This is a genomic window from Alkalisalibacterium limincola, from assembly GCF_008017755.1.
GTDB classification, from domain to species: domain Bacteria; phylum Pseudomonadota; class Gammaproteobacteria; order Xanthomonadales; family Xanthomonadaceae; genus Alkalisalibacterium; species Alkalisalibacterium limincola.
In genome coordinates this window covers 1-114,328 of record NZ_VRTS01000004.1, presented here as the reverse complement: position 1 = coordinate 114,328, position 114,328 = coordinate 1, and the positions used below count along the sequence as shown (strand labels likewise).

Sequence of the window (114,328 nt, the reverse complement as noted above, 5' to 3'; positions counted from 1 at the left end):
GCCGCCTTCGGCCTGGGCACCTTGCCGGTGATGCTGCCGCTGACCTGGAGCGGTACCCGGCTTGCGGGCTGGCTGGCGCGCCCAGGCGCAAGGATGGCCGCCGCAGGCGTGATTTTCGCTGCCGGGATGCTGACGCTGGCAGCCCCCTGGCTGGCCAGGATACCGGCGGTGCACGCACTGCTGGAGGCCTTGGGCTGCCGCACCCTGCCGGGAGCGTGACGCCCACCCTCAGCTGCGGGCGCGTGCCTCGTCGGGATCGTGCGCCAGCTGGTCGAGCTTGGCGTGGTCGAGGATCTGCAGCTTGCGCCCGCGCACCGCGATCACGCCATCGTCCTGCAAGCGCCCGAAGGTGCGGCTGACCGTCTCGATGACCAGGCCGAGGTAGCTGGCGATATCCTCGCGGCTCATCGGCAGCGTGATGTGGTCCCCGGAACGATCCAGCTTGCGCAGGCGCTCGGACAGGCCGTGGAGGAACAGCGCGACACGCTCGTTGGCGTGTCGCCGGCCCATCATTTCCAGATGGTCCTGGTCGCGGCCCATGCTCTGGCCGATGACGCGCAGGAACTGCTGCTGCAGCGAGGGGATCTGCGCCGCGACCCGGCCCAGCTCCGCCATCGGTACCTCGCACACCTCGGCCGGCTCCAGCGCTTCGGCGTCGCAGCGGTGGGTACCGCCGCCAAGGGCATCCAGGCCCATCAGCTCACCGGGCAGGTGGAAGCCGATGACCTGCATCGAGCCGTCCTCGGCCAGCGCGGTGGTCTTGAACGCACCTTCGCGCGCCACGAAAAGCGACTGCAGGGGCGCACCGACCTGGAACAGCGCATCGCCCCGCGCGAGGGGCCGGCGCTTGCGCACCAGCTCGTCGAGGCGTTGCAGGTCGACACTGCCGATGCCCGCCGGCAGGCACAGCTGCTGCAGCGAGCACTGCGAACAGCTGCGGCGCAATGCCGCTATGTCGACGATGTTCGTTGTATTCGGCATAGGTGGGCCGGTGGTTCCTGGGCGGTCGCAACACCCGCGGGGTCGTGGCTGCGCAGGGCGGCCCGGGCCACCCAAGCCGCCATTCTACACCGCCCGGTTCAGTTTTCCCCGCCGGTCCAGCGCGCCATCCAGGCCTTGACGGTCTCGTGCCACTGCACCGAGTTCTGCGGGCGCAGGATCCAGTGGTTCTCGTCCGGGTAATAGAGGAACTCGCTGGGGATGCCCTGCCGCTGCAAAGCGGTGAAGGTGGCCAGACCCTGCTCGACCAGGACGCGGTAATCCTTCTGGCCGTGGATCACCAGCATCGGCGTCTTCCAGTTGGTCACGAAATTGACCGGGTTGTGGCGCTCGTAGTCGGCCGGGACCTGGAACTGCGGTCCACCGAACTCCCACTCCATGAACCACAGTTCCTCGGTGGCGTAGTACATCGAGCGGGTGTCGAACACGCCGGCGTGGTTGACCAGGCAGCTGAAGCCGTCGGGCCAGTTGCCGGCGATCCAGTTGACCATGTAGCCGCCATAGCTGGCGCCGAGCGCGCAGGCGCGGTCGCCGTCGAGGAAGTCGTAGCGCTCCAGCGCAGCGGCCCAGCCCTTTTGCAGGTCCTCGAGCGGCTTGCCGCCCCAGTCGCCGCTGATCGAATCCATGAACTCCTGGCCATAGCCGGCCGAACCGTGGAAGTCGACGAAGACCACCGCGTAGCCGGCACCGGCATAGGTCTGCGGGTTCCAGCGGTAATGGAAGCTGTTGCCCATCGAGCCCTGCGGGCCGCCGTGGATGATGAAGGCCACCGGGTAGCGCTCGCCCTCGGTGAAGTTCCACGGCTTGACCACGTAGGCGTGCACGGTCTGGTCGTTCCAGCCCTCGAACGTGAACTGCTCCGCCTCGCCGAAGCCGACGCCCTCGAGGCGTTCGCTGTTGAGCGTGGTGATCTGCCGCTCGGCGCTGCCGTTGGCGCGCGCGACGAAGACCTCCGCCGGGCTGTCGAGCGTCTCGCGGGTAAACGCCAGCGTGTCGCCCGCCAGGTCGAAACCGCCGACGGTGCCCTTGCCACTGAGCTGCATCACCGTGCCCTCCTCGATGTCGACCGAGAACAGCGGGCGCTGGCCGAGGTCGAAGGCCACCGTGTACAGCGTCTGTCCGTCAGCCGACACCGCAAGGGAATAGGCCGAGCGATCCCAGTCCGCGGCGATCTCGCGGCGCTCGCCCGAGCCCAGGTCCAGTTCGGTGATCTGGTAGCGGTCGGATTCGAAGCCGGGCCTGCGCATCGCGCGGTAGTACAGCCTGGTACCGTCCGGCGAGAACACCGGCCCGGTGTCGGAAGCCGGATTGTCCGGGGTCAGGTTGCGCGGCGCGGCCGACGCATCGGCCGGCACGTGGTACAGGTCGAAATTGGTCGACCACGGCTCCTGGGCATCCGCCACGCGGGCACTGAACACCAGCGAGGCGGCGTCCGGCGACCAGGCATAGTCGTCGCTGCCACCGAACGGCTTGGATGGCACGTCGCCGCCGAACGCGATGCGCCGCGGCTCGCCCGCCAGGCGCCCGTCCTCGAGGCTGGCCACGAACAACTGGTTCAGGCGGCCATCCTTGAAGGTGTCCCAGTGGCGGACGAAAAGACGCTCGTAGTGCTGGCCGCTGGTCTTGCCGTCGCGGGCCTCCTGCAGCCGGTCCCGGGTACAGGCCAGGTTCGTGCAATCGGGGAACACCTCGAAGCTCACCGCGACCTGGCGACCGTCCGGCGCCAGGCGGTAGCTGCCGATGCCCAGCGGATAGTCGCTCACCTGCACCGGCTCGCCACCGGTGACCGGCATCGACCACAACTGGTTCGAGCCGCTCTTGGCCGACAGGAAGTACACCGTCTCGCCGTCGGGAGCGAAGGATGGGCTGGACACGCTCATGTCCTGGGGCGTCAGCCGCGCGGGCGGCCGCATGTCCCGGGTCAGCAGGTTGCGCACGTACAGCGCGGTCTTCGCGCTGTCGGCCTCGAAGTCGGCCTCGCGAAGCGCGTGCACCAGCCACCGCCCGTCCGGCGACAGCGTGGGGGCCGAGGCGCGGTCGAGCACCACCAGATCACGGGCGGTGAAGCCACGCTCGGCGGCCGTGGCACCGGTGGCGGCAAGAGCCAGCAGCAGCAGGGTCGAGGTTCGCAGGGTCATGGAGATTCTCCCGGGAGGACAGGCAGGGTCATTGGTAGCCGATGGCCACGGCGATCACCATCGCGATCGCGGCCGCGGCGAGCAGCTTGAGGATGAGGGGAAACACGAACCGGAACCAGCGGTCGTAGGGAATGCCGGCGATTCCGAGGATGCTCATCAGCACAACGTTGGTCGGCACGATCATGTTCATCAGGCCATCGCCGAACTGGAAGGCCAGCACCGAGGCCTGCCGGCTGACCCCGACCAGGTCGCCGAGCGGCGCCATGATCGGCATTGTCACGAAGGCCTGGCCCGAACCGGACGGGATGAACAGATTGAGCACCGACTGGATCAGCATCATGCCGACCGCGGCACCGTAGGCACCGACCTGGCCCAGCGGCCCGGCCAGGCCGTGCACGATCGTGTGCAGCACCTGGCCGTCCTCGAGGATCATGCCGATCGACCGCGCGAAGCCGATCAGCAGCGCCGTGGTCGCCAGCTCGGCGGCGCCGTCGGCGAAGCGCTTGGCGGTGATGTCCAGCCCGAGGCCGCCAATGACTCCGGCGAAGATCGCCAGGCCGAGGAAGAGTGCACCGAGCTCGACCAGGTACCAGCCCTGCTGCGCGATGCCCCAGACCATGAGCACCAGCGTCAGCACCGACAGCAACAACACGGCCAGGCGGCGTCCGTCCAGCGGCGGGTATTCGGCCGGTGGCGGGTGCGACACCTCGATGCCGGCCATCAGGCTCGCCGACGGATCGGCCTGCACCCGCCTTGCGTAGGACCACACGTGGTGCACGCCGATCGCCAGGAACGGCAGGAACAGGGCCAGGCGGAACTCCCAGCCCGAGGTCGGTGCCACGCCGGCCACGCCCTGTGCCACCTGCACCGTGAACGGGTTGAGCACCGCCACGCCGTAGCCAATGCCATAGCCGACGACGAGGATGCCCATCGCGGTCATGACGTCCATGCGCATCGCCACGCACAAAGCGATGAGCATCGCGGCGAACGGGATGTACTCCTCGGCCACGCCGATCGCGCTCGAGCCCGCCGCGAACACGCCCATGCCGATCATGATCAGCAGGCCGGGACTGTGGCCGATGCGTCGCAGCACCGCGCCCAGCGCCGCGTCGATCATGCCGGTGGCGCGCAGCACCGAGATCGCGCCCCCGACGATGAGCACGAAGAAGATGATGTCCTGCGAAGCGGCCAGTGCGCGCGGCACGACGGTGAACAGCGTGTCGGGCAACAGCACCACGCGCTCGTCGGCCCGGGCGTAGGTGCCGGGCACCACCAGATCGCGTCCCGCCTCGTTGGTGGCCGTCTCGAATCCGCCCTGCGGCAACACCCAGGTGGCGGCCAGGGCCGCCACCATCATCGCGAACAGCAATACCAGCGTGTGCGGAACACGCAGCCACTTGGCCATGCGGCCACTCCCCGGGGTGGATTCGACCGCCAGAGCATACGGGAGGCGCAGGGACCGGGTCTAACGAACCCTGCCGCAAAACGGAAAAAGCCCGCAACTGGCGGGCTTTTCCACGGATCGGCGGGAAGGCGCCGGATTCAGAACGGGATGTCGTCGTCCGGGAATCCATTGTCCGCCGGTGCCTGGCGCGAGGGCTGCTGGCGCTCCTGGCCGCCGCCCTGGCCGCCCTGGGCGCCACCACGGTCGCTCCCGCGGGAGTAGCCACCGCCACCACCACCACCACCACCACCTTCACCGCCGCCCATGCCGCCGAGCATCTGCATCTCGTTGGCGATGATCTCGGTGAAGTACTTCTCGATGCCATCCTTGCCGGTGTACTTGTCGGTGCGCAGGCTGCCCTCGATGTAGACCTGGCGGCCCTTCTTGAGGTACTCCGCGGAGATCTCGGCCAGGCGACCGAAGAACTTCACCCGGTGCCACTCGGTGCGCTCCTGCATCTGGCCGGTGTTCTTGTCCTTCCACGCGTCGGTGGTGGCCACCGAGATGGTCGTGATCGGCGCCCCGGCCTGGGTGTACTTCACTTCCGGGTCGTTGCCGAGGTTGCCCACCAGGATGACTTTGTTGATGCCACGGGCCATGTATGCAGGTCCTCTTCGTCAGGTCGCGCCGTCGTGGCGCGGGAATCAGGCACGCAGTATAGACGGCGGGACGACCCTCCGCAGGCGTCGGTCGACCGGACGGCGGGTAGTAGAAACCGGTAGCGGGGGCGTCATCACGACCGACCCACGGGCGCCGGCCCGTATAATCGGGGTTCCCCCGCACCGCGCGAGCCCATGGACAGCCACGCCCTGCAAACCGAGCCTTCCGCCACCGTGCTCGAATTCGACGCCATCCGGACCCTGGTGGAGGGCGAGATGGATGCGATCGACGCCCTGATCCGACACCGGCTGGCCTCGGACGTGCTGCTGATCAACCAGGTGTCGGAACACATCATCGCCGCCGGCGGCAAGCGCCTGCGGCCGATGCTGGCGGCGCTGGCCGCGCGCGGGCTGGGTTACCAGGGCGAAGCCCACACCCAGCTCGCCGCGATCATCGAGTTCATCCATACCTCGACGCTGCTGCACGACGACGTGGTCGACGAGTCCGACCTGCGCCGCGGCCGCTCCACCGCGAATGCGGTCTGGGGCAACGCACCCAGCGTGCTGGTGGGCGATTTCCTCTACTCGCGCAGCTTCCAGCTGATGGTCGAGCTCGACTCGATGCCGGTCATGCGCATCCTGGCCGACACCACCAACCTGATCGCCGAGGGCGAGGTGCTGCAGTTGCTGCACGTGCGCAACCCCGACACCGACGAGGCGGCCTACCTGCGCGTGATCGAGCGCAAGACCGCCGTGCTGTTCGCGGCCGCGACCCGGCTGGGGGCACTGCTGGCTGGAGCGGACGAGGCCACCCAGGCGCGCATGCACCGCTTCGGCATGGACCTGGGCTACGCGTTCCAGATCGCCGACGACGTGCTCGACTACACCGCCGACGCCGAAACGATGGGCAAGAACCTCGGCGACGACCTGGCCGAGGGCAAGGCCACGCTGCCGCTGATCCACGCGATGGCCCATGCCGATGGCGAGCGCCGTGAGCGCCTGCGCTGGATCGTCGAGCACGGCGAAGTGGATGCGCTGCCCGAGGTCATGGCCGCGATCCAGGCGGCCGGCAGCCTGGACTACAGCCGCGAACAGGCCAGCACCTATGCCGAGGCCGCCGAGCGCGCGCTCGACGGCCTCCCCGACAACGACTGGATCGGCGCACTGCGCGGGCTGGCGCGCTACGCGGTGGCGCGCAAGCACTGACCCCAGCGAGGGCGACTCAGTCGGCGAAGACCTCTTCGAAGAAGCCGTCCATCATCCGGTAGGCACGCTTCGCCGAGCGCTCGTGGTACTGGCAGGCGGCTCCGGAGTCGGCGTCGGATTCGGCGAAGCAGTGCACCGCGCCGGCGAAGTTGACGAACTGCCAGTCCGCGCCGGCCCGGGTCATCTCCTCCTGGAACCCGGCGATCTCCTCGGCCGACACCATCGGGTCGTCGGCGCCGTTGAGCACCAGCATCGGCGTGCGCACCGCGCCGGGTGCCGCCGGTTCACTAGTGTCGAGGCTGCCGTGGAAGCTGACCACGCCGCCCAGGTCGGTGCCGCTGCGCGCGAGCTCCAGGACCATCGCACCACCGAAACAGAATCCGATGCCGCCCAGCTTGCTGGTATCCAGCCCCACGTCCTCCTGGGCGCGCAGCGTGTCGAGCGCGGTGTTGATGCGGCCGCGGGCACGCTCCCGGTCGCCGTACACGGCCCGGGCCGCGGCCGAGGCCTCTGCGGTGTCCGTCGGGCGCACGCCCTCGCCGTACATGTCGGCCACCAGCACCACGTAGCCGCGCTCCACGATCGCCTTGGCCTTTTCGACCGCCGAGTCGTTCACGCCCATCCAGTTGGGCACCATCACCAGGCCGGGGCGATCGCCCTCGGCGGTCGGGTCATGGACGATGAAGCCGGAGAAGGTTTCGCCGTCGTGGGTCCAGGAGACCGGCGAGGCTTCCGGAGCGGCGAAGGCCGGAGCGGCGGCCAGGACACAGGCCAGGGCGAGGATTCTGCGGCGCATGGCGGACCCCTTCAGTCATGTGAATGGAGAAGTGTCGAGCCGTGTGTGTTCAGCCGACGTGAGCGCTCAGGCGATGCCCAGACCCTGGATCGCCGTGACGTCGGCGGCCTTCAGGCCGCAGGCGCGGGCGAAGTGGGCTCCGCGCTCGGTGTAGTCGCGGTAGCGCGGGAAGCTGGGCGCCCCCGGGGAAAGCAGCAACACGCCTTCGCTGCCCAGGGCCCTGCGCGCCAGCCCAACCGCCTCCTCCATCTCCGAGGCCTCGGCCAGCATGAAACGTTCGTTGGCGTTGAGCGCCTTGAGCTTCTCGTGGATGCGCGGCCCGTTCTGGCCCATCGTCACGATCGCTGCGGGCGCCTCGCGGCCGATGCGCTCGTAGAAAACGCCCCAGTCGATGCCGCGGTCGTAGCCCCCGACCAGCAGGGCCACGCGCCGACCGCGGAAGCAGTCCAGCGCGGCAAGCGTGGCGTGTGGCGTCGTGGAGATCGAATCATTGACCAGCTCGATGCCACCGTCGTTGCCGACGCTCTGCAGCCGGTGCGGCAGGGCCTGGAACGACGCCACGCCCGGCGCCAGCGCCACGGCGTCGAGGTCGAGCGCCTCCACCGCGGCCAAGGCCGCGCACAGGTTGCTGCCATTGTGCTGGCCGCGCAGGGGCAGCTTGCGCAGCTCCAGCACCCGGGTGCGCCCCCGGCAGACGTGCCCGTCGTCGACATGCCAGCCCTCGGGGACGTTGAAGCGCAGCACCTCGCTGGGCAAGCGCAGGCTCTTCAGGCGCGCGTCGGCACCGTTGATCAGCGCACGCGTCGGCGAGGCCTCGAACAGCAGCGCCAGCTTGTCCTCGTAATAGCGCGCCTCGCTGCCGTGCCAGTCCAGGTGCTCGGGGAACAGGTTCAGCACGACCGCCACGTCGGGCAGGCTGGCCTCGCGGGTCTGGTAGCTCGACAGCTCGATCGCCCAGAACTCCGGCGCCGGCTGCGCATCGAGGAGCTCGAGCAGCGGCAGGCCGATATTGCCGGCCAGCGCGGTGCGGTGGCGCCGGCGCGCAACAGGTGGGCCACCAGGGCGGTGGCGGTGCTCTTGCCCTTTGTGCCGGTCACGCATACGGTCCGCGCGTCGGGGTTCTCCGCGAACCACAGCGAGGTGCCGCCGATGAAGCGCGTACCGCCCAGCGCCGCATCGGCCGCGGGTGACGTGTAGGGACTGATGCCCGGCGACTTTATGACGATCTGGAACGAAGAAAGCTGCTCGGCGTCGACTGCCGTGTGCACGTGCAGCGCCGGGTCGCCGATCCCCTCGGCCACCGCGGCCTCCTCCGGGCTGCAAAACAGGGTCAGCTCAAGCCGCGGCAGGCGGTCGCGGATCGCCGCATATGCGGCGCGCCCTTCCCTGCCCCAGCCCCACAACGCAACCCTGTGTCCTTCAAGCCCGGAAATCTTCACTGACCTTCGCCCACACCGCCTCGGGAATACCATGAGTGTCGGCTGCCGGCAGCAGGCTTGCCAAGCCCGGCTGTTCCCCGAGCTGCGGCTGCACCTCGCGCGCGAAGCGCTGGACAAGCGAATCCTCGCGCCAGGCCGGCGACGCGGCCAGCGCCGCGAAGGCAGCGCGCGACTCCTGCCCCTCGCCCACGCACTCGAACGGCTTGTGGTCGCGGTACTCGATCAGCGCGTCGAACCCCGGCGCCAGCCTCGGCTCGTCGAGCAGGTTGGCACCGAAGATCGCCACCAGCCTGGGCTTGGGCATGAACGGCGCCAGCGCCAGGAACACGAAGTGGCATTTCGGACACTGGCCGCACCAGCGGCTGGCCGGACGTGGACCAAGAATGTGGAAGTTGCGGTTGCAGCTGGAGAAGTGCGCGTCGTAGCGGTCGCTGCGGGCGAACTGTCGTGCCACGGCCAGCTCCGACAAGGGCCGCAGCAGCGAGTAATAGACCAGGTCGCTGGCGACGGTCGACTTCACCAGCGCGGCGAAGCGCTGCTCGAAATCCCAGCCCTTCGACCACTGGTGGTTCACCTCTCCGGTGCCGGGAATCAGGCTGCCGTAGCTGGCGGAGCGTTCGTTGGAGAACACCACCTGTCCGTGGTCGTGCAGGAGCGCCGCCACCACCAGGATGGCGGAGTTCACCGCCGTCACCGGGATATGACCGTTGTAGGCGCCGTTCTGGTTGAAGTCGAACAGCTGCGGCGCCAGCGCACGCTGGATGGTGAGCGTGGGCAGGCCGGTGCGCTGGGCACACGCGGCGATCAACTGGCTGGAGCCGATCCAGCCGACCGTCTGCTCGACACCGGCACGACGCAAAGCCTCGATCGACACCAGCGAGTCCTTGCCGCCCCCGATCGCCACCAGCGCACGCGAAGACAGGCCCAGCGCCGGTGCGCCACCGGACCCGCTGCCGGGGAAGCCGGCATGCTCGAAGCGCACGTTGCCGCGCAGCGCCAGTCCATTGCGGTAGGCGAACTCGCCCAGGCCGTTCTCGTAGACCTCGACCAGCAGCGCCTCGGTCTGCGGGTCCAAGGCCCCGTCCTCGACCACGATGTGCGCCGGCACCGCCGCCTTGTAGTAGCTCACGCCGGCGATCAGGTGCAGCAGGCGCAAGGCGCGCTCGACCGCCGCGCGGCGCGCGGTGTCGAGCCGGAACGGGGCACCGGGGAAACGCACCGTCTCGACCAGCTCCGGGCCGTCGTCGAACGCATAGACCAGTTGTGCCTCGCCGCTGTCGACATCCAGCGTGCTTCGCACGAAGCGAAAGCGCGCGATCGCGTCGCGGTCGAATTTCCACTCAGACATCGATGACTTCCTCGCGCGGCAGGGCGCGCAGGTTGTAGGTGTTGGCCATGACCGCACCGTAGGCCCCGGCGTGGCCGACCAGCAGCACGTCGCCGCTGGTCTGGCCTCGGGCAGCGCACGGCGACGGCCGAGCACATCGCCCGTCTCGCAGATCGGCCCCACCACTTCGGCCGGCCGGCCGGGCGGCTCGTCGAGCCGGTCCAGGTTCACGATCTCGTGCCAGGCGTTGTAAAGCGCCGGGCGCAGCAGCACGTTCATGCCGGCATCGGCACCGATGCGGCGCACCCCGGATTTCTCCACCACCTGGGTGACGCCCAGCAGCAGTGCGCCGGCCTCGGCCACCAGGTAGCGGCCGGGTTCGATCCAAAGGCGGTAGCGCGGGTAGGCCTGCTTCACCTCGGACAGCGCGGCGGCGTAGGCGGCGATGTCGAACGGGCTGGCGTCCGGGTCGTAGGCCACGCCCAGTCCGCCACCCACATCGATCACCGACACCGTGCCGATCCCCTCGGCCACGGCCGCCAGGCGTCCGTAGACTTCGCGCCAGTGGCCGGCATCGTGGATGCCACTGCCGATGTGCGCGTGCAGTCCGACGATGCGCGCCTCGACCGCGCGCACCGCATCGAGCAGGTCGGGCAAGGCGTCGAGCGCCAGGCCGAACTTCGCCTCCTTGCCGCCGGTGCGCACCTTCTCGTGATGCCCGGAGCCGAACCCGGGATCCAGCCTGAGCATCAGCGAGCGGCCCTGGAACAGCTCCGGCCACTGCCGCAGCACGAACGCATTGTCGATCGTGACGTGCACGCCGCGCCGTAGCGCGTCGGCGTAATCGCTGCGCGGGGCGAAGCTCGGGGTGAACAGGACCCGCTGTGGCGAGAGCTCCGGCAACACCTCGAACAGGTGCGCCAGCTCCCCGGCCGACACGCACTCGAAGCCGAAGCCCTCGACCTCCAGCGCCTGCAGCACCTTCGGGTGCGGATTGGCCTTGAGAGCGAAGAAGCGCTGGTCGACCGCGTCCACCCCCATCAGCTCGCGCGCGCGTTCACGCACGGTCGGCAGGTGGTAGACGTAGCAGGGCGTGCCGGCCTGCGCGGTCGCCTGCAGGCGTTCGCGCTCGCGCATCCACCACGGTGGCGTGCGCACGGCGTCGGGTGCATCGAGCCGGTTCCAGGCCACGCCGAACACCGCCGATTCCGCCGCCGGCATCGCGCCGGACCCGATCAGCAGTTCGTGCAGGCGCGGCAACAGGCCGTCCGCCAGCCCTTCGTCGATGACGAAGGTCAGGTTGAGGTCGTTGGAACTCTGCGAGATCAGGTGCACCCGCTCGCGGCCGAACTCCGCCAGCACGTCGGACAGCCGATGCAGCAGCGAACGCATGCCGCGGCCCACCAGCGTCACCGCCGCACACGGGGCGATCACCTTGACCCGGCAGATCGTCGCCAGGTCGGCGCTCAGCGCCTCGAGCACATTGGTGTTCACCAGGTTCTCGCTCGGATCCAGCGACACCGTCACGTTCGTCTCCGAGGAGCCGATCATGTCCACCGACAGCCCGTGGCGGCGGAAGCGGTCGAACACCTCGGCGAGGAAGCCGACCTGCTGCCACATGCCGATCGTCTCCATCGACACCAGCACGATGCCGCCGCGCGAGCTGATCGCCTTCACGCCCGGAACGCTCGCCGCCCGGGCGTCGATGACGGTGCCGGGAAAGTCAGGCCGTTCGGTGTCGCGGATCCACAACGGCACGCCGGCCTCCCGGCAAGGGTGGATGCATCGCGGGTGCAGCACCTTCGCGCCGGTGGTGGCGATCTCCTGCGCCTCCTCGTAGTCCAGTCGCTGCAGCAGGCGCGCGTCGGGCACCTGGCGCGGGTTGGCGCTGAACATGCCCGGCACGTCGGTCCAGATCTCCACGCGCGAGGCGCCGAGCAGCGCGCCGAAGCAGGCCGCGGACGTGTCCGAACCGCCACGGCCGAGCACCGCGGTGCGCCGTCGTCGCCACGCACGATGAAGCCCTGGCTCAGTTGCAGGCGTCCGTTCGCAGCGAAGCGTTGGCGCACACCCGTCGCACCCTCGAGATCGCAGGTGGCCGACAGGCGCCGGCCCCAGGCGCTCTGGTTGGGCAGCGCCCGGGCCTGCAGCCAGTCGCGGGCATCGGTCCAGGCCAGGTCCAGCCCGCCGGACCGCAGGTAGGCCACGCCCAGCATCGAGGACATCAGCTCGCCCTGCGCCAGCAGCTCGGCCTGCCAGTCGAGTTCGGCGGTGGCACGGCGCGCGTCGTCGGCCAGCGCCTCCAGGGCCTGGAAGCGATCTCCAAGCACCGCGTCGGCATCGACCTCCAGCTCGCCGCAGAAGGCGCGGTGACGCTCGATGATCGAGGCCACCGCGTCGCGCACGGCGGACACGTCGGCATGGCCGTCGATGATCGCCTGCAATGCGTTGGTGATGCCGGACAGGGCAGACACCACGACCAGCACGCCCGTCCCCTCCTCCTCGAGGCGTTTTCGCATCAATCGTCCGATCGTGTCCCAGCGCGCGCGACGACTCACGCTGGTACCTCCGAACTTCAGGACGATCCAGCCCGGCGACACGGCGCCAGGCGCGGGGGATGCGCTGCTCATGGGGTTCCTTGATGGAGTGGCAGTCGGTACGCGCCTTTGCGCACCACGCACGGATTATCGGGGATTTGGCGGTGGTTTTCCCCCACGCCATCGCGGCCACCACACCACGCGCGCCGGATTGATAGCATCACGGGCCCCACCCACGGCAGGAACGGCCCATGCGCGCAGTCTCCTTCAAGCAGGTCGACGTGTTCACTTCGACCCCGTTTCACGGCAACCCGGTCGCGGTCGTCCTCGATGCGGCGGGCCTGGACGGCGGACAGATGCAGCGCATCGCGCATTGGACCAACCTCTCCGAAACCGCCTTCGTATTGCCACCGACGGCACCCGGCGCCAGCTACCGGGTGCGCATCTTCACCCCGCGCCAGGAGCTGCCGTTCGCCGGCCACCCCAGCGTGGGCACCGCCCATGCCGTGCTCGAGGCAGGGCTGGCGACCGCGGAGGATGGTGCATGGTGCAGGAGTGCGGAGCGGGCCTGCTGCCCGTGCGGGTCGACGCCGATGCCGACGGGGTCGGTCGCACGATCCACGTGCAGGCACCGCAAGCGCGACTCTCGGCGCCGGTGCCCGGCGATGTCGAGGCCCTGGCCGGCGCGCTGGGTGCGACACCGTTGCCCGACCCGGCACCGCAGGTGGTGGACAACGGGCCGCAGTGGTGGGTGGCGGGGTTCGACTCGGCGTCCACCGTGCGGGCGCTGTCCCCGGACATGGCGCGCCTGTCGGCGCTGACGCTCGCACGCGGGGCGGTCGGCGTGGCGGTGTACGGCCCCTCGGACGAGGACGGCATCGCCATGGCGGTTCGCTGCTTCTGCCCGGCCGACGGCATTCCCGAGGACCCGGTCACCGGAAGCGGCAATGCGGCGATCGCCGCGTTCCTGCAGGCCCACGATGCACTGCCGGCGAAGCAGTGGGTCGCAAGCCAGGGCCGCGAACTGGGCCGCGATGGCCGGGTGGCGATGCACGTGGACGAGGACGGCATCCACCTGGGTGGACGCGCGGTGACGGTGATGGACGGGCTGATCCGGCTGGCCTGAGCGCGTTGGCGTGATCGGGCGCCCGGATTGGCCGTCCCGCAGCCTGGTTCAGCCGGCTTCCTGCCGCTCGTAGGCTTCCAGCCACGCCGCCTCGGCCGCGGCGTGCGCCTCTCGAAGCTCACCCTGGCGCCTGCCGAGCACCGGCAGGCGGTCGTTGCTGCCCTCGTAGAGCGAGGGATCGGCCAGCGCGGCATCGACTTCGGCCAGTTCCGCGGCCACCGCCTCCATGCGCTGTTCGAGTTCGAGCAGCTTGCGGTCCGACCGCGGGGCCGGCTTCGCGGGCGTGGCTGCGGCAGCCGCTGCCGGCTTGGCCGCCGCCGGCTTCTCGGCCGGCTTGTTGGCGCGGGTACGCAACCAGGCCGCGTACTCGTCCAGGTCGCCGTCGAACGGTTCCACGGTGCCGTCGGCCACGCGCCAGAACGTGTCGCAGACCAGGCCGATCAGATGCCGGTCATGCGAGACCATGACGATCGCGCCATCGAAGTCGGCCAGCGCCTCGGCCAGCGCCTCGCGCATCTCCAGGTCGAGATGGTTGGTCGGTTCGTCGAGCAGCAGCACGTTGGGCTTGCGCCAGGCGATCAGGGCCAGCGCCAGTCGTGCTCGCTCGCCACCCGAGAAGCCGTCGACGTTTTCGAAGGAACGGTCCCCCGGGAAGTACCAGCGACCGAGGAAGTTGCGCATCTCCTGGGTCGAGGCATCCGGCGCGATGTCCTTGAGGTGGTCGATCGGGCTGGCTCCCTCGCGCAGGCTTTCCACCGTGTGCTGGGCGAAGTAGCCGATGCGCAGGTCGTTGTGCGCGATGCGCTCGCCCGTCAGTGGTTGCAGCTCACCGACCAGGGTCTTGACCAGGGTCGACTTGCCGGCGCCGTTGGGGCCCAGCAACGCCACCCGGTTGCCCGACTCCAGGCCGAAACCGACCTGGTGCAGGATCACCGCGTCGTGCCCGACCGTGTCGGGCTCGCCGGGCAGATGCTCGTCGGAGTCGTTGGCGCTGCCCGAACGGTAGCCGGCGTCGACGTCGTTGAGGCGCAGCAGCGAGAACGGCAGCTTCGGCGGCGCTTCGAAATTGATGTGCAGGCCACGCTCGGCGCGCACCGCCTCGGTGCCGGCCAGCTTCTCCAGGCGCTTCATCCGCGACTGCGCCTGCTTGGCCTTCGAGGCCTTGGCCTTGAAGCGGTCGATGAATTTCTGCAGGTGCTCGCGCTCGACCTGTTCCTTCTCGAAGGCGATCTGCTGCAGGCGCAGGTGCTCCGAACGCTGCTGCTCGAATCGGGTGTATCCACCGGTGTAGAGCTTCGCGGTGCGATCGTGCAGGTGCAGCGTATGCGTGCTGACCCCGTCGAGGAACTCGCGGTCGTGGGAGATGATCAGCATCGTGCCGGGGTACTTGAGCAGCCATTGCTCGAGCCACAGCACCGCATCGAGGTCGAGGTGGTTGGTGGGCTCGTCGAGCAGCAGCAGGTCCGACGGCGTCATCAGCGCGCGAGCGACGTTGAGGCGCACGCGCCAGCCGCCGGAGAACTCCGAGACCGCCTTGTCGTGCGTCTCCGGCGGGAAGCCCAGGCCATGCAGCAGCTTGCCGGCGCGCGCGGCGCGTCGTAGCCGTCCATCTCGGCCAGCTTCTGGTGCGCCTCGGCCACCGCCTCGTAGTCCTCGGCCTCCATTGCCGCGGCTTCGGCCTGGATCACCTTCCACAGCGCCGCATCGCCTGAAATCACGAAGTCGATCGCCGGATCGGGCAGCGACGGCGTTTCCTGGGCGACGCTGGCGATGCGCACCTTGGCCGACAGGTCGATGTCGCCCAGGTCGGGTTCCAGCTCGCCGTTGACCACGGCGAACAGCGAGGATTTGCCGCAACCGTTGCGGCCCACCACGCCGACACGACTACCCGAAGGCAGGCTGAGGTCGACGTTGGAGAGCAGCAGACGCTCGCCGCGGCGCAGGGCGAGGTTTCTGAAGGCGATCATTAGGGGCGGGATTGTAGCAGCCCGCCCCGGGCTCGGCGCCGGTGGCGTTCAGCCGGCGGCGATGTGCACGCTGCCGGCTGCGAGCAAAACCTCGAGCGGGGAGAGCACCCCACCTTTCTGACACCGCTCCGTGAAATCCGACTCGACCTCCATGCAAGCATCGGTTTTTACGCGCTTTTATTCCGGAGTCTATTTCTCTTCATCCGGACAAAGAGATATGTTTAACTGTCCCAAGCCAAATAGGGTCGCCCGCCGATGCGTGTCTCGTTCGAGTTCTTCCCACCCAAGACGCCCGACCAGCACGCCCAGCTGGCGCGAAGCGCCAAGCGCCTGGCCGCCCATCGTCCCGAGTTCGTTTCCGTGACCTTCGGTGCCGGAGGCTCGACACTGAGCTATACGCCGGAAACCGTGCGCCGGCTCAAGCAGGAGCATGGCCTGGAAGCGGCGCCGCACCTGAGCTGCATGGGTGGGTCGCGCGCGGAGATCGCGCAACTGCTCAACGAATACCGCCAGCAGGGCTGTCGGCGCATCGTCGCACTGCGCGGCGACATGCCGTCGGGAATGGCGCGCGCCGGCGACTTCCGTTATGCGAGCGATCTGGTGGCCTTCATCCGCGCCGAACACGGCGACCATTTCCACGTCGAGGTGGCGTGCTATCCGGAAACCCATCCCCAGGCCGACGACGCGCTGGCCGACCTGCGCCACTTCAAGGCCAAGGTCGACGCCGGCGCCGACGGTGCGATCACCCAGTATTTCTACAACGCCGATGCCTACTTCCGATTCGTCGACGAGGCGCGGGCGCTGGGCGTGGAGGTTCCGATCATCCCCGGCATCATGCCCATCGCCAATTTCAGCCAGCTCAGGCGGTTCTCGGAGCAGTGTGGTGCCGAAATCCCGCGCTGGCTGGCCAAGCGCCTGCAGGCCCACGGCGACGACCGCGACGCGGCCAGGGAGCTGGCTTCCGATGCGGTGGCGGCGCTGTGCCGCCGGCTGCTCGACGGCGGAGCGCCGGAACTGCACTTCTACACGCTGAATCTATCCAGACCGACCGAAGCGGTATTGACGCGCCTGTGACTCAGTGCGGCCCGGCAGGGAGTAGCCTTGTGGAATGCGCCCCGCCATTGCCCTGATCGTGTGCCTGAGCCTGCCAGCGACCTCCCTGGCGGCGAATTCGATCAACCGTTGCCTGGACGCGTCGGGGAACACGGTGTTCACCGACCGGCCCTGCAGCCAGCACGGTGCGCGCGACATGCCCCGGACAGGCGCCGTTGCCGGCGACGATGCCCCCGCCGGGGGCACGGTGGTCGGGCGCCCGGGGCCTGGTCACCGGCGGCCTCCCGAACCCGCTGACCGGCTGCGCGGCCGACCCGGCGGACCTGGCGATGCGCCTGCGGGTCGCACTTGAGTCGCGCGACGTGAACCAGCTGGCCTCGCTCTACCACTGGCCTGGCGCTTCCAGCCGCGGGGCCGAATCGATCATGGGCTCGCTTGCGAGGACCGCAGCCAAGGGCGTCTATGCGGTGGAGGTCGAACCCGGTCCGGGCGCGGGCCCGCGACGCCGATGACGGTCGCCAGCACGGCGGCCTGCCCGCGCCTGCGCGCGGCCTGCGCGTGGACCATGGCCCGACCGGCTTCGAGGGCTACCCGCCAGAAACCACTCACTTTGCGATGACCCGCCACATGGGTTGCTGGTGGATCCACTACTAGCACGGGCCCCGCCTGACCGCCGCTTTCAGATGCGCGGTGGCCGGAAGTCGAGCACGGCAGTGGCACCGTGTGGATCGCGCGGCACCAGCTTGACCTGCCATCGGTGCAGGTCGCACAACCGCCTGACGATCGCCAGGCCGATGCCGCCGCCCTTGGTCGCACCGGCCGCCGAACCGCGATAGCCCCGCTCGAACAGGCGCTCGGCGTCCTCGGCACTGATGCCCGGGCCGGTGTCGTCGATGATCACGCGATGCGGCTCGACGCGAATCCGCACCTCGCCCTCGGTGGTGTACTTGCACGCGTTGCCGATGAGGTTGCCCAGCGCCACCGACAGCACCGCCTCGGGCGCCTCGACCAGCGCGCTTTCCTCACCCTCCACCACCACCTCGACCGGCTTGCCGCCCATTTGGATGCGGTTTGCCTCGGCCAGTTGCTCGGCCAGCTGGCGCACGTCGGTCGTGCCGCTGCCGCGTTCGGAGCGCGAAAGCATCAACAGCGCGGTGATCAGGTGCGTGCACTGCTGCTCGGCGCGCGAGATGCGCTCCAGGCGCAGCTGCATCTTCTCCGAGAGGTCCGGCGTGGTCTGGATCAGTTCCGTGGCACCGCGGATCACCGCCAGCGGCGTGCGCAGTTCATGGCTGACATCGGCGTTGAACTCGCGGTCTCGCTGGACCACTTCCGTCAGCCTTTCGGCATATTCGTCCAGCGCCGTGGCCAGCTCGCCCACCTCGTCGTCGGCGAATGCCGGTGCCAGCTTCGTCGGCCGGTCGGTTTCCTGCAGGCTGCGCAGGCGCCGGGCGAGGTCGCGCACCGGGCTGATCACGCGCGAGGAAGCCCAGACCCCCAGAACGAAGGAGAGCACGGCGAACAGCAGCACGGCCGCCGGCAGCGCGATCGCCAGCAGATGCTGGGTGCGTTGCTCCTGGGTGGTGTCGTACTTCAGGAAGAACCAGTACTCCGGGTCCTTGCGCACCGCCAGCTTGTAAACGCGCTGCCCGCCCTCGCCGTCACGCTCGACCAGCTCGTGCACGCCATCGGGCAGGTCGCGCCATTCCATCGGCACGTTGGCGAAGCGGCGCTGGCTGTACAGGAAGCCCTGGATCTTTTCGAACGGCGCCCCGACGAGCTCCGGATCGAGGTAGAACGACTCGGCATAGTCCTCGAGGTTCTGCGTGAGCGCCTCGCCGATCAGCTGGTTTTCCAGCCAGTCGCGCAGGTACAGCGTGGAAATCGCGAACAGCCCCGTCAGCCCGGTGCCGAGCAGCAGGAAGGACAGGATGATGCGGCTGCGAAGCCTACGCCTGAACTGCATCTGGATCGGCGATCCGGTATCCGATGCCGTGGCGGGTCTGGATCAGTGGCGTGGGGAACGGCTTGTCGACGGCCGCACGCAGGCCGTGGATGTGCACGCGCAGGCTGTCGGAATCCGGCAGTTCCTCGCCCCAGACGCGGGTTTCGAGCTCCTGCCGGGTCACCACCGAGGGCGAGGACTCCATCAGCGACTGCAGGATCTTGAGCGCGGTCGGGTTGAGCTGAAGGAGCTTGCCCTGGCGCCGCACCTCGAGCGTGTCGAGGTTGTACTCCAGGTCGGCCACCTCGAGCACCCGCGGCTTGGACGCCTTGCCGCGGCGCGAAAGCACGTTGAGCCGGGCCTCGACCTCCTGCAGCGCGAAGGGCTTGATCAGGTAGTCGTCGGCGCCGGACTCGAAGCCTTCCAGCTTCTGGTCGAGCGTGTCGCGCGCGGTCAGCATCAGCACCGGGGTCTGCTTGCGCGCTTCCTCGCGCAGCTTGCGGCAGACCTCCAGTCCGTCCATGCCGGGCAGGTTGAGGTCGAGCACGATGGCGTCGAAATCGTTGACCACGGCCAGGTGCAGGCCGGTCACGCCGTCCGCGGCGAAGTCGATGGTATGCCCACGGTCTTCAAGGTAATCGCCCAGGTTGGCGGCGATATCGCGGTTGTCCTCAATCACGAGGATGCGCATGGACACTCCTTTGGCTGGATGCTGGCCGGCAGGCGCCTGGCCCGGCATGGTTGGTCCGTCGAAGCTTGGCTGATTCTGGCACAGAAAAAGGCCCAGGCAGACGCATTCCGACGCCTGACCTGGGCCAAAGCTACTGCCCCGATCCGCCTTCTGGGCCGAGCCGGGCTCTTGACGAGGAGGCTTGGACTAGAGGACAGGCTGCCTAATCTAGACCCGGGGGAATTAAATGCCTGTTAAGCCGGCTTCACCCTTTTGTTAACGGGGCTGTTGGCCTGGGCACGCTTGCGCCGGGCGTGACGGTAGGCCACGTAATCGACGATCGCCCCGGCCACGTCCAGGCCGGTCGCACCCTCGATGCCCTCGAGCCCGGGCGAGGAATTCACCTCCAGCACCAGCGGGCCGCGACGCGAACGCAACAGGTCGACACCGGCCACGTTGAGCCCCATGACCTTGGCCGCCCGGATCGCCGTTTCCGTCTCAGCCTTCGTGAGACTCACTGCCGCGGCCGTGCCGCCCCGGTGCAGGTTGGAGCGGAACTCGCCCTTCTTCGCCTTGCGGCGCATCGCCGCCACCACCTTGCCCCCAACCACGAAGCAGCGCAGGTCGGCGCCCTTGGCCTCGCCGATGAACTCCTGCACCAGGAAGTTCGCGTACAGCCCGCGGAAGGCTTCGATGACGCTGCGCGAGGCCGAGGCACTCTCGGCCAGGATCACGCCGTTGCCCTGGGTGCCCTCGTTGAGCTTGATGACGTGCGGGGCCTTGCCCAGCATCGTCATCAGGTCGTCGGTGTCGTCCGGGTTGTCGCCGACCACGGTGGTCGGCAGGCCGAGGCCCTGTGCGGCCAGCATCTGGTGGGCCCGCAGCTTGTCACGCGAGCGCAGGATCGCGTCGGACGGGTTCGGGGTGAAGCAATCCATCATTTCCAGCTGGCGCAGCACGGCCGTGCCATAGAACGTGACCGACGTGCCGATGCGCGGGATCACCGCATCCAGCCCGCTGAGCACCCGGCCCTTGTAGTGCATCTCGAACGCATTCGGGGCGATGCGCAGGTAGCAGCGCAACGGATCGAGCACGCGCACGCTGTGACCGCGCTCGCGCGCAGCGTCGACCAGGCGCTGGGTGGAGTACAGGGCGGTGTTGCGCGAGAGGATCGCCAACTTCATTTCAAAGCTCCATCGGGAGGGCCGGGCTGGTGGCTGGTGAAGGACTGCGAAGCATCGACGATGAACGCGCCTTCCAGGGCAGTGCGCCCCAGCAGCATCGGAAACAGCATATTGCGGCGGTTGGTCAGGTTGATTTCAATACGGTGGCGGCGGCCAGCCAGGGCCAGCGTGGTGGCGATGAACACACGCACCGTCGCATGGCCTCCGGAGTCCGTGACGCGCCGGCGGTCGATCACCGGGGCCTGGGCGGTGACCTCGGGGCATTCATCGCCGGGATGGATGCTGAAGCGCACCCAGTCCGACCCATCGCGATCGAACAGCTCCATCGAGTCCACGTGCAAGGCGGAGGAGCGCGCGCCGGTGTCGACCTTCGCGCGGATCGCGTCGATGCCCAGCTCCGGCAGCGACACCCACTCCCGCCACCCGAGCACCACCCGGCGGGTTTCGTCTTCGTCCTGCATGCGACCATCCCTGCGCGGCGGTTGCCGGCATGAGGGGAAACGAGACGGCGGCCAGTGGGCCGCCGGGAAGGGTGGAGCGGGTGATGGGAATCGAACCCACGTTCACAGCTTGGGAAGCTGTTGTCTTACCATTAGACGACACCCGCAATGCGGCGATTATGCCCAGCGCCCGAGCACCGGCGCAATCGCAGCCGCGCCGCACTCTAAGTGACCCCGCATGCAGATCCAGCTCAACGGCGAACCCACGCAGATCCCCGACTCGTGCAGTATCGAACAACTGCTCGAGCGCGCCGGGCTGGGGCAACGCCGCGTGGCGGTGGAGGTCAATCGCGAGGTCGTCCCGCGGAGCCGTCATGGCGAGCACCTGTTGGCCGAGGGCGACCGGGTCGAGGTCGTGCACGCGCTGGGCGGCGGCTGAGCGAACCCCGAACGCGTCGGTGCCGGACGCTGGACCAGCGACCACGGTGCCGTGCTGCACTGGTACCATGAACGGGATTTCGCACGATTCCCGACATGAACAGCTCCCAGCCTTCCGATCCCCTCGTCATCGCAGGCAAGACCTACCGCTCGCGACTGCTCACCGGCACCGGCAAGTTCAAGGATTTCGACGAGACCCGACGCGCCACGCTGGCCGCCGGCGCGCAGATCGTCACCGTGGCGATCCGCCGCAGCAATATCGGCCAGGATCCCGACGAGCCCAACCTGCTCGACGCCCTGCCCCCGCAAGAGTTCACGCTGCTGCCCAACACCGCCGGCTGCTACACCGCCGATGATGCGGTGCGGACCTGCCAGCTGGCCCGCGAACTCCTGGACGGCCACAAGCTGGTCAAGCTGGAGGTGCTCGGCGACCCCAGGACACTCTTCCCGGACGTGGTCCAGACCCTGGCCGCCGCGGAGCGACTGGTGGCCGACGGCTTCGATGTGATGGTCTACACCTCCGACGACCCGATCGTCGCCCGCCAGCTGGAGCTCATCGGCTGCGTGGCGGTGATGCCGCTGGCCGCCCCGATCGGCTCGGGCCTGGGCATCCAGAACAAATGGAACCTGCTCGAGATCATCGACAACGCCAAGGTTCCGATCCTCGTGGACGCCGGAGTCGGTACCGCCTCGGATGCCGCCATCGCGATGGAGCTGGGCTGCGACGGCGTGCTGATGAACACCGCGATCGCCGGCGCGAAGGATCCGGTGCTGATGGCCAGCGCGATGCGCAAGGCGGTCGAGGCCGGGCGCGAAGCCTTCCTGGCCGGCCGGATCCCGAAGAAGCGCAACGCCTCCGCATCCTCACCGCTCGACGGCCTGTTCCTCTGAGGGCGGGACAGGGATGTCCGAAAAACAGCCGCCCACGCCCCCGACGCCCGCCGATGCCCAGCGCCGGCCCTTCACCGGTGAACCCGGTCGTCGCCAGGTCCGCAGCTTCGTGCTGCGCGAGGGCCGGCTGACGCCGGCGCAGAAGCGTGCCTTCGACCAGCACTGGTCGCGCTACGGCCTGGACTACCAGGGCACGGTTCGCGACCTCGACGCCGTGTTCGCCCGCCGGGCCGAGCGCGTGCTCGAGATCGGCTTCGGCAACGGCGAGGCGCTGCGCTTCGCCGCCGGCAACGAGGCGCACCGCGACCTGATCGGCGTCGAGGTGCACCGGCCCGGCGTGGGCCGCCTGCTCAATGCGCTGGCCGACGACGCCCGCGAGCACGTGCGCCTGTACTGCCACGACGCGGTCGAGGTGCTGCGCGACGAGATCGCCCCGGGGGCGCTGGATGAAGTCCGCATCTTCTTCCCCGATCCGTGGCACAAGAAGCGCCACCACAAGCGCCGGCTGGTCCAGCCGGCGTTCGTGGGCCTGGTCGTCTCCCGCCTGAAGCCGGGTGGCCTGCTGCACCTGGCCACCGACTGGGAGGGTTACGCCGAGCACATGTTCGACGTGCTCGAGGCCGAGCCGGCGTTGCGCAACACACTGGGGCCGCGCACGGCCGCCGAGCGGCCGTCGTGGCGGCCACAGACACATTTCGAGCAGCGCGGTGTCCGACTGGGCCACGGCGTGTGGGATCTTTTGTACGAACGCACCTGACCCCTTCGAGTTCCGAGCACCCGACAGGAGATAGCGCAAGCCCGCCCCATGGACGCCATGGACAACCTGGCCACCGGCAGCAGCATGGCCCTGACCACCGACATGATGCTCGTGTTGGCCCTGGTCGGCTTCACCATGGTGATGCTGATGCTCGAGAAGCTGCGCCCGGACGTGACCGCGCTGATCGTGCTGGTGGCGCTGGGCCTGCTGGGCCTGGTGCCGGCCGAGCGGCTGTTCGGCGGCTTTGCCGGCAATGCGGTCATCTCGATCATCGCGACGATGATCCTCGGGGCCGGCCTGGACCGCACCGGGGCTCTCAACCGCCTTTCGGTGTGGCTGCTGCGGGTGTCCAAGGGCATGGAGGAGCGCCTGATCTGGATGACCTCGATCATGGCCGGCCTGGTCTCCTCGGTCATGCAGAACCCCTCGGTGGCGACGCTGTTCCTGCCGGTCGCCTCGCGCCTGTCGGCGCGTACCGGCGTGGCTCTTTCGCGCATGCTGCTGCCGATCGGCGTGGCGATCGTCATGGGCGGCAGCCTGACGATGGTCGGAAACTCACCGCTCATCATGCTCAACGACCTGGTGCTGTCGGCGAACTCCAACCTGCCCTCCGGCGTGGCGACGCTGACCGGGTTCGAGATGTTCGCGCCGCTGCCGATCGGCATCGCGCTGCTGCTGGCCAGCGTGCTCCTGTTCCGGCTGTTCGGCCGGCGACTGCTGGGTGGTGGAGAGGACAAGGGCGTCACTCCGGCACGCACCGAGAGCTACTTCGCCAACGCCTACGGCATCGGCGGGGAGATCTACGAGCTCACCGTCACCGCCGACAGCCCGCTGGTGGGCATGTCGATCGGCGAGGCGGAGGCCCAGCGCGATGCACCGCTGTTCCTCGCACTCAAGAGCGGCAACGAGTCGCGGCTGGCCGCACCGGCGGACGCCATGATCTGGGTCGGCAGCGTGATCGGTGCGATGGGCCGGCGCGAGGAGATCAACGACTACGCCCAGAACAACCTGCTCCGCGTCTCGCCACGGTTGCGCAATTTCGCCGACCTGTTCAACCCGAGCCGGGCCGGCATTTCCGAGGCGGTGATTCCGCCCAACTCCCGCTTCATCGGCAAGACCCAGGCCGACCTGCAGCTGCGCAAGCGCCACGGCATGAGCCTGCTGGCGATCAACCGCGACGGTGAGATCTGGCGCGAGGACATCCGCCACATGCCGATCAAGTCCGGCGACATGCTGGTGTTCCACTCGATCTGGCAGAGCCTGGCCCAAGCGTCGGAGGACCGCGACTTCGTCGTCGTCACCGACTACCCGAAGGAGCAGCAGCGCCCGCACAAGCTGTGGGTGGCGCTGGCGGTGTTCGCCGTCGCGCTGGGCCTGGCGCTGTCGGCGGAACTGCCGGTGCCGCTGGCACTGATGACCGGCGCGGTGGGCATGCTGGTGCTGGGCGTGCTGAACATGGACGAGGCCTACGGCGCGATCAACTGGAAGACCGTCTTCCTGATGGCCTGCCTGATCCCGCTGGGCTGGGCCATGGACTCCACCGGGACGGCGGGCTGGATAGCGATCCAGGTGCTGGACCGACTCGGTACGGACGTGCCGATCTGGGTGCTGGAGGCGGCCGTGGGACTGCTCACGACGATGTTCGCCCTGGTGATCACCCACGTCGGGGCCACCGTGGTGATGGTGCCGATGGCGATCAACCTCGCGCTGATCGTCGGTGGCAACCCGGTGGTGTTCGCACTCATCGTGGCGTTGTCGGCCTCGAACAATTTCCTGAGCGCATCCAACCCGGTCCTGGCGATGATCGCCGGCCCGGCCGGCTACCGGCCGCTCGACCTGCTCAAGGTCGGCATCCCGCTGACCTTCGTCTATCTGGGCATCGTGCTGGTGGCCGTGAACGTGATGTTCTAACCGACCAGGTGCACCGCGCCGTCGCGCACTTCCACCGCCACCACGGCCAACGACTGCCCACGGCAGGGCCCGCTCACGCATTCGCCATCGCCACGGCGGAACATCGCGCCGTGGACGGCACACACCAGCAGCCCCTTGTCGATGAGGAAACGGCCCGGCGCCCAGTCCAGTCGCCGCCCGGCATGCGGGCAGACATTGTGGAAACACTGCACCCGGTCGCCCTCACGGGTGAGCAGCAGGTCGCAGGCTTCACCGTCCACCAGGGCCTCGGCCGCCAGCGCGCCGCCCTCGGGGATGGCGTCGATGCGGCACAGCGGCGGATTTAACGAAGTTCTCACGATTGGCCTGTCACCACTCTGTAGCATGGGCGTCCCGCCACCACGGGCGGGCATTGTCCCACAGGGTATCCACGCCCATGCAGTCTTTCCGCTACCGCTTCTCCCGCTTCGAGTTCCGCCGCCCGCGCAATCCGCTGCTGCGACTCGGGGTGGCCCTGCTCGGCATCGCCGTACTGGCCATGCTGCTGGTGTTCGGCTTGTTCATCGGCCTGGCCATGCTCGCCTTCACCGCCACGCGCCGCCTGGCGGCCGCGCTGATGGGTGTGCACCGGCAGGGTGGCCATCGCACGGGCCCCGACGATGCGCACGTCATCGAAGGCGAGTACGACGTCGTGCGCAAGCCGCACGATTTCCTGCCCCGCTGATCCGGACGGCGACCCCATGAGCGAACGTTTCGTCGTGCCGGTCCTGCCGGCGCCCTCGCTTGCGGTGCGCGGATCCAACGCACGGTTCCCGGTACACCGCATCTACTGCGTCGGCCGCAACTTCGCCGACCATGCCGCCGAGATGGGCGCCAGCATCGATCGCGGCCAGCCGGTCTTCTTCATGAAGCCGGCCGACGCGGTGGTTCCGGGCGGCGGAGAGATGCCGTTTCCCACGGCCACCGGCGACCTGCACCACGAGGTCGAGCTGGTCGTGGCGCTGGGACGCGATGCCGGGGGGCGTCGTCGGCATCGAAGAGGCCGGGGCGCTGGTCTACGGCCATGCCGTCGGCCTCGACCTGACCCGCCGCGACCTGCAGGCCATCGCCAAGGAGCGCCGCCTGCCCTGGGACACGGCCAAGGGCTTCGACCGCTCCGCGCCGGTCAGCGAACTGGTCCCGCTGGACGAGGCCCGTCTCCCGGCCGATGCCCGGCTGTGGCTGGAGGTCAACGGCGAGCGACGCCAGCAGGCCACGCTCGACACCATGGTGTGGTCGACCGCCGAGGTCATCGCCGCCCTCTCCCGGCTCTATGAACTGCGCGCCGGGGACCTGGTGTTCATGGGCACGCCTGCCGGCGTGGCGGCGCTGTCACCCGGCGACCACTACAGGGCAGGCATCGACGACCTGGTCGTGCTCGAGGGCAGTTTCGCCCGCGACTGACATGCACCTGCCCCGGCTCCCGGCCGGAAGCGGTTGTTTTGGGGTTAGAGTCTGGCTGCCACTGCCCGGCCCGACCCGGTGCCGGGACATTACTCCGCGGGGGAAACAGCGATGAGCATGACGAAGGAGTTCAAGGAATTCGCGATGCGCGGCAACGTCGTCGACCTGGCGGTCGGCCTGGTGCTGGGCGTGGCGTTCGGGCGCATCGTCACCGTGCTCGTCGAGCGCGTGATCATGCCGCCCCTCGGCCTCCTGATCGGCGGCATCGACTTCAACGACCTGGTCATCACGCTGCGGGAGGCCACCGCGCAGGCCGAGGCCGTGACCATCGGCATCGGCGAGTTGGTCAACGCCTTGCTACAGTTCGTCATCGTGGCCTTTGCGATCTTCCTGGTGGTCAAGGCGATCAACCGGTTGAAGCGCACCGAACCGGCCCCGCCGGAGCCGGCACCCGCCGAGCCCAGCGAAGAGGCGAAGCTGCTACGCGAGATCCGCGACGCGCTGCGGACCCGCTGAATCCCCCGGCCCACTCGGACGCCGGCCTGCGCCGGCGTTCGTCATTTCAGGAGTTCCAATGCATCCACGTACCCACGCCCTTCCCATGCTGCTGGCCGCCCTCGCGCTGGGCACCGTAGTGCCCGCCACAGCCGGCGAGACCCGCATTCCGGAAGCGGCGATCGAGACCGCGGCCGGGCTGCGCGATCGCGCACTGGCCGAAAATCCCGGATACGCGATCATCGAGGAACTCACCACCGTGATCGGTCCGCGCATGCCGGGAACCGAGGCCGATGCCAGGGCGGTGGAGTGGGCCAAGCAGAAGTTCGAGGCGCTGGGCTTCGATCGCGTCACCACCGTTCCGGTCACCTTCGACGTCTGGCTGCGCGGGGAAGAGCGCGCCGAGATCCTCGGGACCGTTCCGCAGCCGCTCAAGATCACCGCGCTGGGCGGCAGCGTGGCCACCCCGGCCGAGGGCATCGAAGCCGAGGTGGTCGAGTTCCCGAACCTGCAGGCCCTCGCCGACGCACCCGACGGCAGCCTGGAAGGCAAGATCGCCTACATCTCCAACCGAATGCAGCGCTTCCGGGATGGCCGTGGCTACGGGCCGGCCGTGGCCGCGCGATCGACCGGTGCCGTCGAGGCCGCGCGCAAGGGCGCGATCGGCCTGCTGATCCGGTCCATCAGCACCGCCGAGCACCGTTTCCCGCACACCGGGCAGATGCGCTACGAGGACGGTGTCGCGCGTATCCCGGCCGCCGCGCTGGCCAATCCCGACGCCGACCAGCTTTCGCGCCTGATCGCGCTGGGCGAGCCGGTCAGCGTCCGCCTGATGCTTGAGACGATGACTCCCGGGGAGTACACCTCCCACAACGTCATCGGCGACCTCATCGGCCGCGAGGCGCCGGAGGAAATGGTGGTGATCGGTGCGCACCTGGACTCCTGGGACCTCGGCACCGGTGCGCTGGACGACGGCGCCGGCATCGGCATCACCTTCGCCGCCGGCCACCTGATCGGCCAGCTGCCCGAACGTCCGCGCCGCACGGTGCGCGTGATCGCGTTCGCGGCCGAGGAGATCGGCCTGCTGGGCGCGCGTGCCTACGCCCAGCACGAAGCCACGCGCGTGCGCGAACACGTCATCGCCGCCGAGAGCGACTTCGGTGCCGGCCGGATCTATGCACTCCGCTCCAACGCCAAGGACGAGGCCTGGGGTGCGATCGAACAGATCGGGGACGTCCTGCGCCCGTTGGGTATCGAGACCGAGCGCGGGGTCGGCGGGCCAGGGCCGGACATCATTCCCCTGGCCACCCGCGGCGTGACCTGGGCGCAACTGGCCCAGGACGGCACGCTGTACTTCGACTACCACCATACCGCCGACGACACGCTGGACAAGATCGATGCCGGCGACATCGACCAGCAGGTGGCGGCCTACGCGGTCTTCGCCTGGCTGGCCGCCGAGGCCGAGGGCGATTTCGGCAGCGCGCCGCCTGGAAGCGACTGAGGTCAGTCCAGCAAGGGGCTGTCGAGGGTGGTGGACGGGCGTCCGATCACCGCTTCGGCAGCCTCGCGCAGGTCATGGAGGCTGGGTACGCGCACTTCGATGAGGCGACGCATGACGTCGTCCAGGCTGCGCTCGCCATCGCTGGCCTCCTGGATCTCCCCGGCCAGTTCGTGGAAGAGGATGACCGCGCGCGCGGTCTTGGGGCCGTGGGCGCGGACATCGCGCAACGTACGCACGCCCTCGCCACGGTTGCGCATCCATTCCAGCGCCCTTTCGAAACGGCTCTCGCTGATCAGCCCCACGCGACGCATCAACTCGAGCGAATAGTATTCAGCCGTACCTTCGGCGATCCACTGCTCCTGGTTGCCCTGGACGCGGGTCACCATGTGCACGAGCTCGTGCACCAGCGTCGACGTCGCGTTCTCGCTGATCAGCGGCCGGTCCGAATGCATGTACAGGCTGTTGGGCCCCGACAGGCCACCGCGCCACATCGGGTCGCCGGCACCGACGATCAGCAGCTTCTCCGGCATGATGCCGAAGGCATCGCGCATTTCCGGCAGCACCAGGTTGGTCATCCCCAGGATCTCGTTGCGGCGCATGCCGTCGCCGCGAGGCGCGGCCACCACCACCTCGACGTCGCGATGCTGCTCGCGGCGGATGCCGAGGTCGCCTGCGATCATCCAGCCCGTGGGCCGGTCGAAGCGACGTTCCGGATTGTCGATGGTGAAGGTGGCGGCTTCCCCGCGCGGCGGCCAACCGGTCTCGACGGCGCTCCAGCCCTCGGGCAATTCGAAATGCAGGCTGGCGTCGGACGCCGCGCCCCGTGAACTCGTCACGACCGCCGCCGGCACCAGGTGGTCCCCGCGCATCAGTACCCAGTCGGGGGTCATGCGGGCGTCGTAGCCGGCACCCCGGCGGCGGCGATCCACGCGGTACTCGTAGCTCAGGCTGCCGCCGTCGGCAGGCGGGTTCCACACCATGCGCCCCTGGGCGACCTCCAGCTCGCCATCGCCGGAGGCGTTGCGGTAGCGCGAGGTTCCGACGTTGAAGTCGAACTCGCTGACGCGCCCCTCGCCGGGGCGGTAATCGATGCGCACCCGGGCGACGCCGCGCTCGGGCTCGAAGGCGACGTGGTACTCCACACGGTAGTCCGCCGCCCGGGCCGGCGCCCAGGCCAGGCAGGCCACCAGCAATGCACTCGATACGATCCGGGTCCAACGCATCTTCAAGCCTCTCTCGCGGGCGGCCATCATCGCAAACCAGAGGTTAACCGTCGGGCAATCCACGCGTCGCCACCCTGGTCCGGCTGCGGTGCCTCAGTGGTGCCGCCGCGCCCATTCGGAAACGAACACGGCGGTCGCGGCGCTGACATTGAGGCTTTCCACCGCACCGGTGCCAGGAATGCCCAGCCGGCGTTCGCAGGCCGCCGCGATGGCCGGGTCGACACCCTCGCCTTCCGCCCCCATGACCAGCAGCAGACGGTCGGGCAGCTGGGTGCGGTAGAGGTCGTCCCCACCGCGCACCACGGTTGCGATCGGCGTGAAGCCGGCCGCATGCAGGCGCGCGAACGCACTCGACGGCTGCCCGGCTTCGACGAGTGGCACCGATTCAGCGCCGCCTTCGGCAATGCGTGCAGCCGCTCCCGAAACGGCCAGCCCGCTGCCGGCAGGCAGGAGCACGCCAGCGACGCCGAAGTGCGCCGCCGAGCGCAGGATGGCCCCGAGGTTGTGGGGATTGCCCACGCCGTCGAGCCACAGGGCCAGCGATGGCCCCTGGGCCAGGCCGTCTAGCCACGCATCCAGACGGGGCATCGGCGCCGGCAACACCGCCATGCACACGCCCTCATGGTGTTGGCTGCCACTGAGCCGCTGCAGGTCCTCGCGCGGCACGATCCGGTAGCCGACGCGATGGCTGGCGCACCAGGCCATGACCTCGCGCAGCACAGGCACCCGGTCCTCGCTCAACCACAACTTCCGGATCGCGTCGGGGCGGCGCCGGAACACCGCCAGACAGGCGTTCAGGCCATGCAGGCGCGTCTCCGCCGGAGCATCGGCGGGCCGGCGCGGTCCCGCTCGCCGCGGCGCCTCAGGCATGTCCGCCCACCTCGGGGGTCCGCCCCTCGAGCTGTTGCAGCTTGCGCGTCAGGAACATCGGCGAGCGGGTGTAGGGGGCCAGCAGCGAGTAGAACGCGGGGATGACGTACAGCGACAGGAGCGAAGAGAAGGCCACGCCGAAGATGATCACCACGCCGATCGTCGCGCGGCTGGCCGAACCCGGACCGCCGGCGACGACCAGTGGGATCGCGCCAGCCATCGTTGCCACGGACGTCATCAGGATCGGGCGCAGGCGCACGTCGGCCGCCTCGATGATCGCCTCGGTGACCTCGCGACCCTCGTCGCGAAGCTGGTTCGCGAACTCGACCATGAGGATGCCGTTCTTCGCCGCCAGCCCCACCAGCATCACGATGCCGATCTGACTGAACAGGTTCAGCGAGCCTCCCGTGATCCACAGGCCCAGCAACGCGCCCAGCACTGCCAATGGCACGGTGAACATGATGACGAAGGGATGGATGAAGCTCTCGAACTGTGCCGCCAGCACCAGGTAGACGACCAGCAGGGCCATCGCGAAGGTGATCATGACGCTGCCACTGGCCCGGATGAACTCGCGCGACTGGCCCTTGTAGTCGATCTGGGCATAGTCGGGCAGTTCGGCGCGGGCGTGGTCTCCACCCAGTCGATCGCCTCGCCGAGGCTGTAGCCCCCGGCCAGGTTGGCCGAGATGGTGATGGCGCGAAGCCGGTTGTAGCGGTTCAGGCTGCCCGGCTCCGCCACTTCGCTGAGCGTGACCAGGTTGGAGAGCGGGACCAGCTGGCCAGTCCGCTCCGAGCGCACGTAGATGTTGAACAGGTCGTCGGTGCTGGCCCGGAACTCGCTTTCGGCCTGAAGAATGACGTCGTACTCCTCGCCGCCTTCGACGTAGGTCGTGACGCGACGTGAACCCATCATCGTCTCGAGCGTGCGGCCCACCTCCTGCACCGAGATTCCCAGGTCGGCGGCCCGGGCACGATCGATGTCGATGCGGATCTGCGGGCGCGTTTCCTGGTAGTCGGAGTCGGCGCCGAAGATGTTCGGATTCTCCTCGATCTTCTCCAGCATCCGGTCACGCCACTCGGCCAGCTCGACATAGTCGGGGCCACCGAGCACGAAGACCAGCGGCTGTCCGCCACCACCGCCCAGCCCGCCTCCGCGGCCCTGGGCGAAGGCACGCACGCCCGGTACCTGGTGGAAATCGCGGCGCAGTGCGTCGACCACCTCGCCGGTGTCCATCGTGCGCTCGCCCCAGTCCTTCAGGAAGACGATCGCCATGCCGGTATGCATTTCCTCCGAGGCACCAAAACCGCCGGGCACGCGTGAGTTCACGCGCTCCAGCGGCCCGTCCTCGCCGAGATAGCGGTCCATGACCCGCTCGATGTCCTGCATCTGCGCGACCGTGTAGTCGAAGCCCGCACCCTCCGGCCCCTGCACCATCACGAACAGCGTGCCGCGGTCCTCGTCGGGCGTGAGTTCCTTGGGAATGGTCACGAACAGCAGCGCCGCCAACGCCGCGACCGCTCCGAAGACCATGGCCAGCCCCAGCACGCGCCAGCGCACGGTGTGACGGACCACCCAGGCGACCTGTCGCCCGTAGACGTGGCTGACCGAGGCCAGCCGGGCCTGGAACCAGGCGTTCACGCCACGCGGCTTGCTGTTGGGGCGGATGAGCTTCGAGCACATCATCGGCGTCAGCGTCAGGGCCACGAACGACGAGATCACCACCGCGCCGGCCAGGGCCACCGAGAGCTCGCGGAACAGGCGGCCTGCGTTGGACTGCATGAAGCCGACCGGGAGGAACACCGCCACCAGGACCGCGGTCGTGGCGATGACCGCGAACGCGACCTGCGCGGTACCGCGCTTGGCCGCCACGATCGGCGGCTCGCCGAGATCGGCGCGCGCTGGTTGTTCTCAAGCACCACGATCGCATCGTCCACGACCAGGCCGATGCACAGCACCAGCGCCAGGAGCGTGAGCAGGTTGATCGAAAACCCGAACGCGGCCAGGCCGATGAAGGCGGCGACCAGGCAGATCGGCACCGTGACCGCCGGGATCAGGGCGGCCCGCAGGCTGCCCAGGAACAGGTAGATGACGATGAGCACCAGCAGCAGTGCCTCGACCAGGGTGCGATAGACGCGGTCGAGCGAGGCCTCGATGAAGATCGTCGAATCGAAGGCGACGAAGATGTTCGTGCCTTCGGGCAATGTCGGCTGGATGCGCTCGGCCTCTGCCCGGATCGCATGTGCCACGTCGAGGCTGTTGGAGGTCGAGGTCTTGACGACGCCAAGGCCGATGTTGGGCTGGCCGTTGCTGCGGAAGTAGGCGCGCCGGTCGGCCGAACCCCGTTCGACCCGGGCCACGTCGCCCAGGCGCACGACGTAGCCGTCCTCTCCCCGCGCGAGGCTGAGCGCCGCGAAGTCGTCCGCGGTCTGATAGGCGCGCGTCATGCGCAGGGTGAAGTCGCGCGCCGCCCCCTCCAGTGCTCCGGCCGGCAACTCGATGTTCTCGCGCCGCAGCGCACCCTCCACGTCGGCCACCGTCAGGCCACGCGCGGCGAGAGCCTGGTTGTCGAGCCAGATGCGCATCGCGTAGCGCTGCTGGCCACCGACCCGGATGGCCGCCACGCCGTCGATGGCGGACAGCGTCGCTGACGTAGCGCTCGGCGTAGTCGGTCAGCTCCAGCGTGTCCATGCGGTCGGATGCCATGTTCAGCCAGATGATCGGCCGTGCATCGGCCTCGACCTTCTGCACCCGCGGCGCGTCCGCCTCTGGAGGCAGGCGGGACAACACGCGGCTGATCGAGTCACGCACGTCGTTCGCGGCGGCCTCGATGTCACGGTTCAGGCTGAACTCGATGCTGACCGAACCCGATCCATTGCGGCTGCGCGACTCGACGCTCTCGATGCCCTCGATGCCACTGACCGCATCCTCCAGGATCTGGGTGACGCGGGTCTCGACCACGGCCGCCGACGCGCCGGGGTAATCCACGTTGACCGAGACGATCGGAGGATCGATGTCGGGCAGTTCGCGCACCGTCAACGTGTTGTAGGCCATCACGCCCAACACGATCAGCAGCAGGCTCATGACGGTCGCCAGGACCGGCCGCTGGATGGAGATGTCGGAAAGGACCATGCGCAGTTCCTCAGGCGTCGGCTTCAGTGACGGCGTCGGGGTCGGCGGGAGCCTCTGCGGCGATTTCACTGATGCGCGCACCGTCGCGCAGCTTCACCACGCCCTGGACGACGATCCGGTCACCCTCTGAAATTCCCTCCACCACCTCGGCTTCGCCGGCACGACGCGCGCCGATGCGCACCGGCACGCGCTCGACGGTGTCGTCGTCCTTGACCCGATAGACGAAGGCATCGCCGCCCACCTGCACCACGGAGATCTCCGGGATCACCAGCGCCTCGCGCGGGGCGCGGATGATGCGCACCGTCATGAGCATGCCCGGTCGCAGCGCCCGGTCTGCGTTCTCGATTTCGGCACGCACCGTCACCGAGCGCGTGACCGGATCCACCCGCGAGCCGATCGTGCGCAGTTCACCCTCGAAGCTGCGCTCGGGATAGGCCGCACTGCCGGCCTCCACCACCTGTCCCACCGACAGCGCGGAGATGAAGGTTTCCGGCACGGTGAATTCCAGCCGAATGCGGCTGATGTCGTCCAGGCTGGCGATCGTGGTGCCCGGCGTGACCAGCGTGCCGGCACTGACCTCGCGGAATCCAAGCACGCCGGCGAACGGGGCGGTGATGACCCGGTCACCCAGGCGGGCGCTGATCGTGTCCATGCGGGCGCGTGCGGACTGCGCGGCGGCCCGGCGCGTGTCGAGGTCGCTGCGCGACACCAGCTGGCGCTCGGCCAGCTGCTCGGCACGGTTCAACTGCTGCTGTGCTTCCTGCAAGCCTGCGCGCGCCTCGGCCAGCTCGGCCAGTTCCGCCCGGCCCGACAGCTCCACCAGCACGTCGCCGGCCTCCACCAGGTCGCCATCCTCGAAGTTGACCCTCGATACCGTCTCGGTGACCTTTGCGGTGATCATCACCGACTCGTTCGCCTGCGCGGTGCCGAGCGCCCGGATGCTGTCGGTCCAGGACACCGGTTGCACCGTCGTCGTGGTGACCGTGGCCGCGGGCATCTGCCCTCCGCCACCGGCGTTGTCCGAGCGGCAACCGGCCAGGGCCAGCGCCATCAGGGCGACGAACACCACGGCAAGGCGGGGACTGGGCAGAACACGTATCAAGGTGAAGCTCCTGTCGTGGAACGGAGGGGCCGATGCCGGGACGAGACCATGACGGCGCTGGAAGGTTCAGCCCGGCCCGTTGGCTTCGCTCGGCGGAGGAGTCGGCTGCTGCGGACGGTTCGGCGCCCGAAAGAGGCTGGCCCCCGGCATTGTAGGGGCCGGCCCCGTGAATCCGCCGTGTCGTTAGTCATGAGCGGACCCTGGAACTGCCACCTGGAGCCCAAAACGAACAACGCCGGCGCAAGGCCGGCGTTGTCCATGTCCATCGAGGCTTCAGGTCAGGCGCCCTTGCTCCACTGGCCGAGCGCGGCCAGGCCGTTCTCGCGAGCACGCTGGGCGACGGTCTTCTGCGCCTCGGCGACGTTCGCCTTGGGATCCTTGGCCCAGATCTTCAGGGCGGCGGACTGCATCGCGCGGCCGTAGCTGAAGCTCAGCGGCCACGGGTGGGTACCCATCCGGTTCATCGCATCCAGGTGGGCGGTGGCATCCTCGTCGGACTGGCCACCCGACAGGAACACGATGCCCGGCAGGCTGGCCGGCACAGACGCCTTCAGGCAACGCAGCGTCGCCTCGGCCACTTCCTCGACGCTGGCCTTCTCGGCGCAATCCTTGCCCGGCAGCACCATCGACGCCTTCAGGATGGTGCCCTCCAGCGAGACGTTGAAGTCGAACAGCGCACCGAACAGCGAGCGCAGCACGACCTCGGTGACCTCGAAGCAGGTGTCGATGTCGTGGTCGCCGTCCATCAGCACTTCGGGCTCGACCATCGGCACGATGCCCTGCTCCTGGCACAGCGAGGCGTAGCGCGCCAGCGCGTGGCAATTGGCTTCGATCGCGGTGCCGGTCGGGATGTCGTCGCCGATGTTGATCACCGCGCGCCACTTCGCGAAGCGGGCTCCGAGCTGGTAGTACTCCTTGAGGCGGGCACGCAGTCCGTCCAGCCCCTCGGTGACCACCTCGCCCGGGCAACCGGCCAGCGGATGCGTGGACAGGTCGACCTTGATGCCCGGGATGACACCGGCCCTGGTCATGACCTCGGTGAAGGGCACGCCATCGGCGGTCTTCTGGCGCAGCGTCTCGTCATACAGGATCGCACCCGAGATGTGCTCACCCAGGCCCGGGGTGGTCAGCAGCATCTCGCGGTAGGCGCGACGGTTCTCCTCGGTGCACTCCACGCCCACGCCGTCGAAGCGCTTCTTGATCGTGCCGGTGGATTCGTCGATGGCGATGATGCCCTTGCCTGCGGCCACCATGGCCTTGGCGGTGTCTTCCAACTGTTCGATGCTCATGGGGTCGGCTCTTCCTGATTGGACGGGAGGGGGTCGCGTGATCCGCCCATTATAGTCCGCCCACCCCCTCGGGTCATGCCGCGCCCGGGGCCTACAGCGTCCCGAGGCCCTGCGCCTGGCCGTCGGGCCCGACTTCCAGCAGGCGCAGCGTGTTGGTCGCACCGCGGGACTCCATCGCATCGCCGCTGGTGAAGATGACCCGGTCTCCGGTCGCCAGCAGCCCGTCACGGAACAGTTGCGCCACCGCCTCGCGTGCGGCATCGCGCGAGGACAGGCTGCGCGAGTCGAAATCGACCGGGAACACATCGCGCATCAGCCCCATCTGCCGACGCGCTCCGGCGTGCCTCGACAGGCCGTAGATGGGCACGCTGGAGCGGAACCGCGACAGGTACCGGGCGGTGCCTCCGGACTCGGTCAGCGCGATGATCGCGCGCACCGGGATGTGCTCGGTCAGGAACATCGCCGCCATCGCGATGGCCTGGTCGGAGCGCTCCAGGCCGCGCGGAGCCGCCTCGAAGTCGGTGTCGTGGTCGAACTGGCGCTCGGCGCCCAGGCAGATGCGCTGCATCGCAGCGACGGCCTCGATCGGATACTGCCCGGACGCGGATTCCGCCGACAGCATGACCGCATCGGTGCCGTCGATGACGGCGTGGCGACGTCCAGCACCTCGGCCCGCGTCGGGATCGGGTTGTCGACCATCGACTGCAGCATCTGCGTGGCGGTGATCACGACCCGCTGGCGCTCCAGCGAGACGCGGATGATCTTCTTCTGCAGGCCGGGCAGCTCGGCGTCCCCGATCTCCACGCCGAGATCGCCGCGGGCCACCATCACCGCATCGGAGGCGTCGATGATCTCCTCGAGGTTCTCGATCGCCTCGGCGCGCTCGATCTTCGCCACCAGGTGCGGCACCCCGCCGGCCTGGCGGGCCAGCTCGCGGGTGTCATGCATGTCCTGGGCGGAACGGCAGAACGAAACCGCCAGGAAATCCACGCCCATGCCGACGGCGTGGACGATGTCCTCGCGGTCCTTTTCGGTCAGCGCGCCGAGCGAGAGCCCGCCTCCCAGGCGATTGAGGCCCTTGCGATCCGACAGCGGCCCCGCGGTCAGCACGCGGGTGTGGATGCGGTCGCCGCGCACTGCAGTGACTACCAGCGCCACCAGCCCGTCGTCGAGCAACAGCGTGTCCCCCTTGGCAACGTCACCGACCAGGCCGAGGTAGCTCACCCCGACTTCGTGCTCGTTGCCGGGAGCGGCATCGGCGCGGCAGACCAGGTCGAAGTCCTGCCCGGCCTGGAGCCGGATGCGACCCTCGGCGAAGCGCTCGATTCGGATCTTGGGTCCCTGCAGGTCGGCCAGCACGCCGATCTCGCGCCCCAGCGCCAGGCCAGCCTCGCGCACGGCGGCGATGCGGGCGGCGTGGTCGGCAGGCGTGCCATGGGAGAAGTTGAGCCGCACCACGTTGACGCCGGCACGGATGAGCGCCTCGATGCGCCCCGGGCCATCGGTGGCCGGCCCGAGGGTGGCCAGGATCTTGGTGCGCGAGTGCGGGGTGTCCATGAGGCTCCACGGTCGGGGGTACTTCGCATACGCTAGCAGACCGATGAACGAACCACGCGACAGTGCCGACGACCGGCAATCCGAGCCGCGACCCGCCCCGGGGCAGGCCCCGGACTGGCTGCTGCTGCATCCCCTGCCCTGGTGGCGGCGAGCCCGCCACCTGGCACGCCTGGGCCTGCTCGTGCTCACCGCGCACGCCGTCGTGCTGGTGTCGTTCGAATCACTGCGCGCACTGAGTTACCTGACACTCGTGGCCAGCGTGGTTGCGATCCTGGCCCTGCCCAGGCCCGAGCTGCGGGTGGGGTGGCGCCGCGGTCGCATCGAAATCCAGGCCGGACGACACCGCTGGTCCACGCCTGCCGAGGCGATCGACCTGGCGGCGGCACGCAGCGTCGAGCTGCCGCCGCCCGGCCGGGGCACCGGAACCGGGCCGCGGGGAATTCAAAACCGGCGCCTGGCTGGGGCCCGGTCGCTGGCCGGCGCACGATCGCGCAGTGTTCTGCGCGGCGCGGCCCGGCCTGGCGCTGCTGGTTCCGGTCAGCCCGACCCAGGCCCTGGTCCTGTCGAGCCACCACGGGCCCGCCGCGTTGCGTGATGCGCTCGGCGCCCTCCTGCAACGCGACGCCGACTCCCGCGAAATCAGGCCGCCCGGGCCCTGAGCGCGGTCACCGCCGGAAGCTCCTTGCCTTCGCAGAACTCCAGGAACGCGCCTCCCCCGGTCGAGATGTAGCTGATCCCGGAGGCGACGCCGTACTTGTCCACCGCGGCGAGCGTGTCTCCACCCCCGGCAATGGAAAATGCCCGCGAACCGGCGATCGACTTTGCCAGCGACTCGGTGCCGTGGCCGAACTGATCGAACTCGAACACCCCGACCGGTCCGTTCCAGACCACGCTGCCCGCCCGGCTCACCATGCCGCCGTAGCGCGCCGCGGTTTCCGGGCCGATGTCGAGGATCATCTCGTCCTCGCCCACCTCGTCGACCCGCCGCACGTGCGCTATCGCGCTGGCGCTGAACTCGCTCGCCACCACCACGTCGACCGGGATCGGGATGTCCGCACCGCGCGCCTTTGCGTCGGCCATGATCTTGTGCGCCGTGGCGACCAGATCCGGCTCGTACAGCGATTTGCCCACCCGATGGCCCACGGCGGCGATGAAGGTGTTGGCGATGCCACCACCGACGATGAGCTGGTCCACCTTCGACACCAGGCTCGAGAGCAGCTCCAGCTTGGTCGACACCTTCGAGCCGGCAACGATCGCCAGCAACGGGCGCTCCGGCTCCAGCAGGGCCTTGCCAAGCGCGTCGAGCTCGGCCATCAGCAGCGGGCCGCCGCAGGCGACCGGGGCGAAGTGGATCACCCCGTGCGTGGACGCCTGCGCCCGGTGCGCGGTACCAAACGCATCCATGACGAACACGTCGCACAGGGCGGCGTAGCGTCGTGCCAGGGCCTCGTCGTCGGACTTCTCCCCGGCGTTCATGCGGCAATTCTCGAGCAGGACCAGCTCGCCAGGGGCCACCTCGACGCCATCGAGGTAGTCGCGTACCAGCCGTACTTCGCGGTCCAGCAGCTCGCCCAGCCGCTGCGCCACCGGCGCCAGGGAGTCGGCCTCGCTGAAGCTGCCCTCGACCGGGCGACCGAGGTGCGAGAGCACCATGACCGCCGCATTGGCCTGCAAGGCGGCCTGCAGCGTCGGCAGCGCCGCCTGTATGCGCTGCTCGGACGTGATGCGCCCGTCCTTGATCGGTACGTTGAGGTCCTCACGGATCAGGACGCGCTTGCCGGCCAGGTCGAGGTCGCTCATGCGGGGGATGCTGGTCATGTCTGCTCCAAGGCGGGCCGGGCTGCGGCCAGGATAAACCCACTATTTTCCGGGCCTTGCCCCACGGATTCAAACCGGCGCCTGAACCGGGTTCAGCGTTGCCGCCAAAAAATGCATAAGCCATGACGAAATCGGTATTTGACTGGTCGGTCCGGCGGGAAAAATATCCGTGGGCTTTCCCCACCCGGGCGGACCGAACGGCCGACCCGGGACGAAAGCCCGACCGGCGCATGAACCGCCGTAGCGGCCACTACAACAAGCGACATCTTTCGCATTCCTGGGGAGCATCACCAAATGAAGAAGCGCCTGATTGCGGCTGCCATCCTGGCAGCCATCGGCACCACTGCAACCGCCTCCGCCGCGGAACTGCTGCGCGCCGAGCGGCCCATCGCCGGAAGCTACATCGTCGTGCTCAAGCCCGACCGCCACATGATGCGGCCCACCGCCACCACGCCCAATGCGGCGTCGAGCGAAGTCGTCAACGTGGCCGTGGACATGGCCATGACCTACGACCTGGCGGTGGAGAACGTCTACGAGCACGCCCTGAAGGGCTTTTCGGTGCAGGCCTCCGACCGCGCGGTCGAGCAACTGCTGCGCGATCCGCGGGTCGCCTTCATCGAGGAGGACGGCATGAGCTTCCTTTCGGCCACGCAGTCCAATGCCACCTGGGGCCTGGACCGCGTCGACCAGCGTGACCGGCCGCTCAACGGCACCTACATCTACAACACGACGGCCACCAACGTGCGGGTCTACGTCATCGACAGCGGCATCCGCGCAAGCCATACCAACTTCGGCGGCCGCGTCCTGGCGGGCGCACCGCCATCAACGACGGCCGTGGCACCGACGACTGCAACGGGCATGGCACGCACGTGGCGGGCACGGTGGGCGGTGCGACCTGGGGTGTGGCCAAGGGCGTGCGCCTGGTGCCGGTGCGGGTGTTTGGCTGCACGGGTGGCAGCGCCAACTCCACGATCATCGCCGCATCGACTGGGTCGCCGCCAACCGGGTACTTCCGGCGTGGCCAACATGAGCCTGGGCGGCGGTGCCTCCTCGGCGATCGATACGGCCACCAACAACCTGATCAGTCGTGGCGTGACGGTGGTCGTCGCGGCGGGCAACGACAACCAGAACGCCTGCAACTTCTCGCCCGCGCGCGTCTCCAACGCGATCACGGTGGGCTCGACCGCGTCCAACGATGCCCGCTCGAGCTTCTCCAACTTCGGCAGCTGCGTGAACATCTTCGCGCCGGGCACCTCGATCCGGTCGACCTGGTCGACAAGCAACACCGCCACCAACACCATCAGTGGCACCTCGATGGCCGCACCGCATGTGGCCGGCGCCGCGGCGCTGTACCTGGCCGGCAGCCCCTCGGCCTCGCCGGCCACCGTCCGCAGCCACATCTACAACCGGGCGACCACCAACCGCCTGAGCAGCATCGGTTCGGGTTCGCCCAACCGCCTGCTCTACACGCGCTGAGAGTGATTGGCGCCGGCCCCTGGGCCGGCGCCACCCGGCGTGTTCAGTCCTGGCGGTCCAGGCCACCCAGGCACAGGTACTTGGTCTCGAGATACTCGTCGATGCCGGCGCGGGCACCCTCGCGGCCGATGCCGGATTCCTTGACCCCGCCGAATGGCGCGACTTCGGTGGATACCAGGCCTTCGTTGATGCCGATGATCCCCGCCTCCAGCGCCTCGGCGACGCGCCAGCAGCGCGACTGGCTCCGGCTGCAGAAATAGGCTGCCAGCCCGTACTCGGTGTCGTTGGCGATCTCGATCGCTTCGTCCTCGCTGGCGAAGGACATCACCGCAACGACCGGACCGAAGATTTCGTCACAGCTCATGCGCATCTCGCGCGTCACGCCGGTGATCACGGTGGGCTGGAAGAAGCGGGGACCCAGCGCCTCCATGCGACCTCCGCCCACCACCACGCGAGCCCCGTGCTTCCTGGCATCGGCCAGCAGCTCCTCGACCTTTTCGATCGCCTCGTCATTGATCAACGGTCCGAGGACGACACCTTCGCGGTCGCCGGGCCCCACGTCGAGCTGGCGGACGCGCTCGCACACCGCGTCGACGAACCGATCATGAATCGATTCATGCACCAGGACACGGTTCGGGCAGATGCAGGTCTGGCCGGCATTGCGGAACTTCGCCCCCATCAATGCGTCGACGGCCAGTTCCAGGTCGGCGTCTTCGAACACGATGAACGGTGCATTGCCTCCCAGCTCCAGCGAAAGCTTCTTGACCGTTCCCGCACACGCCTCCATCAGCCGTTTCCCCACCGAGGTCGAGCCGGTGAAACTGAGCTTGCGCACCACCGGGCTGTCGGTGAGCGCCTTGCCTATCGCCGAGGCGTCGCGGCCCACGACGACGTTGACCACGCCCTTGGGCAAGCCGGCACGCTGCGCCAGTTCGACCATGGCCAGTGCCGACAGGGGTGTCTGCGTCGCCGGCTTGCACACGACGGTGCAGCCAGCGGCGAGCGCGGGTGCCAGCTTGCGGGCCAGCATGGCGTTGGGGAAGTTCCACGGCGTGATCGCTGCGACGACTCCTACCGGCTGGCGCAGCGTGATCAGTCGGCGGTCGCCCGAGGGCGCCGGAATCACGTCGCCATAGACGCGCCGGGCCTCCTCGGCGAACCAGCGGATGTAATTGGCGCCGTAGTCGATTTCCCCCGCAGCCTCCTTGAGTGGCTTGCCCTGCTCGGCGGTCATGATCGCGGCCAGGTCCTGCTTGTGCTCCAGCAACAGCCGGTACCAGTCCATCAGGACGTCGGCGCGCTCGCGCGCGCTCAGGCCTCGCCAGCCGGGCAACGCGCTCTCGGCCGCCTCGATGGCAGCCTGGACATCGGCCTCACCGCCGTCGCACACGCGTGCGACGCACTCGCCGGTGGCCGGGTCGTCGACATCCACGTGGCCGCCGCCACGCGCCTCTCGCCACGCACCGTCGATGAACAACCGCGTGCGAAGCAGCTCGGAATCGTCGAGTTTCATCCTGAAGCTCCGATGGGGTGAGCAGGAACGATAGCAGCGCCGGCGTTAAGGCCGGGCATGGGTGCCACCCGAATTGAGCGACAATGCCAGCGCCATCGCCCATGACGACGCCCCGTGAATTCGATACCCGACTTCGACGACATCCTCCTTGCGTCCCGACGGACAGCCGGCCACGTCGTGCGTACACCCGTGCTGCGCTCCTCGTCGCTGGACGCGGCAGCCGGCTGCGAGATGCATTTCAAGTGCGAGAACCTGCAGCGGGGAGGCGCATTCAAGTTTCGCGGCGCGTGCAACGCGGTATTCGCCCTCGACGACGCGGCAGCAGCTCGCGGGGTGGTCACGCAGTCTTCGGGCAACCATGGGGCGGCCGTTGCGATGGCTTGCCGCCTTCGCGGCATCCCGGCGACGGTCGTGGTGCCCGAGGGCGCGGCCCGGGTGAAGCTCGACGCGATCGCCCGCCAGGGCGCCACGATCGTGCGCTGCGCGCCGAACCAGGCAGCGCGCGATGCCACGACGGCCCAGGTGCTCAGGGACACCGGGGGAACACTCATCCACCCGTTCGACGACGCCCGGGTGATCGCCGGACAGGGCACCGCTGCACTGGAACTGCTCGAGCAGGTCGACGGACTGGACGCGGTGATCGCCCCGATATCCGGAGGCGGACTGCTTTCCGGAACGCTCCTGGCCACCGCTGGCGGCCTCCCCGTCTATGGTGCCGAACCGGAACAGGCCGCCGACGCCCACGCATCGCTGACGCGGGGCGCTCGCGTCCTGGACTGGCCGATCGACACGCTCTGCGACGGCCTCCGCGCACACCTGGGCCAGTTGACCTTCCAGGTGCTCAACGGGAAGGTGGAGGTGCTGCTGGCCTCGGAAGCGGAGATCGTGGCCGCGATGCGCCTGGTGTGGGAGCGCATGAAGCTGGTCATCGAGCCCTCCTCGGCCGTTCCTCTGGCGGCCATCCTCCGCAATCGCGGGCTTTTCGCCGGGCGAAAGGTCGGCGTGATCCTCAGTGGCGGGAACGTGGACCTCGACCAGCTGCCCTGGACGCGACAGTCGCTCGATCACCGCTGACGCCGTGCTGAAAGCACGACAGCCGGCGCGGGGCCGGCTGTCGATGCTGCGCAACCAGGGGCTCCGGCTCAGCGAGCGCGCTTGGCCCGCTTGTTGTGCGAGGGCAGGCTGGAGATCTGCGAATCGACGTGCCCGCCCGAGCCCATGGGCAGGTTAAGGCGCGCCTTGTCGGAGATGTTCTGCACCGGACCCTTGGGGCCTGCATGCTTGCGCTCCTCCGCCGCCTTGGCGACCTTGCGCGCGGCGACCTTCGGGGACACAGTCCTGCGGGGGGACTTCGCGGCCTTCTTCGCCGGCGCCTTCCTGGCTGCGGACTTTGCAGCCGATCCCTTCCCGGAAGACGTGGCCTTGGACGCCTTGCCGCGCGCAGCGGTGGCCGACGACTTCGAAGCCTTCTTCCTGGTGGTCTTCTTGGCCGCGGCCTTCTTTGCGGGGGTCTTCTTTGCCGCCGCCTTCTTTGCGGGGGCCTTCTTTGTCGCGGCCTTCTTGGCGGTGGTCTTCTTCGATGCCGTCTTCTTCGATGCCGACTTGCCCGCCGCCTTCTTGGTCGCCTTCTTGGCTGCCTTGCCGGTGGACTTCTTGGCCGACGACTTGGACGCAGTCTTCTTGGCAGTCTTCTTGGCGGACTTCTCCACCGACTTCTTGACCGCCTTCTTCACTGCCTTCTTCACCGCCTTGCGCACGCTCTTGTTCGTCGGCTTCCTGGCCGCAGCCTTCTTCGCACCACCCACCTCGAGCGAGGCCGCCGCCGCGGTGGATTCCTTGTTGAGCTTGTCGAGCTCGGCTTCGAAATGCTTCAGCGCACGGTCGAAGACGCGACCCTTCTGCGCGGTCCGGGCGTTCGCCGTACCGCTGGTGCCGCCCTTGCTGCCGGTGCTGCGCGCGCTGGAGATCTTCTGCCTCTGCGTGAGCTGGCGCTGCTTGTCGCGCAGGTCGCGAACTCGCTTGATGAGGCTGACGAGATCCTTTACGGCCCAGGGTCCCTTGGACTGGAGCATGTCGCGCTCGCGCGAAGACAGCAATGCGGATTCAGCAGCGGAAATTTTCATCGGGTTTCCTACCTTGGATGGTTGTACCTGCAGATAGTACGCACACACGCGTTTGGAACGGAACCTGAAAAAAAAAAGAAACCCCGATGCATGGCACCGGGGTTCCTCGCTGGCGATCGCGCATGAACGCGTCGCGGCTACTTCGCCTGCATCAGCGCAATGGTCATGTCGAGCATGCGGTTGGAGAAGCCCCATTCGTTGTCGTACCAGCTCAGCACCTTCACCAGCGTGCCGCCCATGACGCGCGTCTGGGTGGCGTCGTAGACGGAGCTGTGCGGGTTGTGGTTGAAGTCGATCGACACCAGCGGCTTGGTGTTGATGTCGAGAATGTCCTTGAGCGGACCGTCAACGGCGGCGCGCACGATCGAATCGATCTCGTCCTTGCTCGTCTCGCGCTTGGCGACGAAGGTCAGGTCGACCACCGACACGTTGATCGTCGGCACGCGCATCGCGAAGCCGTCGAGCTTCCCGTTGAGCTCCGGCAGCACCAGGCCGACGGCGGCGGCTGCACCGGTCTTGGTCGGGATCTGGCTCATCGTCGCCGACCGCGCGCGGCGCAGGTCGGAATGGAACACGTCGGTCAGGACCTGGTCGTTGGTGTAGGCGTGGATGGTCGTCATCAGGCCGTGCTCGATGCCGATCTTCTCGTGCAGCACCTTGGCCAGCGGCGCCAGGCAGTTCGTCGTGCAGCTGGCGTTGGAGACGACGGTGTCGCTGGCCTTGAGCTGGTCGTGGTTGACGCCGAAGACGAAGGTGCCATCGACATCCTTGCCACCCGGGGCGGAGATGATCACCTTCTTCGCGCCGCCGGTGATGTGCGCGGACGCCTTCTCCTTGGTGGTGAACAGGCCGGTGCACTCCAGGACCACGTCGACGCCGTGCTCGCCCCAGGGCAGCTTGGCGGGGTCGCGCTCGGCGAACACCTTGATGCGGTCGCCATTGACGACCAGGTCGCCACCGTCGACTTCGACCGTGCCCGGGAACTTGCCATGGGCCGTGTCGTACTGGGTCAGGTGCGCGTTGGTCTCGGCGTCACCGAGGTCGTTGATGGCGACCACCTGGATCTCGTTGGTGCGGCCGGCCTCGTAAATTGCTCGCAGCACGTTGCGGCCGATGCGGCCATATCCGTTGATCGCGACCTTGATCGCCATGACTTACTCCTGGTTCGGGGCACCGCCTTCGGGTGCGGGGGAAGCAAAGACCCGCTATTTTAGACGACCCCCGGCCTCGACGAAACTTCCGCCATGAAAACCCGCTGCCTGCTGGCGCTTTTCGGCCTGCTCCTGCCCGGCCTGGCCGTTGCGTGGAGTGCCCAGGGGCACCGGATCGTCGGTGAGCTGGCCGAGAGGCAGGTTCGCCCCGAAACACGCGCCGAGATCCAGCGACTGCTGCGCGGAGTGGAGGAACCGACCCTGGCCGGCGTGGCGAACTGGGCCGACGAGGTGCGTCCGCTGCCGGAATGGCGACACACCGCACGCTGGCACTACGTCAATTTTCCCGACCTCTCCTGCAACTACGCTCCGACCCGGGACTGCCCGGACGGCAACTGCGTCATCGGCGCGATCAATGCCCAGAAGCGGATGCTGGCCGACCGGTCTGCCAGCACCCAGCAACGGCGCCAGGCGCTGAAGTTCCTCGTGCACTTCGTTGGCGACGTGCACCAGCCGATGCATGCGGGCCTGGCCGCCGATCGCGGTGGCAATGATTTCCAGTTGCGCCACCAGCGTCAGGGCATGAACCTGCATTCGGTCTGGGACAACCTGATCCTGCGCTCCCGCGAGCCGGACTGGCGGCGTTATGTCGAACTGCTCGCCGGCAGAACCACCCCGGTCGAGGACCCCGTTCAAGGCAGCGACAACCCCGCGCGCGACTGGGCGATCGAGTCCTGCCGGATCATCGGTGAACATGCGATCTACCCCTCGCGGCCTGGCCGGCCGATCGGTTCCAGCTACCTGGACCGGCACCGGCCGGTCGCGGAGAAGCGCCTGCGTCAGGCCGGCGCCCGGCTGGCACGGTTGCTGGATGAGGCCCTGGCCCACGGCCATTGAGCCGTTCAGCCACGACGGGGTGTATATTAGAGCTATCTGATATAGTGGCGGCGACGCCCCAGCCAGGAGCCAGCGAATGAATCCCAACGTCCACCCCTTCTTCCACGAAGACTCCAGCACCTGGACCTACGTCGTGGTCGAACCGGAAGGCGCCCACGCCGCGATCATCGACCCGGTGCTCGACTTCGACCCCAAGGCCGGGCGCACCTCGACCACCAGCGCCCGGGCGTTGCTGGACTTCATCACCGCACACCAGCTGAAGATCGAGTGGATCATCGAGACCCATGCCCATGCCGACCACCTGTCGGCCGGCCACTGGCTCAAGCGGCACCTCCCCGAGGCCCGCCTGGCGATCGGCGACGGCATCCGCAAGGTGCAGAAGACTTTCCGCCCGATCTTCAACCTCGGCGAGCACTTTCCGGTCGATGGCTCGCAGTTCGACCACCTCTTTGGCGATACCGAAACCTACCGGATCGGCAAGATGCAGGGGCGTGTGATTCCGGTCCCCGGCCATACCAACGACTCGGTGGCGCACCTGATCGGCGATGCCCTGTTCACCGGCGACAGTCTGTTCATGCCCGATGGAGGCACCGCACGCTGCGATTTTCCGGGTGGCGACGCGGGCCGGCTTTACGACTCGATCCAGCGGCTGTTCGAACTGCCCGACGACACCCGCGTATTCGTATGCCACGACTACGCTCCGGGCGGCCGCGAGCATCGCTGCGAATCGACCATCGCCCAGCAGAAGGCGGCCAACATCCACGTGCACGAGGGCACCACCCGCGACACCTTCATCCGGATCGCGAGGAACGCGATGCCACGCTCGACATGCCGGTGCTGATCCTGCCCTCGGTACAGGTCAACATCCGCGCCGGCGAGCTGCCGCCGGCCGAGGACAACGGCATCCGCTACCTGAAGATCCCGGTGGACCGCCTCTAGCCCTTGCCGTGGCCCGCCAGCTGCCCCTGAGTCCAGCGTACGATTTCCGTAGCCGGCAACGCACCCGAGACGCGGGCAAGCTCGCGACCACGATCGAACAGCACCATCGTGGGAATGCTGCGGATAGCGTGGCGCTGTCCCAGCGTGGGCTCGGACTGGGTGTCGACCTTCGCCAGGCGCACCGACGGCTCCAGGTGTCGCGCGGCTTCCTGGAACTGCGGTGCCATGACCCGACACGGACCGCACCAAGGCGCCCAGAAGTCCACAAGCAGGGGCAGTTCACTTCGATCCAAATGGGCCCCGACGCTGTCGACGCCAAGCACGACCGGCTCGCCGGCGAACAGCAGGTGCTTGCAGCGTCCACATACCGGCCCCTGGCTCAGGCGCCCGGCCGGCACCCGGTTGAGCGTATGGCACCGTGGACAGGCAAGCTGGACGTTGCCCGTCACGCGCCTGCCTCGAAACTCTTGTCGCCCAGCAGCATGTTGCCGTCGGCGTCGTGGACGCTGACATCCACCGCGATACCGTCGCGCACGCTCTGGGTCACCACGCAGAATGCCTCGAACTGCTCCAGAATGCGCTCCAGATGCTGGTGCGCCCCACCTCCCTCCGCGAGGTGAAGCTGGACCTGCGCGCGCGGGATGCGCCAGCGCCCCGCGTCGTTGCGCACCATGCGAGCGCTGACTTCCGCCCTGAGCGCACCAGGCTGATTGTTGAACTTGCGCATGGCGAAGACCAGGCTGGCCGCCAGGCAGTTGCCCAGCGATGCGAGCAGCAGCCGCGACGGATTGGGACCGCGACCCTCACCAAGCGGCGTGGGTTCATCGGTGAGCAAGTCGGCGACCCCGTGCTCGTGGAAGTCCAGCCGGAAGCTGTACGCGCCCTCCTGCGTGAGGGTGAGCCGGATCTCCTCCCCCGCGCTCATTGTCCCGGCCTCGATGGCACCTCGACCCACAGCCCGCCGCGCAGGTCGCCATCGCGGTAGCCTGTCGCGCGATCGGCCGGATACAGGCGGGCGATGACCTGCGCCGCCTCGGGCAGCGGCTCGACGCCATGGCAGGTCTCACAGATCTGCTGGGTTCGGATGCCGTACATGACCCGCAATGCCACGCCATCGGGCAAGTCGGCGGTCTGCACGAAGCGCTGCTCGTCCACGTCGCCTCCTCCGTCGATGTCACGCTGGAAGTCGGCGAGCACGCCGGACTGCCAGCCACCAGGCGCATTGCCGGGGTTGCGGTTCCGCCCATGCGTGGACACCCGGCCGAGGCGCACGTCGAATCTCTGCATGACTTCATCCGCGATGGCCGGGGCATCGGAATGGCATACCTCCACCGCCCGGCCCAGGCCCTCGCGCTGCATTGCCGCCTGGAGCCGGCTACGCAGGCGCTCGCTGAACTCGCCAGCGGCCATCCGTGCCCGGTCTCCGCTTGGCAAGGACGCCACGTCGACACCGGAGGCCACTGGGTCGGCGTCGCCAGGAACCACCACCGCGGGGGCATCCCCGGCCGCCACCTCCGACGCCTCATCACCCCCACCGCCCTTCCCGCAGCCACCCAGCGCCAGCATTGCCACCGGTACCACCACCATCCACCGTGCTGCAGTCTTCATGCGATCGACTCCTGGTGTGCCTGTCGGGATTCGAGGACAACGTAGTACAGCAATGGAATGACCACCAGCGTCAGTACCGTCGAGACCAGGATGCCGAAGATCAGCGAGATGGCAAGGCCGTTGAAGATCGGGCCGTTGCTGGTGAAGAACGCTGCCGCCCTCGCCGCTGCGGTCTTTCATCATCGGCAGGTTGCAAGCGCATTAGCTCTTGCTTATATTAGCCTTATCTAAGGCAAACCCGAGAGGAACCCCGTCATGAGCCGGACCGCGCAGCAGATCGTCAGCGAGGCACGCGCCAGCGTCACCGAAATCTCCGTGCCGGATGTCGCCGCCGGGGTCGCCGGGGCCGTCATCGTCGACGTGCGCGAACCCGCGGAGTTCGAGAGCGGCCACCTCGAGGGCGCGATCAACATCCCGCGCGGCGTACTCGAGTTCCAGGTCGACGCACACCCGGCCCTGGGCGGGGCGACCGAACCGGAGCTGGCCGTGCGCGAGCGACCGGTCGTGCTCTACTGCCGTACCGGCGGCCGCTCGGCACTGGCCGCAAGGAGCCTGCAGGACATGGGCTTCAAGGACGTGCGTTCGATGGCTGGCGGCATCACCGCATGGCAGGAGGCGCAGCTTCCGGTGAGGCTGCGCTGATGGGCCGGGGTGCTCTCGCCACGATGCAGCCCGAAGACATGCACGAGCACGCGGGTGATGCCGCCCGGCTGCTCAAGGCGCTCTCGAACGAGAAGCGCCTGATGATCCTGTGCCTGCTGGTCGACACGGAGCGCTCCGTCGGCGAGATCAACGCCGAGGTCGAGTTGAGCCAGTCGGCCCTGTCGCAGCACCTCGCGGTGCTGCGCGAGGAAGGCCTGGTGCAGACCCGGCGCGAGGCGCAGACGATCCGCTATTCGCTGGCCGATGGGCCGGCGAAGCGGATCATCGCCACGCTGCACTCGATCTATTGCGCCCCCTACCGTCCTTCCGGACCCGCCTGAGCGACCGGTTTTCACGCCGCCGGCACCCCAGGGCCGGCTTGACTGACCTTCTGCAACCCAGGAAGCACAGGATGCCCACCGAATTCACGCCCTTGTCCGCACTGCTTGGCGGCGCACTGATCGGCCTCGCCGCGACGATGCTGCTGTGGCTGATCGGCCGTATCGCCGGAATCAGCGGGATCGTCCACGGCGCGATTACCCGTCCGCTCAGCGAGCGCGGCTGGCGAGCGGCCTTCGTGATCGGCCTGGTGGTTGGCGCCGGCGCATGGTTCGCACTCGCACCAGTGGCCGGAATGGAAGTCCCGCCACCGCGCGAGGGCGGGTCGTTGTGGCTCTTGCTGACGGCCGGCTTCCTGGTCGGTTTGGGCACCCGGGTCGGATCGGGCTGCACCAGTGGACACGGCATCTGCGGCCTGGCCCGATTCTCCCCGCGTTCCCTGGTGGCTGTGGTCACGTTCATGGGCGTCGGCGTGGTAACCGTCACCGTGGTCCGCCACGGGCTGGGGGCATGAGATGAACCGGGCACTCATTCCGCTCGCGGCGTTTGTCAGTGGACTCGTCTTCGGCCTGGGCCTGGCGGTGGCACGGATGACCCAGCCGGAAAAGGTTCTGAACTTCCTCGACGTCTTCGGCAGCTGGGACCCGAGCCTCGGCCTGGTGATGGCGGGCGCACTGGCAGTCGCCGTGCCCGGCTATGCCTGGGTCAGGCGGCGCGGCAGCCCGGTGCTGGCCGAGGCACTGCAGCTGCCCGAGAAGGACACCATCACCCTTCCCCTGCTGCTGGGTGCCGCGCTGTTCGGCATGGGCTGGGGACTGGCCGGCTATTGCCCGGGCCCGGCCGTGGCGGGACTGGGGCGCATCGCAGCTGAAAGCCTGTGGTTCGTCCCGGCGATGATCGCGGGCATGCTGGCGTCGGACCTGTTCCGCCCCCGGTCCGGTCGCTGACCGGTACCACCCGCGACGCCGCGTCCTCTCCACTTGATCATCCTCAATCCGACCGACGTGCGGTCGGCGCAGACTTGCGCGCATCCCAACCACCCAAGGACCGCAAGATGCACCACTTCCCCCGCAACCTCATCCTCACCGCCCTCGCCCTGGGCCTGAGCGCACCCGCGTTCGCCGATGAGTGGTTCGTGCGACTGGGCGCCGCCCACGTCGACCCGAAGTCGGACAATGGCAGCCTCGCTGGTGGTGCCCTGGCCACGACCATCGACGCCAATACGCAGCTTGGACTGGTCCTGGGTCGCCAACTGAGCGACAACTGGGCCGTCGAGCTTCTGGCCGCCTCGCCGTTCAAGCACACCGTCAGTCTCAACGGCGTCGAGGCGGTGGACTTCAAGCACCTTCCGCCGACGCTCGGCCTGCAGTACCGCTTCGCCCCGTCGGCGCCGGTGTCGCCCTTCATCGGCGCCGGTCTCAACTACACGCGCACCTGGAGCGAGTCCACCCGTGGACCGGTCGCCGGAGCCGACGTGAAGCTCGGGAACAGCTGGGGACTCGCCGGCCAAGCCGGGCTGGCGTTCCGACTGGGCGAGGCGATGGAGCTGGTGCTGGAGGCGCGCTACATCGACATTTCGGTCGATGTCAGCGTCGACGGCGCGAATGTCGGCAAGGCCCACGTGGATCCGATGGTCTACGCGCTGACGTTGGGCTGGCGTTTCTAGCCACCGCGCGGAGGGCACGACCCGTTCCCTCCCGGCGCCGCACTGGTGCTTCGGTATGGCTTCACGGATGAGCCGATATAGTTGGCCCATGACTGAATCCGCGTCTGCTGCCAAGCTCGAAGCGCTGGTCGACTGGATCCTCGAGCGCACCGGCCCGCACGTGATCCTCGCGGCTCCACTGGGGCTGGGCAAACCGCACCACGTCATCAATGCGCTCTACCGGCGCGTTGCGAACGACGCATCGCTGTCGCTGCACCTGCTGACCGCACTGTCGCTGACTCCGCCCTCGCCGAACAGCGACATGGAGCGGCGATTCATGGATCCGTTCGTCTCAAGGCTGTACGGCGATGATTTCGAACGGCTCCTGCATGTCGACGCTCAGCGCAAGGGCAAGCTGCCGTCCAATATAAAGATCGAGGAGTTCTACCTGCAGTCCGGGCTGCTGCTGCGCTCGGAGTTGGCGCAGCGTCATTATGTGAGCCTGAACTACACGCATGTGGCCCGCGCGGTGGTCGAGCGTGGGGTCAACGTCGTGCTGCAGTGGGTGGCCCAGTCTGCCAACGACGACCGCCTGAGCCTGAGCTGCAACCCGGACGTGACGCTTGACCTGCTCGACGAAGTCGAACGCTTGGCAAGCCGCGGCCCTGCACCGTGGGGATCATCCACCCCGACCTGCCATGGCTGGGAGGTGAGGCGGCGGTGCCAAGGAAGTTCTTCGACCGGGTGGAGTCGGTCGAGGCCCCTGCGCCCCGCCTGTTCGCCATGCCCCGCAAGCCAGTCGGCGACACCGACTATGCCATCGGGTTGCACGCAAGCCGCCTGGTACGCGATGGCGGCACGCTCCAGATCGGCATCGGTGCCCTCTCCGATGGGCTGTGCCGTGCCCTGGCGCTGCGCCATGAAGACAATCGTGCCTACCTGCAGGCACTGGCGGCGATCGATGCCGGCGTTCCCTGCGGCGAGATCTGCAAGCGCTGGGGAGGCACCGGACCTTTTGAACAAGGCCTGTTCGGGGCCAGCGAAATGATCACCGACGGATTCCAGCACCTGGTCCAGGCCGGTGTCATCACGCGGCCGGTCTTCGACGACGTGGCGCTGATGGAGCGCGATGCGGCCGGGACAACGAGCGTCGGCGACAAGGAGCATCTGCGGCGCGAGGGGAACATCCTACAGGCCGCATTCTTCCTGGGATCTGTGGATTTCTACTGCTGGCTTCGCGAATTGCCCGACGCGCTGCGCAATTCCATCGGGATGACCCGGGTTTCGCGCATCAACGAGTTCTACGGGGGTTCGGAGACGCTGGAGAAGCTGCAGCGGCGGGATGCCCGCTTCTTCAACACCGCGATGATGATGACCACGCTGGGTGCCGCCACTTCCGATGCGCTTGACGACGGCACGGTCGTGTCCGGCGTCGGCGGTCAATACAACTTCGTGGCCATGGCCCACGCCCTCGACGACGGCCGCTCCGTCCTGATGCTGCGCTCCACCCGGGATAGCGGCGGACGGGTCCGTTCGAACATCCTGTGGGACTACGGGCACACGACGATCCCGCGCCACCTGCGCGACATCGTCGTGACCGAATACGGTGTGGCCGACCTGCGTGGGCGCAGCGACGAGGATTGCATCAAGGCGATGTTGGCGATCACCGATGCCCGGTTCCAGGACGAGCTGATGGCCAAGGCCATGACCGCCGGCAAGCTGTCCACCGACTTCCACCCCCCGGACGCCTGGTCACAGAACCGGCCCGAAACGCTCGCTCGTCGACTTGCCCCCTTCCGCAATCCCCAACAGTTGCCCGATTACCCGATGGGAAGCGACTTCACCGAAGTCGAACAACGCCTGGTGCGGGCCCTCGGCTGGCTCAAGAAGCGAACCGCCACCACCACGGGCATGCTGGGCACCGTGATCGCGGCCCTGCGATCACGACCGGACGCGGATGCAGACACCGAAGCGCTCGAGCGCATGGACCTGGCCACCCCCTCCGGCACGCGTGAACGGATAAGCGCGCGCCTGCTGGCCCTGGCACTGCAGGAAACCCAGCGCTGAGCCATCGCACAGCGCCGAACCGGGGATGGAAGGTCAGGCCAGGGACCGGGCCGCGTCCACGACGGCGTCGACCGTGATTCCGAAATGCTCGAACAGCGCTGCCGCCGGCGCCGAGGCGCCGAAGCTGTCGATGCCGACCACGCGGCCATCGAGGCCGACGTACTTGCGCCAGTAGTCGGTGACGCCGGCCTCGATCGCCACGCGGGCGCGGCAGGAGGACGGCAACACGGACTCACGCCAGCCCGCATCCTGCCGGTCGAAGACCTCGGCCGACGGCATCGAGACCACGCGCGCCTTGATTCCCGCATCGGCCAGCCGACCGACCGCCTGTGTCGCCAACGCGACCTCGGATCCGGTTGCGATCAGGATCACGTCGAAGGCACCGCCCTCCGGGTCGGACAGCACGTAGCCGCCGCGGGTGATGGCCTGCAGCTGCTCGGCGCCGCGCGCCTGGTGGGCCAGGTTCTGCCGGCTGAACACCAGGCAGCTGGGCCCGTCGCGACGCTCGATCGCGACCTTCCATGCCACCGCCGATTCCACCGCATCGCACGGCCGCCAGACCTCGTTGTTGGGGATGTGGCGCAGGCTGGCCAGATGCTCGACCGGCTGGTGGGTCGGGCCGTCCTCGCCCAGGCCGATCGAATCGTGGGTGAACACGTGGATCGTATGCGTGGGAATCAGTGCCGACATGCGCAACGCATTGCGCGAGTAATCCGAGAACACCAAGAAGGTGGCGTCATAGGGCACGAAGCCCCCGTGCAGCGCGACGCCATTGCTGATCGCGCTCATGCCGAACTCGCGCACGCCGTAGTGGATGTAATTCGCATTGCGCGCCTCGACGTCGGTCACCGACGTGGAGCCCTTCCACAGCGTCAGGTTGGAATGCGCCAGGTCGGCCGAGCCACCGATGAGTTCGGGCAGCAGCGGACCGAATGCGTCGAGCGCCATCTGCGAGGCCTTGCGCGAGGCCACGGTCGGTCCCTCCGCCTGCAGGCGTTCGATGTAGGCCTGGGCCTGCTCCTGGAAGTCTTCCGGAAGGCTGCCCGCCATGCGGCGCCTGAGCTCGGCCGCTTCCGCCGGGTACTGGTCGGCATACTTGTCCAGCGCCTGCTCCCACTGCGCCTGCCGCGCGGTACCAGCACCCCCGGCACGCCAGCCGGCGTAGACCTCCTCGGGCACCTCGAACGGCGCGTGCGCCCAGCCCAGGTGTTCGCGCGCGGCGGCGATCTCGTCCTTGCCCAGCGGTGCGCCATGCGTGGATTCGCTGCCCTGCTTGTTCGGGGCACCGAACCCGATCGTCGTGCGGCAGCAGATCAGCGTGGGCGCGCCGACGTCGTCCTGGGCGGCACGGATCGCAGCCGCCACCGCCTCGGGATCGTGCCCGTCCACGCCGCGGATCACCCGCCAGCCGTAGGCCTCGAAGCGCGCCGCGGTGTCATCGGTGAACCAGCCCTGCACGTCGCCGTCGATCGAGATGCGGTTGTCGTCCCAGAACGCGATCAGTTTGCCGAGCTTCCAGGTGCCCGCCAGCGAGGCGACCTCGTGCGAGATGCCCTCCATCAGGCAGCCATCACCCAGGAAGACATAGGTGTTGTGGTCGATGACCTCGTGCTCGGGGCGGTTGAAGCGCTGCGCCAGGACACGCTCGGCCAGTGCCATGCCCACGGCGTTGGCGAAACCCTGTCCAAGCGGACCGGTCGTGGTCTCCACGCCCGGCGTGTGGCCGTACTCGGGGTGTCCGGCCGTGCGCGAATGCAGCTGGCGGAAGTTCTTCAACTCCTCGATCGGCAGGTCGTAGCCCGACAGGTGCAGCAGCGAGTAAAGCAGCATCGAGCCGTGGCCGTTCGAAAGCACGAAGCGGTCGCGGTTGAACCAGGTCGGGTCGCCCGGGTTGTGCCGGAGGAAGTCGTTCCACAGCACCTCGGCGATGTCGGCCATGCCCATCGGCGCACCGGGGTGGCCGGACTTGGCCGCCTCCACGGCGTCCATGGACAGGAAGCGGATGGCGTTGGCGAGCTCGCGGCGGTTCTGGGTCATGGCGTTGGCGGGGTTCCGGCGGAATCGGGGATCGACGGGGCGACATTGTCCCCCAGCGCGTCGTCGATGTCGCGGTTGAAGCCGCCCGGCCCCGGTGCTAGGCCTGGGTCTGCAGCGTCTCCTGCGGGGCCTCGTAGCGCGCCACCACGACCGAGCCGACCAGGTCGCCGCTGACATTCACCGTGGTTCGGCACATGTCGAGGAAGCGGTCGACGCCCAGGATCAGGCCGATGCCCTCGGGCGGGATGCCGAACATCGCCAGGATCATCGCGATCACTGGCAGCGAGCCCCCCGGCACGCCGGCCGCGCCGATCGCGCCCAGCATGCACAGCACCAGGATCACGCCCTGCTGCAGCAGCGAGAGTTCCACGCCGAAGAACTGGGCCAGGAACAGCACGGTGATGCCCTCGAACAGCGCCGTGCCGTTCATGTTGGCGGTGGCGCCGAGGGTGCAGACGAAGCGGGCGACGCGCCGCGGCACGCCGAGGTTCTCCTCGGCCACCTTCAGCGTGGTCGGCAAGGAGGCTGCCGAAGAGGAGGTCGAGAACGCCGTGAGGATCGCGGGCTGCGCACCCCGGAAGAAGAACAGCGGGCTCATGCCACCGAAGAAGCGCAGCAGCAGCGGAAACACGATGAACATGTGGATGGCCAGGGCCAGCACCACCGTGCCGACGTAGCGGGCCAGCTGCACGAGCACGTCCAGCCCCAGCTGCGCGGTGATCGTGAACAGCAGTGCCGTCACCGCGTAGGGTGCCAGCGCAATGACCCAGCCGATCAGCTTCAGGCAGATGTCGTACACGCCCTGCACCGCGCCGACGAAACTCCGGGTGCCCGCGGTCTGCAGCACGGTCGCCGCGATGCCGAACATCAGCGAGAAGAACATGATGCCGATCAGGTCGCCGTTGGCCGCCGAAGCAATCGGGTTGCGCGGCACGATGTTGATGATCAGGTTGACCAGGGAAACCTGCTCTCCGCCCGCCGCGATCTGCCCGGCACGCTCCGCGGAAGCATCCATCAAGGTGCTGGTGACTTCCGGGGGAATGCCGGTGCCCGGTTGCAGTACGTTGACCGCGATCAGACCGATCGTGACCGCCAGCGTGGTGACGGTGAGGATGAAGACCAGCGTGCGTCCTCCGATGCGACCCAACGCCCGCGGATCGCCGATCTCGACCACGCCCAGGATCAGCGCCGAGAACACCAGCGGCACCACCAGCATGAACAGCAGCCGCAGGAAGATCTGGCCGACCGGGTCGGTGACGTAGGCCACCAGCCAACCCAGCCATTGCGCGTCGCGAACATGAAGTTCGCCATCAGGCCGGCGCTGATGCCGACGATGAAGCCGATCAGCATGCGCGTGTGCAGGGGCATCGAGCCGCTCATCCCGGAGTCCTCCCGTCCCGACGCCTCAGGCGTCGGGACCCCGCGAGGCCTTGGTCTCGAACTCGCCGCTCTTCACCCGTTCGAAGTAGCCCTTGACCTCGCGCTTGACCACCGGCGCCAGCAGGTACAGACCGATCAGGTTCGGGATCGCCATCAGGAACAGCAGTCCATCGGCCAGGTCGACGATCGCCCCCAGCGACATCGTGCAGCCGACCACCACCATGACCAGGTAGAAGAACTTGAAGCCGTAGAGCACGCCCTTGGACTCGCGAGCCAGGAAGCTGGCGGCCTTGGCCCCGTAGTAGCCCCAGGTGATCGTGGTCGAGAACGCGAACAGCAGGACCAGGAAGGCCAGCAGGTACGGGAACCACGGCATCACCGTGGCGAACGCCGCCGACGTGAGCTGCACGCCCTCCACGCCTTCGCCGGTCATGTAGACGCCCGTGATCACGATGACCATCGCCGTCATCGAACAGATCACGACGGTGTCCACGAACGGTTCCCACAGCGCGACCAGGCCAGCGCTTGCCGGCTCGCGGGTCTTGATCGTCGAATGGGCGATCGCCGAGGAACCCAGGCCGGCCTCGTTCGAGAACGCGGCGCGGCGGAAGCCCTGGATCAGCGCACCGATGATGCCGCCAGTGACGCCCTCGGCGCTGAATGCGCCCGAGACGATCGTGCCGATCGCCGAAGGGATCGCGCCGACATTGAAGCCCAGCACGACCAGGCAGGCGAGGATGTAGATCGCCGCCATCGTCGGTACGAGCTTGGCCGTCACCGCACCGATGCGGCTGATGCCGCCGATCACCACGGCGCCGGCGATGCCGGCATAGACCAGGCCGAAGAGCCAGGCCTTGTCGCCGAAGAAGCCGTCAGCACCGCCGGTGACGTTGGCCAGCTGCGCGTAGGCCTGGTTCGCCTGGAACATCGCGCCAGCACCGATCGCGCCCAGCATGGCGCAGATCGCGAAGATGATCGCCAGCACCCAGCCCACACCACCGAGTTTCGGGTACTGCTCCTTGATGCCGCGCGTGAGGTAGTACATCGGCCCACCCGACACCGTGCCGTCAGCCTTCACCAGCCGGTACTTGGTGCCCAGCGTGCACTCGACGAACTTCGTCGTCATGCCCAGCAGGCCTGCCACGATCATCCAGAACACCGCGCCCGGGCCACCGATGGTGATCGCCACCGCGACGCCGGCGATGTTGCCCAGCCCGACCGTGCCGGAGACCGCGGAACTCAGCGCCTGGAAGTAAGTGACCTCACCCGGGCTGTTCTTGTTGTCGTAGCGCCCGCGCAGCAGTTGATAGGCATGGCCGAAGGCCCGGATATTGATGAAGCGGAAGTACAGCGTGAACACGAGGCCGGCGAAGATCAGCCAGCCGACGATCAACGGGAACTGGGCGCCGTTGACCGGCACCGAGTAGAAGATGAGCGCCGAGATCGCATCGGCCACCGGCGTGAACGCGGTATTGATTCGTTCGTCGAGGCCGGGCGCATCCTGCGCGTGCACGGAAAAGGTCGTGAGCAGGGCAGCCAGCGCGGCCAGCAATCGAAACGGCATTCAGGTTTCCCCCCAAAGGAAATGTCGCAAGAGCCGGAGCATACACCAGCCCCGGCAATGGTCAGGAGTGGCTGCCGGGGTAAAGCGGCGGCACCGGGTCTTGAACCGCGCCGGCACCCGAAGGTCCCGCGGGGCGCCAGCGCGGCCCCGGGCGGAACGCCCGGCGGGCCGCCTCGCGTGCCTGCGCCGGGTCGCCGCCTCCCCAGCGCGCCTGCATCAGCAGCTGAGCCGCATCGCGCTGTGCCGGGTCGGCCAGCAGCGCGATGACCTCCGCCAGGCCACTGCAATGGCCGGGGGCGCAGGCGAGCAACGCGTGCTCGACCCCGGACAGATCGCCTTCGTCGAGCGCGCGACGCAGCTTCATGCCCGCCCCCCTGCGGCGGCCCGGTTCCGCGCCGTGCGGGGACAGCGGCTCGCCGCGCCCACCCGTGGCAGGCCGACGCCACAGCATCGAGCCCAGGACCACCAGCGTCAGCAGCCACGCCAGCCCCAGCAGGAGCGCCAGCCCCTTCCACAACCGTGCGTCTGGCACGTCATGCTCCACAAGCAGCACAGCATCGGTGCCTGCCCCCGGCACCTCGCGGGTGCCCGGGGGTGTCGCCCCGGACGGCTCGATGAGGACGTCGAGTCCAGGGATGTCCGCCTGGGCCGGCTGGTCGTTCGCGACGTCCCACCACGGCAGGGTCGATGGCGGGATGACCAGCCGCTCGCCGAGCAGCGGCACCACGACGAAGCGCCGGACGCCCTCGACCACCAGGCGCCCATCCTCGACACGTTCGCTCAGTTCGGCCGCCTCGGGGTAGACCTGGTAACCCGGACCCTCGGGCAAGGCCAGCCCGGCCAGCTGGTCGCGCGTGGCCCCTTCCGCCCTGACCCGCAAGGCCAGGGTCACCGGCTCACCCTGCCTGAGCGTATCCGGCGGCGGCGCCAGACGGACGCGCAGTGAACGCGCCGGCAGCCAGGGCGAGGCGGCCTGCGGCGGGCGTGGCCGAACCTGCAGGGTCAGCGCCTCTCCCGATTGGGCAACGCTCTGGAACGCACCGAACGGCGAGCCCGGTGGCTGGACCCGCCCCTGGAACCGTGGGGGACCCACGCGGACTTCGCCGCTGCGATCGGCCACCAGCACGTATCGACGCTCCACGATCCGGTAACGGTGGCCGTCGATGTCGCGCTGGTAGCTCACGTCCTCCCCCGACTGCCGCAGGCTTGCGCCATCCCCCACGTCGGGCGCGTCCAGGCGACCTTCCAGCAACGTGACCCGGTAGCCCAGGCGGAGCGTGTAGGTGAGCGCCTGCTGCACATAGGGTGTCTGGTCATCGATCTCCACCTCGATGAAGATCGGGTCGCCGGCCCCCGCCGACCCGGACCGCGTCGGCAGCACCGTCAGGCTCAGCGGAGCGGTCCGCCCGCCAGCCCAATCCAGTGCCGGGATCCCGACAACACCCTCTTCGCGCGGCAGCAGGGTGAACTCCCACACGCTGTGGCTCGCCCCCCGGCTGAACTCGGTACGACCCGAGCGCTGCAGCACCTCGACCCGGCCCTCGAGCGGCGAAAGGTCAGGCGGCGCCCCGACCAGGCGGCTCGCCTCGATGCGCAGCACCACCGACTCCCCGAGCGTGATGCGCTCGCGGTCCAGGCTGGCCACCGGTTGCGCCTGCGCGGCGCCGCCCAGTGGCGAGAGGATCAATGCCAGTCCAAGCAGCAGGCCCCAGCGCATCCGCTCGCCCATCATTCCCCTCCTCCGCGTTGGCGCCGCTGGTGTTCCATCATGAACTTCCGCCTGAGCAAGGCGCCAGGATCGTCATCGACGAGGCGCAACCAGCGCTCGATCGCCTCGGCCTCCTCGCGCTCGGCAAGCGCCTCGGGATCGGGCGCCTCGGCGGCGGCCGCCGCGGAAGCTTCCTGTTCCTCGCGCTCCTGCAGCGCCTGCTCGATCGCGTCGCGCACCGCCTGCTCCGCCGCCGCCTGCTCGTCGGGATCACCCGGCTCGGGAGGCCCGCCTGCCGCCTCGCCGTCGCCCTCGTCCCCCGGCTCCCCGGATGGCTGTCCCTCGTCGGGCTGGTCGGAACCGGCGTCTTCGGCGGTATCCGCTCGTTCGCCCGTGCCGGGGTCCTGCGCGGCGGCGTCCTCCTCGCCGTCACCCGGCGCACGGCTGGCCTCTGGATCCTCTTCGCCGGCCGCGGTCTCATCGTGCTCCGGCGGCCGTGGTTGCTGTTGCAACCACTGCTCCAGCGCCTCGAGGTTGCTCCGCGCATCCTCGTGGCCAGGGTCGCGCTCGAGCACGCCCCGCCACGCGTCCAGCGCCTCCTGATACCGTCCGGCCCCGGCCAGCGCATTGCCCAGGTTGTATGCGCCATCGAGTCCACCGGCTTCGCCGAAGGCTTCGATGGCCGCTTCGAAGTCGCCCAGCCGATACGCCGCCGCCCCGCGCAGGGCCGGGTCACGGGCCAGCGACAATGCGAGTTCCGCCTCACCCTCTGCAAGCGCCTCCCAGGCCCTCTGGTCGTCGCGCTTGAACACCGCGGCAAGGTCCGTGGCCACTGCCGGCGTGGCGGGTGCCAGGAGCAGCAGGGCCGCCAACGCCATCACGCCGCCACGACGGAACTCCGGAAGCAGCAGTGGCAGCATCAGCAGCACCAGCCAGAAACCCTCGTCACGTCGCTGTGCGCCAAGTCTGCCGGCATCGTCCGTGCGGACTGCCCCGACTTCCAGCACACCGAGCGCGTCCAGGTCCGCATCATCGGCGCGCAGGGCGGCGAATCGGCCGCCGCCAGCGGCAGCCAGCCGCTCCAGCGAGGCCGGCTCCAACCGCGCCATGGTGAGCCGGTCGGACGTGTCGCGGGTGAACCCACCGCTTGGCGCGCGCACCGGAGCGCCCTCGGGCGTGCCGAGGCCCAGCACGTGCACCGTGAAGCCGAGATCGCGCGCGCTGCGCGCCGCGGAGACGGCCGCGGCATCCGCGCGATCGGTCAACACCAGGATCCGTCCGCTGGCCTCCCCCGCTCCCTGCATCATGGCCCTTGCCCGCTCGATGGCGAGATCGACGCGGTGTCCGTCCACCGGCATCAGCCCGGGCTCCAGCGCGTCGACGAGCGACGCAGCGTGCGCGCGTCGTGGGTCAGCGGCGACACCACGTGGGCCGACCCGGCGAAGGCCAGCAGTCCAAGCTGACCGCCTTGCCGCATCTCCAGCAGACGCGCCAGCTTCAGCCGTGCCCGCGTCGCCCGGTCCGGAGCCAGGTCCGCGGCACGACTCGAGGAGGACAGGTCCAGCGCAACCACCAGCGCATCGCTCGACACCAGCACCGGTTGCCGACCTCCTTCCACGCGGGGCCGGCCAGGGCGAGTACTGCCAGCAGGTAGAGGGTGGCCCAACGCCAGGGCAATCGCGCGCCGCGGCCCACGGCTCCGTCCAGCACGTGGGGCTGCAAGGCCGGGTCGACCACCCCATGCCACGGCGACGCATTCGCCAGGCGCCGATGCCAGGCCCACCAGGCCAGTGGAACGCCTCCGAGCGCCAGCAACCACAAGGGTCGCAGGAACACGAAGGCTTCGAACCATTGGCCGAGGGCGTCGGTCATGGCGTCTCCCGCCGTGCGCGCGAAGGCAAGGCCAGGGACGCCAGCAGAAAGGCAAACGCAGCAGCCAGCGGCCAATGGAATACTTCCCGGCGCAGCATGGCCGGTGGCGCCTCGGCCGATCGCGTTTCGACCTGGTCGAGCTCGGCATAGATCTCCGACAGGGTGCCGGTATCCTGCGCGCGGAAGTAGCGACCCCCTGTCGCATCACTGATCGCGCGCAGGGCCGGCTCGTCGATCTCCGCCTCGGCGCGGGGCATCATCGCGCCGAACAGACCGGGGGCGCCGCCTTCGCGACCAAATCCAATCGTATGTACCCTCACGCCCTCGGCCACCGCCAGGGCGGTCGCGCGCTCGGGTGGAATCACGCCGGCGTTGTTGACGCCGTCGGTAAGCAGCACCACGACACGACTTGTCTCGCCGCGCCCCTGCGCAGGCGCGCCCTCCTCGCCTTCTCGAAGTCGACGCACCGAAAGCGCGAGCGCATCGCCGATGGCGGTTTCGCGCCCGGCCATCGCGATATCCATGTCCGCCAGTTGCTCCCCCACGGTCGCCAGGTCGGTCGTGAGCGGCACCAGGGTATAGGCACGGCTGCCGAAGACGACCAGTCCGACGCGATCACCCCGGCGGCGCTCGAGGAAGTCCGACAGCACGGCCTTGACCGCCGTGAGCCGGTCCACCGGGCGCCCGCCCAGGCGCATGTCGGCCTCGGCCATGCTGCCGGAGAGGTCGACGGCGAGGATCAATTCGCGCGCGGGTTCGGGTGCGGCGGCGAACGGTTGGAGCACCTGCGGCGCGCACCCGCCAGCACCAGCAGCATCCAGGCCAGCAGCAACATCACGGGCAGGCGGCCGGGAGCAACTCGACGCCGGGATGACGGTGTGAGGTCCCCGGCCGTCATGGGCAGCCGCAGGGCCTGCGATCTGCGCTCACCGTAGGCTGGCATGGCCCAGCGTGCCAGCCACGGCAGCACGAGGAGCAACAGCATCCAGGGCCAGAGGAGTTCAGGCATCGTGACCTGCCCCGAGACGGATGAAACGCGCGCGGGCAAGCAGAACGGCGGCGTCGGCCTCGCCCGGCGCCACGTCGCCCCGGAACGGCCCCTCGGCCAGCAAGCGACCCGGTCCCCGGGTGAAGGGGTGCGACCGGTCGTCGCCGTCGAGCACCGCCAACCACGCCTCGCCGGTCAGCGCCACCGCTTCGGAACGAGTGCGGGCCACCGCGCGACGCAGGCACGAGGAGGCTCGCTGCAGTCGCTCCCCATCGTTTCGCGCCACTGCCACTTCATCGTCGAAGAAGCGCGCCAGCCTGCGCACCTCACGCCACCGGCGGACCCGCTGCCCGAGCCAGGCAAGCGCGGCGACCAGGACCACCAGGGCGATTGCCAGCAGGAGCAGCGCGACCAAGGTCGGCGGCCACCAACCGGGCTCAGCGGGCAGGTGGATGTCGCGAAGCTGTGGCCCGGCTGTCATGACGCGACCGGTCTGCCCGAATGCATGGCCTGCAAAACGGTAGCGCCATCCTCGTGCGTGGCCAGCACCAGGCATCCGATGCGCAGACGTTCGAGATTCGCGGTGATGCGTTCGATGCGTTGGGTGAAGCGGGCATGCCAGGCCTCGCGGACCCCGTCGTCGGACAGGTCGAGCACTTCCCTATGGCCCGCCCACGTCAAAGGCATGGGCCGGCACGGGGGGTCGAGCTCGAACGCGTCGGCCAACATCACCACGAGGACATCGTTGTGACGCGCAAGCCCGGCCAGCATCCCGTCGGCCAATTCGTGCACCGAGCCGGGATCGGCGAGGACGATGAGCCGCGCGCCGGTATGCGCCAACCGCATCGCCCTGACCAGGAGCTGCCCGAGGTCGGGAGCGGCTTCGGGTGCGGGTTCACGGTAGGCGTCCGAGACGGCGCGAAGCACTCGCAGCACCCCCCGCTGACCGGTGCCGGGCTTGACCACCTCGGCGGCTACGACCGCGCCGACGCGCTCTCCCGCGCGCGACGCCGCCCAGGCGGCAAGTGCCGCTGCACGCGCGGCCTGCACGGACTTGTAGCGTACGAGGGTCCCGAAGCGCAGCGCCGGTGAGGCGTCGCACACCAGGAGCGTCGTGCGCTCGCGCTCGGGATGGAAGAGCTTGCTGTGCGCCTTGCCGGTGCGCGCGCTCAGGCGCCAGTCGATGTGCCTTGCATCGTCCCCGGCAAGATAGGGCCGTGACTCGGCGTACTCCATGCCGCGCCCGCGCAAGGGCGAGTGGGCCAGGGCCGACTGGCCGCCCGAGGCCCGGCGCGTGACGGGCCACGCGACCACCCGCTGCGACAAGGCGACGAGTTCGGCAAGCGTCGGGGCCACGACGCCGCCTGCTGGACCATGCTGGACGGTGGATGCCGGCACGTGCGGCCCTCAGGGCACTGGCACCAGTTCCAGCAGGCGTTCGGCAAGCCTGCCGCCGTCCCAGCCGTCGGCGCTCGCCTCGTAGCTGGGAAGTATCCGGTGCCGCAACACGTCCGGTGCCACGGCCTGTACATCCTCCGGCGTGACGAACGTCCGCCCGGCCAGCCAGGCATGCGCGCGCGCGCAGCGCTCCAGCGCGATGGTTCCGCGCGGGCTCGCGCCCCAGGCGATGCGCGCGGCGAGGGTGGCGTCGTAGGGCTGCGCATCACGGCTGGCCAGAACGATCTCGACGATATACCGCTCCAGGGGCTCGGCCATGTGCAGGTCGAGCACCTCGGCCCGCGCCTGCATCACCATCCGGGTATCGAGGCCTTCGCCCTCGGGCACGTCCGCGGCCGTACCGGCTGCCAGATGACGCGCTTCGCCACGCACCAGCGCCAGGATGCGGCTTTCCATCGCCGCGTCCGGATAGCCGACCTTCACGTGCATCAGGAAGCGATCGAGCTGTGCTTCCGGGAGCGCATAGGTGCCCTCGTGCTCGATCGGATTCTGCGTGGCCATGACCAGGAACAGCGCAGGCAAGGCATAGGTCCGGCCACCCACCGTGACCTGCCGCTCTCCCATGGCTTCGAGCAGGGCCGACTGCACCTTGGCTGGCGCCCGGTTGATCTCGTCGGCCAGCAGCAGGCTGTGGAAGAGCGGGCCCGGCTGGAACTCGAACCGGCCCTCCTGCGGGCGCCAGATATCGGTGCCCGTCAGGTCCGCCGGGAGCAGGTCGGGCGTGAACTGGATGCGCTGGAACGGCGCGTGCAGGTGCCGCGCCAGGGCCTTCACCGCGGTCGTCTTCGCCAGGCCGGGAGCCCCCTCCACCAGCAGATGCCCGTCGCCAGCAATGCGATCAGCAGTTGGCTGACCAGCGCCCGCTGGCCAATGATGCTCTCGCCAAGCCGGTCGCGAAGGCGGAGGAAGTGTTGGTGCGTGGCCGTGGCGAGGGCCTGCGTGTCGGGCATGTCCATGGCTCTAGGGTAACGGGATTCGGTTGGATCGACCCCGGGGTCCGTTCGAGGTTCCCGAGCCTGTCCCGGAACGGACAAGGGCCGCACTTGGCGGCCCTTGTCCTGGTTTGCTCAGTGCAAGTCAGCGCTGTTCGATCTTTAGGATCCTTGGCGTGACGAAGACCAGCAACTCGGCCTTGGTGCTCGTGTTGCCCTTGCGACGGAACAGGTTGCCCAGCGCCGGAAGGTCGCCGAGGAACGGCACCTTGCTGAGATCCTCGCGGCTGGAGAACTCGTACACGCCGCCGATGACCACGGTTTGCCCGTTGTCGACCAGCACGCCGGTGGTGATCTCGCGCTTGGAGATGTTCGGCACGCTGTACAACGGGGTCGTGGTGAAGCCCTCGACCTCGTCCTTCTTGATGTTCATGTCGAGGAAGACACGGTCATCCTGGGTGATGGTCGGCGTCACCCGAAGCTCGAGGACGACTTCCTTGAACTCGACGGTGAAGTTTCCGGTACCACCGGCGCCCTGCTGCAGGGTCACGTAGCCGATCTCGTCACCCTGCTTGATCACGGCCTCCTGCTGGTTGGCGGTGATGATTCGGGGATTGGAAATCACCTCGCCGCGGCCTTCGGACTGCAGGGCCGCCAGCTCGAGGTCGAGCGTGAAACCGCCGCGCAGCAGGCTGAAACCGATCGCTCCCGCGGGATTGGTGATGGGAAGGTTCACATCGAATCCACCCGACTCGAAATCACCACGCGGGTTACGGATGTTCGTTGAGCTTGCACCCAGACGGACACCGAGGTCGCGGGCGAAATCCTCGGTCGCAATGACGATCCGGCCTTCGATGAGGACCTGCTCCACCGGCCGGTCGAGCATCGCCACCAGCGCCTTGACCTCGTCCACCTTCTGCGGGATGTCGACGATCAGCAAGGTATTGGTGCGACGGTCGAAGCTGACGCTGCCGCGAGGCGAAAGGAACCCCTGTTGGCTATCTCCAGCGCCGGCACCGCCACCCTGGGAGGTCTTGCTCTCCTCGGTCAGCAGCGAAGCGATGTCCTCGGCCCTGCCGTAGTTGATCGGGACATACTCCGAAATCAGTTCCGCGCGCTGCTCGAGTGCGATCCGGGCATCCTCGCGGGCCTGTTCGTACGCCGCCAACTCACTCTGCGGCGCCACCCAGATCACGTTGCCGTCGCGGCGCTGGTCCAGCGACTTGGCGCGCAGGACGATCTCCATGGCCTGGTCCCACGGCACGTTGACCAGTCGCAACGTCACATTGCCCTGCACCGAGTCCGACGCCACGATGTTGAGCTCGGACTCCTCGGCCATCAACTGCAGGACCGTGCGCACCGGGATGTCCTGGAAGTTGAAGGTGACCGGGCGACCGCTGTATTCGCGCGGGGCCGGACGACCGGTCGGCGCGGCCACCGTGGCCTCCGCACGTGGCGAGACTTCGAGCACGTACTGGTTGCCGGTCTGGTAGGCCATCGACTCGTAGGCACCTGCGGTGCTGAGGGTGAACCGGGTCGCCCCCTGGTGGGCACGGGGTTCGATGGTCTGAACCGGCGTGGCGAAGTCGACGACGTCGAGACGGCGCTCCAGCCCGGCACCGAGGCGTGCATTGGGCACGTCCAGCACCAGCTTGTCGCCCTCCGTGCGCAGATGCGCATCAGCCCCGTCGCCACTGAAGCTGACGATCAGTCGCCCGGAGCCGTCCTCACCGCGCCGAAAGTCGACGTTGGAGACTTCGACATCCGCCGGGAGGCGCTTGGACGGGTCGGCCGAGTAGGCGGTGGTGCCCACGGCCGCCCCACCCTGGGAGCCTCCAACGCTGATCACCAGGTTGTTGCCCTCGGTGCGCGTCTGGTAGTCGGCCGGGCGGAACAGGTCCACCACGACCCGGGTTCGCCCACCGGCTTCCACCGCGCTCACCGCGCTGGTCGCACCCGTACCCACCACCACCCGGCGCTCGCTGAGCCCATTGCGGGTATCGGCGAGGTCGAAGGCGATGCGCGGCGGACTCTCGGTGGTGAACGACTGAACGTCGCCCACGGGTCCGGAGAACTGCAGGATGATATCCACCTGCCCGCCAGCCCCCGGTTCGTGGCGAACCTGCTGCAGGATGTTCTCCGCAAAGGCAGGCACGGTGAAAGCAAGCAGCGCGATGGCTGCCGCCGCAAGGCCGGCGAAGCGCCCCAGCGGTGCTCCCTGGCGTGTCATGATCGTCGCGGTCATCGTATTTCCCCCAATCACTTAATCTTCCAGGGCGATCGACGCCCGGCGTTCCAGCCAGCCACCCGCGCCATCGGACACCAGCTCGACCACATCGATCCGGTCTTCGCTGATGGCCGTGATACGGCCTTCGTTCTGCCCGAGGTAGTTGCCCACGCGAACCCTGTGGACTACCCGGTCAGGCGTCATTACCAATCCCCGTTGCTGCTGCGTCCCGCCCAGCGTGCCCGACATCTTCAGGCTGTCCAGCGGGAAGGCTTCGAGCTCTTCGCGGCGGCGGTCGGGATCCGGTCGCGGACCGTCGCCGGCACCATCGCGCTGCGCGATCGGCGGACTGAACGGATCGCGGAGCCCCTGCGCGGCGTATTCGAACGTCTCGAACTGCTGCATGACCGGGATCCCCTCGAGTGGCGGCGCGGGTCGCGCCTTCACCTCGGCGATCCAGTTCTCCAGGTCGTTCGTGCTGCGGGTGCAGCCGGTCACCGCCACGAGGGCCAGCGCCACCAGCGTCACCCTGGCGTAAGGCTTAATCGTCATCTGCATGATCAGCGACTCCCACCGGCGGCAGGCTGCGCCTGCTCTGCAATCTCGTCGTCATCGAGGTAGCGGTAGGTGCGCACCGTGCCCTCGAGCACCAGGGCACCCGAGGCGGAGGTGATCGTGCCACCCGCACGCGGCTGCAGTGAAATATCGTGCATCGTCATGATGACGACCCGCGGCAGCGAGGCCACGCCGCTGACGAACGCGCCGAACTGATGGTAGCTGCCCACCATGCGAAGCGAGATCGGCTTCTCGGCATAGAACTCCCGCGGCACTTCCGGCCCCGGCTGGAACAACTCGTTGGAAATGCCGCTGGCCAGCGCGGTCTGCGAGATGTCCACGATCAGGTCGGGCATCTCGGTCCGGCTCGGCAGCTGCCGCAACATCTGCTGCAGCATCACTTCCATCTGCGCCAGCTGCTCCTTGAGCGGCTCCAGGTTCGATGCCCGCTCCTGCTTGGTCTGGAATTCGGTGCGCAGGTTCTGCTCGGTACGCTCCAGGTTTTCGATCTGGTCGCGCTTGTCGTTGATCAGGGCGAACCAGCCCACCAGCAGGATGAGCGCGGCGACGAACACGCACACCATCACCTTGTAGCCCAGCGGCCAGGTTCCGGCGTTGCTGAAGTCCTTCAGGTCCACGTTGGCCATTAGAGCGCCCCCCCTGCCGTACCATCGTCAATGATCACGCCGCTGTCCTCGTTCTGCCCCGGCGTGGCCATCTGGACTCGCAGGATGAACGCGAACGGCAGGGCATTGGGCCCATCACGCGCCTCGATGATCGAGAGGTCCGGACTTGTCATCCACTCCGAGGCCTCCAGGCTGCGCATGTAGGCACTGACCCGGGCGTTGGACTGGGCGTGGCCCTCAAGCGTCAGCTGCCGACCGCTTTGCTGGATCGACGACAGTTGCACGCCGTCGGGAATCGATCGCACCAGCTCGTCGAACAGATGCACCATCTGCGAGCGGCTGGCCTGCAACTGCTCGATGACTTCCTTGCGCGCGATCAGCTGCGCGCGGGTGCGCTCCAGCGCCTCGATCTCGGTGATCTTCGTGTCCACCTGGCGGATTTCCTGCTGCAGGAGCTGGTTGCGCGCCTGCTGACCTTCGATCTGGCCGTTGTGGTACTGCAGGATCAGGAAGAACACGATGCCGGCCCCGATGACGGAAGCGACCACCATCGCGACGAATTCCTGCTGTCGCTGCTTGCGACGCTCCGCGCGCCACGGGAGGAGATTGATCTTGGCCATCAGTCGAAGCTCCTCAGTGCCAGGCCACAGGCGATCATCATCGCCGGGGCATCCTGGGCAAGTGCGTGTGCCTGCACCCGGGGACCGAGCGACATGTTCGCCAGCGGATTCGCCACGACCGTCGGAACGCCGAGCTGCTCCTCGACCATGTCCGCAATGCCGGCGATGGAGGCGCAGCCCCCGGCCAGGACGATCTGGTCGATGCGGTTGAACTCGCTGCCGGCATAGAAGAACTGGAGCAAACGGCTGATCTGCTGGACCATCGCTTCCTTGAACGGCTCGAGCACCTCGACCTCGTAGCTCTCCGGCAATCCACCCTGGCGCTTGGCCAGGCCGGCTTCCTCGTAGCTCAGGCCGAAGCGACGCACGACCTCGTCGGTCAGCTGCTTGCCACCGAACACCTGTTCACGGGTGTAGATGCTGCGCTGGTTGCGCAACACGTTGAGGTTGGTCATCGTCGCGCCGACATCGACCAACGCCACCAGCGCGTCCTTCTGGACCGCGAGCTGGTCGGCGATGAGCTGGTAGGCGTTCTCCATCGCGAAGGCTTCGACATCGATGACCTTCGGGGCGAGCCCGGCCAGGTCGAGCGCCGACTGGCGGATCTCGACGTTCTCGGTGCGCGAGGCGGCCAGCAGGACGTTGATCAGCTCGGGATTGCCAGGTACCGGCCCCAGCACCTCGAAATCGAGGCTGACTTCCTCGATCGGGTACGGGATGTACTGGCGGGCCTCGAACTCGACCTGGTCCTCGAGCTCGTCCTCGCTGAGGTTGCCCTGGACCGGGATCACCTTGGTGATGACCGCCGACCCCGCAACCGCAGCCGCGGCGTGCTTGACCTTGCTGCCGGACCGGGCGAGGGCGCGCTTTATCGCGTCACCGACGGCCTCGACCTCGACGATGTTCTTCTCGACCACCGCGTTCGGCGGCAGCGGCTCGACCGCGTAGTGATCCACGCGATAGCGGCCACCGCTCTGGCTCAGCTGCAACAGCTTCACCGCGGTAGAACTGATGTCCACTCCAATGAGTGGTGGATTGGAATTCCCGAACAGACCCACGGTTTCTCCCCTTCCCCCGGGCGCTTACACGCGCTTGTTACGCAAGAACATTAAATAATGGTTTCGCGCAAAATGGCAACCTTCCGCGCCGCGGCAGTGACTTTCGCACGCCTTCCCCACATCCCCGAATCTTCCCCACGCCCCCTGTTTACGTGATCCGGACGACATTGTCGATGCCTTTTGTGACGTCCGACCACGATCCAAGCTTACCCGGGATCGCCACGACATCTATACTTCGGGATCACCCATGAACCCCCGGGATGGTCCTGCGGATGCCCCGAATTCGTCGCCTGATCAAATGGACAGCCTTGCTGGGCCTGCTCGTCGTATGCCTCGGCGTGGCCGGAGTCGGCGTGCTGTACTGGCTGATCGCACCGCGCCTGCCCGACGTCCACACCCTGCGCACGATCGAGTTGCAGGTGCCGATGAGCGTCTACGACAGCGAGGGCCGCATGATCGCCCAGTTCGGCGAGACGCGGCGCTACCCGGTGAGCATCGAGGAGGTGCCGGCGCAGGTGCGCCAGGCCTTCATCGCGATCGAGGACGCACGCTTCTACGAGCACCCCGGCATCGACTGGCGTGGCATCACGCGGGCGGTCTGGCTGCTGGCCACCACCGACGGCCGACGTGTTCCGGGCGGCAGCACGATCACGCAGCAGGTGGCCCGGCAGTTCTTCCTGAGCCCCGAGTACTCCTACACCCGCAAGGCCACCGAGATCTTCCTGGCCTTGAAGATGGAGCGGGAACTGAGCAAGGACGAGATCCTCGAGCTCTATCTCAACAAGAGCTTCTTCGGCAACCGCGCCTACGGCATCGCCGCAGCCGCGGAGTTCTACTACGGCAAGTCGCTCGACGAGCTGACCCTCGACGAAGCCGCCACGCTCGCCTCGATCCCGAAGTTCCCGTCCAGCGGCAATCCGATCGTGAACCCGCAGCGCGCGCTGATCCGTCGCAACTACGTGCTGCACCGCATGCACGAGGTCGGCTTCATCGACCAGACGACGCTGAGCATCGCCCAGGCCCTCCCGATCACCGCGAGGCCGCACGAGCCGCCGGTCGAGATCGAAGCCCCCTATGTGGCCGAGATGGTGCGCCAGGCCATGACCGAGCGCTTTGGCGCCGACGTCCTCAATGCCGGCTACCAGGTCCACACCACGATCGACGGTGATGCCCAGGAGGCGGCCAACCTGGCCCTGCGCGAGTCCCTGTTCGACTACGACCGCCGACACGGCTACCGGGGTCCGGAAGCCCAGTGGGAGATCGAGGACGCGAGCGACATCGAGACGCTGGCCGCGCGCCTTCGTGGCATCCCGGTCCTTGGAACGCTGCAGCCGGGCCTGGTCCTGGAAAGCAGCGCCGGCAGCGCGACCGTGCTGATGCGGGATGGCGCCCAGGTCGAGATCCCCCTGCAGAACCTGGGCTGGGCGCGCCCCTACATCGACGCCAACCGCCGCGGCGCGGCCCCGCAGCGCGCCAGTGACGTGATGGCCCCGGGCGACGTGGTCCGCGTGCGTCCGCCCACCGAGGAGATCGAGGGTTGGCGCCTGGCGCAGATTCCCGCGGTGCAGGGTGCCTTCGTGGGCCTGGATTCGGAGAGTGGCGCGCTGCGCGCGCTGGTCGGCGGTTTCAGCTTTGGTGCCAACAAGTTCAACCGTGCGACCCAGGCACAACGCCCGCCAGGCTCGAGCTTCAAGCCCTTCGTCTACGCCGCGGCCTTCGAGCGCGGCTTCCACCCGGCCTCGATCGTCCTCGACGCACCGGTGGTCTTCGTCGACCGCGCCGGCAACGAGTGGCGCCCGCAGAACGACAACCGCACCTTTGCCGGCCCGATGCGGCTTCGCAACGCGCTGGTCACCTCGCGCAACCTCGTGTCGGTCCGGCTGCTCGACGCGATCGGCGTGAACTACGCGCACCGCTACATCCTCAACTTCGGCTTCCGCCCGCAGAGCATCCCGGAAAACCTGTCGATGTCGCTGGGCACCGCGGCCCTGTCGCCGATGGAGGTGGCCACGGGCTATGCACCGTTCGTCAACGGCGGCTACCTGGTGGAACCCTGGTTCATCGAGCGGGTGGTCGACCGCGATGGCACCGTCGTGGAGGAAGCCAACCCCGCCCTTGCCTGCGCCAGGTGCCCCGAGCGTGGCGGCCGAAACGGTGCCGCGCCCACGGCGATCGACGGCTTCGACCTGGGACCGGCGCCTTCCGCGGCACCTGCCGAGGAGCGACCGGAATCCGACGACCTGGCCCTGGCCAACGGCGAGGCCGGCCGGGTGCTGGCCGAACAGGCGATCGATCCGCGCACGGCGTTCCTGATCAATTCCATGCTGCGTGACGTCGTGCGGCGTGGCACGGGACGCGGCGCCCTGGTGCTCGGCCGCGAAGACCTTGGCGGAAAGACCGGTTCGACCAATGAGCACCGCGACGCCTGGTTCGCCGGTTTCGGTGACAGCCTGGTCGGCGTGGCCTGGGTCGGCATGGACGACTTCTCGACACTCGGCGCTGGTGAGTTTGGTGCGCGTGCCGCCCTGCCGATCTGGAACGGCTTCATGGGGGCGGCGCTCGAGGACGTGGCCGAGCGCGAGTTCGAGCCGCCCGAGGGCGTGACCACCGCCTGGATCAATCCCGAATCGGGATGGCTGGTGCCGGCCGGTACGCCCGGGGCGATCAGCGAGTTCTTCAAGAGCGAGGACCTCAACCGGATGCAGGTTCGTGATCCGGCCGAGGAGCAGCGGGCGACCCAGCAGGAAGCTTTTGAAATCTTCTGAGGCCCGGCGGCGCTGGCGGCCGAGGCCGCCAGGATCATCAGCGAATCAGGCGACGAGGACCGCGCGCGGGTCCTGCGCAAGGCGGCAAGCCGGCTGGGGATCCGCGACCGCGCCGCATGGCCGGAGGACGCGGAAATCGTCGACGCCCTTGCCGAGCACCAGCGCCTGTTCCGGGGCGAAGCCAAGACGGACGCGCTCTCTGCCCGGCGCCTGGCGGCGGTCGAGGCGATGCGGTTCTTCGCCGCGTTCCACCCGCGCCTGACCGGTACGGTGCTCGAGGGCACGGCGGACGTCCACAGTGCCGTCTGCCTGCACCTTCACGCCGACGACGCCGAATCGGTGGATCGCTTCCTGATCGAGCACCGTATCCCCACCAAGGTGCGCGGCCGCCGCGTATACAAGCCCGGCGGCGGCGGCATCGACGTGCCGCTGCACGGCTTCCAGGCCGACGGCATCGCGTTCGAACTCACCGTACTGCCGCTGGCCTTCCTCCCCACCGGGCCGCTGGATGCCAACGGCGCCAGTGTCGCCGAGCGTGCCGACCTGCGCACGGTGCAGGCATTGTCCGACCTGCGCTGAGCCCAAGCGTTCCGACTGCCGCCGGGGATATGCCGGATCGGTTGCCCGGACAGCAAGACGCGCCCGGGCAGCCCCGGGCGGCGTCCGCATCCGCATGGCCTGTGGCGTCAGCCGCGCTGATCGACCGCCAGGTAATCGCGTGGCGTGGCACCGGTGTAGATCTGGCGCGGACGGCCGATCTTGGCCTCCGGATCGACCTGCTGCTCGAGCCAGTGCGACACCCAACCGGCGGTGCGGGCAATGGCGAACATCACCGTGAACATCTCCTTGGGGATGCCCAGCGCCTTGTAGATGATGCCGGAGTAGAAATCCACGTTCGGGTAGAGCTTGCGCTGGACGAAGTAGTCGTCCTTGAGCGCGGCCTCCTCCAGGCGCATCGCGACCTCCAGCAGCGGGTCGTCCACGCCCAGCTCCTCGAGCACCTTGTGGCACATCTCGCGGATGATCTTCGCGCGCGGATCGAAGTTCTTGTAGACGCGGTGGCCGAAGCCCATCAGGCGGAATCCGGAGTTCTTGTCCTTGGCGCGGTCGACGGCCGTGGACACCTTGTCCGGGCTGCCGATCTCCTCGAGCATCCTGAGGACCGCCTCGTTGGCACCACCGTGGGCCGGCCCCCAGAGCGCGGCAATGCCGGCCGCCACGCAGGCATAGGGATTGGCGCCAGTGGACCCGACCAGGCGCACGGTCGAGGTGGAGGCGTTCTGCTCGTGGTCGGCATGCAGGATGAACAGCAGGTCCAGCGCCTTGGCTGCCACCGGCTTGAGCTCCAGGGGCTCGGCAGGCACCTCGAACATCATGTGCAGGAAACGGTCGACATACTCGAGGTTGTTGCGCGGGTAGCGCACCGGCCAGCCGATCGAATGCCGGTAGCAGGCCGCCGCCATCGTCGGCACCTTGGCCATCAGGCGGATCGCCGCCATGCGACGCTGCTCGGGGTCTTCCAGGTCGAGGTTGTCGTGGTAGAAGGCCGACAGCGAGCCGACCATCGAACACAGCATCGCCATCGGGTGCGCGTCATGCCGGAAACCGTGCAGGAAGGTCTTCTGTGCCTCGTGCATCATCGTGTGATGCGTGACCTCGTGCTCGAACTTCGAGAACTCGGCCTGGGTCGGCAGCTCGCCGTCCATCAGCAGCTGGCTGACTTCCAGGAAATTCGACTTCTCCGCCAGCTGGTCGATCGGGTAGCCGCGGTAAAGCAGGACGCCCTCGTCGCCGTCGATGTAGGTGATGGCGGACTTGCAGCTGGCGGTGGCGGTGAAGCCGTGGTCGTAGGTGAAGTAGCCGGTTTCCTTCGGCAGGCGGCTGATGTCCACGCACGGCGCGCCCATGGAGCCGGTCAGGATCGGCATCTCGATGGACGTGTCGGAAGCGGGGTCTTTCAGCACCACGGACTTGGTGTCGGACACAGGCGGTCTCCTTGGAGCGATCGGTCGGCCAGGGCACCTGGACGCATCGACAAGGCGCCAACCAGCCGCGTGAGGGGTAGAGGCACGCCCGGGCAAGCCAGCGAACCTATCCCGGCATTATCGCATACGAGGGCGTATCCGTCAGGGCACCGGGTCCACACGCCGGAGGCCGCAGGGACCCCTTGCGCACGTCCAATCGAGGCTGGAAAACCAACGCGACAAGCCCCGCCACTGGCGGGGCTTGTCTGTCCACGCGATGATGCGCGCACCCGCCCGCAGGCGGACGCAGGCTTACTTGGCGTAGCGCTTGCGGAAGCGGTCGACGCGGCCACCCACGTCAAGCGACTTCTGCTTGCCGGTGTAGAACGGGTGGGACGCGGAGGTGACCTCGAGCTTGACCAGCGGGTACTCGTTGCCGTCCTCCCACTTGATCTTCTCCTTGCTGGAGATCGTCGAGCGGGTCAGGAAAGCGAAATCGGAGGACACGTCCTGGAAGACGACGGGGCCGTAGTTGGGGTGGATGTCGGCCTTCATGGCATAAGTCCAAGTGCGTGAGAAAAGACTGCCATGATAGCTTGTGTGCCAAGCCACGGGCAAGTAGGTACGCGAAACGGTATGAATGGAGCCATCGGAAAGGGTCGGATCGCGGGCGCGTGGTGGGCGCTCACGCTATGCGTGGCCACAACCTTCGCCCTGGGGGCCCCGCCGCGCGAGTCGCTGGGCCCCGAGATCGAGTCCCTGCGCGCCGAGCTCCCGGCAGGGCTGTCGGCTCCGGAGGCGGAGAACCTCGAGGGCTTGTTGAGCCAGGCCGAGGCCGACGATGCGGCCGCCGAGGCGGCGATCGAGGAAGCCCGGCGCCTGCGTGGCGATGCGGAGGTCGCAGCGACCCAGGTCGCGGCACTGGAGGCGCGCCGCGCCCGCGACCATCGCCGCGACCTCGACGAATGGCTCGCGCTGCTTCCCGACCAGGAGCCCGTGGAAAGCGCCGAGAGCCGTCTCCAGACGGCACGCGCCGACCTGGAAGCCAGCCGCCGCGCCCTCTCCCGGCTCCAGTCGGAACTGGCCGACCTCCTGGCCCAACCACGCGCGCTGGTGGACGAGCTTTCAGAGGCCAGGAATTCGCTTGAGGAACGACGCGACCGTCGCGAAAGTGCAGCGGTCACGGCAGCGTCCGACGCGACCATGCTGCAGCGCGCGCGGCTTGTCGCCGCCGATGCGGCGCTAAGGCGGACCGAAGCCCAGGTGGGGTTGCTGGAAGCAAGGCAACAGACCTTGCCCTCGCGGCAAAGGCTGCTCGAAGCCCGGCGGCGCAGCCTTGAGCGCGAAGTCTCGCTGGGGCAGCAACGCCTGGACGTATTGCAGGACCGCGCCGAGCGCTTCCGCGACGCAGCCGCGCGCGAACGCCAGAGCAGCCTGCTGGCGGCCCAGGAGGAGATCGCCGGCGAATGGCCGCAGCTGGGCGACGAGGTCGACACCAACCTGGAACTGATCGAACGCCTCGAGCGCCTGGAGTCACGGCTCACCTCACGCCGACAGGATGCCGAGGCCAGCGCCCGGCAGATGCAGGCGACCGAGGACGTACTCAGGAGCACGCGTTCGCGTCTTGCCCTGGAAGGCACCGACGAGGCCCTTGGACTGGTGCTGCTGGCCGAAAGGCGACGCCTTCCCGACCTGCGCCGGTTGCAGCGAGAACTCGACGAGGTCCGGCGCCAGTTGGCCAATGCCAGGCTGTCCGCGCTCGACCTCAACGACCGGATGATCGGTCTCGACGACGTGGATGCCGCGATCGCCCGGGCCCAGCAGGACGCCGGCGACGAGGACGCCGCCTCGGCCGAGCGCGACCCTGCGATGCTTTCGGCGCTCGAGCAGCTGCTCGACACGCGCGCACAACTGCTGCCCTCGCTGCTGGAGACCACCCAGCAGCTGGTCGGCGCGCTCGCCGAGCACGAGACGAGCCTGCAGGAGCAGATCGCCGTGACCGCTGAGCTCGAGACCCTGCTGGACCGCCGGCTGCTGTGGATCCCGAGTCATGCAACGGTCGACCTGGCGTGGCTGGCCCGCCACCCGGCGGGATGGTACGACCTGTACAAGCCGAGCCGTTTCCCGACCACCGCGAGGCTGCTCCGCAGGGCCATGGGTGAGCACTGGGACGTCGCCCTGGCCGGCGTGCTGCTGCTGGCGGTCATTCCCCTGATGCGCCGCCGGGTTCCCCAGCGCCTGGCCGAATGGGCGCGGCACCTGCGTCACGTCAACGACGACCGTTTCCGCTACACCGCCATGACGCTGGCCTTGACCCTTGTGGCTGCCCTGCCGCTGGCAATGGCCGTGTTCTCGCTCGCATGGATGTTGCAGAACGTGGGCGAGGCGGGACGCTACAGCGATTCACTGGGCCGCGCGTTGTCCGGGGTCGTGCCGACGATCTACGTCAGCAGCCTGCTCTACTGGCTGTGCCGACCCTCGGGTCTCGCCTCGGTGCATTTCCGCTGGACCGACGCGCGACTGCGGGCACTGAAGCTTGCACGCCGCTGGCTGCTGTGGGCGGTGGTGCCGCTGCAGTTCACGCTTGGCCTCGCTTTCATCCGCAACCTCGATCCGGCGCTGGACACCGCTGGACGCGACGCACTGCTGGCGCTGTGCGTGGTCCTGGGCTGGCTTGCCTGGCGGGTCCTTGCCCCCGACGGTCTGTGGGTGACCAGCGAAGGCGGCAGCCACCATCGCATGCGCCGCTTCGCGCGTGTCCTCGTCCCCGGGTCGCTCGCGGTCATGGCCGTGCTGGTGCTTACCGGGTACATGCTGTCGGCGGCCATGCTGGTCTTGAACTTCTGGCAGACCGCCGTGCTGTTGCTGGCGCTGGGGATCCTGCACGCGTTGGCCGCCCGCTGGTTGCTGCTCGGCGAACGTCGCCTGGCGATGCGTCGCTACCTCGAGCGCAAGGCCAGCGAAACCGACGCGGAGGCACAGGTGGAGGTGACGACCGAGTCCGGCGAGGTCATCCCCGACATCGAGCCCGACGAGGTCACGCTGCAGTCGGTGAATGCCCAGACCCGTCGCCTGCTGCGCGCCGTGGTGATCACCCTGCTCGGCATCGGGCTGGTGTGGGTGTGGGCAGGCTTGCTTCCGGCCCTGGGCCGGCTCGACGAGATCGTGCTGTGGCAGGTGTCCGCCGTGGATGGATCCGGCGTCGGCGTCCTCGAGGCGATCAGCCTCAAGGCGGTGCTCTTCGGGCTCTTCGCCCTGGTGCTGACGTTCATCGCGGCTCGAAACCTGCCCGGCCTGGTCGAGATCGGCCTGCTCTCGAGCGAAGCGATCGATGCGCCGACGCGCTACGCGATCACCAGCATCAGCCGCTACCTCATCGTCATCACCGGCATGATGATCGGCGTCGGCCTGCTGGGGGTGCGCTGGTCGCAGCTGCAGTGGATGGCCGCGGCGCTGACCGTTGGTCTTGGCTTCGGCCTGCAGGAGATCTTCGCCAACTTCATTTCCGGGATCATCCTGCTGTTCGAGCGACCGTTCCGGGTCGGAGACGTGATCACGGTTGGCGATCAACTCACCGGCACCGTGACCAAGATCCGCACCCGGGCCACCACCCTGCGCGATTTCGACAACAAGGAGATCGTGGTTCCCAACAAGACCTTCATCACCGGCCAGCTGATCAACTGGACCCTGACCGACACCCGGACGCGCATCACCGTGAAGGTGGGTGTTGCCTACGGTACGCCGCCGCAAAAGGTGCATGGACTGCTGCGCAGGGCGGCCGAGGAACACCCCCTGGTCATGAAGGACCCCGGCCCGGCCAGCTGGTTCATGGCCTTCGGCGCCAGTTCGCTCGACTTCGAGCTGCGGGTTTTCGTCAGCTCGTTCGCGGACCGGCTGGTCGCGCTCAACGAACTCAACATGCGCATCGCCGAGTTGTTCGCCGAACACGACATCGAGATCGCGTTCCCGCAGATGGACCTGCACGTGCGCGACCTGCCGCCGCGCCGGCCACCCCCCAAGCGGGAGTCCGACGACGGCGAGGCGGCATCCACGGCCGCCACCTGAGCCGACCTCGTCCCCGCCGTCTGCGGCGGGGCCTGGCTCAGGCTCCCAGCGCCGAACGCGCCAGCGCCTCGAATCGTTGCTGGTCGTAGCGGGCCAGGATCCCGGCCGAGTCCGGCCGGCCGCTGCGCCGTTGCCAGTCGACCACCGTCGCACCGCGGGTGGCATGTCCTGCGGTCTCCACCTGCAGGGGCCGCCAGTCGAGCTCGCCATGCGAGGGCTCGAGCACGAGGGCCATCGCCAGTGCGTCGGCGCACAGCCAGCGCTCGCCGCGCCGGTCTGCCGACCAGTCGCGGGTCTGGCGCGATATCGCCGCATAGAACGCCGCCCGGTGGTCACCCGCCTGCAGCCACTGCTCGAACTCCGACCGGTCGAGACCGTGCCTGAGCACCGCTTCCCAATCGACCAGCTCGTAGCGCTCGAACGCCGACAGCGCGACATGCGCCGCCTCCGGATCGAATCCGATGTTGAACTCCGTCGGCACCAGGGTATTCCCCTGCCCGGTGACCGCCCCGCCCATCACCACCAGGCGTTTGATCCGCGAGGGCAGCGTCGGGTCCAGGCGCAACGCCAGCGCCAGGTTGGTCATCGGACCCAGCGTGACGAGCGTCAGCTCGCCGGCATGCCGGTGGCTCAGGCGGAGCATCGCCAGTGCGGCGTGCTCGGACTCCGGTGCGCGTTTCGCGGGAAGGAAACCGGTGTCCCCGAAACCATCGCGCCCATGCACGTAGGACGCATCCGCCGCGGCATGGACCAGGGGCGTGGCGCACCCCGGGAACACCGGCACGTCGACGCCCGCGACCTCGCAAAGTTTCAGCGCGTTGGCCACGGTATTGGACAACCCCACGTTGCCCGCCGCGATGCACAGTCCGACCACCTCGACGTCGGGGTGCCCGAAGGCCATCAGCAGGGCCAGCGCATCGTCGATGCCGGGGTCTGTGTCGATCAGCAGGGGTCGGCTCATGGGCGTTCCTTGATGGCGGTCACTACGCGGCGGCCGTAGCCCCAGGGTACCCGCGGGTCCGGCTCGAGCAGGCGCACCTGGCCAAAGCCCGCCTGCGCGACGCGCTCGACGACATCGAGCCCGTAGTCACGAAAGCACAACACCCGGCCCTCTCCGCGCAACAGGTCGGTGTGGTAGGTCGGTGGCAGCAGGTGTTCGAGCTCCCCCCCGGCGATGCGCGCGCGCTCGATGGTGCCCGGACTGGCGGTCAGCGGCACGGTGAACACCATCACGCCGCCGGGCCTGAGCACGCGGAACAGTTCGGCGAACCCACGCCGGTCATCGGGAACGTGCTCGAACACCTCGGTGTGGGTCACCAGGTCGAAACTGGCATCGGGAAGCCCCAGCGCCTGCACATCCTCGCAACGGACCCCATCCCGCAGTTGCCCTGCAGGCACGTCGTCGAAGTACTCCGACACCTGCAGTGACCGGGAGTGCCTCCGCAGCCATTCCACCAGCGGCCCGCGCGAGGACAGCTCATAGGCGTCGCTGCGCGGGATCGTCCCGGCGAAGGGCCGCAGGGCCCATCCCATCGACAGATGCACCGCGCTGGCGGCGCAGCGCAGGCAGCGCACGCCGGTTTCCTCGGCGCGCAGCCGCACCAGGAACGTCGGCCCGCAGAAAGGACAGGTGCCGCCGCGGACGCGAAGCTGCCGCGGCTGCAGCAGCCGCAGGCCGGAGCGGAGTCTTCGTAGTGGATTCATGCGCCGGCAAACCTTACCGCACTGCCGATCCAGCGCTCGACCACGGCGTCGGCTACCTGCGGGCATTCTTCCAGCAATCGGTCGGCGAGATCGCGGACCACGGGCAGCATGTCGCAGTCGCGGGCCAGGTCGGCGACGCGGAACTGGGCCAGGCCGGTCTGGCGCGTCCCCAGCAGCTCGCCCGGACCGCGCAGCTCCAGGTCTTTCTCCGCGATGCGGAAGCCATCGCTGGTCTCGCGCATCACCTCGAGGCGGTCACGCGCCAGGGCCGACAGCGGCGCCTGGTACAGCAGGACGCAGGTCGAGGCCTCCGCACCCCGCCCCACCCGCCCGCGCAGCTGGTGCAGCTGCGCCAGGCCCAGCCGTTCCGCGTTCTCGATCAGCATCAGGGACGCGTTGGGCACGTCCACCCCCACCTCGATCACCGTCGTCGACACCAGCAGGTCGAGCTCGCCGGCCTTGAAGGCACGCATCACCTCCTGCTTTTCGCGCGGCTTCATGCGCCCGTGCACCAGGCCCACGCGCAGTTCCGGCAGGGCTTTCCCGAGCTGTTCGAAGGTGGACTGGGCCGCCTGGGCCATGACCTCGTCGCTGTCCTCGATCAGCGTGCATACCCAGTAGGCCTGCCGGCCCTGGGCACAGGCGCCGCGGATGCGCTCGACGACCTCGTCGCGGCGGTCGGCGCTCACGGCCACCGTGCGCACCGGGGTGCGTCCGGGGGGAAGTTCGTCGATGACCGACACGTCCAGGTCGGCATAGGCGGTCATGGCCAGCGTCCGCGGAATCGGCGTGGCGGTCATCACCAGCTGGTGCGGCACGCTGTCGCCACCGCGTCCCTTGTCGCGCAGGGCGAGGCGCTGGTGCACGCCGAAGCGATGCTGCTCATCGACGATGCACAGCGCCAGGTGCGCGAATGCGACCCCCTCCTGCATCAGCGCGTGGGTCCCCACCACGACCTGGGCGCTGCCATCGGCCATCGCGGCCAGGGCCTCGCGGCGGGCCCTGCCCGCCACCTTGCCCGCCAGCCACACGACGTTGATGCCCAGGGGCTGCAACCAGCCGCGGAAGTTCTCCAGGTGCTGCTCGGCCAGCAGTTCGGTCGGCGCCACCAGCGCCACCTGGGCACCGGCCTCGACCGCCATCACAGCCGCCAGCGCGGCCACCACGGTCTTTCCCGAGCCGACATCGCCCTGGACCAGGCGCAGCATCGGCTCACCACGGCCCAGGTCAACGCGGACCTGGTCGAACACGCGTCGCTGTGCCGCCGTCAGCGCGAAGGGCAGCACCTCGAGCAAGGCCGCAGGCAGGCGCCCCGATCCACCGAGCGGCGTGGCTCCGTGGCGCTGCAACTGCATGCGCTGGCGCCGCAGGCTAAGCGTATGGGCCAGCAACTCCTCCAGCGCAAGGCGCCGCTGCGCCGGGTGGCGACCCTCCGACAGCGCCACCAGCGAGGTGCCCGGGGCCGGGCGGTGCATCGTCAGCAGCGCCTCGCGCAGGCCGGGCAAGTCCAGGCCGGGCCACATCCGTGCCGGCACCAGTTCCAGCTCGTCGGCGGGCGGAAGCTGCTTGAGCGACTCCGCGGCCAATCGGACGACGACGCCGGGCCCGACCCCTTCGATCGCGGGGTAGACCGGATCGAGCGTGTCGTTGAGCGCGGGGTCCTCGTCGTCGGCAAGCAGCCGGTAGCTCGGGTGGACGATTTCCAGCCCCTGCCCTCCGGCACGCAGCGTGCCGTAGACACGCATGCGCCGGCCCGGCTGGAACTGGGCGACCTGCGCGGCGCGGAAATGGAAGAAGCGCAGGACCAGGCTGGCCCCCGACCCATCGGCGAGCACGACGCGCAGCGTGGGGCGGTAGCGGAAACCCCGCTCCACCGCCTCGATCCGGCCTTCCGCCTGGGCCACGCCGCCGGGAAACAAGTCACGCATCGGCGTGATCGCGGTGCGGTCCTCGTAGCGCAACGGCAGGTGCAGCCAAAGATCCTGCAGCCGGGTGATGCCGCGCGCAGCAAGCTTGGCGGCCACCCTGGGCCCAACGCCCGGCAAGCCGGTCACGCTGGCATCGGCACCACGGGCCATCGCCGACGGTGGTGCGGCACTGCGCCGGGCGGCCACCTGCGAGCGGCTCAGTCCAGCACCATCACCGCATCGACCTCGACCCTGGCACCGCGCGGCAGGCCAGCCACCTGGATCGTGGAGCGCGCCGGGAAGGGCTGGGCGAACACCGAGGCCATCACCTCATTGACCGCATTGAAGTCGGCAAGGTCGGTCAGGTAGATGCCTACGCGAACGATCCGGTCGAGCGAGCCGCCAGCCGCCTCGCACACACCCCGCAGGTTGTCGAACACCTGCCGCGCCTCGGCGGCGATGTCGCCGCTGACCAGCTCCATCGTGGCCGGCACGAACGGAATCTGGCCGGACAGGTAGACCGTGTTGCCGGCACGAACGGCCTGGGAGTAAGGTCCGATCGCGGCCGGAGCCTGCTCGGTGGAGATCGCGGTCTTGCTCATGGCGCTTCCTCGTTGTCAGGAAGGGAAGCTTACCGGAGCCGCTACAGGCGCTGTACCCCGTGCAGCACCGACAGGCGTCGCAGGCGGCGGATCACGTCGGCGAGGTGCTTGCGGTGGCGCACCTCGATCATGAAGTGCAGCACCGCCATCGACACGTCGCGCTCGCGGTACTCGACACTGTCGATGTTCGAGTCGCTCTCGGCCACCGCGGCCGCCACCTGGGCCAGCACCCCGGGCCGGTTCTCGACCTCGATGATCAGGGCCACCTTGTAGTCGCCCTCGACCTGGCGATCCCAGCCGATCGGCACCCAGCGGTCGGGGGACTTGCGGTACTCCGACACATTGCGACATTCCAGGCGGTGCACGACCACGCCCTTGCCGGTGGTCAGGTAGCCCATGATGTCGTCACCGGGGATCGGATGGCAGCAGCCGGCGAAGCTCAGCACGCCGCGCTCGGTGCCGGTGATCAGGATCTGCTCGCTGGCCATGCCACCGCCGTAGGGCTGGGCCGGCGTGGCGCTGCCCTCGGCGGAAAGCACCTGCGCCACCTGGGCCGGCATGCGGTTGCCCAGCGCGATGTCCGCCAGCAGGTCCTCCATGCGGCGGTAGCGCTGCTCGCCCAGGTAGCGTTCGAAACGCGCCGAAGGCACCCGGTCGAGCGAAGTGTCGAGCGCCTCGAGCGCGCGGTCGAGCATCCGGTGGCCCAGCTTCACCGCGTCCTCGTGTTCCAGGCGCTTGAGATGGTGGCGGATCGCGGTGCGCGCCTTGGACGTGACCACGTACTCCAGCCACTGCGGCCCCGGCGCCGCCGAAGGCGCGGTGATGATCTCCACCGTCTGGCCGGAACTGAGCTGGGAACGCAGCGGCACCAGCTTCTTGTCCACGCGCGCGGCCACGGCGTGGTTGCCCACGTCGGTGTGCACCGCGTAGGCGAAATCCAGCACCGTCGCATTGCGTGGCAGCGACAGGATGTCGCCCTGCGGCGTGAACAGGTAGACCTCGTCCGGGAACAGGTCGACCTTGACGTTCTCCAGGAACTCGATCGAGGAGCCCGCGTCCTGCTGCGACTCCAGCAGCCCACGCACCCAGTCGTGGGCGCGGTTCTGGGCACTGGAACTGGCCGAGCTCCCCGACTTGTACATCCAGTGGGCCGCAATGCCGCGTTCGGCGATCAGGTCCATCTCCTCGGTGCGCAACTGCACCTCGACCGGCGAGCCGTAGGGCCCGAAGAGCACGGTGTGCAGGGACTGGTAGCCGTTGAGCTTGGGAATCGCGATGAAATCACGGAAGCGCGCGTCCACCGGCTTGTACAGGCCATGCACCGCGCCGAGGCCGAGATAGCAGTCCGAGACCTTCTCGACCACGACGCGGAAGCCGAACACGTCCATGACCTGGTCGAAGCTCTTGTGTTCGTTGCGCATCTTGGAATAGATGCTCCAGGGCGACTTCACCCGGCCGATCAGGCGATGCTTGAGGCCCTCGCTGGCCAGCTTGTGGGAAAGCTGCACCTCCAGCTTGGTCATCGACTCGCGGCGCACCACCGGCTGGCTGGCGATGCGCTTGGACACCACCTCGTAGCGCCACGGGTGCAGCGAGCGGAAGCCATGGTCCTGCAGTTCGGACTTGATCTTGTTCATGCCCAGGCGCTGGGCGATCGGGGCATAGATCTCCAGCGTCTCGCGGGCGATGCGACGGCGCGACTCCGGCCGCATCGCATCGAGCGTGCGCATGTTGTGCAGGCGGTCGGCGAGCTTGATCAGGATGACGCGCAGGTCCAGCGCCATCGCCAGCAGCATCTTGCGGAAGCTCTCGGCGGCGGCCTCCTGGCGGCTGCGGAAGCGCACCTTGTCGAGCTTGGTGACGCCATCGACCAGCTCCGCGACGGGCTCGCCGAACTCGCCGGAGATCACCTCGCGCGGCAGCGGCGTGTCCTCCAGCGCATCGTGCAGGATCGCCGCAGCCAGCGTCTCCCAGTCCATCCGGAGCTCGGCCAGGATCCCCGCCACCGCGACCGGATGGGTGATGTAGGGCTCGCCGCTGCGCCTGGCCTGGCCCTCGTGGGCGTCGGCGCCGATCTCGAACGCGCGCCGCACCTTCGCCACATGATCGGCGGAGAGGTATTCCGATAACCTGCGCTCGAGGTCCCGGTAATAGGCCGGGAGCGTCGAGCCGGGCACGGCTGCGGCGGAAGGCGTGGAAGTCATCCAAGGAGCGTACGCGCGCGTCCGGGCGCCGGCAACGCCCACGACAACGCCCCGACAGCTGCCGGGGCGCGATGTGAAGGGCGGTTGCGGCCCCGTCGGGGCCGCCGGATCAGATGTCGTCGCCGACCTTGTCGTCGTCGACCACTTCCGCGGCAGCCCATTCCAGGGCTCGCGCTCGGCGCGCTCGCGCTCGGAACGCTCTACCGCATCGATAGTCGCCTCGTCGATCGAGCGCGCGGCGATCTCGCGCAGCGCCAGGACGGTCGGCTTGTCGTCATTGCCGCTGTTGTCCAGCGTCGACTCGACGCCCTTGGACAGCTGGCGGGCGCGCTTGGATGCCATAAGCACCAGCTCGAAACGGTTGTCGACCACGTTCAGGCAGTCTTCGACGGTGATACGGGCCATGGGTTCTCCTGAGGCCGGCCGGGACCGACTTCATCTAATAGCGGGGATGACCGCATAGTGTAAGCCCAGCCCGGCGCCCCCGCAAATGCATCACTCCGGGGCCAGCAGGGTCGCCAGCAGGGCCGCGTGGCGCTCGGCCTGGACCTCGCGGCGCAGCCGGTGGGCCACGAAGATCGCCTCGAGCTCGTCGACCGCGGTGTCGAAATCGTCGTTGACGATGACGTAGTCGAACTCGTGGAAGTGCGACATCTCCTCTCGGGCCGCCGCCAGGCGCCGGGCGATGACCTCCTCGCTGTCCTGGGCGCGCTTGCGCATGCGCTGCTCCAGGGCCTGGCGCGAGGGCGGCAGGATGAACACCGACACCGATCCTTCCAGCTTGGCCCGGACCTGCTGGGCGCCCTGCCAGTCGATCTCCAGCAGCACGTCGTGGCCGGCTTCCAGGGCCGGCTGCACGGACTGCCGGGCAGTGCCCTTGAGGTCCCCGTGGACCTCGGCGAACTCGAAGAAATCGCCGGCCGCGACCATGTCCCGGAAGCACTGGGCACTGACGAAGTGGTAATGCTTGCCGTTCGCCTCGCCGGGCCGCGGCGGCCGCGAGGTGAACGAGACCGACAGCGCGATGTCGGGCTGCCGTGCCAGCACCGCATTGACCAGGCTGGACTTTCCCGCGCCCGAAGGCGCCGCGACGATGAACAGGTTGCCGCGCGGACTCACCGCGCTGCTCCGTGGGGCGTCGGGGTCAGGGCGTGTGGACGGCATTCGTGGTCATTCAATGTTCTGCACCTGTTCGCGGATCTGTTCGATGAGTACCTTGAGCTCGACGGCGGCCTGCGTGGTGCGGCTGTCCACCGACTTGGAGCCCAGGGTGTTGGACTCGCGATTGAACTCCTGCAAGAGGAAATCCATGCGCCTGCCCACCGCTTCGCTGAGCCCCAGGACCCGCCGGGCTTCGCCGACGTGGCTGTCGAGCCGAACCAGCTCCTCGTCGACATCGAGCTTTTGCAGCCACAGCACGAACTCCTGCTCCAGACGGCCCGGCTCCAGCGGCTGCGGAAGGTCGGCCACGCGCGCGTTCAGCTTGGCCTGAAGCGCCGCGCGGATCTCCGGCAGCCAGCCGCGCACCTGCGCGACCACCTGCTCGATGCCGTCCAGGCGCTCGGCCAGTGCCCGGCCCAGGTTGGCGCCCTCGCGCTCACGCGCCTCGATGAATCCCCCGAGCACCTCGTCGAGCAGCGCAAGCGCCTCCGCCTGCAGCCCGGCCTGGTCCAGCCGCGCCTCCTCGAGCACGCCCGGGAAGCGCAGCAGGTCGGTGAAATCGGTCTTGAGTCCGGGGAAGCTGTTGCTCAACGACACCGCCACCGACGAGAGCCGCTCGACCAGCGGCCGGTTCAGGCTGATGTCGGCCTGGGCGGCGCCCGCCGGGCGGAAACGGAAGCCCACGTCGACCTTGCCTCGCGAGACCAGGCCGGCGACCCGCTCGCGCAGCGCCGGCTCGAGCGTGCGCAATTCATCGGGCAGCCGCACCCCGAGTTCGAGGAAGCGGTGGTTCACCGCCCGAATCTCGCAGGAGAGCGCACCCCATTCGGTGCTGCGCTCGCCAGCGGCAAAGGCGGTCATGCTGCGGATCATCCCGTGGCTCTCCCTTGGCCCGCCCGAAACGTCGGGCAGGGGGCGAATGGTAAACTTTCGCGCCCCGAAGCAGGAAACCACCCGAATGTCCGACCCCCGCCCCAGCGGCCGCGCCGCCGACGAGCTGCGCGAAGTGCGCCTCGAGCGCCATTTCACCCGCCACGCGGAGGGCTCGGTGCTGGCCTGCTTCGGCGAGACCCGGGTGCTGTGCACCGCCAGCGTCGAGACCCGCGTGCCGGGCTTCCTGCGCGGCAAGGGCGAGGGCTGGGTGACCGCCGAGTACGGCATGCTGCCGCGCGCCACCCACACCCGCTCCGATCGCGAGGCAGCGCGCGGCAAGCAGGGCGGACGCACGCTCGAGATCCAGCGCCTCATCGGCCGCAGCCTGCGCGCCTGCATCGACCGCAAGGCACTGGGCGAGCGCACCATCACACTGGACTGCGACGTGCTGCAGGCCGACGGCGGCACCCGCACGGCGGCGATTACCGGCGCCTATGTGGCGCTGGTCGATGCCGTCAACGGGCTGCTCAAGCGCCGTGAAATCACCCGCGACCCGATCCACGGTGCGATCGCCGCGATCTCCGTGGGCATGTGGCGCGGCACGCCGGTGCTCGACCTGGACTATGCCGAGGACGTGGCCTGCGACACCGACATGAACGTCGTCATGAACGATGGCGGTGGTTTCATCGAGGTGCAGGGCACGGCCGAAGGCCATGCGTTCCGCCGCAACGAACTCGACGCGCTGCTGGGATTGGCCGAGAAGGGCATCGCCGAACTGGTGGCCGCGCAACGTGCGGCGCTGGCGGACGCCTGAGATGACGACGCGCCTGGTCGTCGCCACCGGCAACCCGGGCAAGCTCGCCGAGCTTCGCGCCCTCCTCGATGATGCCGGCATCGCCGTGGACGGACAGGACCAGCATGGCGTCGGCGACGTCGAGGAAGACGGCCTGACATTCCTCGAAAATGCCCTGATCAAGGCCAGGCACGCCGCACGCGCGACCGGCCTGCCGGCACTGGCCGACGACTCGGGCCTGATCGTGGACGCGCTCGGTGGCGAGCCGGGCCTCAAGAGCGCCCGCTTCGCAGGATCGCCGGTGGACCATGCGGCGAACAACGCCCTGCTGCTGGAACGGCTGCAGGGCGTGGTGCCGGGGCGACGCACGGCGCGCTTTTATTGCGTGCTGGTCCTGCTTCGCCACGCCGAGGACCCGCAGCCGCTGATCGCCGAGGGCATCTGGCCGGGCAGGATCCTCGAGGCCGCGCAGGGCGAAGGCGGCTTTGGCTACGACCCGCTCTTCGAGGTCCCCGGACACCGCTGCAGCGCCGCGCAACTGGGCCCCGAGGCCAAGAACCGCCTCAGCCACCGTGGCCGTGCGCTTGCCCGGTTGCTGGAAAGGCTCCGCGAACAGCCGCTGTGAGCGCCACGGCCACACCCTTCGAAGCGACGGTGGCGCTGATGCCGCCGCCGCTGTCGCTCTACATCCACATTCCGTGGTGCGTTCGCAAATGCCCCTACTGCGACTTCAATTCGCACGGGCTCAAGGGCGCGATGCCCGTCGACGCCTACGTCGCCGCACTGCTGGGCGACCTGGACCAGGACCTGCCCCTGGCCTGGGGGCGCACCGTGCACAGCGTGTTCTTCGGTGGCGGCACGCCGAGCCTGTTCCCGCCCGAGGCGATCGGCGCGATCCTCGACGGCGCGTCGGCGCGGCTGCGCTTCGCGCCGGGCGCGGAGATCACGCTGGAAACCAACCCCGGCACCGCGGAACACGGTCGATTCCGCAACTACCTGGCTGCCGGGGTGAACCGGCTGAGCTTCGGCGTGCAAAGCTTCGACGACACCTGCCTGAAACGCCTGGGTCGCATCCACGACAGCGCCGAAGCCGACGCCGCCGTGAAGATGGCCCAGGACGACGGCTTCGACAACATCAACCTCGACCTCATGTACGCCCTGCCCGGCCAGGACCGGGCGATGGCCGAGGACGACGTGGCCCGGGCGGTTTCGCTGGCGCCGACCCATATCTCGCACTACCAGTTGACGCTGGAGCCCAACACGCTGTTCTTCGCCCGGCCACCCCGGGGCTTGCCCGACGACGACGACGCCTGGGCGATCCAGGAGCATTGCCAGACGATGCTGGCCGATGCCGGGTACGCGCAATACGAGATCAGCGCCTACGCCCGGCCGGGTCGCCAGTGCCGGCACAACCTCAACTACTGGGGCTTCGGCGATTACCTCGGCATCGGTGCCGGTGCCCACGGCAAGCTCAGCCTCGGCCACGACGGGCGCATCGTCCGCCGCCACAAGCCCCGGCACCCCAGCGCCTACATCGACGCCGCCGGCACCCCGGCGGGCATTGCCGGCGAAGAAAGCGTCACGCCCCCGCAGCGCCCGTTCGAATTCATGCTCAACGCGCTGCGGCTGCTCGAGGGTTTTGATCCGGCCCACTTCGAGCAACGCACCGGCCTGCCGATCGACTCGATCGGAGCAGCGCTGGCGCGCGCGATCGATGCCGGCTGGCTGGAACGCTTGGACGGCCGGATCCGGCCACCCCCCTGGGCCAGCGCTTCAACAACGACCTGGTCAGTCTGTTCCTGGCCTGAACCGACGACATCGGTCCCGGCCTGCAATGCCAGTCGGGGGGGCATAATCGGCCCATGCTCGAGTTCGTCCACATGGCGTGTCCCTACTGCGGCGAGGACTTCGAGGCCGCGGTCGATCCCGGCAACGGTGATGCCGAGTACATCGAAGACTGTCCGGTGTGCTGTCGACCCATCCAGATGCTGCTGCGCTTTTCCGATGACGGCACGGTGTCCGCCCTGAAGGCCTCGCGCGGGGATTGATTGCAGCGGTCGGATGGCGAGGTCCGGCCAGTGGGAGCGCGATCACGTCCGGCCCCCGCCGCGAATTAGTCTGGGCCCGCCGCGCTACCTTCCAGAGTGCTGCAGGCATAGAATCGGACGATTCGTACGCTCTGGAGACGCTGCATGCCTGCTCCAACCGCCCCGACGCGGGCTCCCGTGGAACTGCCGCCGCCGACACTGGCATCGCGGCCCTTCCCGCCGCGCGTGCGCCGTTTGCTGGAGGGCGTGCTCGAATACGCGACCGAAGAGCTCGAGCGCGGGCTGGCCGCGACACTCAACGAGGTCGAGCAGCAACTCTTCAAGCTTGCCGAGCAGGCGCGCAGCAACGAGGTCCAGCAGGCGTGCTTCGAGTCCCTGCGCGCGGTCAAGCGCAGTCGATCCGACTTCACCCCGCGCTTCATGATCGGGCTGGAGGCCGCGCTTGCCGGAATCAAGGATGTGGTCTCCGCCGCCCCCCTGCGCGCCTCGGATGCCTCCCCCACGGGAGAGTTGGGCCTGGTCGGGGAGCGCGAGATGGAGGAGAACGCCGCGCTGTACTCGATCGCAAGCCGCGCGGAAGTGCGTTCCAGCCTGCCGCTGTACCTGCTGGGTCAACGCTTCGGCGTCCTCGCAGGTGGCCCCGCGTTCGAACCCGAGACACTCCCCGTCGGCCCGCAGTCGTTGTGCCGGATCCTGCGCAAGGCGACCGACTGCCTGGAAGTCCCCGTTGAAACCCGGGTGCTGGTGTTCCGGCAGTTCGAGCGTCACGTGCTGGCCGTCTACAGCGACTTCGTCGATGCGATCAACCGCTTCCTCGCCGAGGAAGGCGTGCTCGCCACCCTCGCCTACGTGCCGATGCGGGTGCGACGCAGCGAGGGCGAGCCGCAGCCGGCCAAGCCCACTGCCAAGGCACCCGCCAAGGACAGCCAGCCAGGCGCTCCCCGATCCCGCGCGAAGACCGGCTGGCCAGGCGAGGCGACTGGCGACCGCAAGGCCGCGGCGGACGACGGCGACAAGCACAACGAGGAGATCTTCACGCTCCTCAGGCAGTTGCTGGCCTCCCGCCGCGAACTGACCGGGAAGCTTTCGGGCCAGGAAGCTTCGCCAGCACGCGACGTGTACGTGGCCAGCCAGACCGATGTCGAATCGGTGCTCGGCGTCCTGCAGCAGAAGCCTTCTGCCTCGGTGCTGGTCGATGGCAAGCCCTCGCTGCGTTCGGTCCAGCACGTCAAGCAGGACTGCTGGCGCAACTGCGGCAGATGACGCCGCAGGGCAAGACACCCGCGCTGGCGCAGGAGGACTCCGACACGATCGACCTGGTGTCGATGCTGTTCGATTTCATCATGCGCGAGATCCGGCCGAACAGCCCGGCCGCCGGCCTGCTGGCGAAGCTGCAGGTTCCGCTGATGCGCGTGGCGATGCGCGACAAGGGTTTCTTCACCCGCCAGGTCCACCCGGCGCGGCAGATGCTCAGTGCCATCGCTGAAACCGGGGCCTACTGGAGCGACGAAGACGATGGCGACCGGGCGACGGTCGACAAGATGCGCTCCGTGGTCGACCGCGTGGTCGGTGAGTTCGATGGCGACGTGGGCATGTTCGAGACGCTCTCGGAGGACCTTGGCAGCCACCTGCAGACGCTGGCGCGCAAGGCCGAAGTGGCCGAACGCCGTCACGTCGAGGCGGCGCGCGGCAAGGAGAAGCTGGCGCTGGCACGGCTGCAGGCAAGCGAAGCGGTGAGCGCCCGGATCAAGGGCCACAAGATCCCCCGTTTCGTGCACACCCTGCTGACCCAGGCCTGGACCGACGTCCTCGCGCTGAGCCTCCTGCGCCAGGGCGAGGATTCTGACGGCTTCCGTCGACAACTCGAGATCGCCGACCGGCTCGTGCGCGCCGCGGCGCGCCCGCAGGCCCCTGGCAGCGGGCTGGAGCGCGGGGAGGCGCTGGAACTGCGCGAAGAGATCGAACAGTCCCTGGCACAGGTGGGTTACCACGCCGAGGATGCCAAGGCGATCGCCGCCCGGCTCACCAGCATCGAGGACGAAGAGGAGGCCGGACCCGACGACCCCGCCTCGCGCACCGAGCTGGCACTTCGCCTCAAGGCCCACTCGCGCCTGGGCGGCGAGGTGAAGGCCAGCAGCGACCCCAAGCAGCCCCCGCTCGATGCCCGGGAGAAGGCCTGCCTGGAGCAGATCAAGGCGCTGCCGTTCGGTTGCTGGCTGGAATTCGTCATCAACCAGCAGGGTGAGGTCGCGCGGCGCCGCATGTCCTGGTACAGCACGCTCACCGGTCACGCGGTCTTCGTCAATGCGCGCGGGCATCGGGTCGGCGATTACACCATCGAGGTACTTGCACGGATGATGGCGAAGGGCCAGGTGCGCGTGATGAACTCGGAAAAGGGCAACCTGATCGACCGGGCCTGGGGCGCGATCGTGACCGCTCTGAAGGGCTTCCAGGGCAAGGCGGCCAAAGACGGACGGGAGGGCGAGGCATGAACGATCATCGACGCGCACCACGGCGCCAGGTCGGGGAGCACATCGAGGTCATGGATGTGATGACCGATGCGGTCGTCGGCCGAATCGGCAATCTCTCGCAGGGCGGAATGCTGTTGATCTCGCACCGGTCCCTGGTCGAGGACGGCCTCTACCAGTTGCGCTTCGAGCTGCGTGACGGTGCCGGGCGCGAGCGCCAGGTCAATGTCGGCGCCCACATGCTCTGGGACGACGACGCTTCGGCGCCCGGGCAGCACTGGATCGGGCTGCGATTCATCGACGTGGCGAACAAGGACGCCGACTTCCTGCGCCTCTGGGCGCAGGCACCGGGCAGCCACCACGCGTGAGCGTGGTGGCCGACGCCTAGGGTTTCGATAGCGTCGTCGGTTCAGGGCGATGGATGTGGAAGCCCTGCACGTAGTCCACGCCCAGGCCGCGAAGCAGCTCGCGGGTCCGTTCGCTGTCGACCCATTCCGCGACCACCTCCAGGCCGATCTGGTGCCCGATGTCGGTGACGGCGCGCACGATGGAATAGCTCACCGGGTCCGTTTCGAGGTTGCGGATGAAGCTGCCGTCGATCTTGATGATGTCGATCGGCATGTTCTTCAGGTAGCCGAACGAAGCCGCGCCGGCGCCGAAATCGTCGAGGGCGAAGCGGCAGCCCACCTGGCGCAGGCGCTGCATGAAGGCCACCACGCGGGTCATGTTGTTGACCGCAACGGTTTCGGTGATTTCGAAACACAGCTTGTGCGGCGGCACCGGGTAGCGCTCCAGCAAGGACAGCACGTGCCCGGCGAAGGCGTCGTCGTCCACGGTCAGGCCGGAGAGGTTGATCGTGCAAAGCTCGATCGTGTCGGCGTCGGGCAGCAGGCGGTCGAAGTTCGCCAGCGCGGTCTCCACCACCCAGCGGTCGACCTGTGACATCAACCCGAAGCGCTCCGCGGCAGGTATGAAGGCTCCGGGCTGGATCGCCTGGCCGTCGCGGTCGCGCATGCGTACCAGCAGCTCGAGATGGAGCCCGCTGGACCGACGCGAGGGTCGCGCCGGCTCGATGCGCTGGTAATCCAGGCACATCCGGTCTTCCTTGAGCGCCTCGCGCACCCGGTTCACCCACTCCATCTCGCTGCGGCGCTTCACCGTCTCGGCATCGGACTCCACGTAGAGCTGCACCTTGTTGCGCCCACGCTCCTTCGCCATGTAGCAGGCCTGGTCGGCCTGCGACAGCACCTCGCGCAGGCTCAGTCCCGCACGATCGAGCACGACGGCGCCAATGCTCACGCTGAGGCTGAAGTTGCGGCGCTCCCAGGCGAACACGAACGACTCGATGCTTTCACGCAGGCGCTCGCCCACGGCCACGGCATCGTCCGCGCCCGTGCGCTGCAGCAATACCCCGAACTCATCGCCACCCAGCCGCGCCAGCACGTCGCCCGACGCCACCGACGCCTTGAGCAATCGCGAAACCTCGGCGAGCATCTGGTCGCCGGCGGCATGCCCGCAGGTGTCGTTGATCAGCTTGAACTGGTCCAGGTCGAGATAGAGCAAGGCGGCCGTCGCCTCGCCCCGCCCCACGACTTCGAGGGTCTTCGCCAGCCGGCGCTCGAATTCCCGGCGGTTGAGCATGTCGGTCAGGGCATCGTGGCTGGCCTGGTAGCCGAGTTGCTGGTTGAGTTCGCGCAACTCGCTGATGTCGTTGGCCAGCACCAGTACGTGCAGCTCCCCATCAAGTTCCACGCGCGTTGCGGAAACATTCGCCCAGAACGAGCCCGCCGCACCGGGGATCTCCATCGGATGGGCATCCACCGCCACGCCGCTGGCCAGGACGGAGCGCAACTGCGCACCCAGCTGCGCCTGGGGCGAGGCGATCGCCAGGGGACGGCCAGTCCGGGTCACGTCCGTTCCCAGCTTCTGCACTGCCGCGTGGTTGGCATACACGGTGAGGAACTGCTCACCACGCAACAGCAGCACCAGCGCCGGAAGCAGGTCGTTGAGCCGGCGGAAGCGCGCCTCGCTGTCCCGGAAGCGGCTCGAGAGCACGCTGGCCAGCCTCAGCGCGCGCTCGCGCGTGGCCAGCAGCGACCACACCAGGAGCGCCAGCAGGATGCTGGCCGCCCCCATCACGGCGAACGTGAGCCAGGGCCAGTGCGACTCGACCCACACTTGCGGCCGGGGTTGCAGCTCCAGTCGCCAACGACGGCTGCCGAACTCGATGTGCCGCACGTGCAGCGCCTCCTCCCCGGCCTGCCAGGGGGTGCCAAACAGGACGTAGCCACCCCCCTCCCCGACCTGGTCGACGACCCCCTCGTCGACGACCAGCAGATCGAAGGCTGCGGTGAGCTCGTCGTTCAAGGCCGCCGCGATCAGGCCCCGGGCATGGAAGGAAATGCCCAGCGAACCGACCATCTGTTCGCGTCGCCGGGGCGTGGAATCGGGTATCGAACCGGGCACGAACACCGGCAGCCGGATGATCAGGCCGTCTTCGCCGGTCTGGACCAGGGTGAAGGCCGAGGAGACGACCGGCTCGTCGGTGTCGCGCGAACGCATCACCGCGGCCAGGTTCCCGGGCTGGGACATGACGTCGAGCCCGATCACCTGCTCGTTGCCTTCCAGCGGGGCCACCATCGTGGTCGGGTACCGGTCCGGCCGCCCCGGCTGCGCCACGCGCTCGGCATAGGCGAAGGCAAGAAGGCTCGGGAACGTCTCGCGCGGCTGCAGATTCTCGTAGATGAGCTGGAATTCCTCCGGCGTCACCTGGTCGGATGCGAGGAACAGGGACTGGACCGAGCGGGTAAGCAGCGCCGCGTTCCCCAGTTGCTGCGTGATCGCGGCCTCGACACGGTCGACCTGGCTGAGCTGGGCATCGCGCATCGTGCCCTGCAACAGGCGATGATGCTGGGTGGCCAGCAAGGCGCTCGCCAGCAGGCCCAACGCCAGCGCCAGCCCCACCCAGACCCAGGCTCGCCGGCCGACCCTTCGCGCCTCGTCCATCACGCCCCCTGGTCCATCCTGTCCAATGCCTGCACCCGACGCGCCGTTGCGGCAGAATCACACGCCCCGATCGCCATGCCCAGCTCCTTCACGCCCCCGGCGGGCCGGTCGGCAACGATACCCAGGAGCCCCCATGCCCCAGTCCCATGCCAAACGTTACCCCGAACACCTGCATCGCGTCCGCGCCAGTGCAGACCGGGCGCTCGAGGAGGCCGGCTTCGACCATCTCCTCGTGGGTGCCGGCATCGAGAAGTTCAGCTTCCTCGACGACCGACCCTATCCGTTCCGGCCCAATCCGCATTTCAAGCACTGGCTGCCACTGACCGCGCACCCGGGTTGCTGGATTGCATACACCCCGGGCCGGCGGCCGGTGCTGGTCTACGTGCAGCCGGACGATTTCTGGCACCTGCCGCCGGAGGCGCCGGAAGGCTACTGGGCAGAGCATTTCGACATCCGCATCGTGCGCAATGCCCGCGACGCCGCCCAGCACCTCCCCACGGGGCGTTGTGCGGTCGTCGCCGAAGCCGATGCCGCGATTCCCGGGGTGACGCCCAACAACCCCGAGCGGCTGCTCGCGCGGCTGCACTGGGACCGCGCCACCAAGTCGGAGTACGAGATCGGCCTGATGCGCGAGGCCAATGCCCGCGCGGTCAAGGGACACGCAGCCGCCCGCCGGGCGTTCTCGGAGGGGGGCTCGGAACTGGAGATCCATCGGGCCTACCTTGCCGCGACCGGGCATTCCGACCACGACCTGCCCTACCAGAGCATCGTCGGCCTCAACGAGCACGGTGCCGTACTCCACTACCAGCACCACCGGGCGGACAAGCCGGGCACGAGCCGCTCACTGCTGATCGATGCCGGCGCGGACGTGGGTGGCTACTGCGCCGACATCACCCGTACCTGGGGCAATGGCGACGAGCGCTTCCAGGCCCTGGTGGATGCAGTGGACAGCGAGCAGCGCGCCCTGGTCGATGGCGTGCGACCGGGGCGCGACTACGCCCAGTTGCACCTGGAATGCCATCAGCGGCTCGGTGGCGTGCTCGAGCGGCTCGGCATCGTGAGGATGGCGCCGCACGACCAGGTCGAGGCCGGGATCACCACGCGCTTCTTCCCACACGGACTGGGCCACTTCATCGGCTTGCAGGTGCACGATGTCGGCGGCCATCTCGCCGGCCCGGAAGGTGGCTTGCGCGAACGCCCGGCCGACCATCCGTTCCTGCGCCTGACCCGGCCCCTGGAAGCCGGCCATGCGGTGACCATCGAGCCCGGCATCTACTTCATCGACAGCTTCCTCGCCGACCTCGCCGCCGGACCGCACAAGGACGTGGTCGACTGGGGGCTGGTCGATGAGCTCAAGCCCTTCGGCGGCGTGCGGATCGAGGACGACGTGGTGTGTACCGAGGCGGCACCGGAGAACCTCAGTCGCGACGCGTTCGCCGCACTCTGACGCCGGGAGCCCTGGAGGGGGCCCCGGGACCACAAATGATAGGCTTTGCGGCTGCCCGGACGGCTGGCTACAGCCCCCGCTCCGCCCCCGGGACCCGACCCACCGGCCCTTCCCCAGACACGAAACCGCCCATGGACAAGAGCTACGAGCCGCAAACCTTCGAAACCCGCTGGTACCAGCATTGGGAGCAGTCCGGTTGCTTCCGCCCCAGCGGCGAGGGCGAGCCCTATACGATCCTGCTGCCGCCACCGAACGTGACCGGCACGCTGCACATGGGCCACGCGTTCCAGCACACGCTGATGGACACGTTGGTGCGCCACCAGCGCATGAAGGGTCGCGACACGCTGTGGCAGGTCGGTTCAGACCACGCCGGAATCGCCACGGAGATGGTGGTCAGCCGCAACCTGGCTGCGGAAAACCAGACCCGTGACGGCCTGGGACGCGAGGCCTTCATCGGCAAGGTGTGGGAGTGGAAGCAGCACTCCGGCGACACGATCGAGCGGCAGATGCGCCGGTTGGGTGCATCGGGCGACTGGGAGCGCTCGGTGTTCACGATGGATGCGATGCCGTCGAAGGCGGTGATCGAGTGCTTCGTGCGGCTGTACCAGGAGGGCCTGATCTACCGTGGCCAACGGCTGGTGAACTGGGATCCGGTGCTCAAGACGGCGATTTCCGACCTCGAGGTGGTGAGCGAGGAAGAGGAAGGCCGGATGTGGTCGATCCGCTATCCGCTGGCCGAGGGCGACAGCTACGAGCACGTGGAGCGCGACAGCGAAGGCCACGAGACCCTGCGCGAGACCCGCGACTACCTGGTGGTGGCCACGACCCGCCCCGAGACGATGCTGGGCGACACCTGCGTGGCGGTCCACCCCGAGGACGAGCGCTACGCCCACCTGGTGGGCAAGTCGATCCGCCTGCCGCTGGGCGGCCGCGAGATCCCGGTCATCGCCGACGACTACGTCGAGCGCGACTTCGGTACCGGCTGCGTCAAGATCACGCCGGCCCACGATTTCAACGACTACCAGATCGGGCAGCGCCACGGCATGCCGATGATCAACATCTTCACCCCCGAGGCACGGATCAACGAGGCCGCGCCGGAGAAGTACCGGGGTTTGGACCGCTTCGACGCCCGCAAGGCGGTGCTGGCCGACCTGGAGGCCCAGGACCTGCTGGTCGAGGAGAAGAAACACATGTTGATGGTGCCGCGCGGCGACCGCACCGGCCAGGTCATCGAGCCCTACCTGACCGACCAGTGGTTCGTGCGCATGGACGAGTTCGGCCGCCGCGGGCTGCAGCTGGTCGAGGATGGCTCGATCCGCTTCGTGCCGCCGAACTGGATCAACACCTACCGCCACTGGATGGCCAACATCCAGGACTGGTGCATCTCGCGCCAGCTGTGGTGGGGCCACCGGATCCCGGCCTGGTATGGCGAGAACGGCGAGATCTTCGTCGGCCGCGACGAGGCCGAGGCACGCGCCGACGCACGGGCGAAGGGTTACGCCGGGGACCTGCACCAGGACAACGACGTGCTCGAGACCTGGTTCAGCTCGGCCATGTGGCCGTTCTCGACCCTGGGCTGGCCCGACCAAGCGGCCATGGCCGAGCGTGGCTACGAGCGCTACCTGCCTTCCTCGGTACTGGTGACGGGCTTCGACATCATCTTCTTCTGGGTCGCCCGGATGGTGATGATGACCGACAAGTTCACCGGCGAGGTGCCGTTCAAGGACGTCTACATCACCGGCCTGGTACGCGACAGCCACGGCCAGAAGATGTCGAAGTCCAAGGGCAACGTGCTCGACCCGATCGACCTCATCGACGGGATCGGGGTGGATGAACTGGTCGCAAAGCGCACGGGCGGGCTGATGCAGCCGCAGATGGCGGCGAAGATCGAGAAGGCCACGCGCAAGGAATTCCCCGACGGCATCCCGGCCTTCGGTGCCGACGCATTGCGCTTCACCTTCGCCAGCCTCGCCACCCACGGACGCGACATCAAGTTCGACCTGCAGCGCTGCGAGGGCTACAAGGCCTTCTGCAACAAGCTGTGGAACGCCGCCCGTTTCGCGCTGATGAACTGCGAGGGGTTCTCCGCCAGCGGGGCCCCGCAACCCAGGACCGATGCCGAGCGCTGGATCCTCTCGCGCTTCGCCGCGATGTGCAGCGAGGTCGAGACCCAGTTCGCCGCCTATCGCTTCGACCTCGCCAGCCAGGCGATGTACGAGTTCACGTGGAACGAGTTCTGCGACTGGTTCCTCGAGCTGGCCAAGCCCGCGCTGCAGGGTGCCGACCGGGACGCCGCCGACTCCACCCGCCACACGCTGCTGTGGGTGCTCGAGGGGGTGCTGCGTGCCCTGCATCCGCTGGTGCCCTTCGTCACCGAGGAGATCTGGCAGTCGGTGAAGCCGAGGCTGGGACTGGAAGCGGACAGCATCAGCCGCCGGCCCTACCCCGATGCCAGCGACATCGAGACCGACGATTCCGCCGCCGCCGACATCGAATGGCTCAAGGCCGTGGTCTCGTCGCTGCGCCGCATCCGCAGCGAAATGAACATCTCCCCGGGCAAGCCGCTGCCGCTGCTGCTGGCCGGCGGTCGCGAGGTGGACCGCGAGCGCGCGAAGCGTTTCGACGGGGCATTGCGCTTCCTCGCACGGATCGAGTCGCTGAGATGGCTGGAAGCCGGCGAAGACGCGCCGCCCGCCGCCGCCGGGGTCATCGGCGAGCTTCGCGTGCTCATCCCGCTGGCCGGCCTCATCGACGTGGCCGCCGAACGGGCGCGACTGGAGAAGGAGATCAAGCGCGTGCAGGGCGAGATCGCCAAGTGCAACGGCAAGCTCGGCAGCGCCACCTTCGTGGCCAACGCACCCGCCGCCGTCGTCGAGCTCGAGCGGACCCGGCTGGCCGACTGGAACACCCAGCTCCAAGGGCTGCAACAGCAGCTGCAGGGCCTGGCCGGACTCTAGGCCGCCTCGTCCGGCAGCAGTTCCAGGGCGAGGACGAGTGCGTCCTCCCGGCCGTTGCGGGCAGGGTAGTAGTTCGGACGCCGGCCGATCTCGTTGAACCCGGCCCGCTCATACAGCGCCAGCGCGGCGGGGTTCGACGGGCGCACCTCCAGGAACACGCGCTGGGCATGGTGCCAGCGCGCCAGCTCGACCATCTTGCGCAACAGGTAGGCGCCCAGGCCCTGCCCCTGCGACTGCGGACCGATGCACAGGTTCAGCAGGTGGGCTTCGCCCGCGGCCACGCTCAGCACACCGTAGCCGAGCAGGCCCCGCTCATCCTCGAGCAACCAGCACGCATAGCCGGAGCGGAGGCAGTCGCTGAAGATGCCTGCAGTCCACGGAAACGGGTAGGCGCGAACCTCCATCGCCATGACCCGACCGATGTCGTCCACGGTCATCGGCCGCATCGACAGCGACCGCGAGACCCGGGCGTTCACGCAGGACGTCCACGTAGCGCACGCAGGCGACGCCACAGCAGGCGCTTGGCCTGCGGATCGCGTGCCAGCCGATCTAGCGCCGGCAGTTCGACCGCCCGCGCCCATGCCATCCAGTCGAACTCGCTTGGCCGTGCCGGGTCGAGGCCGGAGGCGCGCCATACGGCAGCGAACAACGGGTGGTCGAAGTCGATCTCCCCGGTTGCCACCGCATCGCCCGGGGACTCGACGCCGGCATCGCGCAAGCGCATCGGCGACAGATCCATCGCCTTCAACATGGCCAGCTGCGACGGACTCAAGGCCAGACCCATGGCTGCGTCAGTCCCTGCCGTCGGAGGCACCGGCCGCGCGCCGTCGCATCCGCGACACGACCGCCTGGACCGGCCCCGAAAGCGCGTAGACAAGCGCGACGAGGAACAGCACCCGCGGCGGGTCGATCGCCAGCGCGACGAACACGCACACCGCGATCACCATGAACAGGAAGGGCACCCGGTCACCGCGCGGCGCGGCCTTGAAGCTGAAGTAGCGCAGGCGGCTGACCATCAGCAGGCCGGCCAGCACCGTCACCACGACGGCCAGGAACCGGAGCTCGGCGCCGGTGAACCCGCTCACGACCGCGGTCCAGACGAAGGCCATCATCAGGCCGGCCGCCGCCGGGCTGGCCAGCCCGATGAACCAGCGCTTGTCGGCCACCGCGGTCTGCGTATTGAAGCGCGCCAGGCGCAGCGCCGCGCAGGCGGCGTAGAGGAAGGCCGCGACCCAGCCCACCTTGGCCCAGACCTTGCCGTCGGCGACGAGCTCGGACAGGCCCCAGTGGTACATGACCAGTGCCGGGGCCATTCCGAAGCTGACCAGGTCGGCCAGCGAGTCGTATTGCACCCCGAACTCGGTCTGTGTGTTGGTCAGGCGGGCGACCCGCCCGTCGAGCCCGTCCAGCAGCGCAGCCACGAACACCGCGATGCAGGCGCTGGTGAACTGCCCCTGCGAGGCCGAGATGATCGCGAAAAAGCCGGCGAACAGGCCGCCGGTCGTCAGCAGGTTCGGCAGCAGGTAGATGCCCCGTCGGCGCCGCGCGCCGCGGCCTGGGGCGTGGACGTGTTGTCGGATGGAGGCGTCGTCATTGTTGCGAGTGTACCCTGTAGTCCCCCGAGCGGGTCCGCCCGCTCCCCGGTTCCACGCAGCAGGAGATTTCACGTGCGCATTGCCCTGAAGGTTGCCTTGATGGTCGTGTCCATTGCCTTTGCATCGAATGCCCTCGCCCAGAACACCGTCTACAAGTGGACCGACGAGCGCGGTGTGACGCAGTACACGCAGACTCCGCCCGCGGGGACCCGCAACTACGAAACCGTGCGGATGGGGTCCAGCGGCCAGCAGCGCAGCGCGGAGCAGGCGCAGGAGCCCGTTGGCGTCGGCCAGGCCGAGAGCGGGGCGCAGGCGCCGCAGACACCGGCGGACCAGGAGCGCCAAGAATACTGTGACTCCGCGCGCCGCAACCTGGTCGCGCTCGAATCCGAGGTCGAGGTGCACCTGGAGTCCGCGGACGGCGGAGAACCGAGCCCGCTGGATGCCGGCCAGCGCGCCGAGCAGATCGAGATCGCACAGCGCCAGGTCGCGCTTTTCTGTCGCGACTGAGCAGTCCAGGGCGATGCGGCTGGGCCTGGCCATTGCCATCGGCGTCCTGGGCGGCGCCGCGCTGGCGTGGTGGCTGACGCCTGCGGAGTCGCGCTGGCTCCCGTTTTCCGGGGGCCAGCGCACCTCCGCAGGCCCGTCGACCACCCGGGCTGCGCCGGAAGATGCGCCCGTGCTGTACCGCTGGCGGGACGCACAGGGGGTCTTGCACGTCGCCCAGCAGCCCCCTTCCGGCGGACAGGCCTACGAGCGGGTCGACATCGACCTCGACCGCAACATCATCCCGCTCGGCGTGCCGGTGGACCGCGACTGAGGCACTGTTTGGGGGCGCCACCCGCGCACGGCTACAATCGCCGGTCAATCGCCAGCCGGTCCCGCCCATGCGCCTCTCCCAGTTCCATCTCTCCACCACCCGCGAAACCCCCGCCGACGCCGAGGTGGCCAGCCACCAGCTGATGCTGCGCGCGGGCATGATCCGCAAGCACGCCGCCGGCATCTACACGTGGACACCGCTTGGCCTGCGGGTCCTGCGCCGGGTGGAATCGGTGGTGCGCGAGGAGATGGAGCGCGCTGGCGCGGTCGAAATGCTGATGCCGTCGATCCAGCCGCGCGAGCTGTGGGAGGAAACGGGCCGCTGGGAGAAGTTCGGCGGCCAGCTGCTGAAGCTGCGCGACCGCAAGGACGGCGAGTTCTGCTATGGCCCGACCCATGAGGAAGTGGTCACGGACTTCGCCCGCAACGAACTGCGCTCCTACAAGCAGCTGCCGCTGAGCGTGTTCCAGATCCAGACCAAGTTCCGCGACGAGATCCGGCCGCGCTTCGGCGTCATGCGCGCGCGCGAGTTCCTGATGAAGGACGCCTACTCCTTCCACCTCGATGCGGAGTGCCTGGCACGCACCTACCGCGTGATGTACGACGCCTACACCCGCATCTTCGAGCGCCTGGGACTGCGCTTTCGCGCGGTGGCCGCCGACACCGGCGCCATCGGTGGCAGCGCCTCGCACGAGTTCCACGTGCTCGCCGACTCCGGCGAAGACGCGATCGCCTTCTCGGACGGCTCGGACTACGCCGCCAACGTCGAGCTGGCCGAGGCGGTGGCCCCCTCGGCGCCGCGCGGGGTGCCGGTGGAGTCCATGCGCCGGGTCGACACGCCAACCCAGCGCACCTGCGAGGACGTCGCGGCGCTGATGGGAATCGAGCTGGGCCGGACGGTGAAATCGATCGCCGTCATCGGCAAGCAGGGCTTCGTCCTGGTGCTGGTGCGCGGCGACCACAGCGTCAACGAGCTCAAGCTGGCCAAGCTCGAGGGCCTGGCCGACTACAGGCTGGCGAGCGAAGCGGAGATCGCCGAACACCTGGGCAGCGAGCCGGGTTTCCTCGGGCCGGTGAACACGCGCCTGCCCGTCACCGTCATCGCCGACCGCAGTGTCGCCGCGATGGCCGATTTCATCGTCGGTGCCAACGAAACCGGCTTCCACCTCGCCGGCGTCAACTGGGGGCGCGACCTGCCGGAGCCCGGCCTGGTCGCCGACGTGCGCAATGTCATCGAAGGCGACCCCTCGCCCGACGGCAAGGGCCGCCTGTCAATCGCCCGCGGGATCGAAGTGGGTCATGTGTTCCAGCTCGGCCAGACCTATGCCAAGGCCATGGGCGCCACCGTGCTGGACCACAACGGAAAGGCCCAGGTCATGCACATGGGCTGCTATGGCATCGGCGTGAGCAGGATCGTCGCGGCGGCCATCGAACAGAACAACGACGGCGCGGGCATTTCCTGGCCGGCACCCATGGCACCGTGGCAGGTTGCGGTGTGCGTGATCAATCCCAAGGGCGCCCCGGAGGTCGAGGAAGCGGCTGCGGCCCTGCACGCCCGTTTGGAAGACGCGGGAATCAGCGCGGTGCTGGACGATCGCGGCCTGCGTCCCGGGCCGATGCTGTCGGATATCGAGCTCATTGGCATACCGCAGCGCGTGGTCGTGTCCGAACGGGGATTGGCGGCGGGCACGTATGAATATCGCGAGCGCAACGAGCCCGAAAGCGAATCCATTGCGCTCGAAACACTGGAACAGCGGCTCGGGCTGGCCTGAATCAACGGGTGGGTTCGGGAGAAAAGACTGACTGCGGGATAAATGGAAGCGGCGAAGCGGGGAAACCATTAATCCCGGTGTTTCTATTTCCGCGATATCAGGCTTTAATGGAGCCATTCCGGCTTGACCGGTCTTTCCCACGCAACGGACTCAAGGAGGCGTCATGGCTATTAATCTTGGTGAACTCAGCCCGGAACAGCTCAATGAGCTTATCGTCAAGGCCGAGCAGCAGAAGAAGAAAATCCACCGTGAGCGAATCAACGATGTTCGCCGCAAGCTGACCGCCCAGGCCAAGGCCGAGGGCTATACGATCGAGGAATTGTTCGGCACCGCCGGGCGCAGTGGCCGCAAGACCGGCACCAAGGTCCCGCCGAAGTACCGCAATCCCGCCGACCCCAGCCAGACCTGGAGCGGCCGTGGCAAGCGCCCCAATTGGTTCAAGGACGCGCTGGCCAAGGGCAAGAAGGAATCGGACCTGGCTATCTGACCTGGTCTTGGTCTGCCCATGAGATTTTCCACGCCGGCCCCTGGCCGGCGTTTTTTTGTCCTTGCAACTACAGACTGCGCCTCGCGCTGACCACGAGGTTTCCGAAAAGCAGGCCGGCCACCAGCGCCACCAGCGCCTTGAACAGGACGAATGCGGTATCCAGGCCCAGCGCCAGGTCGTCCTCCATTACGTGCGTCAGGGTCCTGAAACCAGTACTTCCCGGCACCAGCAGGATGATTCCCGGAACCCGGACCAATGCACCCGGGCGATTCGCCCAGCGTGCGTAAAGATTGCTCAGGACGGTGACCAGCATCCCGGCAACGAACACCCCGATCGGGAAAAAGCTCCGTTCGTCCGCGACCCACTCGCCGACGCCGCGGGTCACCACATAGCCGATGGCGACGGAAAACATAACCACCGGGTAATCGCGCGGCTCGGCGCGGAAAAGCACCGCGAAGGCGAGCGCGCCAAGGCCGAGGGCCATCCACTCGACCCAGGGCGGCGGCGTGGCCAATACCGCTTCCTGCGGCGTCCACCCCAGCAGCGCGACCGCCTGCATCGCCGCGATCGTGCCAAACGTCAGCTTCAACAGCGTGGCCATCGCACCGGCGAAACGCGCCGTCCCCGACACCAGGTGTTGGCTGGTGAGTTCGGAAATGGCATTGGTCAGCATCATGCCGGGCAACAGGACGATCACCGAGGCCACCACCACCGAGCGCAGCGACAGTGGAACCAGATAGGTCGCCACGACCGCCGCCAGGAACGTGGCGGCGAGCGCCGCTATCGCCTCCTGGGCCTCCGACAGTCGGGGCCGCCCCTGGGAGAGCATGTGCAGCAGGCCGATCAGCACGCCGATGCTGCCCGCCGTTGCGATATCGGCCCAGCTCGTGCGCAGGATGCCCGCCACCGATGCCGAGGCCAGTCCGAAACTCAATGCGGTCAGCCAGCGCGCCCAGCTCCCCGGAGGCGCGTCGAGCGCCCGCAGGGCCTGACGCCCGGCATCGATGCCGATCTCGCCGCCAAGGACCTGCTCTGCGATCGCGTCGACCTTGCACAGCTTGGCCAGGTCGATGTCGCCCGGCTCCAGGCGGATCACGCGCGTGGTGTCGGAGAACGGCCCACGCATCGGGTCGGAGAAGCTCAGGATGATGCCGGTCGGGTTCGACCAGATCTCGCAGTCGACCTGGAGCCGCTGGGCGACCGCGTTGATGCCGCGCTCGAGCCGCTGGGCCGTGGTGCCGTAGGCATGCAGGCGCCGGGCCAGCTCGAGGATGAAGTCGGTGCGATCAACGAAACTCGCAAGGCTTTCGGACATCGTGGCATCGCCGGCCGGGGTCGGCGCCCATGGTCGCACGAACACCTGCGGGCCTGGCGCCCGGGGCGGCGACAGCGCACAGCCGTGCCGGGTGCTGGTACCGTAGGCGCGGACCCTCCCCGGTGCAAAGACGCACGTAATGAATCGAGCCCCTTCCGCGGAGCACAACCCCGAGTTTCCCGAGCGGCTCGAACTGCGCGGCGAGTGGACGCTGGAACGTGTCGCGGACCTGCACCGGCTCGCCCGCAGCGGCTATGAGGGCATCCGCGAGATCGACGCCCGTGGCGTCTCCCGGATGGATTCCGCCGGCGCCCTGCAACTGCATCGACTGGGCGAGCGTCTTTCGCTCGAGCCCGAGGCGATCTCCCTGCGCGAGGAGCACCAGGCGCTTTCGCAGGCCTTGCTCGAAGCCGGTCGGGCGGAACTGGAGCCGCCGCCGCCGCAGAGGGCCTGGAGCGACATGCTGGCCAAGGTCGGCTACAGCGTGCATGGCCTGTTCACCCAGGGCCGTGCCCTCGTCGGCTTCCTCGGACTGACCCTCTCCACGCTGGCCGGTGTGCTGGTCCGTCCGAAGCGACTGCGGGTCACCTCCACCGTGTTCCACATGCAGCAGACCGGCCTCGACGCGGTGCCGCTCATCCTGCTGCTCAACTTCCTCGTCGGCGCGGTCATCGCCTTCCTCGGCGCCACGGTCCTGCGGGAATTCGGCGCGGAGTTCTTCGTCGTGGAACTGGTCGGGTTCGCGTTCATGCGCGAGTTCGGCGTGCTGCTCACCGCGATCCTGCTGGCCGGCCGCACCGCGAGTGCCTTCACCGCCCAGATCGGTGCCATGAAGGCGCGCGAGGAGATCGACGCGATCCGCGTGCTGGGGCTGGACCCGATCGAACTGCTGGTTGTTCCGCGCCTGCTGGCGCTGCTGGTGATGCTGCCGCTGCTGGCCTTCCTGGCGGTGCTGGCGGGCCTTGCCGGCGGCATGCTGGTCGGGGTGCTGTCCCTGGACATCAGCCCGGAGATGTTCATCGCCCGGCTGGATGAAACGATCCAGCTGCGGCACTACCTGGTGGGCCTTTCGAAGGCACCCGTCTTCGCACTGGTCATCGCCGTGGTCGGCTGCCTGGAGGGCTTCAAGGTGGGTGGCACCGCGCAGTCGGTTGGCGAGCGCACCACCTCCAGCGTGGTCCAGAGCATTTCCCTGGTGATCATCCTCGATGCGGTGTTCGCCATCTTCTTCATGGAGATGGGCTGGTGAGCGGGCAGGAGGAGATGGCGATCCGGATCCACGGGCTGCGCAACCAGTTCGGCAGCCAGGTGGTGCACCAGGAGCTGGAACTGGACGTCAGGCGCGGCGAGATCATCGGCATCGTCGGTGGGTCGGGCTCGGGCAAGTCGGTGTTGATGCGCACGATCCTCGGCCTGCGCCGGCCCCAGGCCGGCAGCATCGAAGTGCTGGGTGTCGACGTGCTCGACGGCAGCGAGCAGGCGCGCCGGATGCTGGAGCAACGCACGGGCGTGCTGTTCCAGGACGGCGCGCTGTTCTCGTCATTGACCGTGGCCGAGAACGTCGCGGTGCCGCTCAAGGAACACCACCCCGAGCTCGAGGTGTCGCTACGCGAAGAACTGGTGCGGCTGAAGATCGCGCTGTCCGGCCTGCCGGGCTCTGCGGGCACCAAATACCCTTCCGAACTCTCCGGCGGCATGCGCAAGCGCGCCGGCCTGGCGCGGGCACTGGCGCTGGATCCGCAGTTGCTGTTCCTCGACGAGCCGACCGCCGGCCTGGACCCGATCGGCGCGGCCGCCTTCGACACCCTGCTTGCGACGCTGCAAAAGGCACTCGGGCTGACCGTGTTCCTGATCACCCACGACCTCGATACCCTGTATGCCATCTGCGATCGCGTTGCCGTGCTGGCGGAAAAGCGCCTGCTCGCCATCGGACCGATACAGGAGGTACAGGAGTACGATCACCCGTGGGTACAGGAATACTTCCATGGGCCGCGTGCCCGCGCAGCCGTCGCCGCGCGCGATCGCAGCGCAGCCCGCCCCAAACGATGAACCCACTCGCCGAGAGGTCCCCCTGACGCATGGAAACCCGAGCCAACCACGTGCTGATCGGCGCCTTCACGTTGGCCGCAGCGGTCGCCGCATTGCTGTTCGCCCTGTGGGCGGCGAGTTTTTCCGCCGCGCGCAGCTGGCAGGAAGTCGACGTCGTGTTCACCGAAGCCGTCACCGGCCTGTCGGTCGGCAGCGTCGTGCAGTACAACGGCATCACCGTGGGCTCGGTGCGGCGGCTGTCGCTCGCACCGGACGATCCGCGCAAGGTCATCGCACGCATCCGCATCGATGCCGAGGCGCCGTTGCGGGTCGACACCGTGGCCCGGCTGGGATTCACCGGCCTCACCGGCGTGGCGATCATCCAGCTGTCCGGCGGCACGCCGGGCAGCCGCAACCTGGTGACCAGCCGCGGAGAGATCCCGGTCATCCAGGCCGAGGAGTCGGCGATCCAGAAGCTGCTGTCGGCAGGCGAGGACATCGCCACCACGACCAGCGACGTTCTGCTGCGCATCCGCGACATCATGAGCGAGGAGAACGCCGAGCGCGTCAGCCAGACCTTGACCAATATCGATGAGTTCACCTCGGCGATCGCCCAGGAGCGCGAGCAGATCTCGCAGCTCATCACTTCGGCCAACCAGGCCAGCCAGCACCTCCAGGAGGTCCTGGGCAAGACCACCGTGGTGGTCGACCGCATCGACCACAGCATGCGCACGATCAACGAGGAGCTGATCGACGAGCTGCCCCGGATGTCGCAGGACCTGCGCCGTGCGATCGGGCAGTTCGAATCGCTCACGCGCCGCGCCGACGACCTGCTGGCCGACAATGAAGACGCACTGTCGAGCTTCGGCAACACCGCACTGGGCCAGATCGGGCCGACCCTGTTCGAGTTGCGCGTCCTGATCCGCGACCTGTCGCGGCTCAGCAGCCGCCTGGAAACCAATCCCACCCGTTTCCTGCTGGGAGGCGACCAGCCAGAGGAGTTCGATCCGCGATGAACCAGCACCCCCTTCGAGCCATCGCCCGCGTGGGACTGCTGGCCAGCCTGCTGGGGCTTGGCGGCTGCCTGCTCACCGGCACGAGCACGCCGGTCCAGATCTACTCGCCGGTGGTGCAGGTCCAGCCCCAGGAGCACTGGCCGCACGTGGACTGGCAACTGATGGTGGTCCGGCCAAATGCCGACCAGATGCACGACTCCCAGCGCATCCTCGTGCGCCCCGAAGCCAGTCGGCTGCAGGTCTACGGCGGATCGAGCTGGGCGGACTCCCTGCCGGACCTGCTGCACAGCATGCTGCTGCGTGCGTTCGAGGACTCCGGGCGGATCGACGCGGTGACGCGACAGTCAAGCGCCATGCGCGCCCGCTTCGGCCTGATACTGGACATCCGCGCCTTCGAGGCGGTCTACGACGGCGAGCCCACTCCGGCCGCCGACATCCAGATCCACGCGAAGCTGATCCACGCCGCCTCCACGCGCGTGGTGTCCGCGCGGACCTTCCGGCACTGGCAGCGCAGCAGCGGCACCGACGTGTCCAGCGTCGTGGATGCCTTCACGCTGGGCACCCGGACCTTCATCGACGAGCTGATCGGCTGGACGCTGGAGGAAGGTGAGGGCGCGGGCCCGAGACTCCAGGAGTGGCGCGAGGAACGCTTCCGCGAGCGCCAGGAGGAGCAACGCTCGCGCGAGGGCGGCGAGCCCCCGCGCGAGCGGGAAGCTGCTTCGCGCTGAGTCCGTCGAGCTGCGGGGTCAGGAGGCCTCCAGCGTCGCCTCGATCACCGAGTGCACCACCTCGCCCAGTTCCAGGAGACGCAGGTCGCTGCCGCGGGGCCCGACCAGCTGCAACCCCATGCCCCCCGGCAGAGGCAGGCTCAGTGCCGGACAGCCGGCCAGGCTGGCCAGGGCCGTGAAGTCGGCCAGGTTGGCCGGCTCCGCCGCACCCAGTGCGGGCGGCGCGGTGGGAACGGTCGGCAGCACCAGCACGTCGAACTCCTCGAACAGGCGCCGCACCGCCACCACATGGCCATCCAGGCGCTGCTCGGCGGCCATCGCCTCGACCGCGGTCCGGCTGCGTGCGTATTCGAGCAGGCCCCTGGTGCGATCGGAGGCATGCTCCACCCGATCGCCATGGGCGGCCAGGATGTCGGCCTCCATCAGCAGTAGCGCCGCCCGGCGGCTGGCCGCCACTTCCAGCGGGGCCAGGTCGAGTGAGACGGGTCGGGCGTGGCCCAGCGTCGCCCCGGCTGCCGACACTGCGGCGCGGAACGCATCCACCACCTCGGGAGCGGCCCCGAGCGAGCGGAGGTCGGACACCAGGCCGACCCGCAGTGCGGCCGGGTCCCAGTCCGGCAACGCGAGTGGCACGCGACGTGCGCGGCAGGCCACGTCGCCGGCGTCGTAACCCGCCAGCACCTTGAGCACCATCCCCGCGTCCTGGACGCTTCGCGCGAGAACACCGGGGCAGTCCAGGCGGCGCAGGGCCGGCGCCATGCCGACCCGGCTGACTTCGCCGAAGGTCGGCTTCAGGCCGACCAGGCCGCAGAACGCAGCGGGAATCCGGACCGAGCCCAGCGTGTCGGTGCCCAGGGCCACCGTGGCATGGCCGGCCGCCAGGGCGGCGGCGGCGCCCGCCGAGGACCCGCCGCTGGCCCGCCCCGGCAAGGACGGATTTCCGACATCGCCTCCATGGGGGTTGCTGCCCATCGTGCCGAAGGCCAGCTCGTCCATCGCGGTCTTGCCGAGGATGACGGCGCCACAGCCGCGCAGGCGCGATACCGCGCTGGCGTCGTCATGGACCAGCCAGGCGTCGCGCGGGGGCAGCCCCAGCGAAGTCGGCATGCCCTCGACGTCGAAGCTGTCCTTGAGCGCGACTGGAACGCCGTCCAGCCGCCCGAGGGCGGCGCCCTGCGCCCGGCGCTGGTCCGAGGCCCGGGCGTCACGCAAGGCCGCGTCGGCGCCGACATGGGTCCACGCATGCAGGGAGGGGTTGTCACGCTCGATCGCGGACAGGCACGCCCCGACCAGGGCTTCCGACGACACCTCCCTCAATGCCAAGGCGCGCAGCACGCGAACCATTGGTGCGCGCCGCAACGCGTCTGGATCACAACTCATGCCCCACTCCTTCGAAATCAGCCCTCATTATGGTTGCTACGGCCGCAATTTGCCGCCCCCGCCGCGATGCCCGACAATCCAAACGTTTGATTCATCCGTCCTGGAGTCCCCGATGAGCGAGAACAGCAGCGCAGCCCAAGCCCCGGAACGCGACGTCATGGAGTACGACGTGGTGACGGTCGGCGCCGGCCCGGCCGGCCTCGCCTTCGCGATCCGGCTCAAGCAGCTCAACCCGGACACCAGCGTGTGCGTGATCGAGAAGGCCTCGACCATCGGTGCGCACGTGCTCTCCGGCGCAGTCATTGAAACCGCCCCCCTGGACGAGCTGCTGCCGGGCTGGCGGGACAATCCCCCACCGGTGTGCGTGGAAGCCACGCAGGACGAGTTCTGGTTCCTGTCCAAGGCCAAGGGCACCAAGGCACCGTTCGTTCCGCCGCAGATGAACAACCATGGCAACGTCATCGTCAGCCTCGGCGCGATGTGCGCCTGGTTGGCCCCGCAGGCCGAGGCGCTGGGCGTGGAGATCTATCCCGGCTTCGCCGCCGCCGAACCGCTGTTCGACGCCGACGGTGCCGTATGCGGTGTGCGCATCGGTGACATGGGGGTGGCCAAGGATGGTTCGCACAAGCCCGGCTACACCCAGGGCATCGACATCCGGGCCAGGACGACGGTGCTGGGTGAAGGTGCGAGGGGCCATCTTTCCAAGCAGCTCATCAAACGATTCAACCTGGCCGACGGCCACGACCCGCAAAGCTATTCGATCGGCATCAAGGAGCTGTGGCAGGTGCCGGAGGAACGGGTCACTCCGGGCAGGATCGTGCACTCGCTGGGCTGGCCGCTGGATGCCGGCACCTATGGCGGCAGCTTCCTCTACCACCTCGACAAGGGCCGCATCGCACTGGGTTTCGTCGCCGGGCTGGACTACCGCGATCCGGAGTTCCGTCCCTACGAGGCATTCCAGCAATGGAAGCACCACCCGAGCATCAAGCCGCTGCTCGAGGGCGGCACCATCCTCTCCGCGGGTGCCCGTGCGATCACCACCGGTGGCTACCAGAGCCTGCCCACGGTCGAAATGCCGGGGGCGATGCTGGTGGGCTGCGCGGCAGGCCTGGTCAACGTGCCCAAGATCAAGGGCGTCCACCAGGCGCTGCGCTCGGGCATGCTGGCCGCCGAACACCTGGTCGAAAGAGGCAGCAGCGCCGGCTGGGATGCCCGGCTGCGCTCGTCGGTGGTCATGGACGAGCTGCGCAAGGTCCGCAACATCAAGCCCGGTTTCAAGAAGGGCCTGTGGTTCGGGCTCGCCAACGCCGGATGGGAAACGCTGGTCGGCGGCGCGTCGCCGTGGACGATGCGGGTATCGGCCGACTACAAGGCGACCGAGAAGCTGGCCGAGCACACCTCGCCCGACCGGGATTGGGGCCCGCGCACGCTCGAGCCGCGCGATCGCCTTGCAGGCGTCTACTTCGCCGCCACCGAGCACGACGAGGACCAGCCGGTCCATCTCCAGATCACGGACCCCTCGGTGTGCTTCACCAAATGTGCCGAGGAATACGGCAACCCCTGCACGCGCTTCTGCCCTGCCGGTGTCTACGAGGTGGTCGAGGAGGCCGGGGAGAAGCGGCTGCAGATCAATGCGGCGAACTGCGTGCATTGCAAGACCTGCGACATCAAGGACCCCTACCAGGTGATCAACTGGGTCACGCCGGAGGGTGGCGCGGGGCCCAATTACCAGAACCTGTGAGGCTGCGCGCTGAACCCTTGCCGGCCCGCCGCCATGTCCCGCCCGGGCGGGTCTAGTACCATTCCGGCCCTGAACTGGATTCAAGGAAGGCTTTGATGGCTACCTGGCTGGTCACCGGCGGCGCCGGTTTCATCGGCGGCAACTTCGTCCTCGGCGCGCGCACGCGCGGCCAGGCGAGGATCGTCAACCTCGACGCGCTCACCTATGCCGGCAACCGGCATTCGCTGGCCCCGCTGGAGGACGATGCCGACCACGTCTTCGTGCACGGCGACATCGGCGACCGCGCGCTGGTCGACCGCCTGCTGGCCGAGCACCAGCCCGACGCCGTCGTGAATTTCGCCGCCGAGAGCCACGTCGACCGTTCCATCGACGGCCCGGCCGCGTTCGTGCAGACCAACGTGGTCGGCACGCTGGCCCTGCTGGAGGCCACCCGCGACTACTGGCGCACGCTGCCGGAGGGCCGGCGCGAGGCGTTCCGCTTCCTGCACGTGTCCACCGACGAGGTCTACGGCAGCCTGGGCGAGACCGGCAAGTTCACCGAAGACACGCCGTTCGCGCCGAATTCGCCCTACTCCGCGTCCAAGGCGGCATCCGACCACCTGGTGCGTGCGTTCCACCACACCTACGGGCTGCCGGTGCTGACGACGAACTGCTCGAACAACTATGGCCCGCTGCAGTTCCCCGAAAAGCTGATCCCGCTGGTGATCCAGAAGGCGCTGGCCGGCGAGCCGCTGCCGGTCTACGGCGACGGCAGCAACGTGCGCGACTGGCTGTTCGTCGGCGAC

Annotated in this window: 94 protein-coding genes, 1 tRNA gene and 15 pseudogenes (1 of these 110 cut by a window edge); 51 read left to right on the top strand and 59 right to left on the bottom strand. The window is 68.5% G+C overall.

Features of this window, described 5'->3' with window-relative positions; genetic code table 11:
- Positions 1-219 carry the 3' portion of an urease accessory protein UreH domain-containing protein gene (locus tag FU658_RS15180; protein WP_255505473.1) on the top strand. It extends 72 nt beyond the left edge of the window, so only the last 219 of its 291 coding nucleotides appear in the window; its start codon lies off the left edge, out of view; the stop codon is at positions 217-219.
- A 9-nt stretch (positions 220-228) separates the two neighbouring features.
- Here the strand turns inward: FU658_RS15180 and FU658_RS07370 are convergent, their stop codons facing one another.
- The 4 genes from FU658_RS07370 to ssb form a co-directional block, all read right to left on the bottom strand.
- Positions 229-981, bottom strand: a complete 753-nt coding sequence (locus tag FU658_RS07370; RefSeq protein WP_147891488.1) for a helix-turn-helix domain-containing protein — start codon at positions 979-981, stop codon at positions 229-231.
- A 98-nt stretch (positions 982-1,079) separates the two neighbouring features.
- Positions 1,080-3,137 (bottom strand): dipeptidyl-peptidase 5, encoded by a 2,058-nt coding sequence (locus tag FU658_RS07365; protein ID WP_147891487.1) that lies wholly within the window; start codon positions 3,135-3,137, stop codon positions 1,080-1,082.
- Between the two features lie 28 nt (positions 3,138-3,165).
- On the bottom strand, positions 3,166-4,542 hold the full coding sequence (locus FU658_RS07360; RefSeq protein WP_147891486.1) for a YfcC family protein: 1,377 nt from the start codon (positions 4,540-4,542) through the stop codon (positions 3,166-3,168).
- Positions 4,543-4,679: 137 nt separating this feature from the next.
- Complete coding sequence (ssb, locus tag FU658_RS07355) at positions 4,680-5,180, bottom strand: single-stranded DNA-binding protein (protein WP_147891485.1); 501 nt, start codon at positions 5,178-5,180, stop codon at positions 4,680-4,682.
- Between the two features lie 195 nt (positions 5,181-5,375).
- Between ssb and FU658_RS07350 the strand changes: the two genes are divergently transcribed.
- Positions 5,376-6,386 carry a polyprenyl synthetase family protein gene (locus tag FU658_RS07350; RefSeq protein WP_147891484.1) on the top strand — a complete coding sequence of 337 codons (1,011 nt, stop codon included), beginning with the start codon at positions 5,376-5,378 and terminating at the stop codon, positions 6,384-6,386.
- A 16-nt stretch (positions 6,387-6,402) separates the two neighbouring features.
- Here the strand turns inward: FU658_RS07350 and FU658_RS07345 are convergent, their stop codons facing one another.
- From FU658_RS07345 to FU658_RS07330, 4 genes and pseudogenes are all read right to left on the bottom strand, one after another.
- Entirely contained in the window at positions 6,403-7,182 is a 780-nt protein-coding gene (locus tag FU658_RS07345; RefSeq protein ID WP_147891483.1) for a dienelactone hydrolase family protein, read from the bottom strand.
- Between the two features lie 66 nt (positions 7,183-7,248).
- Positions 7,249-8,621 (bottom strand): annotated as a pseudogene (gene murD, locus FU658_RS07340) (UDP-N-acetylmuramoyl-L-alanine--D-glutamate ligase).
- On the bottom strand, positions 8,602-9,969 hold the full coding sequence (murL, locus tag FU658_RS07335) for a UDP-N-acetyl-alpha-D-muramoyl-L-alanyl-L-glutamate epimerase (protein ID WP_147891482.1): 1,368 nt from the start codon (positions 9,967-9,969) through the stop codon (positions 8,602-8,604). The pseudogene murD and the gene murL overlap by 20 nt, the downstream one beginning before the upstream one ends.
- Positions 9,962-12,578: pseudogene (locus tag FU658_RS07330) on the bottom strand (bifunctional aspartate kinase/diaminopimelate decarboxylase). Before FU658_RS07330 ends, murL begins: the two are co-directional and overlap by 8 nt.
- A 158-nt stretch (positions 12,579-12,736) precedes the next feature.
- On the opposite strand from FU658_RS07330, the pseudogene FU658_RS15730 reads away from it, so the two are divergent.
- Together FU658_RS15730 and FU658_RS07325 are read left to right on the top strand one after the other, a co-directional pair.
- A pseudogene (locus FU658_RS15730) lies at positions 12,737-12,958 on the top strand (PhzF family phenazine biosynthesis protein); the annotation flags it as partial.
- Positions 12,959-13,029: 71 nt separating this feature from the next.
- Positions 13,030-13,611, top strand: a complete 582-nt coding sequence (locus FU658_RS07325) for a PhzF family phenazine biosynthesis protein (RefSeq protein ID WP_321167735.1) — start codon at positions 13,030-13,032, stop codon at positions 13,609-13,611.
- Positions 13,612-13,659: 48 nt separating this feature from the next.
- On the opposite strand, the pseudogene FU658_RS07320 reads toward FU658_RS07325, so the two are convergent.
- Positions 13,660-15,578 (bottom strand): annotated as a pseudogene (locus FU658_RS07320) (ABC-F family ATP-binding cassette domain-containing protein).
- A gap of 255 nt (positions 15,579-15,833) precedes the next feature.
- On the opposite strand from FU658_RS07320, the gene metF reads away from it, so the two are divergent.
- The 3 genes and pseudogenes from metF to FU658_RS15175 all read left to right on the top strand — a co-directional run bounded on the left by metF (position 15,834) and on the right by FU658_RS15175 (position 17,143).
- Positions 15,834-16,652, top strand: coding sequence for a methylenetetrahydrofolate reductase [NAD(P)H] (metF, locus tag FU658_RS07315; protein WP_147891481.1), 819 nt, complete (start codon positions 15,834-15,836; stop codon positions 16,650-16,652).
- A gap of 34 nt (positions 16,653-16,686) precedes the next feature.
- Positions 16,687-16,815: pseudogene (locus FU658_RS16020) on the top strand (DUF4124 domain-containing protein); the annotation flags it as partial.
- Between the two features lies 1 nt (position 16,816).
- Entirely contained in the window at positions 16,817-17,143 is a 327-nt protein-coding gene (locus tag FU658_RS15175; RefSeq protein ID WP_255505472.1) for a hypothetical protein, read from the top strand.
- A gap of 167 nt (positions 17,144-17,310) precedes the next feature.
- Here the strand turns inward: FU658_RS15175 and FU658_RS07300 are convergent, their stop codons facing one another.
- The 5 genes from FU658_RS07300 to FU658_RS07280 form a co-directional block, all read right to left on the bottom strand.
- Positions 17,311-18,597, bottom strand: coding sequence for a sensor histidine kinase (locus FU658_RS07300; protein ID WP_147891478.1), 1,287 nt, complete (start codon positions 18,595-18,597; stop codon positions 17,311-17,313).
- Positions 18,581-19,267: a response regulator transcription factor gene (locus FU658_RS07295; RefSeq protein ID WP_147891477.1), complete on the bottom strand. Its 687-nt coding sequence runs from the start codon at positions 19,265-19,267 to the stop codon at positions 18,581-18,583. The genes FU658_RS07300 and FU658_RS07295 overlap by 17 nt, the downstream gene beginning before the upstream one ends.
- A 233-nt stretch (positions 19,268-19,500) precedes the next feature.
- Entirely contained in the window at positions 19,501-20,430 is a 930-nt protein-coding gene (gene rimK / locus FU658_RS07290; RefSeq protein ID WP_147891476.1) for a 30S ribosomal protein S6--L-glutamate ligase, read from the bottom strand.
- Positions 20,427-20,891, bottom strand: a complete 465-nt coding sequence (locus FU658_RS07285) for an ATP-dependent zinc protease family protein (protein ID WP_147891475.1) — start codon at positions 20,889-20,891, stop codon at positions 20,427-20,429. Before FU658_RS07285 ends, rimK begins: the two co-directional genes overlap by 4 nt.
- Positions 20,892-20,963: 72 nt before the next feature.
- Positions 20,964-21,037, bottom strand: a tRNA-Gly gene (locus tag FU658_RS07280).
- A gap of 71 nt (positions 21,038-21,108) precedes the next feature.
- Here FU658_RS07280 and thiS point away from each other — a divergent pair.
- The 4 genes from thiS to FU658_RS07260 all read left to right on the top strand — a co-directional run bounded on the left by thiS (position 21,109) and on the right by FU658_RS07260 (position 24,867).
- Complete coding sequence (thiS, locus tag FU658_RS07275; protein WP_147891474.1) at positions 21,109-21,309, top strand: sulfur carrier protein ThiS; 201 nt, start codon at positions 21,109-21,111, stop codon at positions 21,307-21,309.
- 95 nt (positions 21,310-21,404) lie between these two features.
- Positions 21,405-22,199 carry a thiazole synthase gene (locus FU658_RS07270; protein ID WP_147891473.1) on the top strand — a complete coding sequence of 265 codons (795 nt, stop codon included), beginning with the start codon at positions 21,405-21,407 and terminating at the stop codon, positions 22,197-22,199.
- Positions 22,200-22,212: 13 nt separating this feature from the next.
- Positions 22,213-22,956, top strand: coding sequence for a tRNA (guanosine(46)-N7)-methyltransferase TrmB (gene trmB, locus FU658_RS07265; RefSeq protein ID WP_147891472.1), 744 nt, complete (start codon positions 22,213-22,215; stop codon positions 22,954-22,956).
- 57 nt (positions 22,957-23,013) lie between these two features.
- Positions 23,014-24,867, top strand: a complete 1,854-nt coding sequence (locus tag FU658_RS07260; RefSeq protein ID WP_147891471.1) for an SLC13 family permease — start codon at positions 23,014-23,016, stop codon at positions 24,865-24,867.
- Here FU658_RS07260 and FU658_RS07255 read toward each other — a convergent pair.
- Complete coding sequence (locus tag FU658_RS07255; RefSeq protein WP_255505471.1) at positions 24,864-25,205, bottom strand: Rieske (2Fe-2S) protein; 342 nt, start codon at positions 25,203-25,205, stop codon at positions 24,864-24,866. The two genes, FU658_RS07260 and FU658_RS07255, sit on opposite strands and share 4 nt — an antisense overlap.
- Positions 25,206-25,282: 77 nt before the next feature.
- Between FU658_RS07255 and FU658_RS07250 the strand changes: the two genes are divergently transcribed.
- The 4 genes and pseudogenes from FU658_RS07250 to FU658_RS07235 all read left to right on the top strand — a co-directional run bounded on the left by FU658_RS07250 (position 25,283) and on the right by FU658_RS07235 (position 28,285).
- On the top strand, positions 25,283-25,570 hold the full coding sequence (locus FU658_RS07250) for a hypothetical protein (RefSeq protein ID WP_147891469.1): 288 nt from the start codon (positions 25,283-25,285) through the stop codon (positions 25,568-25,570).
- Between the two features lie 16 nt (positions 25,571-25,586).
- Positions 25,587-26,289 (top strand): annotated as a pseudogene (locus FU658_RS07245) (fumarylacetoacetate hydrolase family protein).
- Between the two features lie 111 nt (positions 26,290-26,400).
- Positions 26,401-26,805 carry a large-conductance mechanosensitive channel protein MscL gene (gene mscL / locus FU658_RS07240; protein WP_147891468.1) on the top strand — a complete coding sequence of 135 codons (405 nt, stop codon included), beginning with the start codon at positions 26,401-26,403 and terminating at the stop codon, positions 26,803-26,805.
- Positions 26,806-26,863: 58 nt separating this feature from the next.
- On the top strand, positions 26,864-28,285 hold the full coding sequence (locus FU658_RS07235) for a M28 family peptidase (protein WP_255505470.1): 1,422 nt from the start codon (positions 26,864-26,866) through the stop codon (positions 28,283-28,285).
- A gap of 2 nt (positions 28,286-28,287) precedes the next feature.
- Here FU658_RS07235 and FU658_RS07230 read toward each other — a convergent pair whose 3' ends face one another.
- The 6 genes and pseudogenes from FU658_RS07230 to pyk all read right to left on the bottom strand — a co-directional run bounded on the left by FU658_RS07230 (position 28,288) and on the right by pyk (position 37,455).
- The gene (locus tag FU658_RS07230; RefSeq protein WP_222708377.1) at positions 28,288-29,508 is read right to left on the bottom strand and encodes a hypothetical protein; all 1,221 of its coding nucleotides are present in this window, start codon (positions 29,506-29,508) and stop codon (positions 28,288-28,290) included.
- Positions 29,509-29,601: 93 nt separating this feature from the next.
- Entirely contained in the window at positions 29,602-30,378 is a 777-nt protein-coding gene (locus FU658_RS07225; protein WP_147891466.1) for a TrmH family RNA methyltransferase, read from the bottom strand.
- Positions 30,371-33,507 (bottom strand): annotated as a pseudogene (locus FU658_RS07220) (efflux RND transporter permease subunit). Before FU658_RS07220 ends, FU658_RS07225 begins: the two are co-directional and overlap by 8 nt.
- Before the next feature lie 10 nt (positions 33,508-33,517).
- Positions 33,518-34,609: an efflux RND transporter periplasmic adaptor subunit gene (locus tag FU658_RS07215; RefSeq protein ID WP_255505469.1), complete on the bottom strand. Its 1,092-nt coding sequence runs from the start codon at positions 34,607-34,609 to the stop codon at positions 33,518-33,520.
- 278 nt (positions 34,610-34,887) lie between these two features.
- Positions 34,888-35,898 (bottom strand): class I fructose-bisphosphate aldolase, encoded by a 1,011-nt coding sequence (locus tag FU658_RS07210; protein WP_147891465.1) that lies wholly within the window; start codon positions 35,896-35,898, stop codon positions 34,888-34,890.
- A 91-nt stretch (positions 35,899-35,989) separates the two neighbouring features.
- Positions 35,990-37,455: pseudogene (gene pyk / locus FU658_RS07205) on the bottom strand (pyruvate kinase).
- Positions 37,456-37,498: 43 nt separating this feature from the next.
- On the opposite strand from pyk, the gene FU658_RS07200 reads away from it, so the two are divergent.
- Positions 37,499-38,050, top strand: coding sequence for a hypothetical protein (locus FU658_RS07200; RefSeq protein WP_147891464.1), 552 nt, complete (start codon positions 37,499-37,501; stop codon positions 38,048-38,050).
- 44 nt (positions 38,051-38,094) lie between these two features.
- Here FU658_RS07200 and FU658_RS07195 read toward each other — a convergent pair whose 3' ends face one another.
- A complete protein-coding gene (locus FU658_RS07195) occupies positions 38,095-39,273 on the bottom strand; it encodes a phosphoglycerate kinase (RefSeq protein ID WP_255505468.1) in 1,179 nt (392 codons plus the stop codon).
- A 294-nt stretch (positions 39,274-39,567) separates the two neighbouring features.
- On the opposite strand from FU658_RS07195, the pseudogene FU658_RS16015 reads away from it, so the two are divergent.
- From FU658_RS16015 to FU658_RS16005, 3 genes and pseudogenes are all read left to right on the top strand, one after another.
- Positions 39,568-39,891: pseudogene (locus tag FU658_RS16015) on the top strand (protease inhibitor I9 family protein); the annotation flags it as partial.
- A 251-nt stretch (positions 39,892-40,142) separates the two neighbouring features.
- A pseudogene (locus FU658_RS16010) lies at positions 40,143-40,187 on the top strand (hypothetical protein); the annotation flags it as partial.
- 112 nt (positions 40,188-40,299) lie between these two features.
- Positions 40,300-40,749 (top strand): S8 family serine peptidase, encoded by a 450-nt coding sequence (locus FU658_RS16005; protein WP_425477598.1) that lies wholly within the window; start codon positions 40,300-40,302, stop codon positions 40,747-40,749.
- Between the two features lie 43 nt (positions 40,750-40,792).
- On the opposite strand, the gene FU658_RS07185 is transcribed toward FU658_RS16005, so the two are convergent.
- Entirely contained in the window at positions 40,793-42,262 is a 1,470-nt protein-coding gene (locus FU658_RS07185) for an NAD-dependent succinate-semialdehyde dehydrogenase (RefSeq protein WP_147891463.1), read from the bottom strand.
- Positions 42,263-42,376: 114 nt separating this feature from the next.
- Between FU658_RS07185 and FU658_RS07180 the strand changes: the two genes are divergently transcribed.
- Positions 42,377-43,336, top strand: a complete 960-nt coding sequence (locus FU658_RS07180; RefSeq protein WP_147891462.1) for a pyridoxal-phosphate dependent enzyme — start codon at positions 42,377-42,379, stop codon at positions 43,334-43,336.
- Between the two features lie 68 nt (positions 43,337-43,404).
- Here FU658_RS07180 and FU658_RS14410 read toward each other — a convergent pair whose 3' ends face one another.
- Together FU658_RS14410 and gap are read right to left on the bottom strand one after the other, a co-directional pair.
- Positions 43,405-44,580 carry a hypothetical protein gene (locus FU658_RS14410; protein ID WP_187265988.1) on the bottom strand — a complete coding sequence of 392 codons (1,176 nt, stop codon included), beginning with the start codon at positions 44,578-44,580 and terminating at the stop codon, positions 43,405-43,407.
- The gene (gene gap, locus FU658_RS07170; RefSeq protein WP_147891461.1) at positions 44,523-45,536 is read right to left on the bottom strand and encodes a type I glyceraldehyde-3-phosphate dehydrogenase; all 1,014 of its coding nucleotides are present in this window, start codon (positions 45,534-45,536) and stop codon (positions 44,523-44,525) included. Before gap ends, FU658_RS14410 begins: the two co-directional genes overlap by 58 nt.
- A gap of 93 nt (positions 45,537-45,629) precedes the next feature.
- On the opposite strand from gap, the gene FU658_RS07165 reads away from it, so the two are divergent.
- Both FU658_RS07165 and FU658_RS07160 read left to right on the top strand, forming a co-directional pair.
- Positions 45,630-46,433: a S1/P1 nuclease gene (locus FU658_RS07165; protein ID WP_147891460.1), complete on the top strand. Its 804-nt coding sequence runs from the start codon at positions 45,630-45,632 to the stop codon at positions 46,431-46,433.
- Positions 46,434-46,509: 76 nt separating this feature from the next.
- Positions 46,510-47,372: pseudogene (locus FU658_RS07160) on the top strand (MBL fold metallo-hydrolase).
- Here FU658_RS07160 and trxC read toward each other — a convergent pair.
- From trxC to FU658_RS07145, 3 genes are read right to left on the bottom strand one after another with little or no spacing between them, the layout of a single operon-like run.
- A complete protein-coding gene (gene trxC / locus FU658_RS07155) occupies positions 47,369-47,821 on the bottom strand; it encodes a thioredoxin TrxC (RefSeq protein WP_147891459.1) in 453 nt (150 codons plus the stop codon). The pseudogene FU658_RS07160 and the gene trxC sit on opposite strands and share 4 nt — an antisense overlap.
- Positions 47,818-48,297 carry an OsmC family protein gene (locus FU658_RS07150; protein ID WP_147891458.1) on the bottom strand — a complete coding sequence of 160 codons (480 nt, stop codon included), beginning with the start codon at positions 48,295-48,297 and terminating at the stop codon, positions 47,818-47,820. The genes trxC and FU658_RS07150 overlap by 4 nt, the downstream gene beginning before the upstream one ends.
- Positions 48,294-48,980, bottom strand: coding sequence for a c-type heme family protein (locus tag FU658_RS07145; RefSeq protein WP_147891457.1), 687 nt, complete (start codon positions 48,978-48,980; stop codon positions 48,294-48,296). The genes FU658_RS07150 and FU658_RS07145 overlap by 4 nt, the downstream gene beginning before the upstream one ends.
- Positions 48,981-49,070: 90 nt before the next feature.
- Here FU658_RS07145 and FU658_RS14405 point away from each other — a divergent pair, with 90 nt between their 5' ends.
- From FU658_RS14405 to FU658_RS07115, 7 genes and pseudogenes are all read left to right on the top strand, one after another.
- A complete protein-coding gene (locus FU658_RS14405) occupies positions 49,071-49,211 on the top strand; it encodes a hypothetical protein (RefSeq protein ID WP_222708375.1) in 141 nt (46 codons plus the stop codon).
- Between the two features lie 24 nt (positions 49,212-49,235).
- The gene (locus FU658_RS07140; protein ID WP_147891456.1) at positions 49,236-49,622 is read left to right on the top strand and encodes a rhodanese-like domain-containing protein; all 387 of its coding nucleotides are present in this window, start codon (positions 49,236-49,238) and stop codon (positions 49,620-49,622) included.
- Positions 49,622-49,963: an ArsR/SmtB family transcription factor gene (locus FU658_RS07135; RefSeq protein WP_255505467.1), complete on the top strand. Its 342-nt coding sequence runs from the start codon at positions 49,622-49,624 to the stop codon at positions 49,961-49,963. The genes FU658_RS07140 and FU658_RS07135 overlap by 1 nt, the downstream gene beginning before the upstream one ends.
- A gap of 71 nt (positions 49,964-50,034) precedes the next feature.
- Positions 50,035-50,475 carry a YeeE/YedE family protein gene (locus tag FU658_RS07130; protein WP_147891455.1) on the top strand — a complete coding sequence of 147 codons (441 nt, stop codon included), beginning with the start codon at positions 50,035-50,037 and terminating at the stop codon, positions 50,473-50,475.
- 1 nt (position 50,476) lies between these two features.
- Positions 50,477-50,908 (top strand): YeeE/YedE family protein, encoded by a 432-nt coding sequence (locus FU658_RS07125; RefSeq protein ID WP_147891454.1) that lies wholly within the window; start codon positions 50,477-50,479, stop codon positions 50,906-50,908.
- Between the two features lie 107 nt (positions 50,909-51,015).
- On the top strand, positions 51,016-51,627 hold the full coding sequence (locus tag FU658_RS07120) for an OmpW/AlkL family protein (protein WP_147891453.1): 612 nt from the start codon (positions 51,016-51,018) through the stop codon (positions 51,625-51,627).
- Positions 51,628-51,715: 88 nt separating this feature from the next.
- Positions 51,716-53,673 (top strand): annotated as a pseudogene (locus FU658_RS07115) (acetyl-CoA hydrolase/transferase C-terminal domain-containing protein).
- Positions 53,674-53,706: 33 nt separating this feature from the next.
- On the opposite strand, the gene tkt reads toward FU658_RS07115, so the two are convergent.
- From tkt to FU658_RS07040, 15 genes and pseudogenes are all read right to left on the bottom strand, one after another.
- Complete coding sequence (gene tkt, locus FU658_RS07110) at positions 53,707-55,710, bottom strand: transketolase (protein WP_147891452.1); 2,004 nt, start codon at positions 55,708-55,710, stop codon at positions 53,707-53,709.
- Positions 55,711-55,807: 97 nt separating this feature from the next.
- Positions 55,808-57,060 (bottom strand): annotated as a pseudogene (locus tag FU658_RS07105) (dicarboxylate/amino acid:cation symporter).
- A 55-nt stretch (positions 57,061-57,115) separates the two neighbouring features.
- On the bottom strand, positions 57,116-58,654 hold the full coding sequence (locus tag FU658_RS07100) for an alanine/glycine:cation symporter family protein (protein WP_147891451.1): 1,539 nt from the start codon (positions 58,652-58,654) through the stop codon (positions 57,116-57,118).
- Positions 58,655-58,715: 61 nt separating this feature from the next.
- A complete protein-coding gene (locus FU658_RS07095; protein ID WP_147891450.1) occupies positions 58,716-60,386 on the bottom strand; it encodes a BatD family protein in 1,671 nt (556 codons plus the stop codon).
- Positions 60,383-61,720, bottom strand: coding sequence for a tetratricopeptide repeat protein (locus tag FU658_RS07090; protein WP_147891449.1), 1,338 nt, complete (start codon positions 61,718-61,720; stop codon positions 60,383-60,385). Before FU658_RS07090 ends, FU658_RS07095 begins: the two co-directional genes overlap by 4 nt.
- Positions 61,720-61,959 (bottom strand): VWA domain-containing protein, encoded by a 240-nt coding sequence (locus FU658_RS14400; protein ID WP_187265985.1) that lies wholly within the window; start codon positions 61,957-61,959, stop codon positions 61,720-61,722. Before FU658_RS14400 ends, FU658_RS07090 begins: the two co-directional genes overlap by 1 nt.
- 271 nt (positions 61,960-62,230) lie before the next feature.
- Positions 62,231-63,243 (bottom strand): annotated as a pseudogene (locus FU658_RS07080) (vWA domain-containing protein).
- Positions 63,236-63,637, bottom strand: a complete 402-nt coding sequence (locus FU658_RS07075) for a DUF4381 family protein (RefSeq protein WP_425477596.1) — start codon at positions 63,635-63,637, stop codon at positions 63,236-63,238. Before FU658_RS07075 ends, FU658_RS07080 begins: the two are co-directional and overlap by 8 nt.
- 62 nt (positions 63,638-63,699) lie before the next feature.
- Complete coding sequence (locus FU658_RS07070; RefSeq protein ID WP_147891446.1) at positions 63,700-64,578, bottom strand: DUF58 domain-containing protein; 879 nt, start codon at positions 64,576-64,578, stop codon at positions 63,700-63,702.
- Positions 64,579-64,629: 51 nt separating this feature from the next.
- Entirely contained in the window at positions 64,630-65,490 is an 861-nt protein-coding gene (locus FU658_RS07065) for an AAA family ATPase (protein ID WP_425477595.1), read from the bottom strand.
- Positions 65,491-65,757: 267 nt separating this feature from the next.
- Positions 65,758-67,857: a type IV pilus secretin PilQ gene (locus FU658_RS07060; protein ID WP_255505466.1), complete on the bottom strand. Its 2,100-nt coding sequence runs from the start codon at positions 67,855-67,857 to the stop codon at positions 65,758-65,760.
- 18 nt (positions 67,858-67,875) lie between these two features.
- Positions 67,876-68,391 (bottom strand): pilus assembly protein PilP, encoded by a 516-nt coding sequence (locus tag FU658_RS07055; RefSeq protein WP_147891612.1) that lies wholly within the window; start codon positions 68,389-68,391, stop codon positions 67,876-67,878.
- 8 nt (positions 68,392-68,399) lie between these two features.
- Entirely contained in the window at positions 68,400-69,041 is a 642-nt protein-coding gene (locus FU658_RS07050) for a type IV pilus inner membrane component PilO (protein ID WP_147891445.1), read from the bottom strand.
- Positions 69,041-69,640 (bottom strand): PilN domain-containing protein, encoded by a 600-nt coding sequence (locus FU658_RS07045; RefSeq protein WP_147891444.1) that lies wholly within the window; start codon positions 69,638-69,640, stop codon positions 69,041-69,043. The genes FU658_RS07050 and FU658_RS07045 overlap by 1 nt, the downstream gene beginning before the upstream one ends.
- Positions 69,640-70,698: a pilus assembly protein PilM gene (locus FU658_RS07040; RefSeq protein WP_147891443.1), complete on the bottom strand. Its 1,059-nt coding sequence runs from the start codon at positions 70,696-70,698 to the stop codon at positions 69,640-69,642. Before FU658_RS07040 ends, FU658_RS07045 begins: the two co-directional genes overlap by 1 nt.
- A gap of 272 nt (positions 70,699-70,970) precedes the next feature.
- Here FU658_RS07040 and FU658_RS07035 point away from each other — a divergent pair, with 272 nt between their 5' ends.
- Positions 70,971-73,463, top strand: a complete 2,493-nt coding sequence (locus tag FU658_RS07035) for a penicillin-binding protein 1A (RefSeq protein WP_147891442.1) — start codon at positions 70,971-70,973, stop codon at positions 73,461-73,463.
- A gap of 45 nt (positions 73,464-73,508) precedes the next feature.
- On the opposite strand, the gene FU658_RS07030 is transcribed toward FU658_RS07035, so the two are convergent.
- Entirely contained in the window at positions 73,509-73,826 is a 318-nt protein-coding gene (locus FU658_RS07030) for a hypothetical protein (protein WP_147891441.1), read from the bottom strand.
- Between FU658_RS07030 and FU658_RS07025 the strand changes: the two genes are divergently transcribed.
- Positions 73,803-74,042 (top strand): hypothetical protein, encoded by a 240-nt coding sequence (locus FU658_RS07025; RefSeq protein ID WP_147891440.1) that lies wholly within the window; start codon positions 73,803-73,805, stop codon positions 74,040-74,042. The genes FU658_RS07030 and FU658_RS07025 overlap by 24 nt on opposite strands.
- 107 nt (positions 74,043-74,149) lie before the next feature.
- Here FU658_RS07025 and FU658_RS07020 read toward each other — a convergent pair whose 3' ends face one another.
- Positions 74,150-75,448, bottom strand: coding sequence for a citrate synthase (locus FU658_RS07020; protein ID WP_425477594.1), 1,299 nt, complete (start codon positions 75,446-75,448; stop codon positions 74,150-74,152).
- A 291-nt stretch (positions 75,449-75,739) separates the two neighbouring features.
- The gene (locus FU658_RS07015; protein ID WP_147891439.1) at positions 75,740-75,982 is read right to left on the bottom strand and encodes a type B 50S ribosomal protein L31; all 243 of its coding nucleotides are present in this window, start codon (positions 75,980-75,982) and stop codon (positions 75,740-75,742) included.
- 141 nt (positions 75,983-76,123) lie between these two features.
- Between FU658_RS07015 and FU658_RS07010 the strand changes: the two genes are divergently transcribed.
- A complete protein-coding gene (locus FU658_RS07010; RefSeq protein ID WP_187265983.1) occupies positions 76,124-79,492 on the top strand; it encodes a mechanosensitive ion channel domain-containing protein in 3,369 nt (1,122 codons plus the stop codon).
- A 37-nt stretch (positions 79,493-79,529) separates the two neighbouring features.
- Here the strand turns inward: FU658_RS07010 and FU658_RS07005 are convergent, their stop codons facing one another.
- The 7 genes from FU658_RS07005 to FU658_RS06970 form a co-directional block, all read right to left on the bottom strand.
- Positions 79,530-80,453, bottom strand: a complete 924-nt coding sequence (locus FU658_RS07005; RefSeq protein WP_147891437.1) for a nucleoside hydrolase — start codon at positions 80,451-80,453, stop codon at positions 79,530-79,532.
- Positions 80,450-81,196 carry a class I SAM-dependent methyltransferase gene (locus tag FU658_RS07000; RefSeq protein WP_187265982.1) on the bottom strand — a complete coding sequence of 249 codons (747 nt, stop codon included), beginning with the start codon at positions 81,194-81,196 and terminating at the stop codon, positions 80,450-80,452. Before FU658_RS07000 ends, FU658_RS07005 begins: the two co-directional genes overlap by 4 nt.
- The gene (gene recG / locus FU658_RS06995; protein WP_147891610.1) at positions 81,193-83,274 is read right to left on the bottom strand and encodes an ATP-dependent DNA helicase RecG; all 2,082 of its coding nucleotides are present in this window, start codon (positions 83,272-83,274) and stop codon (positions 81,193-81,195) included. Before recG ends, FU658_RS07000 begins: the two co-directional genes overlap by 4 nt.
- 47 nt (positions 83,275-83,321) lie before the next feature.
- On the bottom strand, positions 83,322-83,705 hold the full coding sequence (locus FU658_RS06990; RefSeq protein ID WP_147891435.1) for a RidA family protein: 384 nt from the start codon (positions 83,703-83,705) through the stop codon (positions 83,322-83,324).
- A 41-nt stretch (positions 83,706-83,746) separates the two neighbouring features.
- Entirely contained in the window at positions 83,747-86,314 is a 2,568-nt protein-coding gene (rpoZ, locus tag FU658_RS06985; protein ID WP_255505465.1) for a DNA-directed RNA polymerase subunit omega, read from the bottom strand.
- Between the two features lie 90 nt (positions 86,315-86,404).
- Positions 86,405-87,073: a guanylate kinase gene (gmk, locus tag FU658_RS06975; protein WP_147891433.1), complete on the bottom strand. Its 669-nt coding sequence runs from the start codon at positions 87,071-87,073 to the stop codon at positions 86,405-86,407.
- A 6-nt stretch (positions 87,074-87,079) separates the two neighbouring features.
- Complete coding sequence (locus FU658_RS06970) at positions 87,080-87,943, bottom strand: YicC/YloC family endoribonuclease (RefSeq protein ID WP_147891432.1); 864 nt, start codon at positions 87,941-87,943, stop codon at positions 87,080-87,082.
- 85 nt (positions 87,944-88,028) lie between these two features.
- On the opposite strand from FU658_RS06970, the gene rph reads away from it, so the two are divergent.
- The 7 genes and pseudogenes from rph to FU658_RS06935 all read left to right on the top strand — a co-directional run bounded on the left by rph (position 88,029) and on the right by FU658_RS06935 (position 93,620).
- Entirely contained in the window at positions 88,029-88,757 is a 729-nt protein-coding gene (rph, locus tag FU658_RS06965; protein ID WP_147891431.1) for a ribonuclease PH, read from the top strand.
- A gap of 1 nt (position 88,758) precedes the next feature.
- Positions 88,759-89,361 carry an RdgB/HAM1 family non-canonical purine NTP pyrophosphatase gene (gene rdgB, locus FU658_RS06960; protein ID WP_147891430.1) on the top strand — a complete coding sequence of 201 codons (603 nt, stop codon included), beginning with the start codon at positions 88,759-88,761 and terminating at the stop codon, positions 89,359-89,361.
- Between the two features lie 38 nt (positions 89,362-89,399).
- Positions 89,400-90,544, top strand: a pseudogene (hemW, locus tag FU658_RS06955) (radical SAM family heme chaperone HemW).
- Between the two features lie 54 nt (positions 90,545-90,598).
- Positions 90,599-90,784 (top strand): CPXCG motif-containing cysteine-rich protein, encoded by a 186-nt coding sequence (locus FU658_RS06950; protein ID WP_147891429.1) that lies wholly within the window; start codon positions 90,599-90,601, stop codon positions 90,782-90,784.
- Between the two features lie 144 nt (positions 90,785-90,928).
- The gene (locus FU658_RS06945; protein ID WP_147891428.1) at positions 90,929-92,047 is read left to right on the top strand and encodes a DUF1631 family protein; all 1,119 of its coding nucleotides are present in this window, start codon (positions 90,929-90,931) and stop codon (positions 92,045-92,047) included.
- Entirely contained in the window at positions 92,044-93,276 is a 1,233-nt protein-coding gene (locus tag FU658_RS06940; protein WP_147891427.1) for a DUF1631 family protein, read from the top strand. The genes FU658_RS06945 and FU658_RS06940 overlap by 4 nt, the downstream gene beginning before the upstream one ends.
- On the top strand, positions 93,273-93,620 hold the full coding sequence (locus tag FU658_RS06935) for a PilZ domain-containing protein (protein WP_147891426.1): 348 nt from the start codon (positions 93,273-93,275) through the stop codon (positions 93,618-93,620). Before FU658_RS06940 ends, FU658_RS06935 begins: the two co-directional genes overlap by 4 nt.
- Positions 93,621-93,636: 16 nt before the next feature.
- Here the strand turns inward: FU658_RS06935 and FU658_RS06930 are convergent, their stop codons facing one another.
- Complete coding sequence (locus FU658_RS06930; protein WP_147891425.1) at positions 93,637-96,258, bottom strand: bifunctional diguanylate cyclase/phosphodiesterase; 2,622 nt, start codon at positions 96,256-96,258, stop codon at positions 93,637-93,639.
- A gap of 133 nt (positions 96,259-96,391) precedes the next feature.
- On the opposite strand from FU658_RS06930, the gene pepQ reads away from it, so the two are divergent.
- Both pepQ and FU658_RS06920 read left to right on the top strand, forming a co-directional pair.
- Entirely contained in the window at positions 96,392-97,705 is a 1,314-nt protein-coding gene (gene pepQ / locus FU658_RS06925; RefSeq protein WP_147891424.1) for a Xaa-Pro dipeptidase, read from the top strand.
- 131 nt (positions 97,706-97,836) lie between these two features.
- The gene (locus tag FU658_RS06920; protein WP_147891423.1) at positions 97,837-100,662 is read left to right on the top strand and encodes a valine--tRNA ligase; all 2,826 of its coding nucleotides are present in this window, start codon (positions 97,837-97,839) and stop codon (positions 100,660-100,662) included.
- Here FU658_RS06920 and rimI read toward each other — a convergent pair.
- From rimI to pssA, 3 genes are read right to left on the bottom strand one after another with little or no spacing between them, the layout of a single operon-like run.
- A complete protein-coding gene (rimI, locus tag FU658_RS06915; protein ID WP_187266005.1) occupies positions 100,659-101,108 on the bottom strand; it encodes a ribosomal protein S18-alanine N-acetyltransferase in 450 nt (149 codons plus the stop codon). The two genes, FU658_RS06920 and rimI, sit on opposite strands and share 4 nt — an antisense overlap.
- 26 nt (positions 101,109-101,134) lie before the next feature.
- Positions 101,135-101,434, bottom strand: a complete 300-nt coding sequence (locus FU658_RS06910; protein ID WP_147891422.1) for a hypothetical protein — start codon at positions 101,432-101,434, stop codon at positions 101,135-101,137.
- Positions 101,435-101,453: 19 nt separating this feature from the next.
- Complete coding sequence (gene pssA, locus FU658_RS06905) at positions 101,454-102,242, bottom strand: CDP-diacylglycerol--serine O-phosphatidyltransferase (protein ID WP_147891608.1); 789 nt, start codon at positions 102,240-102,242, stop codon at positions 101,454-101,456.
- Positions 102,243-102,329: 87 nt separating this feature from the next.
- Here pssA and FU658_RS06900 point away from each other — a divergent pair, with 87 nt between their 5' ends.
- The 4 genes from FU658_RS06900 (at position 102,330) to FU658_RS06885 (ending at position 105,335) form a co-directional block, all read left to right on the top strand.
- Entirely contained in the window at positions 102,330-102,767 is a 438-nt protein-coding gene (locus tag FU658_RS06900) for a DUF4124 domain-containing protein (protein ID WP_147891421.1), read from the top strand.
- A gap of 13 nt (positions 102,768-102,780) precedes the next feature.
- The gene (locus FU658_RS06895; protein ID WP_187265981.1) at positions 102,781-103,077 is read left to right on the top strand and encodes a DUF4124 domain-containing protein; all 297 of its coding nucleotides are present in this window, start codon (positions 102,781-102,783) and stop codon (positions 103,075-103,077) included.
- Between the two features lie 67 nt (positions 103,078-103,144).
- The gene (locus tag FU658_RS06890; RefSeq protein WP_147891419.1) at positions 103,145-104,848 is read left to right on the top strand and encodes a proline--tRNA ligase; all 1,704 of its coding nucleotides are present in this window, start codon (positions 103,145-103,147) and stop codon (positions 104,846-104,848) included.
- Positions 104,849-105,011: 163 nt separating this feature from the next.
- Positions 105,012-105,335 carry an H-NS histone family protein gene (locus FU658_RS06885; RefSeq protein ID WP_147891418.1) on the top strand — a complete coding sequence of 108 codons (324 nt, stop codon included), beginning with the start codon at positions 105,012-105,014 and terminating at the stop codon, positions 105,333-105,335.
- A 67-nt stretch (positions 105,336-105,402) separates the two neighbouring features.
- On the opposite strand, the gene FU658_RS06880 is transcribed toward FU658_RS06885, so the two are convergent.
- Entirely contained in the window at positions 105,403-106,650 is a 1,248-nt protein-coding gene (locus FU658_RS06880) for a threonine/serine exporter family protein (RefSeq protein ID WP_147891417.1), read from the bottom strand.
- A gap of 139 nt (positions 106,651-106,789) precedes the next feature.
- On the opposite strand from FU658_RS06880, the gene FU658_RS06875 reads away from it, so the two are divergent.
- From FU658_RS06875 to FU658_RS06860, 4 genes are read left to right on the top strand one after another with little or no spacing between them, the layout of a single operon-like run.
- Complete coding sequence (locus tag FU658_RS06875; protein ID WP_147891416.1) at positions 106,790-107,899, top strand: ABC transporter permease; 1,110 nt, start codon at positions 106,790-106,792, stop codon at positions 107,897-107,899.
- A gap of 14 nt (positions 107,900-107,913) precedes the next feature.
- Positions 107,914-108,699 carry an ABC transporter ATP-binding protein gene (locus tag FU658_RS06870; RefSeq protein ID WP_147891607.1) on the top strand — a complete coding sequence of 262 codons (786 nt, stop codon included), beginning with the start codon at positions 107,914-107,916 and terminating at the stop codon, positions 108,697-108,699.
- 29 nt (positions 108,700-108,728) lie between these two features.
- Complete coding sequence (locus FU658_RS06865; protein WP_147891415.1) at positions 108,729-109,694, top strand: MlaD family protein; 966 nt, start codon at positions 108,729-108,731, stop codon at positions 109,692-109,694.
- A complete protein-coding gene (locus tag FU658_RS06860) occupies positions 109,691-110,422 on the top strand; it encodes an ABC-type transport auxiliary lipoprotein family protein (protein WP_147891414.1) in 732 nt (243 codons plus the stop codon). The genes FU658_RS06865 and FU658_RS06860 overlap by 4 nt, the downstream gene beginning before the upstream one ends.
- A gap of 18 nt (positions 110,423-110,440) precedes the next feature.
- Here FU658_RS06860 and FU658_RS06855 read toward each other — a convergent pair whose 3' ends face one another.
- Positions 110,441-111,802 carry an amidase gene (locus FU658_RS06855; protein ID WP_147891413.1) on the bottom strand — a complete coding sequence of 454 codons (1,362 nt, stop codon included), beginning with the start codon at positions 111,800-111,802 and terminating at the stop codon, positions 110,441-110,443.
- 112 nt (positions 111,803-111,914) lie between these two features.
- On the opposite strand from FU658_RS06855, the gene FU658_RS06850 reads away from it, so the two are divergent.
- Both FU658_RS06850 and FU658_RS06845 read left to right on the top strand, forming a co-directional pair.
- Complete coding sequence (locus FU658_RS06850; RefSeq protein ID WP_147891412.1) at positions 111,915-113,543, top strand: electron transfer flavoprotein-ubiquinone oxidoreductase; 1,629 nt, start codon at positions 111,915-111,917, stop codon at positions 113,541-113,543.
- Between the two features lie 95 nt (positions 113,544-113,638).
- The coding region (locus FU658_RS06845) for a dTDP-glucose 4,6-dehydratase (RefSeq protein WP_147891411.1) at positions 113,639-114,328 on the top strand (690 nt) is incomplete at its 3' end.

What these genes read in the sequence shown, in the direction of transcription:
- FU658_RS07370 (WP_147891488.1), bottom strand. Translation starts at nt 981, where the DNA reads ATGCCGAATACAACGAACATCGTCGACATAGCGGCATTGCGCCGCAGC.
- FU658_RS07365 (WP_147891487.1), bottom strand. Translation starts at nt 3,137, where the DNA reads ATGACCCTGCGAACCTCGACCCTGCTGCTGCTGGCTCTTGCCGCCACC.
- FU658_RS07360 (WP_147891486.1), bottom strand. Translation starts at nt 4,542, where the DNA reads ATGGCCAAGTGGCTGCGTGTTCCGCACACGCTGGTATTGCTGTTCGCG.
- ssb (WP_147891485.1), bottom strand. Translation starts at nt 5,180, where the DNA reads ATGGCCCGTGGCATCAACAAAGTCATCCTGGTGGGCAACCTCGGCAAC.
- FU658_RS07350 (WP_147891484.1), top strand. Translation starts at nt 5,376, where the DNA reads ATGGACAGCCACGCCCTGCAAACCGAGCCTTCCGCCACCGTGCTCGAA.
- FU658_RS07345 (WP_147891483.1), bottom strand. Translation starts at nt 7,182, where the DNA reads ATGCGCCGCAGAATCCTCGCCCTGGCCTGTGTCCTGGCCGCCGCTCCG.
- murL (WP_147891482.1), bottom strand. Translation starts at nt 9,969, where the DNA reads ATGTCTGAGTGGAAATTCGACCGCGACGCGATCGCGCGCTTTCGCTTC.
- FU658_RS07325 (WP_321167735.1), top strand. Translation starts at nt 13,030, where the DNA reads ATGGTGCAGGAGTGCGGAGCGGGCCTGCTGCCCGTGCGGGTCGACGCC.
- metF (WP_147891481.1), top strand. Translation starts at nt 15,834, where the DNA reads ATGCGTGTCTCGTTCGAGTTCTTCCCACCCAAGACGCCCGACCAGCAC.
- FU658_RS07300 (WP_147891478.1), bottom strand. Translation starts at nt 18,597, where the DNA reads ATGCAGTTCAGGCGTAGGCTTCGCAGCCGCATCATCCTGTCCTTCCTG.
- FU658_RS07295 (WP_147891477.1), bottom strand. Translation starts at nt 19,267, where the DNA reads ATGCGCATCCTCGTGATTGAGGACAACCGCGATATCGCCGCCAACCTG.
- rimK (WP_147891476.1), bottom strand. Translation starts at nt 20,430, where the DNA reads ATGAAGTTGGCGATCCTCTCGCGCAACACCGCCCTGTACTCCACCCAG.
- FU658_RS07285 (WP_147891475.1), bottom strand. Translation starts at nt 20,891, where the DNA reads ATGCAGGACGAAGACGAAACCCGCCGGGTGGTGCTCGGGTGGCGGGAG.
- thiS (WP_147891474.1), top strand. Translation starts at nt 21,109, where the DNA reads ATGCAGATCCAGCTCAACGGCGAACCCACGCAGATCCCCGACTCGTGC.
- FU658_RS07270 (WP_147891473.1), top strand. Translation starts at nt 21,405, where the DNA reads ATGAACAGCTCCCAGCCTTCCGATCCCCTCGTCATCGCAGGCAAGACC.
- trmB (WP_147891472.1), top strand. Translation starts at nt 22,213, where the DNA reads ATGTCCGAAAAACAGCCGCCCACGCCCCCGACGCCCGCCGATGCCCAG.
- FU658_RS07260 (WP_147891471.1), top strand. Translation starts at nt 23,014, where the DNA reads ATGGACAACCTGGCCACCGGCAGCAGCATGGCCCTGACCACCGACATG.
- FU658_RS07250 (WP_147891469.1), top strand. Translation starts at nt 25,283, where the DNA reads ATGCAGTCTTTCCGCTACCGCTTCTCCCGCTTCGAGTTCCGCCGCCCG.
- mscL (WP_147891468.1), top strand. Translation starts at nt 26,401, where the DNA reads ATGAGCATGACGAAGGAGTTCAAGGAATTCGCGATGCGCGGCAACGTC.
- FU658_RS07235 (WP_255505470.1), top strand. Translation starts at nt 26,864, where the DNA reads ATGCATCCACGTACCCACGCCCTTCCCATGCTGCTGGCCGCCCTCGCG.
- FU658_RS07230 (WP_222708377.1), bottom strand. Translation starts at nt 29,508, where the DNA reads ATGCGTTGGACCCGGATCGTATCGAGTGCATTGCTGGTGGCCTGCCTG.
- FU658_RS07225 (WP_147891466.1), bottom strand. Translation starts at nt 30,378, where the DNA reads ATGCCTGAGGCGCCGCGGCGAGCGGGACCGCGCCGGCCCGCCGATGCT.
- FU658_RS07210 (WP_147891465.1), bottom strand. Translation starts at nt 35,898, where the DNA reads ATGAGCATCGAACAGTTGGAAGACACCGCCAAGGCCATGGTGGCCGCA.
- FU658_RS07200 (WP_147891464.1), top strand. Translation starts at nt 37,499, where the DNA reads ATGAACGAACCACGCGACAGTGCCGACGACCGGCAATCCGAGCCGCGA.
- FU658_RS07195 (WP_255505468.1), bottom strand. Translation starts at nt 39,273, where the DNA reads ATGACCAGCATCCCCCGCATGAGCGACCTCGACCTGGCCGGCAAGCGC.
- FU658_RS16005 (WP_425477598.1), top strand. Translation starts at nt 40,300, where the DNA reads ATGAGCCTGGGCGGCGGTGCCTCCTCGGCGATCGATACGGCCACCAAC.
- FU658_RS07185 (WP_147891463.1), bottom strand. Translation starts at nt 42,262, where the DNA reads ATGAAACTCGACGATTCCGAGCTGCTTCGCACGCGGTTGTTCATCGAC.
- FU658_RS14410 (WP_187265988.1), bottom strand. Translation starts at nt 44,580, where the DNA reads ATGGGGCTTCTCCAACCGCATGCTCGACATGACCATTGCGCTGATGCA.
- gap (WP_147891461.1), bottom strand. Translation starts at nt 45,536, where the DNA reads ATGGCGATCAAGGTCGCGATCAACGGATATGGCCGCATCGGCCGCAAC.
- FU658_RS07165 (WP_147891460.1), top strand. Translation starts at nt 45,630, where the DNA reads ATGAAAACCCGCTGCCTGCTGGCGCTTTTCGGCCTGCTCCTGCCCGGC.
- FU658_RS07150 (WP_147891458.1), bottom strand. Translation starts at nt 48,297, where the DNA reads ATGAGCGCGGGGGAGGAGATCCGGCTCACCCTCACGCAGGAGGGCGCG.
- FU658_RS07145 (WP_147891457.1), bottom strand. Translation starts at nt 48,980, where the DNA reads ATGAAGACTGCAGCACGGTGGATGGTGGTGGTACCGGTGGCAATGCTG.
- FU658_RS14405 (WP_222708375.1), top strand. Translation starts at nt 49,071, where the DNA reads ATGCCGAAGATCAGCGAGATGGCAAGGCCGTTGAAGATCGGGCCGTTG.
- FU658_RS07140 (WP_147891456.1), top strand. Translation starts at nt 49,236, where the DNA reads ATGAGCCGGACCGCGCAGCAGATCGTCAGCGAGGCACGCGCCAGCGTC.
- FU658_RS07135 (WP_255505467.1), top strand. Translation starts at nt 49,622, where the DNA reads ATGGGCCGGGGTGCTCTCGCCACGATGCAGCCCGAAGACATGCACGAG.
- FU658_RS07130 (WP_147891455.1), top strand. Translation starts at nt 50,035, where the DNA reads ATGCCCACCGAATTCACGCCCTTGTCCGCACTGCTTGGCGGCGCACTG.
- FU658_RS07125 (WP_147891454.1), top strand. Translation starts at nt 50,477, where the DNA reads ATGAACCGGGCACTCATTCCGCTCGCGGCGTTTGTCAGTGGACTCGTC.
- FU658_RS07120 (WP_147891453.1), top strand. Translation starts at nt 51,016, where the DNA reads ATGCACCACTTCCCCCGCAACCTCATCCTCACCGCCCTCGCCCTGGGC.
- tkt (WP_147891452.1), bottom strand. Translation starts at nt 55,710, where the DNA reads ATGACCCAGAACCGCCGCGAGCTCGCCAACGCCATCCGCTTCCTGTCC.
- FU658_RS07100 (WP_147891451.1), bottom strand. Translation starts at nt 58,654, where the DNA reads ATGCCGTTTCGATTGCTGGCCGCGCTGGCTGCCCTGCTCACGACCTTT.
- FU658_RS07095 (WP_147891450.1), bottom strand. Translation starts at nt 60,386, where the DNA reads ATGATGGGCGAGCGGATGCGCTGGGGCCTGCTGCTTGGACTGGCATTG.
- FU658_RS07090 (WP_147891449.1), bottom strand. Translation starts at nt 61,720, where the DNA reads ATGCCGGTGGACGGACACCGCGTCGATCTCGCCATCGAGCGGGCAAGG.
- FU658_RS07060 (WP_255505466.1), bottom strand. Translation starts at nt 67,857, where the DNA reads ATGACCGCGACGATCATGACACGCCAGGGAGCACCGCTGGGGCGCTTC.
- FU658_RS07055 (WP_147891612.1), bottom strand. Translation starts at nt 68,391, where the DNA reads ATGACGATTAAGCCTTACGCCAGGGTGACGCTGGTGGCGCTGGCCCTC.
- FU658_RS07050 (WP_147891445.1), bottom strand. Translation starts at nt 69,041, where the DNA reads ATGGCCAACGTGGACCTGAAGGACTTCAGCAACGCCGGAACCTGGCCG.
- FU658_RS07045 (WP_147891444.1), bottom strand. Translation starts at nt 69,640, where the DNA reads ATGGCCAAGATCAATCTCCTCCCGTGGCGCGCGGAGCGTCGCAAGCAG.
- FU658_RS07035 (WP_147891442.1), top strand. Translation starts at nt 70,971, where the DNA reads ATGCCCCGAATTCGTCGCCTGATCAAATGGACAGCCTTGCTGGGCCTG.
- FU658_RS07015 (WP_147891439.1), bottom strand. Translation starts at nt 75,982, where the DNA reads ATGAAGGCCGACATCCACCCCAACTACGGCCCCGTCGTCTTCCAGGAC.
- FU658_RS07005 (WP_147891437.1), bottom strand. Translation starts at nt 80,453, where the DNA reads ATGAGCCGACCCCTGCTGATCGACACAGACCCCGGCATCGACGATGCG.
- FU658_RS07000 (WP_187265982.1), bottom strand. Translation starts at nt 81,196, where the DNA reads ATGAATCCACTACGAAGACTCCGCTCCGGCCTGCGGCTGCTGCAGCCG.
- recG (WP_147891610.1), bottom strand. Translation starts at nt 83,274, where the DNA reads ATGGCCCGTGGTGCCGATGCCAGCGTGACCGGCTTGCCGGGCGTTGGG.
- FU658_RS06990 (WP_147891435.1), bottom strand. Translation starts at nt 83,705, where the DNA reads ATGAGCAAGACCGCGATCTCCACCGAGCAGGCTCCGGCCGCGATCGGA.
- rpoZ (WP_255505465.1), bottom strand. Translation starts at nt 86,314, where the DNA reads ATGGCCCGTATCACCGTCGAAGACTGCCTGAACGTGGTCGACAACCGT.
- gmk (WP_147891433.1), bottom strand. Translation starts at nt 87,073, where the DNA reads ATGCCGTCCACACGCCCTGACCCCGACGCCCCACGGAGCAGCGCGGTG.
- FU658_RS06970 (WP_147891432.1), bottom strand. Translation starts at nt 87,943, where the DNA reads ATGATCCGCAGCATGACCGCCTTTGCCGCTGGCGAGCGCAGCACCGAA.
- rph (WP_147891431.1), top strand. Translation starts at nt 88,029, where the DNA reads ATGTCCGACCCCCGCCCCAGCGGCCGCGCCGCCGACGAGCTGCGCGAA.
- rdgB (WP_147891430.1), top strand. Translation starts at nt 88,759, where the DNA reads ATGACGACGCGCCTGGTCGTCGCCACCGGCAACCCGGGCAAGCTCGCC.
- FU658_RS06950 (WP_147891429.1), top strand. Translation starts at nt 90,599, where the DNA reads ATGCTCGAGTTCGTCCACATGGCGTGTCCCTACTGCGGCGAGGACTTC.
- FU658_RS06945 (WP_147891428.1), top strand. Translation starts at nt 90,929, where the DNA reads ATGCCTGCTCCAACCGCCCCGACGCGGGCTCCCGTGGAACTGCCGCCG.
- FU658_RS06940 (WP_147891427.1), top strand. Translation starts at nt 92,044, where the DNA reads ATGACGCCGCAGGGCAAGACACCCGCGCTGGCGCAGGAGGACTCCGAC.
- FU658_RS06935 (WP_147891426.1), top strand. Translation starts at nt 93,273, where the DNA reads ATGAACGATCATCGACGCGCACCACGGCGCCAGGTCGGGGAGCACATC.
- FU658_RS06930 (WP_147891425.1), bottom strand. Translation starts at nt 96,258, where the DNA reads ATGGACGAGGCGCGAAGGGTCGGCCGGCGAGCCTGGGTCTGGGTGGGG.
- pepQ (WP_147891424.1), top strand. Translation starts at nt 96,392, where the DNA reads ATGCCCCAGTCCCATGCCAAACGTTACCCCGAACACCTGCATCGCGTC.
- FU658_RS06920 (WP_147891423.1), top strand. Translation starts at nt 97,837, where the DNA reads ATGGACAAGAGCTACGAGCCGCAAACCTTCGAAACCCGCTGGTACCAG.
- rimI (WP_187266005.1), bottom strand. Translation starts at nt 101,108, where the DNA reads ATGCGGCCGATGACCGTGGACGACATCGGTCGGGTCATGGCGATGGAG.
- FU658_RS06895 (WP_187265981.1), top strand. Translation starts at nt 102,781, where the DNA reads ATGCGGCTGGGCCTGGCCATTGCCATCGGCGTCCTGGGCGGCGCCGCG.
- FU658_RS06890 (WP_147891419.1), top strand. Translation starts at nt 103,145, where the DNA reads ATGCGCCTCTCCCAGTTCCATCTCTCCACCACCCGCGAAACCCCCGCC.
- FU658_RS06885 (WP_147891418.1), top strand. Translation starts at nt 105,012, where the DNA reads ATGGCTATTAATCTTGGTGAACTCAGCCCGGAACAGCTCAATGAGCTT.
- FU658_RS06880 (WP_147891417.1), bottom strand. Translation starts at nt 106,650, where the DNA reads ATGTCCGAAAGCCTTGCGAGTTTCGTTGATCGCACCGACTTCATCCTC.
- FU658_RS06875 (WP_147891416.1), top strand. Translation starts at nt 106,790, where the DNA reads ATGAATCGAGCCCCTTCCGCGGAGCACAACCCCGAGTTTCCCGAGCGG.
- FU658_RS06870 (WP_147891607.1), top strand. Translation starts at nt 107,914, where the DNA reads ATGGCGATCCGGATCCACGGGCTGCGCAACCAGTTCGGCAGCCAGGTG.
- FU658_RS06865 (WP_147891415.1), top strand. Translation starts at nt 108,729, where the DNA reads ATGGAAACCCGAGCCAACCACGTGCTGATCGGCGCCTTCACGTTGGCC.
- FU658_RS06860 (WP_147891414.1), top strand. Translation starts at nt 109,691, where the DNA reads ATGAACCAGCACCCCCTTCGAGCCATCGCCCGCGTGGGACTGCTGGCC.
- FU658_RS06855 (WP_147891413.1), bottom strand. Translation starts at nt 111,802, where the DNA reads ATGAGTTGTGATCCAGACGCGTTGCGGCGCGCACCAATGGTTCGCGTG.
- FU658_RS06850 (WP_147891412.1), top strand. Translation starts at nt 111,915, where the DNA reads ATGAGCGAGAACAGCAGCGCAGCCCAAGCCCCGGAACGCGACGTCATG.